The following is a 103,670-nucleotide window of genomic DNA, read 5'->3' on the forward strand; positions in this document are numbered from 1 at the left end:
TTGTTTGTTTACCATTACAATTTAATCATACCTCATTTTACCGTTTCCAGTAAGAAACGGTTTAGTTCAACAATTCTATAAAGTAACAAAGGTTACTTTATATGCATTGTACTTTTTTAGCAATCTACTGAATAAATAGTAACTAAAAAAGTCTGCTAAAGGCTCAAAATAAAGATTAAAAGTATTAACCGTATAATTATACGTATAATATGCGTTTAATTATACGCTAAGAAATCTAAGTTTAAATTCTAATGATTATTTACTTTCCAATTCCTTAATCGCCAACCAGGCCATTAAACCCATGCCGGTTTCCAGGGCCAATGGATCAATATCGAAGGTTGGGGTGTGGACTGATGAGTTGATGCCTTTTGATTCATTTCTCACTCCTAAACGGTAGAAACAAGCATCAGTAGCTTGGGAGAAATAAGCAAAGTCCTCTGCTGCTAACCATAAATCCAAATCCTCCACATTCTCTTCCCCCAAAAACTCTATGGCATTGGCTTTCGCTCTATCTGTCAATTCTGGTTCGTTAACTAAAAAAGGGTAACCGTTTCTGATTTCGAATTCACATTTCGCTCCCATACTTTCTGCCATACCTTCAGCCATCTTTCTCATTTTTTGATGAGCAGAGGCTCTCCATTCTTCATCCATGGTGCGGAAAGTACCTTCCAGATAGACTTCATTTGGAATTACATTGGTAGCGCCATCGGCTATAATTTTTCCAAAAGACAAAACAGAAGGAATTTTCGGGCTAGCGTGACGGCTTACAATTTGCTGTAGTGCCACTAAAATATGTGCGGTGATAATGACTGGATCAACATTTAATTCCGGCATAGCACCATGGCCGCCTTTCCCAATGACTTTCATATATAACTCATCGGTACTCGCCATGTACATTCCGCTACGGAAGCCTACTTTACCAGCATCGATCAAAGGCATTACATGTTGCCCAATTATATTATTTACATCAGGTTTTTTCAAAACACCTTCCTTAATCATTTTGGAAGCTCCACCTGGTACTTTTTCTTCTCCTGGCTGGAAAATCACTTTGATAGTTCCTTCAAAATGTTCTTTAAGTTGATTCAAGATTTTTACGGTTCCCAGCATGGAGGAAGTATGCACATCATGTCCGCAAGCGTGCATCACGCCTACATTCTGACTTTTGTAAGGAACCTCATTTTGCTCTGTAATAGGAAGGGCATCAATATCGGCTCTTAGAGCGGTAACCTTTTTTTCTGGATTTTTACCTTTGATTAAAACCACTGTTCCCGTATCCGCCACTCCTGTTTGGTGCTCAATTCCCCAATCATTTAGGGTTTTACTGATATATTTAGCCGTTTCAAATTCTTCAAAAGACAATTCAGGATTACGGTGCAAATGCTCTCGAATTCCTTTAATCTCTTCAAATTGCGACTTTGCCAGTGATTTTATCTCCGATTTTAAATCCATTTTATTTTTTAATTTTAAATCTTAGGCTAGGAATTTCTTAATGGATTTCCAGCTATTTCAATTCCGGTCGGTGTGTCACCGACCAGAGATAAGATTAACAAACAATATTTTTTACCACAATAGAAACAATAGAAAACAAAAGGATTTTCGCTAAGCGAAAATATTTGTCATAGAAATCTTCAGCTCCAGAGGCGCCAGTATTCATCACCATCCAGAGGATGGCGATAGAAAAAAATAATTTCCTTCCGCTAGCGTCTCGCTAGTGGCAACTACTACTGCCACTGGAGGATTTTATATTCTACGATAACAAAGCGAAAGCTGTGAGGCTTTGTCAATTATGACTGGTCCAAGCGTCCGATTGAACCAGTTATAATGTTGCGCCATAAACCTGACAGGTTTTTTAACCATACCTAATTTATATAAATCCTTTGCGGAACAGAAATGGCATCGGGAAATTTAGGTTTTAACTTCAGCAATGTCCTTTGCACTTCTAACCTTTCTGTAAACCTACCTACCCTTACTTTATAAATAGGCTGTTTGTACTCCACATCCGTTCTAATTTCGGGCAAAACAACTCTTGCCGTGTCCCTTGCTTCATAAGCCTCTGCACTGCTACTTCCACTATAAATTTGAATTGCGTAACCATTTACATATCGAATCTCTTTATTATTCTCTGCAAGTGTATCCAGCTTTTTATCCAACAATTCCGTTACATCCGCTTCTGCTTCAAAGTTTTCACTGGTCTTACGGAAACTGCTTTTTTCACTTTCCATCTCAAAAGCAGTATCCACTTTAGGACGATATTGGCTTAAATCTTCACTATAAGATTTACTTGCAGTTGAAGTGGGTTGCGAAGTAATACATCCCACTATAAAAAAACCTATTAATAAAAACGCTATGCTAAATCCAAATTTATTCATCTAGTAAAACACATTTATTGCTTTTAACATCTTCTTCCACTGTTTTGAACTTCACATCTTTTTTGACACTACCATCCTGATACTGAACAGTGACCCTATCATTTCTTCCCACAATTTTTTCAGATTTTGCCGGCATCTGTTTTTCAACCGGTGGTCTGTTTTTATTTTGACCTCCACTCAATACAGAAGCTGACTCCTCTTTGCTTTCTTTATAATTCTGCTGTTGTCTTCTCTGAGCCGCAGCTTGAACTTGAGAACTATCCTGAACTGGTAAATCCAGCTTCATCATAAAGGAGGTAATATCCTCATTTAACTTACCGATAAACCTTTTAAACAATTCAAAGCCTTCGAATTTATAAATCAATAATGGGTCTTTTTGCTCATAAACTGCATTCTGTACGGATTGCTTTAAGTCATCCATTTCCCTTAAATGCTCTTTCCAATTCTCATCAATGATGGCTAAAGTAGATATTTTCTCCATGGAAAGTATCAGCTCCTGACCTTCCGTATCCAAATTCTTCTGTAAATCAGTGACCACTCCAATTTGTTTTTTGCCATCTGTAAAAGGTACCATGATTTCTTTCACAGTAGCTCCTTTGGTTTTGGATATATCCTTTAAGATTGGAAATGCTTTCTCTCTAATTCTATCATTTTTGGCTTTATATGAAGCATAAACATGATTATACAACTTCTCAGTAAGCTCGATTGGTTTTAATGATTCGTAATCCTCTTTACTGATTTCAAAATCAATCCCGAAAGTACTCAAAATACTCAACCTAAAATCATCAAAAGCATCCATGGCTTTGGAGTTGTTGACAATATCTTCACATGTATCATATAACATATTCATGATATCCAACTGCAACCTTTCTCCGTAAAGCGCATTTTTCCTTCTCTTGTAAATTACTTCACGTTGAGAGTTCATCACATCATCATACTCCAATAATCTCTTACGAGTACCAAAGTTATTTTCCTCTACTTTCTTCTGTGCTCTCTCAATAGATTTTGAAATCATAGAGTGTTGGATAACCTCTCCTTCTTCCAATCCCATTCTATCCATGAGTTTAGCGATTCTGTCAGAACCAAACATCCTCATCAAGTTATCTTCCAAAGAAACGAAGAATTGGGAAGACCCAGGGTCACCTTGACGACCGGCACGACCTCTCAACTGTCTATCTACCCTTCTTGATTCATGTCTTTCCGTACCGATAATTGCCAAACCACCTGCTTGTTTTGATTCTTTTGCCAGTTTAATATCCGTACCACGACCTGCCATGTTGGTGGCAATGGTCACAGTTCCCGGTTTACCGGCTTCGGCTACCACATCCGCTTCTCTAGCGTGTTGCTTAGCATTCAATACTTGATGCTTGATTTTACGCATGTTCAACATACGACTTAAAATCTCGGAAATTTCCACGGAAGTAGTACCCACTAGAACAGGTCTTCCAGCTTTACTCATCTCTTCAATTTCTGCCGCAACTGCATTAAATTTCTCGCGAACTGTTTTATAAACCTTATCTTGACGGTCATCTCTTACGATATCCTTATTGGTAGGAATTACCACTACATCCAGTTCATAAATATCCCAGAATTCCCCAGCTTCTGTTTCGGCAGTACCCGTCATACCGGCTAATTTATGGTACATTCTGAAATAGTTCTGAAGTGTAATGGTGGCATAAGTTTGTGTTGCATCTTCCACCTTCACATTCTCTTTGGCTTCAATCGCTTGGTGGAGTCCATCCGAATATCTTCTTCCTTCCATCACACGACCAGTCTGTTCATCCACAATCTTTACTTTACCATCTACCAGAATGTATTCCGTATCCTTTTCAAAAAGTGTATAAGCTTTTAATAATTGATTAACAGAGTGAATACGCTCGGCTTTCACAGCATAATCCCTAATTAATTCATCTTTTTTCTTCAGCATTTCCTCATCAGATAAAGACTCGTCTTTTTCCAATTCGGCAATTTCCACTCCTATATCCGGTAAAATAAAGAAGCCTGAATCTTCATCATCTCTTGTGATTAGGTCAATTCCTTTTTCGGTAAGGTCAATATTATTGTTTTTCTCCTCTATGGTGAACAATAAGGGTTCATCCGCCTCTGGCATCAATTTAGAATTATCCGCCAAGTAAATATTTTCTGTTTTTTGCAAGATTTGACGTATTCCCTGCTCACTCAAGAATTTGATTAAAGGCTTGTGCTTTGGTAAGCCACGGTACGCTCTGAATAATGCCAAACCGCCTTCATCCTCTTTTCCTTCTTTGATGAGTTTTTTGGCTTCTAACAAGAAGTCAGCAGTCAATTTTCTTTGTTCTTGTACTAATTTTTCAATTCTTGGTTTTAAAGAATCAAATTCATGCACATCTCCTTTTGGAACAGGTCCGGAAATTATCAAAGGAGTTCTGGCTTCATCAATTAAAACAGAATCGACCTCATCAATCATGGCAAAATGATGCTTCCCTTGTACCAATTCCTTGGTTTCGCGCGTCATATTGTCACGCAAATAATCAAAGCCAAATTCATTATTGGTTCCGTAAACAATATCGGATTGATAAGCTTTTCTTCTTTCTTCCGAATTAGGTTTATATTTATCAATACAATCACAGGAGATTCCGTGGAATTGGAAGATTGGCGCCATCCATTCGGAGTCACGTTTTGCCAAGTAATCGTTTACCGTAACAATATGAACCCCTCTTTTAGCTAGTGCATTTAAGAATGCCGGAAGCGTGGCCACCAATGTTTTACCTTCTCCCGTTGCCATTTCGGCAATTTTACCTTTATGTAGCACGATACCCCCAATCAATTGCACATCATAGTGCATCATATCCCAGGTGGTATCATTTCCCGCAGCTTTCCAGGTGTTGTCCCAAATGGCTTTGTCACCTTTTAGGTTTACGTGCTCGGCTTTCCCGGACATTTCCTTGTCGAACATATTGGCCGTTACTTCCAACTGTTCATTTTCCATAAACCTACGGGCTGTATCCTTCACGATGGCAAAAGTTTCCGGAAGCACTTCCAATAAGACTTCCTCCAACTTCTCATTTCTCTTCTCCTCTAAAGCATCAATTTCATTGAAAACATCTTCCTTGGTGTGCAAATCCATATCAGGATTTTCGTCCACTTTCGTGTGAAGTGCTGCAATTTCATTATCAATATCTTTTAGGTATTGATTGATTCTTTCTAAGACATCGGTAGTTTTTGCCCTTAATTCATCATGCGATAAATCCTTTAATTTGGCAAATTCTTTATTGATTTGCTCCACAAGTGGAAGCACCTCTTTTATATCTCTGTCGGATTTCGTTCCGAATACTTTGGTTAGTCCTTTGGCTATAAAGTCAAGCATACTTTTTTGCTGTAATAATTTAAAATATGTGCTAATTTACACGCTTTTTTATGATTTATTTTAATTTTTAAAGTTCGATTTCACCTTTAAAAACATTCTTTGCCGGCCCTGTCAGCCAGATATTTTTAGCATTTCCATCAATCAATTCAAAATCAACACTCAATTGCCCCCCTAAGGTTTCAATTTTAACGGGAGAAATTCCTCCATGCAATACATGCGCTATGGCACAAGCCGTTACCCCGGTTCCGCATGACAAGGTTTCATTTTCAACGCCTCGTTCATAGGTCCTAACTGAAATTTGATCTTTTGATTGCTTCTCCACAAAATTGACATTGATGCCTTCCTTGGCGAATTCCTCACTGTAACGAATGGACGCCCCTTCTTCTTTTACATTTTTATCATTTATGTTACTGGCAAAAATAACATAATGAGGAGAACCTGTGTTTATGGTAAAATGCTCTGGAAAGCTATTGATTTTTGATTGCGCCACGTCCTGCATGCTTAATCGTACAATATCACCATCTATAGAGGCTTCATGCACGCCATCAGTAGATAGAAATGTGGTCTGATTACCAATGATGCCCAAAAATTGGGCAAATTTGACAGCACATCTACTTCCGTTCCCACACATGCTTTGCGAGCCATCCGGGTTGAAAAATATCATTTCAAAATCGTGCTCATCATGGTTTTCAATTAATATCAATCCGTCAGAACCAACACCAAATTTACGGTCACAAAGCTTTTGGGCTATTGTTTTATCATTTCTGTACAACCTTTGAGAGCGGTTGTCCACCACCACAAAATCATTACCTGTTCCTTGATATTTATAAAATTCAATACTTGCCATGTGCTCCATTAAGCGAAAATAACACCAAAGAATTTCTTATGCCAGAATGGCACTTTGGAAATGCTAAAGATTAGCCCACCATCAAATGCGCCTTAGGATATTTATAGCTCTTAGTCGATTTTCTACTGCTCAATGCCAAAGCAAATGTTAAAGTCCCTACTCTACCTATGAACATGGAAAGAATAATGACAACTCTCCCGGCAAATGATAAATCTGAGGTGATCCCCGTGCTCAATCCGACTGTTCCAAATGCGGATACTTGTTCAAAAATCAACTGCATTAATGTAAAATCACTATCGGTGATAGTGAGTATAAAAATGCCGATTAAATTAAGTGAGGCTGCAAAGAAAAAGATAGACAAGGCTTTAAATAATAGCTCCTTAGGAATGAATTTTCGATCAATTTCAATTTTGAGACGCCCTCTTAAAGTTGCGAAAACCGAAACAATCAATAAATAGAAGGTAGAAGTTTTAATTCCCCCTCCCACTGAGCCGGATGAGGCACCAATAAACATTAAAAATGCAATCACAATCAAAGTTGGCGTCCTTAATGCGCCTATATCCACTGTATTGAAACCAGCGGTACGAGCCGTAGCTGATTGGAAAAAACTGGTGATTAATGATTCTATAAAGTTTTTATCACCTAAAGTGTTACCTTGTTCCAATAAGTAAAAAACCAACGTTCCTGATGCCAGTAAAACCAAAGAAGTATAAACAGCGATTTTGGTACTTAAAGCCCAGTCCTTCCACGGATTTTGAAATCTATCTTTCAATTTATTTCTAGAAAATAAATCCTGAATTGAAGAAAAGCCCAAACCACCCAAAATAAGGGTTAAGGCTATGATTATATGTAGAATGTAGCCATTCGCTACCCCATCCTCAAAAAGTCCATTGGTAAATAAACTAAATCCAGCATTACAAAAAGCACTTACTGCATGAAAAGCAGAAAAGAATATTTTTTGCCCCATGGAATCAAATACTACCTCTTCGCCCCAACTAAAAAAAATCATGATGAAAGAAATGATTTCTATCACAAGTGTGATAGCTATAATCTTTCTTAGTAATCCTTTTGCAGAAAATAAGGATTCACTAACTAAAAAATCCTGAAGCATTAATTGTTGCTTTATACCCACTCCACTTTTCAAGAAAGTAGCAAAGAAAGAAGTAAAGGATATTATACCCAATCCACCCAATTGAAACAATATCATAATCACAAACTGACCTTTCATGGTAAAATAAGTCGCAGTATCAACCACAATCAGACCCGTTACACAACTTGCACTTACAGAAGTGAAAAGCGCATCCATAAAAGACATAGAACCTTCCTCTATACTCATCGCAGGGAGCATCAATACACCGGTTCCAAAAGCAATTAATAATAAAAAACTATAAATGAAGGTTCGGGCTGGTTTTGTCTTTAATTTAGAAAGTACGGTACTGGCCTTTATAAATTCATAAACAATTAATACTAAAAAATAAAAGGTAATAAAGGTCAGATAAGCATCTTGATAATTTTTGAAGCCTAGTGCCTCAGCTAAATATTTTATAATTTGATTATCAAAATAATAATTACTGATGGTATTGATGATAATGATAAAAACAAGAACTGCCTCAAGCTTATTATTCTTCAGAAACTCAGTCCTTCTAAATTCATAAAGTAGGCGAATAAGAAATGAGAAGAAATAAATTATCAAGACAACATCAAGCCCTAAAAAGACTTGCTCTAATTCATTGGACTCCGTTTCAAAACCAAAAACGAAAAACAATAATATAGCTGCGGTCAGCCAAATAAAAGCTTTTAAGGAAATTAAAGTATTCAATACTGCACTTCTACTGTTGTAGATAGCATTATTTAACCACTCTGTAATTTCATTTTTGAGTTTTGAAAATTTCATTCCGATAGAAACGCTTGGCTTTTAAGTTTAATGCCTCAATTTATAACTGTAAATTATGCTTTATTGCCTCTACTTCCAACTTTTTGGCATCAATTGGCACTACACCTAATTCTTCGCATACAATTCCTCCTCCTAAATTTGATAATGTGGCTACAAAATCAGCTTTTAGATTTAAGGCCATACAAAGTGCAGCTATACTAATTACAGTATCGCCCGCTCCCGATACATCTGAAATACTTCTTTTGTAAGCCGGAATCAAAAAATCCTCTCGTTCGGATTGTATATAAACTCCTTTTTCCGATAAAGTAGTCATCACCATTTTGCATGATAGGCGTTCTCGAAGTAATTGAGTTTGTGATTTTAACACTTCCTGATTTGAATGCTCAAAATTCACATTCATCCCCTCTTTCAGTTCTTTCAAATTAGGTTTGAATAAATCCACTCCTTTATAATCGAAGAAATTATTTTTCTTAGGATCGACTACTACTGGTTTACCTAATTCCTGAGCTCTTTCAACAGTATCTTGAATAATTTGAGCATTGATGGTGCCTTTATCGTAATCCTCAAAAACCACTACATCCACCTCTGGTATCAGCTCCAAAATTTTTTGCGATAATAAATTTTCTTCTGAAGAGTTCAGGGGCTCAAGGCTTTCCGAATCAACCCTTAAAAGATGTTGAGAACCGGACAAAACCCGCTCTTTAATGGTGGTAATTCTGTCTTTACTGCGAATAATCCCTTTAGCTGTAATATTTCTTTTCTCTAATAAACCTTCAAAAATATTGGCTTCCTCATCATCCCCTAAAACCGCACATAAAATAGGTTCTGCACCTAATGATTGAAGATTTAGGGCAACATTGGCTGCGCCACCCATCCTTTTTTCACGATTTTTCACATTTACGACTGGCACGGGTGCTTCAGGAGAAATCCTTGAAACGGTTCCCCAGATGTAAGCATCAATCATCACATCACCAATGACTAAAACTTTTAGTTTTTGAAATGCTTTAAAAAGGTCAGGAATGCTTTTGATAGCCATATGCAAATATTAATTGTGAAATTATTTCCCTTTCGCCTAATTTAATTTTAATAATAAAACCTGTCAGGTTTGTTCTATTCAATATTCTCATTACGTTTCAATATTGATACATGTCCAAATTTAAACCTGACAGGTTTTCGATAAAAAAGGATTAATTATTTTAGTTCTGCTAATACTTTTTTCAATCGAGCCATTGCTTCTTTCAATTCATCATCGGAAGCCGCATAAGAAATCCTTATACAATTAGGGGCGCCAAAGGCTGTTCCTGTCACCACAGAAACATTGGCTTTCTTCAGAATGTAAATTGCCAATTCATCAGCATTTTTCACTTTAATTTCTCCATCAGATTTTCCAAAGAAATTGCTGATATCAGGAAAAATATAAAAAGCTCCTTTAGGCACATTGGTTACAACACCCGGAATTTCTTTTAGCAAATCCAATACCATATCTCTTCTTTTGTGATAGGTTTTGGTCATGTCAAATGTCGGCTTCAAATCTTCAGTAATAGCGGCCAAGGCAGCTCTTTGCGCAATGGATGAATTACCCGAAGTAATTTGTCCTTGGATTTTAGTGGCCGCTTTTGCTATTGGCAATGGAGCAGAAATATAGCCTACTCGCCATCCCGTCATGGCAAATCCTTTGGAGAAACCATTGATGGTAATGGTTCTCTCTGCCATACCTGGTAAAGATGCCATACTCACATGACCTTCATTTCCGAAGTTGATGTGCTCATAAATTTCATCAGACATTACGACTATATCATCATATTGTCGTAATACCATCGCCAGTTTTTCCAATTCTTCTTTAGAAAAAACACTTCCTGTAGGATTACAAGGAGAGGAATATAAGACTGCTTTAGTATTGTCGGTTATCGCATCTTTTAATTGCTCAGCAGAAGGTTTGAAATCATTTTCTAAAGTTCCCGTTACATAAACGGGGGTTGCTCCTGCCAATTTCACCAACTCTGTATAACTTACCCAAAATGGGGCAAATACGATCACCTCATCACCTGGGTTCAACATGGATAACATAAGATTAGCAATGGACTGCTTTGCACCATTTGAAACTACTATTTGGTCAGGAGAACTAGGGATACCATTTTCCTTTTCCAATTTTTCAGCTATGGCTTCACGTAAATCTTGATATCCAGAAACTGGTGGATACGCAAAATATTTTTCACTATCAATTGCCTTTTTGGCTGCTTCTTGAATATGTTTAGGGGTTTTAAAGTCTGGCTCTCCCAAACTTAAACTAATGATGTCGATCCCTTGAGATTTCAATTCCCTTGCTTTGGCCGCCATAGCCAAAGTTGCAGATTCAGACATATTCATGATGCGTTCGCTTACCGGGTAATTCATAGCATTGATATTAAAATATTAATTGTTTTTAGAAAATAGAAAAGCACTTCTTCAGTACAGATTTCTGTGCTATTTTATTCATTTGTTTATTAAGCGCTAAAATTAAGTAATTAGCAATTGATGTGCTAATTTTTCAATTGACAAATGTTATTCAGTTGACAGGAAACAATTTACAGTTGACAAAATGGTTATAGTGCAATAACAATTTTTGTCTACTAAGTTATATCAATTGTCTATTTATGTGTTAAATAAAAAAATAGCCTGCAATTTCTCAATCACAGGCTATTTCATCAATGATTAATTTTTATTTCAAGAAGCATCTCCAGCTTCTAGAGTAACTGTTCTTTCAACTGGGTTAAATGGACTAGGAATCAATTCTCCTTTTGCATCCAATAGTTCTAACTTAATGGTCATTTCGCCCATTTCCGCTCCTTCGATGAAATATGGCTGCCATTTATCGAGCATAAATTCCTCACCATTGATAGTAGCTCTTACTTTATTTCCTTCTTCTGAAAGCTCAGTATTCAACAAGTAGAAATCTAACAATACTTTCTGAGCATCTTTCCCAGTATAAGTTCCTTTAGGACGACTATAAAACATGTGAGGGTCTGATAAGTCAGCAATTTCCTGACCACTTGGCTCTTTTCCAACTGTAAATTGACGAATATTGGCCGCGCCATAACTCTTTACACTTTCGTGATAAGAACGAGATAAGAAAGATAGCGCTACATAATGACCTTCTTCTAAATCTTTGGTGAATTCTGCTTCATAATGTGCCGAATACGGCTGATTATTCAAAATCAAATGAATATGCTGACCTTTAGGTGAATTGGCACAATTCTTCACATCGGCATCTATCGTTTGAGTCGCCAACTCATAATTTTTTACATTATATGAAAATTTAACCGCACCAGGCTCCAAATTTGTTTCGTTTTCCATCGGACTTAACATTTCCAGCATTGAATCATCAAATTGCGGTGATTCAACGGGAGTTAAGCTGATGGAAGAAACTGATTCTTGAGATTTTTCCTCAGTTGATTGATCTTCATTTTCGGCTGTTTCTTCTTTATTTCCGGTGCTACAAGCAAAAATTGTGGCCATCGCAAATAAAATACTAAATCTTATAGTGGCTTTTTTCATGGTTTTATGTTTTTTGATTTAATTTACTCTACTAAAGTGTACTAAGGTAGTGTGAATAAGTTACACTATCAACTGATTTAACCCTGATACTGTTATGAGCAAAAAATTATATAACGAAATTCCTTCATTAAATTTAGAGGATTTCACCAACGGAACTGAGGAAACCAAAAAGCAATTCGTAAAAGAACTAGGAGAAGCCTATAATACCATAGGTTTTGTAGCCATAAAAGGACATTACTTAAGCGATGACCTAAGCCAAAAGCTATATAAAGCGGTTGAAAAATTCTTTAATCTTAGCATTGAGCAGAAAAAAACCTACGAAAAAGAAGAGTTAGCCGGACAAAGGGGCTATACTAGCAAAGGCAAAGAACAAGCAAAAGGACATAAAGTACCAGACTTAAAAGAATTCTATCAAGTAGGGCAATTTGTACCCGAGGATCATGAATTGAAGAAAGAGTATCCTGACAACCTATGGCCTTCAGAAGTTCCTGAGTTAGCTGAATTAGCCAAAGATGCTTATCAAAAACTGGAAAAAACCGGTTTTGAGATGTTGAGAGCCATAGCACTATATTTAGGTTTAGATGAAAATTATTTCGATTCTGAGGTAACTTACGGAAACAGTATTTTACGTGCCATTCACTATCCACCAATCGAAAACCCAGAAGATTTACCTGAAGATGCCGTGCGGGCTGCCCAACATGGTGATATTAATTTGATCACCCTATTGATGGGAGCTAGTGCTGATGGTTTACAAGTACTTAGAAGAGATGGCGAATGGATTCCGATTACTGCTTTACCCAATCAATTGGTGGTGAATGTAGGTGATATGTTGGCAAGATTGACCAATGACAAATTAAAATCTACTATCCACCGAGTTGTCAATCCACCTAAGGACCAGATGAAAAAATCACGTTACAGTATCCCATTTTTTATGCATCCTAAATCAAGTATGGATTTAACCTGTTTGGACAGCTGTGTGGATACTGACAATCCCAAAAAGTATGATGATATGTCAGCAGGAGAATTTTTAGCAGAGAGATTAGCAGAAATTGGCTTGTTGAAAAAGTAATCAGTGGTTAGAAATATCCGATACCTGATCTATCTGAAGGATATTTTCATCCTTTCTGTCACCACTTTTGGGGGTGCTACTGCTCATTTTGCGTTCTTTTTAGACCACTTGGTTTACAAAAGAGGATATTTGACCGAAAAGGAATTGATAGAAATGAATGCCCTGTGCCAAATGTTGCCGGGGCCTTCATCCACTCAAATTCTGACAGGTTTGGCTACCAAAATAGGAGGAGCACCTTTTGCATTTTTAACCCTGTTCGTTTGGGCAATTCCGGGAGTCGCCCTCATGACCGGCTTTGGGGTTTTAATGTCCAATATTGATGAAAAAGAATTATCCACACATTTTCTTACCTACGTTCAGCCAATAGCTGTGGGTTTTGTGGCCGCTGCCGCTTATCGACTTGTGAAAAAAGTGATCCATACTAAAACTAGTGTTATCTTATTGATATTGGCAGCGGCCATAACCGTTTGGATTAATTCACCTTATTTATTTCCTGTCTTGATTTTAGTGGGTGGTTTTATTACGGCATTCAAATACAAGTCACAGGAAATAGAGGAAAAAGAAAAAATAAAAATTCGATGGACCGCCTTAATCATTTGGATTAGCGTATTGGTTTTGATAGCCGTAATTGGACTCTTTACCCAATCACTGCCCATCAGATTATTAGAAAATTTCTATCGTAACGGAAGTTTGATTTTTGGTGGTGGGCAAGTTTTAATTCCCTTCCTTTACACTGAGTTTGTTGATTTTAAAGATTATCTAAGCTCCTCAGAATTTCTGAGCGGATTTGCAATAGCACAGGCTATTCCTGGTCCTACTTTTTCATTCGCCAGCTACATAGGGGCACTCTCCATGCGGGAATATGGTGTTTGGGGAGAGATATTAGGTGGCTTTTTGGCAGCAGTTGGAATATTCGTTCCCGGCACTTTAATGATGATTTTTTTAATCAGGTTCTGGGACCAGCTGAAAAAATTCAGAATCATTAAAGCCTCATTGGAAGGGATTACGGCAGTCAGCTCTGGAATGGTGGTAGCCGCCATTTTCTTACTTTTTGAACCGGTTCAGACTAATCTACTCAACATTAGCTTAATTATTGGTACTGTAGCTATCTTGCTTTTTACGAAGATTCCTGCACCATATGTAGTGTTGATTGGGTTGTTAGCTGGGTTTTTGTTGGGGTGAGTGATGATTATATATTCTATTTTAATTAAATATAAAGCCATTTACAAACCCTCTATTGATTTATCTCATCATTAGTGAAACACTTGCAATTGTTAAATTATGTAGAGCATGCACTAAAAACGAGTATCTAAAACCTATTCTGTAATTAATATAGCCATGGAAATAACCTGATATAAAATACGGCAAAAGTATAATAGCATATCCTATAAGATTATCTTGTGTTCCTACCACTTAAATGTAATAATGAAAATAAAATACTTGAAATAATGATTAACAAATTTATTGGAGGTAATTCAATATTTTCAGCAAAAATCTTAATTAATAAGTATGCTAATGCCAATCCCAATAAAAAAAATGATAAATGAAATGATAATTCAGGAGAGACCGGTATAACCCGATTAAATTCTGTAAATATTAAAGTAAAAAATATTAGGCAAAAACCTAATCCTAGAAAAAATCGATTGCGATTTTTAGATAGCCATAATCTAAATGACAACTCTTCTACAAATGGGTGGATAATAACGGTTGACAGTAAAACAAAATAATAAAAATAAAGTTGAATCAGCATTTTTTAAACTCTCGCCTGCTGGATGATCATACTTTTTATATAATCCATATTTAGCAGCTATCATTTTAAAAATAGTGAAAATAGCTAATACCAATAATCCAAGTCCATATATTCTTAGAGATAATTTGATTTTATTATCTTCTTGATTAATTGGTTGTAGTTTAATTATTTGTTTAAGTAATTTCAAAGGTGCTTAATACTACATATAGAGAATTTTACTATTGAAAAAACTATACGAATAATACATAATTTACTGTCATCAATATTAGATTATTCAATGCATGAATTAGAAAACCAAACCAGAAACCTAAATAATATCTTGCATAGCACAAGACATAGCCAGTTATAAAATAAGGCAATAAAGTCACCCCATAACCTACCACATTTAATTGGCTACCTATAATATTCAAGTGTACTATTGCAAACAAAGTTGAGGAAATAAAAACTAGATTTTTAATATTTAAATTTCCTTTGAAAAAAGAAAAAATGTAACTTAAAATAGGGAAGGATAAAATGCCTATTAAAATAAACAGTAAATCAAAGGATATTTCATTAGCAATAGGGATTAACTTGTGAATTTTTGTTACTATTAAAACTAAAAAGCTTAAAAGAAAAGACAAGCCCAATATTATACTTTTTAACTTTTTACAAACCCACAACCTAAAGGCTAATTCTTCAATAAAAGGACCGACTATGGAGACTAAAAAAAATATTATAATCACTTCAAAATTTCCTTGAGCATCAAATAGGGAAGTTTTCGCTGGGTGATCGTAAGAATTTAAATATCCTATATTTTCCATTATCACAGAAATAATAGAAAACACTATTTTTGCAAGAAAAATTATTCCTAATAAACGAAATGTTAATAAAAACTTTTTTGTATTTTCTTTTGGAAAAGAAAATTGAATAATGTTGATCATCTTCATGGTTTAGTTACGGCCTAGGAGATTTTCCTAGGCCAAAATAAATCTTCACAAGAGTAGTTCCATTGCACGATCAACAGCGTTTAAGGCACTACCTACTACTCTTCCGAACGTAAATCCAACTCTTGCTCCCCAAGAGTAAGCTTCACTTTGTGTCTCGCCTCCGTTTATCAGAAGCATTTCATTTTTATTAAGATTTTCCATAATTAAAAAATATTTACTTTTTTTTTAGAATAATTAAATAATATAATCAACACAAGTTTGACACAAATCAACATAAAAGTCCAATTACAATTTAAAAGTAAATTTTATTTTATATCAAAGAACCTGTAAACAAACTTTATATCAAATGTCAAGAACAAATCATTGTTGCTCTAAGCACAAACAAAAAGTATTGTACTACAATGCAAGTTCATTTGAACTGACATATGGTAACATTCACAGATAAATGTTACTGCCAAGGACTTCCATCTCTTGCATAATCTACACCGCGTCCAACATGATCTATAAAACCTTCCGCAAAATCAGCCGCTGCTCTTGCTGCACTTCCAATATCACTCCCAAATTCATACCAACTGTAGCCACCTGAACATTCTTGAATTTGGTCAAAATTTAATTCCTGTAATTCTCTCATAATAAATCCTTTATAATTATTATATTAAAATTTAACTAATTAGTCTTCTTCTCCTTTCCATCCTGACATAAATCCATCTGCAAAGTCAGATGCTGCATCAGCTATTTCATCTCTATAATAATATGCTGCAACACCTGCCACTATTGTAAAGACTATTCCACCATTTAATTCCTTTTTCTCATCAGTTGACACCTCTGAAAAACCTAAATTTTCAAAATTTTCCATTTTACTATTAATTAATTGTTAACCTACCCTGTACCGTTTTCGGCATCCCGGGCTTGGTAACTATTAGTGCACTTTTTATTACCTCACGATGCTAAAGTAGGCTAGGTCAGTCTCATTTTTTGAGACTGGTATAAAAAATTTTAGAAAATTTATTACTCTGCCAATTAAGTGCTTTTCCACCGCTTATTTTCTGAGCTTCATATTGATTTAATGGTTCAACTTTAAAACTGAACTGGATATTAATATCATGTTCATAACAAAAACTTTTATTGCTTACATCATAATAGATGGGGGCTCCATAATCTTTCAAAAAGTCTATATACCTGTAAAGTGATGCTTTGGACATCTCTAAACTTTCTGCAAATTCTTCTGGTCCGCCTGTAGCCTTTAATCTGATTTTCTGGTCAATTGCTTCCAGCTTTTGTAAATAATATTCAAGCTTCATTATACTAAGGTTTAATGGTTAATTAATTTATTATTTCAGTAATACTTCTTTGGGCAATTGGTTCTGCCATAACTTATAATAATGACCTTTGCTTTTCATTAATTCAGGATAGCTTCCTTCTTCAATTAATTTTCCGTTTTCAAGCAACAGTATATGATCAGCATGAGAAGCCGAAGCCAAACGGTGTGTAATCATAATGATGGTTTTTCCTTCATTTTTTAAATCTCTTATGGTATTCAGCACATAATCCTCGGAAGTAGTATCTAAGGCGGAAGTGGCTTCATCCATAATAATCAAATCAGGATCTCGGTACAATGCCCTGGCAATTGCAATTCTTTGCTTTTGCCCGCCAGATAAGCTTGCTCCATTTTCCCCCAAATAGGTTTGGAAGTTATTAGGCAGGTTTTCAATAAATTTCATCATATCCAATTGCTGGCAGATTCTAATAATTTTTTGAAAATCAGGATTAAAATCACCCACCGCAATATTATCTATAACGTTTCCCGCAAATAAATCTACCTTTTGCGGGACAATCCCTACCAAATGATTCAGGCTGTCTTTTGTAATATAATTGATATCATAATTATTGAATAGTACTTTCCCTTCTTGAATCGGATACAATCTTTGCAAAATTGCCATAATGGTGGTCTTACCTGATCCACTTTCACCTAACACTGCGGTTATTTGACCTTTTTTAATTGTTAAATCCAAATTTTCAAATACTTGAGCCCGACTTCCATATCGAAATGATACATTTTTAAAATAGATATCTCCTGGTAATTTATTATCCTCAAGATTTATTCGACCCTCGTCTTTATCGGCTTCCAAATCCATTATCTCAAATAACCTATCTGAAGCAATCATCGCATTTTGAATGTTTTTATTGGCTCCAATTAAACTATTGGCAGGCCCTGTAAAGTATCCGATCAATGCATAAAAGGATAAAAGCTCGCCAGGTGTAATTTCAGTTTGCAATACATAGCCCGCACCCAACCATAATAAAATAATGGTAAATAATCTAGATACAAATTCCGTGGAGCTAGTGGAAACAATAGCATTGCGACCTGAGCTATAGATGCTATTGAGCATATTCACAAATCGTGTTTCAGTTTTCACATTGGCAATATCTTCCATACCAAAACTTTTTACCGTCCTCATGGAAGTAATGGATTCCACTAGCTGCGATTCCAATTCCGCTGCATTTTCCATGATTTTTCTCTCTGTCTTTTTATTAAATCTATTGGTAATGGTATAAATAATGGAATATAGTGGGATCACGATCAAAACGATCAAAGCAAGTTTCCAATAATAGGTAAACATCAAACCAAAAGAAAAAATGATGACCAAAACGTTTACCATCATATTTATTCCTACCTCATTAATGAAAGACCGGATTTTAACGGCATCACTGATTCGGGATATGATTTCCCCCACCCTCATTGTATCAAAATATCGCTGAGGCAACTGCATCAAATGTTTATAATATCCGAGAATAAGTCTCGCATCTATTTGTTGCCCGGTTCTCAACATAAAAATGGATTTAAGGACATTGATCAAAATTTGAATAACCAATAATCCAATCATAACAGTACTCAATAAATTTAACAGGTTATTGTTCCCATTAACAATCACTTGATCGACAATCTTCTGTACATAAATTGAGGTACTTAAGCCTAAAATAGTATAGATGACTGCACCCACTAAAATCTGTAGCAATAAGGCCTTATGGGGATTTAACAAAAACCACAAACGAGAAGTAATAGAAACCTTATCGTCTTTGGCTTTAAAGGATTCATTGGGCGAAAGTAAAATCAATACCCCCGACCAAATCTCTTTAAATTCCGCAGTGGTATATTTTTCCAATTTACCTCGTGCCGGATCCATCACCGTTATATGTTCGGATGTAGCCTTATAAATCACCACATAATGATGCAGGCGTTGCTTAATAATGACATGAGCTATTGCTGGAGTAGGGATTTTAGGCAAGCTGTCAATTGGACCCTTCACTCCCTTGGCCGAAAAGCCCATTTTATCGGCTGCCTCTATCATACCTAGTACATTGGTGCCTTTTTGATCTGTTGAGGCAATTTGGCGAATCTTGGAAACCGGTAATTTCAACTTGTAACTTGCCGCTATTGAAGCTAAACATGCCGCTCCACAATCGGTGATATCCCTTTGCTTAATCAGTACATTCTTGTTCATAAGGCTGTCTTTTTATTGGCATTTGGAGCTAGCCAGTCTTCCACTTTATCAAATATTAAGTCAAACAGACTTCTTTCTGCTATAAGGAAATTAGCTTGAAAACTCATCCCTTTTCTCAATTCACCCTTATAGCCATTTTCCAATTGTAAATACTGTTGGTTGGGTTTACATCTTACTGTAAAAACGGGTTCTTGATTATTAAGAAGGCTAACGTCATTAAAGATTTCCACAACTTCCGCTTCCAACATGCCCCATTGCTGATAATTAAAGGCATCTACTCTGATTTTTACTTTTTGATTTTTCTCGATCAATCCGATATCTGTTGGTTTAATATAACAATCCAACAATAGCTCCTCGTTTGGTGATATCACACAGAGTTGTTGGTTTGGGTAGATAAAACTATTTTCAGATACACCTTCCAAATTTTGAATATAACCTGCAGTCGGAGCTACTATAGTATATTGTTCTAAATCCGTATTGATTTGATTGAGCCTGTTTTCCAATTCCGATAAATCCAATAATGCTCTTTGCAAATCAGAATTCCATTGTGCCTTAAATTTTTCTATTTCTAAACTCCTTTTATTGAGCAGTACATCCATTGCCAATTTCACTTCCTCAAGTTTAGCTTTAAATGAGGCATTTCCTTCAAATAATGCCTTTTCTCTTTGGTAAGCATTTCGTTTAATTTTGATTTGTTCATCTAAATCGCTAATAGATTTCTTGAGGTAATTATAAGATTGGATATACTTTAAGGACTTTAATTCTAATTTCTCTTTAATATTTGTTGATACCAATGAATTTAAATCAGTAATCTCATCTTGTTTAATATCAATTCTATTTTGAATATCTGTTTTTTGATTGTTTATATAAGTCTGATCCAAAACAAATAAGGTGTCCCCAGATTCAACGAACTGATTGATTTTGATATTTTTTTCAACAATCCTTCCGGTAGTGCCTGAAACAATCTTGCTTTGTAATTTTTTGGATTGAACAACACCTGTTGCATTAAGATTAACATCTACCTCAATAAAGGGTAAAAGAGCGCATGCAGTAATGAGAATAAATAGTATGATTTGGTAAATGATAAGGCTTCGTGTGGAATGCTTATTGAGCAAAGCTTCCACACTAAAGCCAATTACTTCCTTTGGGAAGATAGACTTAGAACTATTGGGCATAATTTTAAGGTTGATAATTGGTTCAATGGCAAAATTAATGTCAGTATTAATTTTGGTCAACCCTATTTTAGGGGTTTTTTAAACTTAAAAAGGGGTGTTTTTAATACCCATTTGGGGGTATAAATTTACCAAAAAGGGGGTTGGAGATTTTTATTGAATTTGTAAAATACAATTAAACAAGTTAAAGCAAATATTTCAACTCAGCTTTATTATTCTCCACTACCAAATTAACCTCAGCCCCATGAACCAAAGCCATATTATCCTTTGCATGCCCAAAAGGAAAGTCAAACCCAATAGGAAAACCATATTCTTCACAATGAGCTAATATAATTTCTTCAACCGATTGCCCATAAATAGATTTATCTTCAGTAAGATTAGAAAACTGACCTACTACCAATCCCGCTAAGTCTTTTAATTTACCTGCCCTTTTTAATTGCAATAGCATTCGGTCAATGTGATACAGTGGCTCGGCTACTTCTTCAATGAAAAGAATTTTACCAGTATAGTCTAATTCCGTTTGTGTCCCAATTTGATGAACCAATAAGGATAAGTTCCCTCCTAATAGTTGACCTTTTGCAGTACCTAATTTATTGAAAGAACTTTTAGCTTTTAATCCACTAAAATTACCAGATAAAGATTCAATTATTTTACTCTGATAATCTCCTGAAAGTTTTGGTAGGCCTTGAAGAACACTGGTGTGTAAGGAACAAAACCCATTTAGGTAAGCAGCATGTAAAAATGCTGTGATATCACTAAAGCCAATGATCCATTTAGGATTTTGTTTAAATTGAGTCCAATCCAATTCATCAAGGATATGCGTGATTCCAAAGCCACCTCTGGTACAATAAATAGCATTGGCTTCTTTATGGTCTAAAGCAAATTGTAAATCAGAAAGCCTTTGCTCATGAGTGGCACCAAATTTAAAATGTGTATTAAATGTATTCGGAGCTACTTCCACCATAAAGCCTGCATTTTCCAATAATTCAATTCCTTTTTGTACCAAATCCTTATCAACCGCTCCTGATGGACTTATCACAAGAATTAAATCGCCTTTTTTAAGAAATGGTGGTAAATTGCTCATGTTCAATTTTTGGTTTGGGCAAAAAAAAAGCCCTGAATTTCTTCAGGGCTAATATCATTATATTTCAAATGAAATTGAAATAGTATTTTTGATTAATTATCAGTTGCAGAAGCATCTGGAGCTTCAACACCCAATTTATTTAACACCAATTTAGAGATATCACCTGCTTCATCATCGGCAATATATAATAATGCCTCAGCTCTCAATATGTGGGTGTATCCATTTTCCTCAGCTACTTTATCAATAGCATTTTGAATTTTTTCATATAAAGGCTGATATAATTCTTGTTGTTTTCTAGCAATAGATTGCTCAGCATCTTGTTGAAATTTTTGTAAGGATTGTTGTAATCCTTGTAATTCTTGTTCCTTTTCAGCTCTAACTTGCTCAGTCATCGTAGGAGCATTTTGTTGATACTCTGCAACTTGTTGCTGAAAATCTTGATACTTTTGCTGAATAGAATTTGAAAATTGCTTTTCATATGCTTCTACTTGAGATTGTACCTCTTTAGATTCTGGCATTAAGCTCAAAACATAATCAGCATTCGTAAATCCTATTTTGGTCTCTTGGGCGCTTGCTGTATAAAATAAGCCCAAAGCTAAAATTAATATTAATCCCTTTTTCATCTGTCTATTTTTACTTTATTAATTCTTATTTAAATCGTTTTCGTCTATTAATCCTAATTCTTCTAGAACCAAATCCGTATAATCATGGACAGGATCTGTGTAAATCATGATAAGCTCACCTCCTTTATCAAATACTATTTGCAATCTTTCTTTTTTGGCCACAATTTCTACTGCCTCAAATACTTTATCCTGAACTGGTTTAATTAATTCCTTTTTCTTTAAAAAAAGTAAGCCATTAAAACCGAATACTTTATTTTGATACTCTTCAACTTCCTTCTCTTTCTCCTCAATATCAGCCAATCGTTCTTCTTTTAATTCTTTGGTTAGTAAAACCTCCTCAGCCTTTAATTCCGCATAACGAGATTCTATCTCTTTACGCATCTGTTTAATTTCATTTTGCCATGCGGAAGTAAGTGCGTCAATTTCTTGCTTTGCTTCATTGTACTCTGGCATCTTGCTCAAAATAAATTTAGAGTCCACGTAGCCAAATTTCTGAGCGCTCGCCATTTGCGAAGCTAGGCTTAAAATTACAATTGTTATTAGGACTTTAACAAATCTCATACCAATTTATCTTTGTTGATTACCAATTGTAAAGTGTATTTGTCCTCCGCTTGGTCTATTTGTGCCTGGCGCATTGTCAAATCCATAGCCCCAATCGATACCAATGGTACCAAAAGCTGGCATGAAAATTCTCGCCCCTACACCGGCAGAACGTTTTAGATCATAAGGATTGTATTGACTGAAATCGGTCCAAGTATTTCCTGCTTCACCAAAACCTAACACAAAGATTGTAGCAGAGGGATTAAGGGAAATAGGATATCTTAACTCCATCACAAATTTGTTGTAGATAGTTCCACCACTAATTTGTCGGTTATTGACCGTTCCATTTTCAAAACTTCTGACAAACTCAGTAGGCCTTAGTGAATTATCCTCATAACCTCTAAGGGCTATGATATCACTTCCTAAAATAAATCCTTGACCGGCTAAGCCAGAACCACCCAGAATAAACCTTTCAAATGGCCCTACGCCTACTTTATCTCCATAACTGGATATAATACCAAAGTTTGCTCTAGTATTAACAACCAAGTCTCCCACAATTTGATTAAAGAAGGAAGCATCAAACATCCATTTATTAAACTCCAAGAAATTAATGCTCTCTTCAAATGTAAGCTCGTCATAATTTTTGTTGTTCAACAAACTATAAGGAGGAGTAAGTGATACTGCCAAACTCACATTAGAACCTTTTCTAGGGTAAATTGGATTATCTACACTATTTCTAGCAATAGTCGTTTTTAAGCTTATATTATTGGCCTCGCAAGTGGTACAACCTAGCTGAAATCCTAATCTTCTTGAATTATTCAACGTATATCTTGAGTATTCCAATGAATTCGCTAAGGTGAAATAGTTATCAGGCCACTTCAATCTTCTTGATAAACTTGCAAAGCCTCTAAAAATCCGAAATGAACCAGAGATTCCAGACCTAGGGTCACGGAAATTAACAAAATCTCCTTGATATGAATAACTACCTCCAATTGTTAATGCATTTGGTTTTTTACCCCCTAACCAAGGCTCAGTGAAGGAGAAATTATAACTTTGATATTGTCTGCCGTTTGCTTGAAATTGAAGTGATAAAACCTGTCCATCTCCAACTGGAAGCGGATCCCAATTTCCAAAATCCAAGAAATTACTAAGAGAGAAATTATTAAAAGTAACCCCTAAACTGCCTACAAAGCCTATAAAACCACCCCAGCCACCAGATAGCTGGATTTGGTCATTTGATACTTCTTCCAAATCCCAATTGATATCAACAGTACCGTCATTTGGATTAGGCACCGGAGTAGGATTTACAGTTTCCGGATTGAAGTATCCCAATTGTGACAATTCTCTTTGGGTTCTAATTAACTTTTCTCTACTGAATTTCTCACCAGGAATTGTTCTAAGCTCTCTTAAAACAACATGATCATTAGTCCTTGTATTTCCATTGATGGTTACTTTATTGATGGTAGCCTGGGCTCCTTCATAAACTCTTAATTCCAAATCAATGGAGTCTTGTTCGACATTTACCTCTACTGGGGTTACATTAAAGAACAAATATCCATTATCCATATAAATAGAACTGATATCATTTCCGGTCGGGTCATAATTCAATTTTCTATTGATTTTCTCAAGGTTATAAATATCCCCTTTATTGATATTTAGAACAGCGCTCAGAACCTTATCGCTGTATTTAAAATTACCTGTCCAATTAATATCCCTGAAATAGTATTTTTGACCTTCATCAACACCTATCTCTATGGCAATATTTTTTCCATCTTTGAAAATGCTATCATAGGTAATTTCTGCATCTCTGTATCCCTTGCTGTTATAAAAATCAATTAATGTATTTTTATCCTCTTCATAATCCGCCTTTACAAGTTTAGATGATTTGAAGAAATTCACATTTACATGTTCTCCAAAATAATCCAATGCTCTGCTTAAGCCAACGGAATCTTGCTGAGTTAAAAATCTAAACCAATGTTTTGGTTTAGAATGCAATGCCCTACTTACGATATCTTCAAATAAAGTAAAACGCAATTTCTCATTAGTATTTTTGAGGCGTCCTTTCAATCTTCTATCTCCAAAAGCCTCGTTTCCAACAAAATATATGTCTTTAACTTTTACCTTATTCTTCTTATCAATATTAAAGATCAATTCAACACCATTTCCAACCAAATTATCTGGTTTTTGCGTAGAACTCACTTCAACATTCAAATAACCCTTCCCTTTGAAATACTTAACAATATTGAGTTCGGCATTTTTAACAGAAGCATCTGTTAAAATCCTTCCTTTGACCAAGCTCAATTCATCAGAGACTTCAGTAACCTTTGATTTCTTTATGCCTTCGAATGAGAATCTAGTCAAACGAGGAAGTTCCTTCAAATCGAGGATTAATTTTATTTTTCCTTCATCAACCACTTCATATCGCACAGTGATATCAGCAAAAAGTCCTTGCCTCCACATTTTTTTGATGGCAAAAGAGATATCGTCACCCGGAATATCAATTCGATCCCCCTTTGAAATTCCGGTTATGGCAATAACAGCACCCTCATCCAAATATTCCAGGCCGGTGGCTACTACCTCCACCACCTCATATTTACGTGGTTTGCTGTAATCCATTGCTGGGTTAACTTGCGCTAATAATGTGCTTGCGCTTATAAGAATACCAATTATTAATAGTAATTGTCGTTTCATTCACTTAATACTTTTCCAAATCTTCTCTCTCGAGATTGGTAATTTAATAATGCTTCGTGCAAATGTTCTTTCCTAAAATCAGGCCAAAGAACTTCCGTAATGTATATTTCTGAGTAGGCCAATTGCCAAAGCATAAAATTACTTATTCTAAACTCTCCACTCGTTCTAATTAATAATTCGGGATCAGGGATACCCGCTGTGGACAAATAATTCTCAAATTTTGAATCTGTCAAATCCTCATTTTTTAAATCTCCCTGTTCACAATCTGCAATTGCCTTTTTACAGGCTTGCGTAATATCCCATTTTCCGCTGTAATTCAATGCTAAAATTAAGTTTAGCCCTTTATTGTGAGCTGTTTCTTGTTTTGCAGTTTGCAATTCTTTGTAGCACTTACCCGGCAGTTTTTCTATATCACCTATGGAAGTTAATCTAACATCATTTTCCATCAGCGTTTTCATCTCCGACTTGATGGTAGATACCAACAATTGCATTAAAGCATCAACTTCCATTTTGGGCCTACCCCAATTTTCGGTTGAAAAGGCATATAGACTTAAATGAGAAATCCCTAATTCAGCACAACCCTCAACTGTATCACGCACAGACTTTATGGCATTTTTATGTCCAAAAACCCTGGCCGCTCCTTGCTTTTTAGCCCATCTCCCATTGCCGTCCATTATAACGGCTACATGTTTTGGTAAATTGTTTTTATCCAAATTTTTTTCCATCTGCAATTAACTGCTCGAAATAATGGCGCAAGGTACAAAAATCATTGTTATTAATAAACTTGTGAGGTATTTCTACTTTTTATTTTTGTAAAGGCACCGGGCAATCAACAGCCCAGAAAGTATAACTAATAGAAAGGCCTGTAAAATAGTACCAATCATTATCATTCCAATCCCCAAATTGAAAATCAGAATTTCTTTTATCAGTTACTACCTGCTCAGATATATTGTCCAAATAATCGTAGAATAATTTTCTGGCTGAAAATTCGAAATTCAAAGTCCATAATGGGCCTAAACTGTATTTGACACCACCACCAAAAGGAATCATTAATTGAATATCGCTATAATCCGAGTTTTTTTCTACTCTATTTATGAGAAAAAAACCGGCTCCAGCCGTTAGGTATGGTGTAAATTTTACTAATGCCCTGTTATTTCTGAAATCAAGAAATTCATAAGTAGCTTGACCTGAAATTTCAGTGATAAAATCTTGGAATGAGGCATTACGAATTTCCGCTTGTGGATCTATAGGGTTTTGATCACTACCTTTGATCCTTCCTGCTGCAAAATTTAACTTGCCAGCCCAGCCATCTTGAAAATTCCTTACATAATACAAATTCACGCCTATGCTTTGATTTTGGACAGAATAAGTTCTAATCAGATCTCCGGTATAATTAAAGCTAGCAAGTCCACCTCCAAATTCTTTGGACTGTGTCATTGCTTCATTTGCCATTAAACAAATAATGACTAAAATGCTACAGCAGGATTTTGCTTTTTTAAAAGAAGGCTTTAACATAAATTATCTAAACTTTGCTCCTCTAACGAGCCCACCGCCTAAAATGTATGTGATAGATATATTTGTGGAAATATAAATGTCATTATCATTTTGATTTCCTCTGTTATTTCTTCGGAGATCATCATTCCCAATACCACCGGCTTTTCCGTAACCTGCCGCTCTTCTCCAAGTAAAATCGGGGTTTAATGCAGTGTTATAAGTGTTTATTCTTTGAGTATAAAGAACTGGTAAAATATTTTCATTAAAAGTGGTGGCATCAAACTGATTAGACATGTCCGACATAGCCATTGCTAAAGCAACATTTGGATCATTAGGATCTCCAAACGCAGATAAATCAATGTACTCTCCACTTACATCGTCTAAATAGTCCGTAAAAGTATGGCGATAACCAATTTCTAAGGATAGATCTAAATTATTCGTCAATTTGTATCTTGCTCCTATTCCTACTGGAATTACGATTTGCAACCTACTATAGGGAGTCGGAAGCTCTTTTCCGTATAAATCTTGATATTGGCTTCTTGTTTCAGCATCTAAAAACTGTCCTTCAGTTCCTAAATCACGTAAACTTACCCATTGTCCGGCTTGCTCTAGAGGAAAATACCGAGGTGTTTGACCTCCTGTGAAATCCTCTGGGTTTGGTGCAAGAAAAGCATCAGTTGTCATATAATCAGGAACAAGTCCTTTAGGATTATGATAAATAATACCTGCACCAAAAAATGCATAAATATTTAACGGGGGTCTTGAAGAGAACCTACCACCATGTTTGAATAAATCAATTTGAGCAGAGGCCGATAATTCAAAAATATCATTTCTGAAACCTAAATTTCTTAAATATCTATTCGCATTTTCCGTAGTAAAATTATCAACACCAATGGTTTCAGTATCTGATGCCTGTAATCTACCCCACATGAAATTTGCTCTCCAACTATATCTATCCCCGAATTTTTGTTTTACAAATAAATTGATGCCCGGTCTAGTGAATGATATATCCGTGCTTAATGTGGTAGGCCTTGGGGCAATATCACCAAAATAATTTAAGGCATTAATACCACCACCAATAGAGTAATATGAAATTTCCGGATTGAAAAGCCTTTTAGAACCTGAAAACGAACCTATTTTCCTACTACTTTTTCTTCTTTTATTTTTTCCCCCAAAAATTTGGGCATCAACACTTTCCGGCAAAATAATGGCCGCAGACATGATGATAGAAAATACCAATAATAATCTTTTCATATTTATTCGGTTCTGTACTTAAAGAGCAAAAATAAGACAAATAATTTAAAATAGTGGTAATCAATTTCTTAAATCTAATCCCCAATTTAACTTTTGCCTCAGAGTATCAAAATAATTCATTTGGTCAAACGTAATCAATTTAGCTTTAAAATCTCCTTTTCTGACTGACATTTTGATTGAAGAATCGACAGAATGGGATTTTGAATCGAGGGATACAAGAAATTTGTTGCTACGTCCTTCAATTTTAAATGAAATCACACTTTGATCTGACACAATTAAAGGCCTGACATTCAAGTTGTGAGCACTAACGGGGGTAATCACAAAATTATTGGAATGAGGTAAAATAATTGGCCCTCCACAACTCAGGGAATAGCCAGTAGATCCGGTTGGTGTAGCCACAATTAATCCATCTGCCCAATAGGAATTCAGGTATTCACCGTCAACATAGGTATGGACAGTGATCATGGAGGAGGAGTCTGTTTTTAAAATAGCAAATTCATTTAATGCAAAAGGTATATTGCCGAAAACCTTAGAATCAGTTTCCAATTGTATCAATGCCCTGCTATCAATCTTATAATTTTTATTTAATAAATCAGAAAGGGCTTTTTCAATTTTATTTTTAGGTGTTGTTGCCAAAAAACCCAATCTTCCCGTATTTATTCCCAAAATGGGAGTTTCAATTGGGCCAACATAACTTACCGCTTCCAATAATGTGCCATCCCCTCCCAAACTAATGAGGTAATCCACATTATCAGATTCAAATAATTTCTTAAAGATCCTAAAATTAGAATACTCAGGAAATGCTTTCTTAAATTTATCAGCAAACAATTGAGAAACTATTAGCTCTACATTGGAGGAGCTTAAGAAATCCACCACTTTTTTGATGTATGGTTTTACCTCCTCATTAAATACCTTTCCATGAATTGCAATCTTAACTGAATCAGGCATCTAAATATCGCATTAACAAATCTAACCTCTCTTTTTCATTAGATATTGATTTTACTTCTTGATATTTGGCGACCACTTTATAGCCAAATCGCTCCAAAGTAGCTATAATATGCGTTAAATCAATTTTATTAATTTTTAATGTCAGCCTATATTTTGTGGGTTCATTTTTGTCAATATTTAAGCTTGACCCCATTATTTGTGCTTCATTTGATTCGATAATCCTGCTGATTTCACCCATTGAATAATCAGATTGATTCATGGAAAGCACTATCACTCCCCCTTCACTTTGAATAGATGCTGACTGAGAAAAAATCGACAAAGCATCCGATAAAACCACTACACCTAGGTATTCATTATTTTCATTCAGTATTGCCACACATTCAAAATCAAAATCAGTAGCCTTTTTTACTGCCTCAAATGTATGGTTGTAATCATAAACAAAGCAATTCTCTCCCCCTAAAGTGAAATCACCTGCAACTGCTCCTGCTTCATTATGATCTATAATCATTTCCTCAGTTAAAAATCCAAGAAAAGTTTTATCCTTTATCACAGGTAACGCATGAAGCCTTAGTTCTTCCATCCAAATTAAGGCTTTGGTAGCATCATCAGTCACCTTGAGAGGTGGGATCATATCGTTTATCAAATCTATCGTCATACTGTTGCTTCAATTTCAGTATTTTTTAACCATTCATCCAAATAATTGTTAAAAATTTCTGGGTGTTCCATCATTGGGGCATGACAACACTTATCTATAAATTTTAAAGTCGTATTGGGTATTAATTTATCAAATTCATGTGCTACCATTGGCGGAGTAATGGTATCGTTCAATCCCCAGACCAATAAAGTCGGTGCTGTTATTTTCTTGATATCCTCTCGCATATTATGCCTTTGTGCTGATTTGGCAATCGCTACAATTCTCATACATTTTGGGATGCTTTTAGTGGTTTCAAAAACCTCATCCACCAATTCTTTTGTGGCAGTTTTTGGATCATAAAATGTATAAGCCACTCTTTCTTGAATATAATCGTAACTTCCTCTTTTTGGAAAAGAGCCCCCCATTGTGTTTTCAAAAAGACCGGAACTTCCGGTTAAAACCAATCTTTTAATTTGATCGGGATGTCGGAGTGTATAAATTAGTGCAACATGACCTCCCAGAGAATTACCAATTAGGGTCATTTGATCCAAGCTCTGTTGCTCAACAAAACCTTCTACGAAATCGGTTAATGCTCCCAATCCAGCTTGTTTAATGGGCATTTCATAAATGGGCAATAAAGGGATTAATACTCTATAATCTTGTGAAAATTTATTAACAACACCTTCCCAATTACTCAATGCACCAAATAATCCATGTAAAAGAACCAATGGTTCCCCAGACCCTTCATCTATATAACTATATTCTCCTTTTTTATGTATTTTCATATTTTATCTTAATTCACTTTAAATTCTAAAAAGCCGGAATCCGACATTAAAAATTTAAAGATTAAACTTATTTTCAATGTAACGAATAAAAAAATATTATGGTTAAATATATCAATTTCCTTTAAACTACGGTAATTTATTCAAAATAGCTTCCTTATTTTTCCTTAATAACCCAGTCCAGTTCTTTAAAATTTTCAAACCAAACTGCGTAAGTGCTGCCTCAGGATGATATTGAATTCCATAAATCGGTAAATATTTATGCCTGAAAATCATATTCTCATTTTCTGAAGTATTCGCCAGGGGGATAAGCATATTCTGTTCAATATTCTTGACTACTAATGAATGGTATCTCACCACATCAAAAAGATTAGGCATTCCTACAAATATCTCATCATTTTCCACTAAATGAATTTTGGAAATTTTACCGTGTATGGGCATTATCCCTTTTATTACTTCAGCTCCGAAGTAACTAGCTATTGCCTGATGCCCTAGACAAATCCCTAAAATTGGCATTTCACTTTCAAAAAGGCGGATATACTCCATTAAATAACCGGCTTCTTTTGGTTTCCCAGGTCCAGGGGATAAAACCAATGCCTCATATTTATATAAATCAATATTTTGAGGCGGGATATCATTTCTAATAATCTCGCATTCCTTTCCCAATTGATTGAAATAATCCACCAAGTTAAAGGTAAAGGAATCAAAATTATCTAGAATCAATATCATATTGTGTCATTTAGAAATTGTGATTTTAATTGATCGAAAACATCCTGAATAAAAGGCATGTATGTTGCAATTAAATCCACCATAAAGGGCGCAATAGAAGCAACTATAGGATATATATAAGTCCCTTCCGCCATTTCAGCTGAAATACTAATATTGATGGATTCGCCTAACCATAGGACCAAACTAACGCCAAAAGCCCACTTTAAAAGACCTATTACCGCACCTGCAAAATTATCTAGCCCGCCCAACAGGGTCATATCCAAAATTTTTTTGACAATCTTCCCTACCAAATTCACAATTAATAAAATGGCTATAAACAATAACACAAAAGATATAATGGGCAGGGCTTGTTCCCAATTTTCAAAATAGGGTTGCAACAAGTCCATTCCGAAATCCATTAGTTTAAAGGCACCTACAATAGCTAAAACTAAAGCTACTAAAGAAACTATTTCCAAAAGCAAGCCTTTTTTAAACCCCAAATAGGCACCAAAAAACAATGGTATCAATAAAATGATATCAAGGGTCTTCAAGAAGTCAAAATTTGTTTTACTAATTGAGAAATCATTTTTCCATCCGCCTTTCCAGCCAATTCCTTGGTAGCAACCCCCATTACTTTACCCATATCTTGTGGGCCGGAAGCACCTACCTTTTGAATTATCTCCTTCAGTTTTTCAGACAATTCTTCTTCAGACATTTGTTTGGGTAAATATCTTTCTATTATCTCCAATTCCAGTAATTCTGCATTGGCCAATTCATCCCTACCATTTGATTTATAAGTTTCTGCCGATTCCTTCCTCTGCTTGGCAGCTTTCATTAATAATTTCATTTCGGCATCTTGTGAAAGGTTCTCTTCAGCGCCCTTTTCAGATTCTGCCAATAAAATCATAGACTTAATGGAACGCAATGCTTGAAGCTCTTCTTTATTCTTAGCTTTCATTGCATTTTTAATATCCGTATCAATTTGTTGTTTTAAGCTCATAGTAAATTTTTAAAATCATTATCTTGCCGACAAAGTTATCATATAAAAACAAAATTATGACAAGCTTAAGCGTCAATATCAATAAGATTGCCACTTTGCGTAATGCAAGAGGCGGTGAAAACCCTAATGTAGTCAATGTTGCCAAAGATTGCGAACGTTTTGGCGCACAAGGAATTACTATTCACCCCCGACCGGATGAACGACATATCACTAAAAAAGATGTCTATGATTTAGCTCCAATTGTGACTACTGAATTCAACATTGAAGGCTATCCTGATGAGCGATTTTTAGAATTGATTGAAGAAAATAAACCTGCTCAGGCTACTTTAGTACCTGATCCTCCTGGTGTTTTAACTTCAAATGCGGGTTGGGACACCATCAAACATCATGACTTTTTAAAAGATGTAATTGCTCAATTGAAAAGTATGGGCGTTAGAACTTCTATTTTTATTGGAACAGAGCCAAAACTGATTGAATATGCGGCTAGAATTGGAACCGATAGGATTGAACTTTATACAGAACCTTATGCAGCAAATTACGCTAAGGATAGAGAAAAAGCTGTAGATCCTTTTGTTAAGGCTGCTGATATCGCCCAAAAAGTGGGGTTAGGAATAAATGCAGGTCATGATTTAAGTTTAGAAAACCTGAAATTCCTGAAAGAAAGCATCCCTTTTATGGATGAGGTGAGTATTGGCCATGCCTTAATTTGTGATGCCCTTTATTATGGATTGGAAAATACTATTCAGCTATACCTTCGAGAACTCAGAGAAGAAGGAAGTAAGAAGTAGGGAGCTTGAAGTAGGAAGTTGGGTGAAGGATGATGGGTGAAGAAAATTCTTTGCCTGAGTCAGTGACGAAGTTCAGACCGGAAAGCCCCCTAACCCGTAAGCTAGCGGGGAAATCGGAATTGGTCAATTGAGTAAAAATTAAATTTGTCTAGGTTCTAGTATCTAGATTCTAAAAATCTTAAAATATGAAATTAAATTATAAAGAATTAGGTGATGGCGGACAGCCGCTTGTTATTTTACATGGATTATTTGGTTCATCTGACAATTGGATGACTATTGGCAGAAAATTATCAGAGAAATTCCATGTTTATTTGGTAGATCAAAGAAACCATGGTGATTCACCTCATGATGAAGTCCACAATTATGAAGCAATGGCTTCTGATTTAAAGGAATTTATTGATTCAAATAATATTGAAAACCCACATATAATAGGGCACTCAATGGGCGGCAAAACTGCCATGTATTTTGCTGTTCAGCATCCAGATCTATTTAATAAATTAGTAGTGGTTGATATTGCTCCTAAAGCCTACCCCGTTCATCATGATTCAATTTTAGAAGGACTTTGCAGTTTAAAGCTTGAAGAGTTAAAATCAAGAGGTGATGCTGATAAACAATTAGCAGAATATGTTCCAGAAAAAGGTGTCAGACAGTTTTTATTGAAAAATCTGACCAGAAATGAAAACAAAGAATTCGAATGGAAGATCAATCTGCCTATTTTAGAAAAGAATATTGAGGTAGTTGGCAAAGGCTTAGAAAAAAGATTGACTACCGAAAAAGATACATTATTTATTGGCGGAAAAAATTCAAATTATATAAAATCTGAAGATCATATTGCCATCAATAATTTCTTCCCCAATGCCAAAATAGAAATGGTGGAAGGAGCCGGTCACTGGATTCATGCTGAAAAACCAGAAGAATTTTTAACTTTGATTGAAGATTTTTTAAGATAAAGAGCTCATAAATATAAGGTCATGAAGAATATTATCATTTTTTTACTAATGGCGGTAATTCCATTTCTAGGATTCGCTCAAAATCCTAGCTATAATAAGTCATTAGCCGACTCTTTGGGAGCAGATGATTATGGAATGAAATCATATACTTTAGTTATGCTTAAAACAGGTGGTGGAAATGTAGAAGACAAAGCTAAAGTTGACAGTTTGTTTAGAGGACATTTGGATAACATTGGCAGATTAGCGGAAGCGGGAAAAATAATTGTAGCAGGCCCTTTAGGTAAAAATGATAATCAATATAGAGGCATTTTTATTTTTGATGAGCAAGACAAAGCTAAGGTAGCAGAACTTTTGCAAACTGATCCTGCTATAAAAGCAGACTTACTAGCCTATGACATATACAATTGGTATGGATCGGCCGCACTTCCAGTATATTTGGATACCCACTCTAAAATAGAAAAACTCAGACCATAGTCCATTAAAAGATAATTTATGCAGATACAATATGCACTTGAGCTTTTAGGAACATTGGTTTTTGCTATATCAGGTGCACTGGCCGTAAAAGACAAATCTGAGGATTGGTTTGGAGCTGGATTTACAGGCTTTGTAACGGCAATAGGAGGCGGAACTTTAAGAGATATAATGTTAGGCAGCTATCCATTATCATGGGTTGGTGATATGACCATCATTTATACCATTTTATTTGGCGTATTGCTCACCAGTTTTTTCAATAAATTTCTTCAAAAACTCCGTAAAACCTTAAGCCTTTTTGACTCAATGGGAATTGCTCTTTTTACAGTAGCTGGGGTTGAAAAAGCTTTATCGATGGGTGTAAGATGGGAAATTGCCGCTATAATGGGAATGTTTTCCGCTGTATTTGGAGGTGTAATTCGCGATACCTTAGTAAATGAAACACCTGTCATTTTTAGAAAAGAAATCTATGCCAGTGTTTGCCTATTGGGCGGAATGCTTTATACCTTATTGAACTATTTTCAGCTTGAAAGGGATATTAATTTTATAGTGACGGCTTCTTTTATAATGTCAGCACGCCTGCTAGCGGTAAAATACCATATCAATTTCCCTAAAATTTAAAGTTCTATATCTTCCAAACCTAATTGCTTAGTCAAATATTCAATCACTTCATTTTCTTCTGCAGAAACACCATCAGATGCACTTGCAAACAAATACATCGTTTCCACTACAAATTCTTTGGAAGTATCATTCTCGTTAAAATAATCCTTAAGCGCTGCTAAAAATTTAGATTGCCATTTATCCAAATTTTTAAGTAGGTGCCTAAATTCTGCCCTGTATATCAGCATTAAATTTTCTTCTTTTTCTTCACCTAAATCCTCAGAGGCAAATTCATCACCTAAAATTTTAGCTAGTCTTTTAACGGTAATCCATTCTTCTTGGTCCATTATGCCATCACTCATCACCACACGAAGAGCTGGAAATAAGTTAACGATGTAAACAAATTGTTCTCTGTTCAATTTTATATAACGCTCTTGCGTATATTCTTTAAAAAGTTGGTCGATTTTTGACATAATAAGTTTAAAATAAAGTTTGTAGCTTTAAATAATCGGTGCACTTGATTTTTCAGTTTCTTCCGGTGAATTTAATAATAAAACATACTGCTGATACCTTTCTAATATTTCTTTTACATAATTTACTGGCTCTTCACCTCTGCAATAGCCGTATTTGACGACCGCATCAGTATAATATTTCTTTTGGGATTTTAGCAGTAAATATTTCTCAACATTTCCTTCCCATTTGGTGGGATCACCTCCATATTTTTTTGTTAGCCTAATGGCATCTTGCATATGGCCTATCCCTACATTATAGGCCGCTATCACATATTTTTGTCTTTCGACACTGTCCTCTACATGTTTTTTGAAATTTCTTTGAAGCCAATTAATATATTTACTGCCAGCTTTTAAGCTTTGACTAGGGTCAAATAAATTGGTAGCACCAAATTCACGTGCTGTTGGTTCCATCATCTGCATTAAGCCTTTTGCACCTGCCCAAGATTCAACTTTTGGATTAAACTTGCTTTCTTGGTAAATCAATGCAGCCAACAACTTCCAATCCCAGCCTATCCTTTGAGCGGTTTCTTTTATTTCATTATCAAATGGAGAAAGTTTTTCACCCTTTACAGAGGAGAATTCAGAAAATGACCTATCAGCAGAACGCTTAAGGTTTTTGAAATATTTATTATAAATGACATAATAATCAGTTTCTTTTTGTCTCTCTTCTAGCCAATTATTTATTTTATTTTCCAAAGTATCCGCATTAGATCTTAAAGCCCAAGCAATTTGTTGGGAGAAGCTAATGGGTGTCTTAACATCTAGGATAGGATGATAAGTAGCATTTAACATGGCCACATCTTCATCGGCAACGGTATATTCTATTTCGCCATCTGCAACCATTTTAATTAAAGTCTCTACTTCCAAACTACTGCTATCTTCAATGATGACAATATCTCCACCTATTTCATCCGAAAGATTAGCTAAACGAGCTGAAAATGCTGAGCTTTTTCTAACGTGAACTTCTTTACCTGTTAATTGAATAGGGTCTCTTATCAATTCATTTTCAATTTCATGAATCTTCATCTGTCTCCAATTTTCTGGTTTTCTTTGAACCAACACCTGTCGCGCGAAGTAAAGTGGGTTAGTAAAGTCAATATATTGTTTTCTATCCTTGGTCACAGTTAAATTGAAAGCTACAATATCTGCTTCTCCCCTATTTACTTTTTCAAGTGCAGAAGAAATGCTATTATCTTTAATAATTTTCAGCTCAACCCCTAAATCTTCCGCTAGCCAGTTGAGCATTTCATATTCGTAGCCCATTGGTTGGCCCTTATAAATAAAATAACTAGTAGCACTATTATCGACTACTGCTATTATATACCCTCTTTCTTGAATTTTGTCAAAGTCAAAATTAACTGGTTCTATTGCGTAAGATATATTTTGAGATTGTGTATCAGTTTTTATGGAACAGGAACCAATAAGGCTACACAATAAAATAATAAATACATAAAAAGACTTGTTGAATAATTTCATCATATCTTTAGTTTAAGATGGTTAATATAGCCAATAATTAACTCGGCAAGTAAATTACCTGAAGATTTTCGACTGACTGCATGTTTTGTTGGATAATCATATATCTATGTAAAATACTAAAAATACGTAAAAGAATTTAATTATCTTGATATTAAGAAAATAAAAAAGCCATTCAATGATGCATTGAATGGCTTTATAGTATGCTTTTGTGGGAATTAAAATTCTTCTTCGTGTTTCTTTCTGGTAATTAAGGCAATAATCGCTGCTCCAATTGCAGAGCCTATTAGTCCTAGGAAATACAATACTATTATTCCAATAGGTTTGAACATATTAGTAAATATAAAATTTAATGTATCCAACATTTCTGCATTCATACCATCACTGGCCATAACTCCTTCCATTTGCTCTTCTGTCATAATCTCTCTTAAATCAGGAGCAATCACGTTATATAATAAAATAGAATAAGTTGAAGTAATTAAGCCAGAAATTGCCATTACAATGAAAGCATGTTTAAAAGCAACACCATATGACATGTAACCTCCTCCAATTTCATTTCTATGATTGAAGCCAGCATAAATTATAATGGCAACATTAATTGCCCATAATAAAAAACCAACAAATCCATTTTGCAATAAATCTACGCTAATTAAAAATAATATTAAATTAAAGATCACTGCAATTAAACCTTTGAGTCCTCCCCATCTTATTGCGTGATTAAGGTTTAAATTAGAGCCTGTACTTTCCATGTTAATAAATTTTGGTTATAAGTTCAATTTAGTTACAATTATTTTTCTTTCTTGAATCAATTATATAAATAATTTTCCACTTTTCATCCACCTTAATTAACTGAAAAGAATTCACCCCACAATGACTTAATTTATTTCCCAAATAAAATTTATAATCCATCCAAGCTGTGGCAACTGCCCCGTCTGATTGGATTTTCAAATTCTCAATTTGCTCATTCCAAATATCTCCTTGATTCTTAGCCACCGCATTTAACCATCCAATCGCACCATTTAACTGACTAACCTTATTACCATTATCATCAACGCTCAAGCTTTGCATTTTTACGTTTTGGTGCATGTATGGGGCCATTTTAGAAGTGTCAGATTCCCTCATACCATCAAAAACATCATGAAGGATATCAGCTATTTGAACAGACTCTAACTGTAGATTCTGCGCAACAGAGGAGAAAGAAACTGAAAAAATAAGTACAAATAAATATAAAAATCTCATCATAATATTCAAATTAAACGAAAAATCAGAAAATTATAACATGAATACAATCGTAATTACATCAATGGTTATTTCATATGGTTAGGCTTCTAAATAACATCTTCGAAAAAGGACCAAACAAAAGCCTTTGGAATTGGGCTTACTACATTGAATGGTTCTTTTTTGACTGGATGTTCAAAGCTAATAGCTCTTGCATGTAATGCTATAGAACCATCTTTGGTAGGTTTAGGAAAACCATATTTTACATCTCCAATTATCGGACATCCAATCCTCGCCAACTGCACTCTGATTTGATGTGGACGGCCAGTATGGGGTTTTACTTCAATTAAATTTCTATCTCCTAGAGCACGCACTAATCTATAGGATAAAGTCGATTTTAACCCTCCTTTTTTATCGCTCATGTGAGCGTGAGTCAGGTTTTTATTGGGGTCTTTTTTTAGCCAATGGGTGATGGTGTCTTCTGTTTTAGGCGGTCTCTTTTCGGTAATGGCCCAATAGGTTTTATCTACTTTTCCATCATGAAACAGTTTGGAAACCCTTTCCAATGCTTTGGAAGTTCTGGCTAAAGCCAATGTACCGCTTACTGGCCTGTCAATTCTGTGAGGAGTCCCACAAAATACTTTGCCTTGTTTATTATATTTCTTGGCTATATATTCTTTAGCATGTTCAGAAATTGGCGTATCACCCGTTTGATCACCTTGCACCAACATCCCTGAAGGCTTGTTCACCACCAAAAGGTGATTATCCTCATACATAACGATTTGTAAAAACTCTTGATAGTTCATAGGAACAAAAGTCGGAAAATTTGGGTATAATACATTAAAAAGTGTTGAAGTTTTTAGATGGAGAAGTATTGGAAGAGGGATGATGGATGATTTTGCGGCAAGCCATGTCAGTACCAAAGGTCGGACATTGAGTGTGGGAATTCAGATAACCTAGACTGTCCCTAAGTTGAAACTTTTGTAAAAATTTAATAAAAATGTATCTTTAAAAAGATGAAATAAAAAAGACATGAGTACATTGACAAAAGAAACAGGTAAAACTATATCTCTTGAAGATTTTCTTCAAATAGATGATGAATCATGTCAACTCGTTAATAGTGAACTGTATATGACCCCTGCACCCAACCCAAAGCATCAACTAATAATTGGAGAACTTTATTCATTACTCAAAAAACAAACGAAAAGCAAGATATTTTTTTCACCTATTGATGTCTTCCTAGACGAAAAAAATGTTTTTCAACCTGACTTACTGTTAATAAATGAAGAAAATAAAGGTAAAATTTCAGAAAGAGGTATAGAAGGTGTTCCCGACTTAATAGTGGAAGTATTATCTCCTTCAAATGCCTATTTAGACCGAAATATCAAAAAGGATATCTACTTTGAAAATGGTGTAAAAGAATATTGGATAGTGGATTTGGCCAATCAGACTTTGGAGATTTATACTCTCAAACAAAAAGACAAACGCAAACCGCATCTTTATCTGGTAAAAGAAGGAACCGTCACTTCAACTGTGATTTCAGAATTAAAATTTGACATCGCACAGGTTTTTAAAGCAATTGAGAATTAAATCTAAAGCTTACTAGCTTTTTCTTAGATACTTTCAACTTTTCAAAAGTTCTAAACTTTGGAAAAGCTCCCCGTCTTGATTTTAGACGCTAGTATCTTGATCCTATCCTAAAATTCCGACTGGAAATGGAACTCTATTTCAGGGAAATTATCCTGTACCATTTGCAACCAAGCCTTTGTTTCGGCCATAAAAACCATTTTACCATCCTTATCTTTCGCAATATGACGGTGCTTGGATTTTATAAATTCATCCAATTTCTTTTTATCCGTACTACTAAACCAGCAAGCTTTATATAAATTCATAGGGGCAAATTCACAAGACGCGCCATACTCATTTTTCAATCGGTGTTGAATTACTTCAAATTGAAGGTTGCCGACAACCCCTACAACTTTTCTAGCTCCCATTTCGAAAGTAAATAATTGCGCAACCCCTTCATCCATCAACTGGGTCAATCCTTTTTCCAATTGCTTGGTTTTCATGGCATCTTTATTGATCACCTCTTTGAAAATTTCAGGGGAGAAAGATGGAATTCCTTTGTAAATGCCTTTTTCGCCTTCCGAAAGTGTATCTCCAATTTTGAGATTGCCTGTATCGAATAAACCGACAATATCGCCCGGAAAAGCCTCATCAACGGTTTCTTTATCTTGCGCCATAAAGGCTGTGGCATTGGAGAAACGGAATTTTTTATCGTGCCTCACATTCAAATAACTGCTACCTCTTTGAAATTTGCCCGAACAAATGCGGACGAAAGCAATTCTGTTTCTATGCTTAGGATCCATATTGGCATGAATCTTAAAGACAAAGCCTGAGAATTTATCTTCATTAGGCTTTATTAATCTTTCATCTGTTTCTCTTTCTTTTGGTTGAGGAGAAATGTTAATAAAAGTATCCAACATTTCTTTTACCCCAAAACTATTGATAGCAGAGCCAAAAAATACAGGAGCTACTTTTCCGGATAAATATTCTTCTTTATCTAATTCCGGATAAACCCCTTCAATTAATTCAACATCTTCCCTTAGCTGATCTGCCAAAGTATCGCCCACATTTTTATTCAAGTTTTCATCACTTAAATCCTTTATTTCTATGCCTTCAGCGGTTAATTGTTGTTTGCTTGGTTTGAAAAGCAATAAGTTTTTGCTGAACAAATTATAAACCCCTTTGAAGGTTTTGCCCATCCCAATCGGCCAAGTGAGCGGACGAACCTGGATGTCCAATTTTTCTTCTATTTCATCGAGCAAATCATAAGGATCTCTTCCTTCCCGATCTAATTTATTGATAAAGCAGATCACAGGAGTATTTCGCATGCGACAAACCTCCATCAACTTTTCCGTTTGTTGCTCTACCCCTTTCACGCAGTCAATTACCATCACCACACTATCCACAGCAGTTAAAGTTCGATAGGTATCTTCAGCAAAATCTTGGTGACCTGGAGTATCCAATAAATTGATTTTGATGTCTTTATATTCAAATCCCATTACGGATGTGGCCACGGAAATTCCTCTCTGCTTTTCAATTTCCATCCAATCGGATTTGGTAGCTGTATCTATTTTATTGGATTTTACAGCCCCAGCTTTATTGATAGCACCCCCAAAAAGTAAAAGTTTCTCAGTTAAAGTGGTTTTACCAGCATCAGGGTGGGCAATAATCCCAAAAGTTCTTCGCTTGCTTATCTCTTGTTCTAACTTGTTCATATCAAATTCTCAATGAAGGCGCAAAATTACGAATAATGATTGGCAATAGGAATTGAAAAGAAAAGATTGCCTATATCAAATAAAAAAAGCACTGTTAAATTCAATAAAACAGTGCTTTTGATATATAAAATAGTAAAACTTATAGATAATATTTCGTTTTTAATGCCTTTACTGCATTATAAATAATATCAGATTTTTTAAAATCTAAACTATACTGCATTTCAATCATTTCACCTGGCTGATAAGCAAAAATTTCTTCTTTCCTTGCATTACCAAAATCAAGATAAGCAGCTTTTACAAATTTGTAGAGATCTCCCTTAAAAGTTAGGGGTGAATCGAGTTTACTATATATTGTTATATTTTCTTCAACACTTACACTACTTTCCTTCTTAAAATAAACAATAGCACCCACTAAAATAGGATCAAAATCTCCTTCTTTTTCACTTTTTCTAAAAATAACCTGAGTGGTATTTGGAGGCAAAGATTCCTTCAGTTCGTATGGCGGTGAGGCCAAAGAAAACTGATTGTAATGATCCGGAAATTCGACACGATTATTAGCTAAAACGTCTTGATAAAATTCAATATACTCATTAGCCCTAGTAGTGTCATTATGTATATCTTCAGCAGAATTTTTAGACACTATTGTTTTTACCTCTTCATCTTTTAAGCCATCCTTATAAAAATTTAGCCCATTATCATTTAATAAATATTTGATAAGCTTCTTCTCATTATTGTATCCATATCTATTTTTCAAATAGATTTCCTCACTATGCTTTGGGAAATTTAATTTGTAATAGCTCTGGCGCTTAAAGTCTGGATAAGGACTTTCCCATGACTGTTCTTTAACACGTAAAATCTCTTCACCTTCATTAAAAAATGAAAGTTCATCCGTAACCATAAGGCCTACTTCACCTTCAACTTTTCCTACTGGCGTTTTATCTTTTTCTAAAACCCCATCATCCGAAATGGAATAAGGCGTTGATACACACGCAAAAAAAGAAAGTACTACAATTACTACTAAATATTTTTTCATCATATTATATTAAAGAAATTAAAATCTATTTCTACTGATTGGATGACTGATTATAATCATTAACTATTTTAATCAATGCATCAAGATTATTCAAAGGATCATAAGCTTCTCCCTTTAACATGGATCCGTAAGCTGCTTTTACTTCTGGATATTCTCCATTCTGATATGCCTGGTAGATTTGCTCATTGTCGCTAATAAAATTATCAATTTTAGTTGCTTCCAAATTTTTCCCAGTTTCATCCCCTTTTGCAATAATAATGTCAGCATTCTCCACTATTTTGGCTAATTGCTCTTGACGATCCACTTCTACTCCTGGCACTACATAATCATCAAAATATAACATGTATATTTGCAATTTACCGCCTGCGAGTTCGTGTAGTAAATAATTTTTGGGTATTGACCCAAGCCCTAATTCAGACAAGTCTGCATACTTTGATGTCCTAAAAGTTGGGCCATTTTCAATTTTAACATACTCAACTTTCTTTGGTTTGTAACTTTCTAATTTTCTAAATTGGATTCTTTTACCTTCTTTCACCCTACTTTCGTAATACTCTTTATCAGCCACCTGCAATTCTCTTTGTATTGCGGCCGGGTCTTTTACACGAAAATAAACTATATTCTCTTCCTCATCTCCATTTGAATATTTTATTAAAGCATTATGAAAAATCTCAGTTGAATCCATTTCCATTTGGGCTGAAATATTTAAACTAAATACTAATAGGGGGATAAATAATAAATGTTTTTTCATTTGTCTTATATTTTTTTAAAAGTTATTTAAAGACTAATAATAACTAAATTCTACTTAGTTACAAAGAAATGATAATGATTTATTTCAATTTCAATAAGTACCCCTAATTAAAAATAACAATCCGCAACAAAAATTGTGTTTTAAGAACAATTATGATTGTCTAGAGGTATATATAAGACCCCAATCAATTTAATATCCGATAAGCCACAGAAAAAATATAATTCCTTCCGGGACCCGACATTCCCGAACTATAAGGCCTATATCTTTGGTCAGTAATATTCTCTATACCAGTGTTTAAGCTAAAATCATCCCAAAGTTGGTAGCTCATTTTAAAATTAAGTGTGTACCAAGCAGGTGCAAAAGTATTACCCTCTTCATCCAAAGCATAAATTTCCGTTTTCCTCTTTTCTTCAATTGCCAATTCTGAATGTAATCTTTCTGCTTGATAATTAGCATAAAGTTGAATATTCAAATCTCCTGATTTAAAATTCAAGCGAGTGGTTCCAAATAAAGGGGGCGCATGTCGGGATGGACTTACTGAGCCATCATCCAATTCTTCTTTACCTATTTGGTAATTTAAATCTGAAGATAAATCTATGCCTCCTGGGAATTTCATTTCCATCCCAGCCTGGAAGCCATAAACATTAGCGATGGCTGCATTTTGAATAGATTGGACCTGACTTCTTTCCCCATCAAATACGATACTGTCTTGCCCGTTCAACTGAGAATTCCTTCGAACCATGGCGTTGTTAAGAATGGTGTAATAAGCCGTAAAATCCAGTTTCAGAAAATCATTGAATACTTTAGCAATTCCTAGATCCCAATTATAAGCGTACTCTGCAGTTAAATTCGGATTGGGAATTACTACCGCTCCAGGTTCTGAATCAAATATTTTACCCACATCATCTACATTGGGTGCTCGAAAGGCGGTTCCAAAATTAGCATTGACCGACCATGAATCTCCTGGATGATAAACCATGCCCAAACTTCCCGTTAAAGCTCCATTATTGATATTTGCCTGTGTAAAAGGAAATGCATAAAAGGTGGTATCAAAATTGGCATTCAATAAATAATGATTATATCTAAGGCCACTTTGAAGTGTGAAATCATCAGAAGGTTTATATTCATAGTTTGTATAGATGGCCATTGAAATCCATTCAGATTGAGGATACCTGGAAGGTGAATTAGCAAAATTTCCAGATATAATGTCTTCCTGTTTACCGTTCGATTCGACCTGATTCAAAATATATTCTGCACCATAAAAAACCGTATTTTTCTGTCCTATCTTTTTAATAAAATCAATATTGGCTGAATACGCATCTACTTTTTCCTCTCTAATTCGTCTAATTTCACTTTGAAAATTTCGGTCAATTCTGCTTTCCTCAAATTGCTGATGGGCTAAGCGAATTGATAATTGATCAAAGGCTTTGGTCTCTTTTGAATGTGTTATATTCAGATTATTCATCATCCATTTTTGAGGGCCGTATTTCCATTCTGCGTAACCAGGCTCACCATCCATTTCTCTATTAAGTCGGTCATATCGACCATAATCAGAAGTTTCCGAATAATGAAATCCATATTGAAAATCCCAATATTCATTAGGTTGAAATCTCACTTTTTGCATGAAATTCTTCTGAGTATATGCAGTAGGATTTTGCATTAAAGGATCTCCTTGTTCCACTACCCTATCCTCGCCTTCAATTCTTTCTACATGATAGGTTTTAAGATAATCATCAGGGCCATTGCTACCTTGCCTTAAATGATCATAATCCCAACGGCTAGCACTGGTTACAAAGGCCCATTTTTTCCAGCCATATTTTATATCTGCATGAATGGTTTTCTCATTATTAGCAGAAAAAAATCTGGAATTTACTTTTCCAGAAATCTTAGCAGAACCTGTGTCTGAAAATTCGGGTGATAAAGTCTGAAAACTCATCACACCACCGATGGCATCACTACCGTAAATAACAGAACCTGGACCAAATACAATTTCCGTATTCTCAGTAGCAAATGGATCCAAACTGATGACATTTTGAATATTCCCCCCACGGAAAATGGCATTATTCATCCTGATTCCATCAACTGTATAAAGCAAACGGTTGGTGGCAAAACCTCTAATCATGGGACTCCCGCCACCTTGCTGGCTTTTTTGAATATAGACTTTGCCAGAAACACCTAATAAATCCGCTGCCGTTTGTGGGTTTTGCAATTCGACCTCTTCAGGTGAAATTGAAATTACTTTAGCTGGTATGTCTCCAGTATTCTGCCTCCACCTTGTAGCTGAAATGACCACTTCATTCAAATTGAAATTATTAGGTTGAAGCAATATTACAAAATTAGATGACTTTAGGTCTTCATAGCTTAAGGTTTTTAATTGATAACCCAATCTTTGAATTTGTATAGCCTGAGCTCCTGCTAATGCTGAAATATCAGCTTTACCGTAATGGTCAGTGTTAATAAATTCCTGCAACTCCTCACTCACAATAGTGACCATTTCAATAGGCTCAGAAGTATTGGCGTCTTTGACGGTAATTGTTTGAGAAAAGGCAATAGTGGAACTGCCCAAAAACAAGTAGAGCAATAAAATATTCCTCATTATAAATTTTTAGTTTATAACCCTACTTTGTCCCAACATCCAATTTTAGCATAGAGCTGCGTCTTCACAGCTCAAAATAGATTTGTGAAGTTCTGTCTTCCCAAGTAGGTAGGCACAAATCAAAAGCGAAAAAATTCATTATACAAACTAGGGCTAGGTAGTTTAAAAAATAGAAGACTTTACTGATTAGAAATGGAAGTAAATACCCAAATTAATCAGTATAGCAAAAAGAATAATTTAAACTATCTTTTGAGGAGGTGGGGATGGAATAGGATTGATATAATCTTTGAAAATCAGCTCGTACTCTGTAAATGAATTGGGTAGTCTAGCAAATTGTAAAGCTTGCCATTGAAATACTTTCTCTAAAAACAGGGATTGATAAAATGAAATCAGCTTTTGTTCCTTTTCTTTTTTATCAGGATGATTTCCTAATAAATTATTGACTACTGCAGCTAAATTCTTATTTAAGGTAGTTTCTTCATAATCCCACCAACACCAGTATTTTACGCTATCTTTTGTTTCTTCAAATTCCACCACATCATACATTTCACCCTCATATTCAAACTCTCTGGAATGTTCCCAATCCAATTTTTCTTTAGCTTCCGCTTTAGTTAGCTGAATCAATACCAAATCTGTTTTATCAACTCCTTCAATAATTTTCCATTTGACTTCCCGCTTTATCCGATACTTTTGGTGGGTTAGATAAAGATAGGTCACCATAGCAGGCGCTACGAGGCAAAATAGAAACGATATGAGGATTAGCTGTTTTTTCAAAACCCATTAAATCTATAATGTAAATCTAAAGATTTTTGCTTGAATTTATGGATGACAGGATATCTCTTCCATAAATGGTAAATCATAAGGATAGTTTTATACAGTATGCTGAGTTTCTTTATGATAGACCACACAAAAGGTGACTTTTTTCATTTTTTTGAAAAAATCATTAGCTTATAAAAGAAAAACAAAAATGACATGAAAATAAAACCCACCATAAAAACATACAAAACAGAAGAATTAGTTGTGGAATGGCAACCTTCATTATGCATCCATAGTGAAAAATGCTGGCGTGGACTTCCACAGGTATTCCGGCCTAATGACAAGCCATGGGTCTATTTGGAGGGAGCTAAAGATGCGGAAATAAAAAAACAGATTGATAATTGTCCGTCTGGAGCTTTGTCCAGTTATTGGAAAAATCAAAAAAATGAAACCACTACAAATACAGATTCGACCCAAGTGGAGGTCGCTAAGAATGGTCCTCTAATGGTAAAAGGGAAAATTGATATAAAACATGCGGACGGAAAAAGTGAAATGAAGGAAAAAATCACGGCTTTTTGTAGATGCGGAGCTTCGGGAAATAAGCCTTTTTGTGATGGAAGTCACAGTAAAATTAGATTTGAAGGATAGAAAGAAAGCTTTTACATTAAGCCTTCTTTCTAAATTAGATTATCTCAATTGAAAATAAATAGGAATGGTCATTTTCACTCTTACAGCCTGACCTCTTTGTCTTCCAGCCTGCCATTTAGGAGCATTTTCAATCACTCTAATGGCTTCTTTATCAATGCCTTCAGAAACTCCTTTTAAGACCTCCACTTGGGATAATGAACCATCCTTTTCAATTACAAATGATAGAACTACTCTACCTTCAATACTTCGTTTTTGCTCATAATATGGGTATTTTATGGAATTAGCTACATATTCATAAAAAGCACCCATTCCCCCATCAAATTTCGGATTGACTTCCAATGCAAAAGGATCATAAACATGGTTATCTTCAACTTTCTCTTCGGGTATTTCAAATTTATCCCAAGATTCTATTTGCGCTTCAATATCAACCTTTTCTTTCTGCTTTTCTTGCTTTGGCAGTTCTTTCACCTCCACAATATTTACATCGCCTTTAGGTTCAGGTAAATTTTTGGGCTTAGGTTTAGGTGGTTGGGAAGTACGAATTACATCATCGTTGAGAAATACATAGGGTTCTTCATCAGGAAAATCAACTTTCTCTTCCTCATTGATAAATACCTTGAATTCAAAAGCAATAAAACATAGACTAATCGCTATTACCAATCCAATATTGAAAAATAAAGGGCGCTTAGCATACAATTTCCGAGTGGCATTTTTGAAATGTTCCATAGTGAATAATCATTAAAGGTTTAACATGATTATTCATTCACCTACTTTACTAACGCAAGAAAATTGCATTAAGTGTAACTTAGATTAAAAAACTTTAAATCTTTTTAGCTTTTTCCCAATAAACATCCATCTCTTCCAGGCTCATTTCTGAAATTTGCTTTCCTTCTTTTTTGCTTTCAGATTCTAAGTAATTAAATCTTTTGATGAATTTTTTATTGGTCTTTTCTAAAGCTTCTTCCGGATTGATGCCTGCAAAACGTGCATAATTAATCAAGCTGAACATCAAATCACCAAATTCTTCAGTGGCTTTTTCTTGATTGCCCGATTCCTCTTCGGTTTTAAACTCTTGCATTTCCTCCTCCACTTTTCCCCAAACTTGTGATTTTTCATCCCAGTCAAATCCTACCCCTCTTGCTTTTTCCTGAATTCGAATGGATTTAATTAGTGCAGGCAGAGATTTTGGAACACCTCCCAATACAGATTTATTTCCTTTTTCTTTCAGTTTAATTTTTTCCCAGTTTTCCTTTACGGCTTTTTCATCATTTGCTTCCACATCTGCATAAATATGAGGATGTCGGTTGATCAATTTATCGCAAATCCCGTTCAGTACATCCGCCATGTCGAAAGCTTTTTGCTCATCTGCCATACGGGCATAAAACACCATATGAAGCATTAAATCACCTAATTCTTTTCTGATTTCTTCCAAATCATTATCCAATATTGCATCCGATAATTCGAAAGTTTCTTCTATGGTTAAATGACGGATACTATCAATAGTTTGCTTTTTATCCCATGGACATAGATTCCTGAGCTGATCCATTATTGTCAATAATCTATCAAAAGCTTGTAGTTTCTCTTCTCTTCTATCGTCAGGGTATTTTTGGACTTCTTTCATATTAAAATTCATGGGTTTGGGAAAAATGCAATTTAAGAAACTTTGCTTTCTTAGTAGGCGTTATAAAAATAGAATGTTAAATTTGTAAATCGAAAACAACAGGCATTAAGAATGTCTGAAACATAAATATTATGACTACTTTTTTATTAGCAATCGGATTGATAGGCGCGTTTTTTATATTAATGTCAGTAAGGCTTTTATTTATAAAAAACGGAGAATTTAAAGGAACATGTGCATCTCAAAGTCCTTTTTTAAATAAGGATGGTGAAGCTTGCAGTTTTTGCGGTAAGCAACCAGGAGAACAATGTGCTAATCCAGATTCAGAAGTAAATAAGGTATTGAATAAATTCTAATAGAATTAAGATTTAAATTAATGAATTAGCTCAGTAAACTAGGTTTGCTGAGCTTTTTTTATGACTTTATTATCTGAGAGTGGGATTTCAGGAAAATTTCTGGATATCTCACAGATGCTGAAGGTGAAAACACCTTCATTGGGGTAGTTGCTGCAAGTGTTAAGTAATATTGATTTAGTGTGATAAAAATCATAATATTTCTTAGCTAAAAATACCCCCCCCTTTGGGTAAAAACACCCAAACTTTTCTCAGCCTGAGAATATTTTTTTTCTGTGTAATGCAACCTCTTTTATTTTCTCGCATCTTTACTGAGAAACTAACTCATAAAGACATGAAAAATTTAATACTAGTATTTGTTCTTGCCCTTTTTGCATGCCAGGCGCAATCTCAAGAATCTGAGACACGCTCATTATCTGATTTTACATCGGTATCATCTTCTCAAAGCATTAGAGTTACTTTGAAGAAAGGAAGTGAACCAAAAGTTGATGTGAGCACCACAGGTGAATTGGAAAATGTGGTTACCGAGGTGAAAAATGGTAATCTTAAGATTGAAATGGAATCCAACATGACCTTTAGAAATGTTGAAGTTGAAGTAACCGTTTATTTTCAAGAACTGGAAAGCTTGAAAGCAAGTAGTTCATCTAGAATGACTTCCGAAGATCTTATTGAAGCAGATAATATGGAGATCAAAGGCTCAAGTTCCGCAAGAATGGATTTGAATGTCAAAGCTTCTAATATTGAAGTTTCGGGTTCTAGTTCTGCACGAATAGCATTATCTGCTGAGGCGGTAAATGTGGAGGCGCAAGTAAGCAGCTCATGTAGATTTACTTTGGATGGCAACGCAGAAAACTTTGAAGCTCAAGTGAGCAGCTCAGGAAGAATTGATGCGTCCGAATTTACTTGCGATAATGCTGATTTGGCAGCAAGCTCTTCTGGAAGAATAGAATTGAATGTACAAGAGAAATTAATCGCTAAAGCCTCTTCCTCAGGAAAAATCACATACGGTGGAAAGCCGGCAATAGTTGATGCTAATACAGGTTCTGGAGGAAAAGTTTCTAGGATGTAATAGTTTAAACGAAAAATAAAAAGGCTGTCTAAATCAATTTAGACAGCCTTTTTTGTTTGAAGAATTGTTCTTCTCTACTAACTTGGTACACCCCTGTGGTCCCCTCAAATGGACAGTCTCATAGCTGTATTTGAGCAGAAAATTAATATTTTATTACTGTCTTTTTAACCTCTATTTTAGAAAGTAAAATGCTAATTTACTTTCTGAACGTTTTATCATAAAGCTCAATACTTTCATTAATAACATTCATAGCTTCCTTTTTATCAAAGAAATCTTCCACTACCACCTTTTTGTTTTCTAATTGCTTATAATCTTCAAAGAATCTTTGCATTTCTTTAGAAGTATGTGGAGGTAAGTCATTAATATCATTCATATGATTTACTGACATATCATTCGCTGCAACTGCAATGATTTTATCATCAGCTTCTCCTTGATCTATCATTTTCATTACGCCCAATACCTTTGCTTTTACCATACAAAGTGGTGGTAATTCGATAGAAGTAATCACCATAATATCTAATGGATCTTTATCATCGCAATAGGTTTGCGGAATAAATCCATAATTTGCTGGGTAATGCACAGAGCTGAAAAGTACTCTATCCAACATTAAATAACCAGTCTCTTTGTCTAGCTCAAATTTACCCTTGCTGCCTTTAGAAATTTCAATCACGGCATTCACGTACTCAGGCACCTCATCCCCGTAATGGATATCATGCCAAGGGTTTCTTTTCTTATCTATCATCTTTAATTTGTAAAATATTTTTACAAAAATAAGGGATGAAGCTGAGAGCACCTACTTATAGTGTTATTAGATTGTTATAACTTTGTCATATGAATAGAAAATCCATTACCCCTACCATTAATCTAGAGCGAAAGAAAAGAATTTGGTTTTTGGTTAAAGCTGTAATTTTCATAGCAGCTCTTTTTGCAATTGATAATTTCAGAAGTCAGATTTTGGAATTTGGTATTCCGGAACACTATCTCAAAGCATTGAGACTTTACCTTTATGCTGACTTATGGATTTCTTTTATTAGGCTAGCAGTTGTTTTTTACTATCAACAAAAGCACAAATTATCCAAAGGGGTTAAAAGCAATTTTATTTTAGGGATCAATCACATCGCTAATATTTTGCACACTTTTGTACTAATTGGAGCCATTCTGTTACTTTTCAAAATCGACCCAATTAATTTAATCACTTCGCTCAGTATAGTCGCAGCCGCCATTGCCATTTTATCAAAAGACTATATTGCCAATATGATTAATGGTATGTTGATTATTTTTTCAGAAGAGGTAATGATAGGGGATGAAATAAAAATTGGTGAAGTGAAGGGGAAAGTTGTTGATATGACCTTAGTTAATATGCATATCGTGAATGACGATGAAGATCTGATCTACATCCCCAATTCAATGGTATTCACCTCTCAAATCTTTAACTATACTAAAAGAGCCATTCGGAAAGTAAGTTTTGATTTTGATTTGAAAAATGAGCTGGCAACTGATGTGGCCACAGTGGAAAGACATATAATTGATGTCCTGAGTGAATACCATAAATATATTAAAGATGATAGTTATGTATTAAGAATTATCAAAATCAATGAAAATTTCACTTCTTTGAAATTTCAGTTTGTGTTGCACAGACATTCAGAAGTTCGGGAAAAAGATATTCGAAAAGCTGCTTTGAGACATGTATTAAAATATATAGGGGACACTAAGCAAAAATAATAATCCAAACCCCATACCCATTATCCATCCTCTTTTAGGTGTTTTCACCTAAAACCTATGGAATGCTGCAGATATTTGAACTCAATATTTTGGTGAAAACACCAAAATGTGGGTTGGGATTTTAAATCTACACTTAAGTCCAGTATGGACGACCATATGGTAATTTAACCATAAACATGTAACCAAAGCCCCAGTAGGGGCGACCTTATTCAGAAAACATATCATCAAAAAAACTGAAACACTTGCGATTCCTTTCAGTTTTGTATCTTTATAACAAACCAACACAAAAAACTATGAAAAGTACAGTATTCGTATTGGGTTTTGCATTGCTAATATTTGCATGCCAACCCGCTAAAAAAGAAAATCAAGAAGAAGAAACACAAGAAAAGGAAGTAGTGGAAAAATCAGCTGACCCGAAATTGGTGAAATTATGGGAAACTGATACCGTAATGACTACTTGCGAGTCCGTATTATTCGATGGAGAAGGAAGTAGATTATTTGTTTCCAATATCAACGGACAGCCATTGGATAAAAATGGAGAAGGATTTATTTCTATCTTAAACCTTGATGGAAGCGTTCAAGAGTTGAATTGGGCTACAGGATTAAATGCGCCAAAAGGAATGGGCATTTTTGATGGTCATCTTTATGTGACTGATATCGATAGAGTAGTAGCCATTAACTTGGAAACTGGAGAAGTAGCTAAAGAATTTACTCCTGAAAAAGCCGAATTTTTAAATGATATCACCACTTCTGCAAGTGCAGTTTACATCTCGGATATGGGCTTAGGCTTGATTCACAAAATTGAAAATGGAGAATTATCAACCGTAGCTGAAGGAGTTGAAAGCATTAATGGCTTATTAAGTAAAGATGATCATTTGATGACTTTGGACAAAAAAGGCTTGAGAGCTTATGATTTAGCTGAAAATAAATTCGAGATGGTAAACGATTCTGTTACTGGTGGCGATGGTTTAACCATGCTAAATGATGAAACTTATATTGCTAGCAGATGGCAAGGTGAAATTTATCATGTGGCAGGTAATAAAGCAACTTTATTATTAGACACAAAAGCAGAAGAATCTCAAACTGCTGATATTGGATTAGATCCTGATAAAATGATAGTCTATGTACCTACTTTTTTCAAGAATAAGGTACTGGCTTATCAATTGGAGAAGTAAATTCAGCTATTACTAATGTCAAAACCAGCAAGTTTATCGAAAGCTTGCTGGGTTTTTTGTTGCCAAAGTATATTTAAAAAAGACTTCTCCCATAAAGTCTAAAGAAAGAACTTCGTTGTGATTAATCCTGATTCCATTCAAAATATTTGATTCTGAAACCCTCCTTGAACTCATCTCCATGTGCCGATAAGTAGGGTTGAATAGCATAGCAACTACAAATAATTCCTTCTCTATTGGTTGTAAAACTATGCCTTAGTTCAGAGCCACTTTCATTCAGCTTTCTGTTTAGTAATTCTTTACATTCTTTATAGAGGTCCCCCATTGATATTGCCTCGACTGCATACAGTTTGTGTCTTCCGACAAACTCATCATATTCTTCCCAACAATTAAAAAAATTGGATTTAAAGTGAGTTGTCGTATGCTCTTTCATATGCTGCACCATTAAGTTTTTTAATCCTCTGTCTTCCTTTTTTCTTAGGCTATCAATTTGTTTAGTGTAAAGACATCGCTCAAAGTTTGGCTCACATATCCATTCCACACTATCTAGTTCAGTTTGGTATGAATAATGCTTCCTACTTTTAATTTTACCATCTTTTACTGCTATTTGTGTCAAGGAATTTTCAAACCCAATCAAGTATTGATAAGAGTTATTGTAAAGTTTCTTTTGATGCAACCAGATTTCGTAACTCTGTTCAAAAGTAAGACTATCCAACTGTGGCTGCTGAGTCGTAGACATTAATTCATTCTCTACCCAATTGCAATTTTTTTCTTGAGATAAGCAAAAATTAATTGAAAAAAGAAGAGAATAGCAATGGAAAAATATAAGCAAGTTGACCACTTTAAAAGCAGAAACTTGTACATTTAGTATCTGAAGAATACAATTAAGAACCATAAAATTAAACTTAAAAAAAGCTTCTGAGTTTCCCCAGAAGCTTCTTCAATAGTAATTAAGTCAACCTAAACTTAAAATTTGTAGCTAACACCCAAGCTAAAGGCTCTTCCTGGATTAAGGCTTGTAAATATTTGTTTTTCAGCCTCATAAGATCTGTAAAAACTTTCTCTTTTATCATTTAGGATATTTGATATCTTGAAATCAATCGCAGTTTTTTGATCTTCCCCAAAAGTTTTACTGAAGCTAAAATTCAAACTATGAAAAGGTTCATCATAAACATCGCTATATAAACCGGTCCCCACTAAAGAGAGTGTAGGCCCTTTTACGTTATAGAAAAGACCTGTGTTAATTCCTGTTTCATAATTTCCGTAAGATAATCCAGTATTGATTACGTAAGGTGATTGGCCTGCCATTTGTCTAGTATCAGTTAAGTTCTGTCCAGCTTTTTTATAAACTAATCTCGCAAAAAATTCTCGATCGGTCATATCAATTCTCGAATGAACTAAAGTTACATTACCACTGATATTAAAATTGCGTAAAGATGGAGATATAAAGTATAATTTTTGTCTTGCCTCAAACTCAAGCCCCAACACACGACCATCTCCTACATTTCTTGGCTGAAACTCAGTACTTGTTTGTTGTTCAGGAATCCTAACTAATTCTATAGGGTCATCAAATGATTTGTAAAAAGCACTTACCGAAAACATTTGACCTTCTTTTTGGAACAGTTCCCATCTTAAATCTATATTATCGATTCTAGTCTCCGTTAATTGTCCATTCCAATCTGAGTAAGGAAATAAACTACCATTGAAAATTCTGTTGGTAATAGGATCTAAAATCTGAGCAAAACTTAATTCTTTAAAAGAAGGTCTAGCAATGGTTCTATTATAGGATGCCCTTAAGTTTTGATCATCAGTTAATGAATAAATTAAATTAGCCGAAGGGAAAAAATCAAATGAGTCTAATACCTTTTCATTTTCTAGATTTCTACCATTTTCATTTCCACTGGCAAAAGCTTGATCTCTTCCAGTATGCCTTTGGACATAATTTTCAACCCTTACTCCTAATACAGTTTTAAAATTTGCCAATGGATAAAACTCATTTGAAACATAGGCTCCTGTATTATTTACATTGGAACTGTATTCATTAGGGTTTGGGTCATTATTACCTGATTGATAATAGATACCATTTGGTGAATTTGGATATAAATTCTCTTCATTCAAAACCTCTGATTGATCCGCATCATCCCATGATTGAGCATTGAAAAATTGTAAGTCAAAAAATAGAATTTCGTAGTCTCTGATTTTATAATTATGACTTGCACCAAATTTAAATTTAGCGTCTTCATCATTAAATTTATATTTTCTCGTAATATCAAATTTTGCAGTAGCATTAATTTCATTTAATGATCTCCATATCCTCGTAGGATTTCCTCCTTCACCAGCGTTAAATCTAGGCATGTTATTTTCTATATCGGAGAAGGCTGTTTTTCTAATGTCTGGATCTTCATTTGAGGAGATTGTAGGTGATAATTTCCAGTCTATTTCCCAATCATTACCCTTTATCATATGTGTACCCCCTAACAAGATATTTGTTAATCCTCTTTGATTGTATTCAAGGTTGTCCGATTGAGCTAAGTATCCTGATTGCCCTACAGCAGCCCCATCATTATCAATCATAAATTGACCTGCTCTGCTTTCACCGTTTTGAAGGTGCATTGCAGTCAGTCTCAATTTGGTGTTTTTTGATTTGTAAGCTAATCCACCCAAGGCACCAATGAGAACATTATTTTCACCTAATTCGCCATTTTGAATGGTGGCATATCGCAACTCATTTCTTTCAGGATCACTATACCTTTGGTATTCACCATAGGTAACATCATCATAAAACTTTGTTTCATTTTTATATGAAAGGGAAAAAACATAACCGATTTTTGGATTATTATTACTCTCTTCATTTATACTAAACTGATTACCTAAAGATATGCCTAAGCTGTAATCCATTAAACTAGTCGAAGTACTTGCACCTAATGTTGGCTCAAAGCTTCTGACAAAGTTTGCAACTTTAGTCTCTGAACTAGTTCCATCAAAAGGTGTTGGTACACTACCTCTTTGCGCATCAATAGGCAATGCCCGCGTTCCATCATCAAACCCTAAAATATCAGTATCGCCCCCTTCATATGATATATAGTCTGAATTAAAATGCATGGAAGGATTAAATCCAATTCCTAATGAAACATTAGCAATTTTTTCTTCTGGAAAGTCTTTAGTTTCAATATTTACAAGCCCTCCTGTAAAATCTGCTGGTAAATCTGCAGTGAAAGTTTTATTCACCATCATGTTGTCAATCAAATTGGTGGGGAATATATCCATTTGCAGACTGTTTCTATCTGGATCCAAGCCAGGAATATCTACACCATTTAATGTAGTTTTAGTGTATCTATCTCCTAATCCACGAACATAAACATATTTTCCACCTTCAATAGAAACCCCTGTAACACGTTTAACTGCTTCTACAGCAGTTGCATCTCCTATTAATTTAAATTTAGCAGAAGAAATACCATCCATCATGCCTGGAGCTTTCTTTTTTACTGTCATTAATGCAGCCTCGGTAGTCCTAATAGCTTTTGCAGTAACTACGACTTCCTGAAGTTCAGATGTCTCTTCTTTTAACCTTATACTTCCTAATACATTGACCTCTCCATCTTTTACGACCACACCTTCTATAGTTACTGATTGAAAGGTAATGAAAGAAACCCTAAGATCATAAGTGCCTGCAGCAGCGTTAATTGTAAATTGTCCGTCAAGGTCGGTTACAGCGCCATTTGAGGTGCCATTAATCACCACGTTTGCGCCAATTAAAGGCTCTCCGTTGGTATCTTCAATAACAGTTCCTCTAATTTTACCATTCTGAGCGAATGCCACAGAAACTGACATTAAAAGTGTAGCGACTAAGAAGTATTTGATTTTCAACATTGTTTTAAACATTAATTAAATTTGATTTTGCCTATAAAAAATAAAGGCACACAAAATTACTTTGTGTGCCTTTATTAAACGATTTACGTTGATTAAGAAAATGTTATAATTCTAATCAAATATTAAGCTAATGTTACTTGTTAATATTAAAGTCCAGCTGTCCCGCCTGCAACTGCAGCCCAAGACCAACCGTCAAATACTGCAGCATCAGCACCATTACCTGTTGATCCAGCAGTAATTCCAGCGGGAGCAGTATCTGCATCACCAATATAATCACCTAGAACAGTGCTGTCCAAAATATCAATAACAACTCCATCGAAAGTAACATTTGGATTATCTACAGTTCTGTTTATAACTTGACCTTCAGAAATACTTGTAATAAATATATCTTTCAAGATTACACCAGAATTGTCATCAGTATTAATTAAATTATCTGATGTTCTGATAATTTCCCCATCCTCATCGAATGTTGCTGCTACAACAGTACCATTTACAAATGTGTGTTGAACATTTAATAAAACATCACCTTCCGGACCATCTAATTCAAAACAATGACCTGTTGGTGCAACAACTATAAAGTTGTCCATCGTTCCAGCCCAAGATTGGTCAGTATCCATTCCATCATCACCTGCATTCCAAACTAATGCATTGGTTACATTAACAGTTCCGCCAAACCATTCTATTCCATCATCTTGATTTCCTACAATTTCTACATTTGAAATAGTTGTTCCAGAACCTACTCCCCCTAGGGATAATCCATTAATTTCATTACCTGCACCAATGTTTGAACCACCGTGACGTATTGAAACATAACTAAATACACCTGAATTATCAGAGGCATCATCTCCACCATATAAACCATTAGGATCAGATGTAGGAATACCCTCAATTTGTACTTCACTTGAAGATGCAGATATTGGAGCATTTCCTAAAATGATTACACCACCCCAAAGACCGTTTTGATCAGGATCAAGGTTAGGAGATGCAATCATTCCTGACTCAATTTCGTCAGCAACAGAAGTAAATATAATTGGCTCTTCTGCAGTACCTTCTGCCATAATCATGGCATCACGAGCTACTAATAATGCAGTTGCATTCGGCCCAGTTCCTGCTTCACCTTTAATAACAGTTCCTGGCTCAATAGTTAATGTTGCTCCAGCTTCAACTGAAATTCTGCCACCTAAAATATAAGTTTTATCTTTAGTCCATGTTACATCCTGAGTAATATTTGACGTTAGTACAACTTCAGTTTCTGGCTCAGGAGCTTCACCTACAGATAAAACGTGAGTAACTGTTTCTTCATCTCCGTCCACATCGGTAGCTGTAAATTCAAATACAATGTTCTGATCTGCATCCGCTTCTTCTGCGGTGTAAGAAAATTCTAATGATAATGAAGTTGCATTAGCTTCAAATTCTGGTTCTAAAAATGACTCTCCATCTTTAGTAACCGTTACACTTGCTAATCCATCTTCAGCTGTAATAGTCGCATTTACTGGACCTAAAGTTCCTAAATTCTCAATCTCAGCTGTTGCTGGGATACCTTCAATTGTTACTAGATTGTTTGGCTCTGGATCTTCATCACATGCTGTGAATATAAATCCTGACACCAATGCTAGCATCGCTAATAAATTAATTTTCTTCATCGTGAATAATTTTTAATAGTGTTTAAATTTCTTTGCGACAAAGGTGGCTTTTAATTGTTAACTGAAGTTGTCAGACTTTTTAGCAAATTGTTACCAATTTCATACAGTATTAATTTTGTGTTAAAATAAAAAAGCGTCCCAACCGGAACGCTTTTAGCGGTGTCTTTAAATCTTTGGCTTTTTAGCCAATTGGGATTTGTCTCAATATTTTCTCAATAATGTCTTTAGTTGTAACCCCGTCAGCTTCGGCTTCATAGTTGAGCAAAATCCTGTGGTTCATGACATCGTAGGCCACTTCTTTTATATCTTCAGGTAATACATAATCCCTTCCCTCCATGTAGGCAACTGCCTTGGCACTTAAATTTAAGTTAATGCTGGCACGTGGTGAAACACCATATTGAATGTATTCTGCTTCTTGTTTCAATCCATAATCTAATGGAGACCTTGTGGCATATACCAATTCGATAATATAGCGTTCCAAAGATTCAGAAATCTCCACCTGATTGACTTGATCTCTGATGCTGAAAATTTCCTCTTTGGTCAAAATGGTATTGACATCCTTATTAAAAGTCATGTTGGACATCCTTCGCATCACTTCCAGTTCTTGAGATTTGGTAGGATAACTTACGGTTACTTTCAGCATGAATCTGTCAACCTGTGCTTCCGGTAAAGGATAAGTCCCTTCCTGATCTACCGGGTTTTGAGTTGCCAAAACCAAAAATGGCCTATCCAGCGGGAAAGTTGTTTCACCAATGGTTACTTGTTTTTCCTGCATGGCTTCCAATAATGCGGATTGCACTTTGGCAGGAGAACGGTTTACCTCATCTGCTAAAACCAAGTTAGAAAAGATTGGCCCTTTCTTTACTTCAAAGTTTCCTTGCTTCTGATTGTAAATCATGGTTCCGATCAAATCAGAGGGCATTAAATCAGGAGTAAACTGAATGCGCTGAAAATCTAAATGCAATACATTCGCTAAAGTGTTAACTGTTAAAGTCTTGGCCAATCCAGGAACACCTTCCAATAAAACGTGTCCGTTAGTAAATAGACCAATCAGCAATCGATTGACCATATATTCTTGACCTACTACTACTTTGGCTACTTCAGACATTACGTCTTTCACCTTCTGTTGCAATTCGCTTTTATTTGCTACCTGTGCTTCTTCCATGATTGCTTAAAACTTCTTTTATTATTTAAATATTTATAATTAACTACACAAAATTTTTCATTTGGTAATGAATATCAAATGGATAATAATATATCATATTTATTGCCTAATAGGCTCTATTTGAATTTCAAATATATCAATAAGTAACGATACTATAAACCGCTTCATTTTCTTTGGTCAGTCTTTTTTTGCCTTCCAAGAATCCTAACTCGATCAAAAAAGTAAAGTTGCCTACTGTTCCGCCTAATTCTTTCACCAATTCCGCTGCAGCCAAAGCCGTTCCTCCCGTTGCCAATAAATCATCATGTATCATGACTTTCTGTCCTTCTTTAATGGCATCACTATGAATTTCCATAGTAGCACTCCCATATTCCAATTCATATGAATACTGTATAGTTTCATAGGGAAGTTTTCCTTGCTTTCTCACAGGTACAAAAGGAACTCCTATTTTCTCGGCTATCATCATTCCAAAAAGAAACCCTCTGGATTCTACCCCAACAATCACATCAATGCCATCATCTTTGGCTTTTTCAACAAACCAATCTACAATTTCTGTTACTAGTTTTGGGTGAGAAAGAACAGGCGTAATATCTTTAAATATGATGCCCGGTTTTGGGAAATCTGCAATATCTCGAATTTGGTCATTAATTTTTTCTTCTAGTGTCATGGTGTAGGATAAAGAGTATTTTAAATAGCTTTTAATTTTTTGATTAAATCTTCAAGCATATCATCATCAAAATCTAGATGTGTTACAAATCTAACGTCATGCTTTCCAAAAGGAACAGCTAAAATTCCCTTTTGCTTTAATTTATTCACAAAATCAACTGATAAAGCATTATTTGAGAGTTTGAAGATCACGATATTAGTTTCCACAGGAAGAACAGAATCTACAAAACTCAATCCCTCTAATGCATTGGCAATTTTTCTAGCTCTATCATGATCCTCTTGAAGTCGATTTATATGATGATCTAATGCATATATTCCAGCAGCTGCCAAAAAACCGGCTTGACGCATTCCACCCCCCAATACTTTGCGTACTCTCCTTGCTTTTTTAATATCTTCTTGAGTTCCCAATAATAATGATCCCACCGGGCAACCCAATCCTTTTGAAAGACAGATGGAAATGGTATCGAAGTTTTGGCCATACTTTTTGGGGTCATCTCCTGTGGTTACTAAGGCATTAAATAGCCTGGCACCATCCAAATGAAGTTTAAGGTTTTTGTCCTTACAAAGGGAGCTGATTTTTTCAATTTCCTTAAAATCATAAACACATCCTCCACCCTTATTCATGGTGTTTTCTAAAGAAACCAAAGTAGAAATGGGTGCATGTACATCATCAGGATTATTGATATTATCCTGCACCATTTCTGCAGTAATTCTACCCCTATCTCCATGCAATAATCGAACTGAGGCGAAAGAATTATAGGCTATTCCACCGCCTTCATATAAATAGATATGAGATTTTTCATCACAGATTACCTCGGTATGAGGGGCTGTATGAACTCTGATAGCAATTTGATTGGTCATGGTGCCGCTTGGGCAAAAAATGGCGGATTCCATTCCGAAAAAATCGGCTACTTTCCTTTCTAAAGTATTAATGGTAGGATCTTCTCCAAAAACATCATCGCCAACTGGTGCTTCCATCATGGCTTCTTTCATAGCTGATGTTGGCTTCGTTAAGGTATCGCTTCTTAAATCAATCATTTTACTTATTCAATTTACACTATGATAAACCTGTCAGGTTTGAAATTAATATCAGGATAAAAACTTAAATTTACTTACTCATTATTTGCATTTGAAACCTGACATGTTTTCAATTAGAAGATTCAGGATACTTTTGTATTGCTTCTTAAATCTATCATTTTTTTTAATTCATTATTCAAATTCAGTATTTATCGGTCAGACGCTAGCAGTGTTTGGATAATTCATCTTATAAGTCGATTTAATTGCCTTTTGACTAATGAAGAAAGCGTCAGACCGATGGAGTTACTAAAATCTCCCGTTTCGGTGAAAACACCGAAACATTAATGGCACTTATTTCAAAAATCATGAAAACCTGCAGGTGAATATTCCTTCCATTCATATTTTATAAGCCCAAATTCTGGTCGGTGCGCCACCGACCAGGGCAGGCACCATGGTTGGTGTGCCATCAACCATTTTAACCATAATTCACTCTAAGATACTTTCTCAAACCAATGAGGCAACTTCACTTGGTCTGTATAAAATTTCTTTCTTGTATGATTACTGTCAAAAGGAACAATTTTTTCGATACGGTCAGTTTTGGGATGATAAAAAGCTTCTACATAGAAATCATTCAATAAAAATAAGTTGACTTTATAGCGATAATAGCGGATGGAAGTCACGAATTCCCCATCAACATACAAAGTCTTTATTTTTTTAAATAAACTTAAATTAACAAACTCTTCTACCTTCACTGAATTATTTCTTTTTAATAGTATATAAATCCTTTCTTCTATCCTTCAAATTACGCACGCTTCCGTAAGTATGCAATTCTTTTAGCAAATTTACATCTACATCTGCAATTACCGTCATCTCCGTATTGGGAGTTGCCTCCGTTTTTACGCCATTTGTTGGAAATGAAAAATCAGAAGGCGTAAAAACCCCAGATTGTGCAAACTGAATATCCATATTATTTACTTTAGGCAAATTGCCTACACTTCCTGCTATGGCTACATAACATTCGTTTTCTATTGCCCTGGCTTGAGAACATAAACGAACACGCATATAGCCATTTTGAGTATCCGTCAAAAATGGTACAAAAAGAATTTTTACTCCCTCATCAGCCAGTAACCTTCCCATTTCAGGAAATTCTACATCATAGCAGATATTGATACCTATTTTTCCACAGTCAGTATCAAATGCCTCAATTTTCTTTCCACCTGTCATACCCCAAGCACTTACTTCGGCTGGTGTCATGTGTATTTTTTCATAAGTCTCACTTGTACCATCCCTTCGGCACAAAAAGCCTTTGTTATAAAGTTTTCCCCTGCTCATTACCGGCATACTTCCGGTAATAATGTTCACATTATAATTAATGGCATATTCCTGAAAAATCTCCTTTAAGGGCTCTGTATATTTGGCCAGTTCCCTAATGGCGGTAGCTTCATCCAAATGATTGAATTCGGCCATCAGTGGCGCATTGAAAAGTTCAGGAAATAAAATAAAATCGCATTGATACCCACTTACCACATCAATAAAGAATTCAATTTGTTCTTGCATGGCTTTTAGGGATGGAGTAGGGCGCATCTGCCATTGCACTAATCCTAATCGAATTACCGTTTTTGGGATATGGACATATTCTTCCGATGGTTCATAATAGATATTATTCCACTCGATGAGCGCTGCAAATTCAGCTGATTGCTTATCTCCTGGCAAATAGCCCTTTAAAACTTTTTTAACATGGAAATCATTGGATAATTGAAAAGATAAGGTCTTATCATAAACCTCTTTCGCTATTACCTTTTGAATATATTGCTTGGGTGTAAATTTTTCAGAATATTGTAAATAACCTGGCAATCTGCCACCTGCTATGATAGAACGTAGGTTCAATTGCTCCACCAAATCTTTTCTGGCGTCATACATTCTTCGCCCCACTCTCATTCCCCTAAAATCAGGATGCACAAAAACATCTATTCCATAAAGCACATCACCTTCTGGATTGTGGGTATTGAAAGTTTCATTACCTGTAATTTCCGGATAGGTATGATTATCCCCAAAATCGGAATAGTTGACTATTATGGACAATGCGCAACCTGCCACCTGTCCATTCACCAAAACACATAATTGTCCTTCTGGAAATTTATCAATTAAGGTTTTGATATGCTCTACTTCCCATAAATCATCCCAGCCTGCGTAAGCCTTTTTCATGGACTTAATCAAACTGCGATAGTCCTTCAACTTTAGGTTTTCTAAGGTTACTATAAAATTATCTTGCATAATAATTATTAATTGGCTTTCAAATTAAAGCCTATAAATAAGTTTAAAAAGAAAAAAACCACAGCAATTTAGGTGGATTTCACCATATGCTGTGGTTTAATAATGTATTTTTTATTCTTAAATAGGAACGTTTACGTGTCTTTCTGCATGGTAAGAAGAACGCACTAATGGCCCGGATTCCACATATTTCAATCCTCTTTTCAAGCCTTCTTCCCTGTACATATCAAAAACTTCAGGATGCACATATTCAATCACATCATGATGTCTTTTGGTTGGCTGTAAATACTGTCCAACAGTTAAAATATCACAACCATGGGCAACTAAATCATCCATAGTGGCAAACATTTCATCTTGAGTTTCACCTAAACCGACCATTATTCCGGTCTTTGTTCTTTTACCGTATTCCTTGGTAAGCTTAATTTGGTCTAAACTTCTTTGGTATTTAGCCTGAGGTCTCACCCTTCTATAAAGACTAGGAACCGTTTCAATATTGTGAGAAACTACTTCCTGTCCAGCTTCAATCATCCGATATAGAGCTTCCCACTTTCCTTTTACATCAGGAATTAGCGTCTCTATAGTTGTTTCAGGAGAAAGTTCTTTGATTTTGACTACAGTCTGATACCAGATTTCAGCTCCTCTGTCCTTCAGTTCATCTCTGTTTACTGAAGTTAAAACAGCATGCTTTACTCCCATTTTCTTGATAGCTTCTGCCACTCTTTGAGGTTCCTGCTCATCATATTCAGGAGGACGACCAGTGGCTACCGCGCAAAATGAACAACTTCTTGTACAGACATTTCCTAAAATCATAAATGTAGCTGTTCCAGCTCCCCAGCATTCTCCCATATTTGGGCAATTACCGCTTTCACAAATAGTATGAAGCTTATTTTCATCCACAATTTTGCGGACATTAGCATACTCTTTACCAACAGGTAATTTTACCCTTAACCAATCCGGCTTTTTATTCTTTTTTTTCTCTTCTTGGCTTACTACCGGTAAATCTATCATATCAATTCTTTAATCAATTCTCAATTTATTTTCTTGACCCAAACAATATACTGACAAAAGCAGCGGGGTAAAAGTTATAATTTTTAGTACCCAATGGCACTAATTGAATCTCTCGGCTAAAAATTTCTCCCAAAAAACCTACTTCAAATCCAGTAACTTTACTCTTAAATGTACCGAATTCAAATAATAGAGATGCTCTTATGTGAGCCCCCATCACAACCTCCATTTGGTCAATTCCTGAAAAATATCCTGCGGGGCCAATAATGGAAGAACCGTTTAAATATTGTGAATAAGTTACCAAACTTCCGCCTTCAGCTCTTAACAGATAGGGTGAAACAAACCCTAGAGTGGGACCACCTGTAAAAACCCCGTTAATTTGTACTCCTTTTTGCTCTGCCTTCTTGAATAGCAAAAGGTCATAACCGTACATTAAACGGGTACTTATTAAATATTTTTCTTTGCCTTCATAAAAAGATGATGAACTAAAAAATGTTGGGCTTGGAACTCTTCTTTCTTGTGGGTGCCTAACATTGGCTATTTCAATTCCATAAGTTTGAAATATTCTATCTGATTTTTTAGCACTATAACGGAAGAATCCACCAGAAAAAAGTCCTCCATTTGTAGCTTTAGTTACTCCAAACAAAAACTCTTGCCCATATTCAAAAGGATCATCCTTTTGGCTTTTGACCTCAAAGGTGAAAGGAAATATCAATAAAAAAAGTATAAATATTCTTTTCATTTCAATGATGTAATAACACAAATTTAAAGTTTTAGATTCAGAAACTAAATATTTTTCATCCCTTTCACCAAAAACTATTTTTATAAAAATTTGGGAGAAGTTAAAATTGTTGAATAATATTAACTTACGTTTGAAAATAACGATAAAAGCTCAATATAGTTTATGGCAACTTCTTCAATTAAATACATTCATCCCTTAAAAACAAATGCAACCCATAATCGTTCGGGAAATTCGATTACAACAGATGCTCCTGTAGATAATAATGGACAAGGAGCATATTTTTCACCTACTGATTTGGCCGCTACATCCCTAGGCAGTTGTATGATGACCATAATGGGTATTTATGCAGACCAAAACAATTTGGATTTAGGCGAAATACACTGTGATTTGCAAAAGGAAATGGCGGCAAACCCAAGAAGGATCAAAGCCATTACAATCGATATTGAATGGAAAACGAATTTACCTAAAAAGGAAATTGAAAAACTTAAGAAAATTGCATTGAATTGTCCAGTAGCTAAAAGTTTACATCCTGATATTGAACAAAATATAAGTTTTAAAATGCTTTAAGTTAAATAGGGCCTATTAGGAAATTACACGAAAAAAATCTTATACCTATCTGATATTCAGTAACAAATAATATATTTCTGTAAAATTAATTATTAGATTCCATATCAGTGGCCATTTCGGATTTCAATTCTTGATAACTTATTCCCATGTGGGAATCATCATAAACACAAGCTCCATTTTTTATCAATAAAACCTGAGGGGATTGATGCATTACTCCAAATTTATCTGCTATTGCGTTGGAAATATCACGGTGAGAAATCAAATCTAGGTAATAAGCTTTTACTTCACTCATTTCTTCAATCTTCCAGCTTCTTTCCAATCTGTTTAGTGCCATAGCACTGATGGAACAGCTGGTGCTGTGTTTAAAAATCACTACAGGATTCTGTTTAGACTCTTCTATTATTTTATCTATTGTATCCAGACTTTCTAATCTTTCCCAATTCATAGTTTTAAGTATTAATTTTGTTGTTCTCCCGATTCAGCTTCTTGTTTTTTCCAAGTATCCGGATGTACTGAGTTATCCCAAATTTGACCTTCATTTTTATCACGTCTTTCTTTTGGTTTTTTACGCGTCACATATTTTGGCTGCATATCATCCTTCCAAATACTGCTGAAAAACGAAGAAACAGATTGAAAGGTTCTAGCTAAAAAGGGCAATTTGGTATTTTCCGCAGCCAGGATTTTCGTCCCCGGATGGGATTCAGTTGTTACATAAAAATGTCTTTTATAATCACCATCCAATTTGGAGATATCCTTACTCGTTTGTTTCATTTCATCCGTAGGCTTTCTCTTTTCTACTACTGTTAAAAGCCTATCATCATGTAACTCTTGCTTTTTTGGCTTGTTGACGGTAGCGGTCATCAACTTATCTTCATCATACTGCTTACGTTCTGGGTTTGCAGGTCGTGCAGTCATTAATTTATCATCGTCAAATGGTTTTCTTTCCCTATCACCGTGCAATGCTGTCATTAATTTGCTGTCATCATAAGGTTTGCGTTCCTTATTAGCAGGTTCTGAGACCATAAGCTTTGAATCATCAAACTTATTTCTTTTACCATCCCTAACCGTTTCAGTCATCAACTTATCATTATCGAATGGCTTTGGTTTTTTATCGGAAGCCTCTATTGTCAATAATTTATCACCGTCAGGCTTATTTGATTTGTAATCTGGCTTTTTGGCCACCATTAATTTATCATTATCCATTTTAGGATAATCATCTTTTTGCTTTTTGAACATGATTTTGTCATCATCCATTTTTGGATCGATGTCAGGGGTCGCAGCAGTTTCTAATTTATCATTATCAAATGGTTTTCTGTCTTTATCTTTTCTTCTGCTATACAATTTTTTACCTTCCACTTTGCTTTCCCTATCCTTTTTGGGTGCTTTTGACAAAGTTGCAGAAGGATCATTTAAGTTAATTGATTTAGGTGTATCCTGTGGCCCTCCATTTTTCAAGTTTACATTTTTCGGTTTTCGCTTCTTTTGTAGAACCGGCCCTTCCTCAGCCACTCTGCTGTCATAAGGAATTAATGGTTTTTTTAACTTGGAAGGATTCGTAATGGCATCCCTGTCGGCTGATTGATAATTTGGTTTATTGTCGTATGTTTTGCGCTTTGGCCTTTTGTCAGGATTATAATCTTTAGTCTCATAATCACTTTTTCTTGCCTTAAACCACATTACTTTATCCCAATCCCATTTGAAAGGATTAATCACAATTACCTTGTTATTCCCTCTGTTAGGATTACCTTTTGCCTTTCTTCTTTTGGAAGTCTTTACTTTTTTGTTGTCCATTTTTTCAGGACTTTTTTTCTCAGATACTTCCAGCTTTTTACCTCCAGTTTCTTGAGCGGAAATTTTGTAGGGCATGAGAAAAAAGCCAACCAAGAATATGGCCAGTAATAATCTAATTGATTGATATGGTATTTTCTGAAACAAAATGTTATTACTAAACCTTCAATTTAATGCCATTTTTTTGAATTATAAATTTTTATTGGGTCATGTACTTAAATCTAATAATCTGCCAATTTTTTTAATTTGCTTTTGATCCTTTCCTTCGGTAAAAAATTCTGCTCCAAATCAGCATTAAACGGAACAGGAGTATCCAAACTCCCTTCTCTCATAACCGGTGCATCCAAGGCTTCAAAACAGTTCTCACTTATCCAAGCGGCTATTTCACCACTGATGCTTCCAGTCAAACAATCTTCGTTGCAAATCAATACTTTACCTGTTTTCAGTACACTTTTTTTAACTGATTCAGTGTCCCAGGGCAATAAAGTTCTCAAATCAACCAACTCAACAGATAAATCTGGTAAATCATTCATAGCTTCTTTTGCCCAATGTACTCCCATTCCGTAAGTGATGATCGAAATATCTGATCCTTCTTGAATGACATTAGCCTTGCCGATTTCTACTGTATAATAATCATCCGGAATATCATCAGTTAAAGACCGATAAAGCGCCTTATGCTCAAAATACATCACCGGATTAGGATCTTCAATTGCAGCAGTTAGCAAACCTTTTGCTTCATACGGATTAGAAGGGAATACAATTTTTAAACCGGGTGTATGAAAAAACCATGCCTCATTGGACTGAGAATGAAATGGGCCGGCCGCTACGCCTGCTCCAGTTGGCATTCTCACTACCACATCAGCATTTTGCGCCCAACGATAGTGAGATTTTGCCAAATTGTTAACGATCTGGTTGAATCCACAAGTAACAAAATCAGCAAACTGCATTTCTATTACTGATTTCTGTTTTTTAATGCTCATTCCCAAGCCAATTCCAATAATAGCAGATTCGCAAAGCGGAGTATTTCGGATTCTATCCTTTCCGAATTGGTCAATAAATCCTTCAGTGATTTTAAAAACACCTCCATAATCGGCAACATCTTGTCCCATAATCACCAATTCCGGATATTTTTCAAATGATTGCTTTAAGCCATCTGAAATAGCATCCACATATCTTTTAGGGCTTTTCTTTTCTGATTTTGGAGCTATAGATTTTGAGTCATGAGGCAAAAATAAATCTGCCACTTGCTGTTCCGTATTCACTTCAGGATAAATATCCTCTGCTGCTAGTTTTAATCCATTATTAATGTTTGCTTTTATTTCAGCTCTTAATTCATCTACCTCGGGCTGAGAGATGATTTTTTCTTTAAGCAAATACTGCTCATAATTATCAACAGGATCTTTTTTTGCCCATTTGTCAAACAGCTCTTGTGGAACATATTTTGTCCCAGAGGCTTCCTCATGACCTCTCATTCTGAAAGTCATGGCTTCAATCAGGATAGGTTTTGGGTTTTTCCTAATTTTCTTGGCCGCCTTATCCACTGCATGAAATACGTCCAAAATATTGTTACCGTCCACTTTAATGGCTTCCATCCCATATCCTGGTCCTTTATCTACAAAATTTTTGAATTTGAACTGTTCGTTGCTTGGAGTGGAAAGTCCATAGCCATTATTTTCGATCATGAAAATTACGGGCAAATCCCATACTGCCGCCACATTTAAAGCTTCATGAAAATCACCTTCCGAACCTCCACCATCACCACTGAATACCAAAGTGGCTTTGTTTTCATTTCTCAATTTACTGGCCAAAGCAATTCCATCCGCAACGCCCAATTGTGGCCCTAAATGAGAAATCATTCCTACAATATGAAATTCGTTGGTTCCAAAATGAAAGGAGCGATCCCTACCTTTGGTAAATCCTTGCATTTTTCCCTGAAATTGCGAAAACAACCTATTTAAAGGTATATCCCGGCTGGTGAATACGCCTAAGTTCCTGTGCATTGGCAGGATGTATTCATCTTTTTGAAGAGCGGCTGTGGAGCCAACGGATATGGCTTCTTGCCCAATTCCAGAGAACCATTTGCTGATTTTATTTTGCCGAAGCAAAATCAACATTTTTTCTTCTATGAGCCTGGGCAACAAAATTTCTTTATAAAGGTTGATGAGTTGTTTATCGGATAATTTCTTTCTATCAAATTGCATGAAAAAATACCTTCAGTAAAGGCTTTAAAGGTTTAAGTTTAGTTTTTAAAATACTGTTTCTATCTTTGGGTTTCCTAAAAAATTTGGAAACAATTATCCGACAAATTTAAAGTAATGGTCTTATCTGCAAAAGCCATTATATTTTTTATTTTTGATTCACTCATTAACTTATGATAAAATATAATTCTTTTACGCTTGATAATGGTCTAAATGTGTATGTCCACGAGGACAAAAATACACCTTTGGCGGTTTTTAACTTACTTTATGATGTAGGTTCTAGAGATGAAAAACCTGATAAGACTGGTTTTGCACATCTTTTTGAGCATTTAATGTTTGGGGGTTCTAAAAACATTCCAAACTATGATGAACCACTTCAAAGAGTAGGTGGTGAAAATAATGCATTTACAAGTCCGGATGTTACTAACTATTACGTCACACTACCTGCACAGAATATTGAGACAGCTTTTTGGTTGGAGTCGGACAGAATGCTCTCCCTTTCATTTGATCCTAAAGTTTTGGAAGTGCAAAGAAGTGTTGTGATAGAGGAATTTAAGCAAAGATATTTAAACCAACCTTATGGTGATTTATGGCTAAAAATGAGGCCTTTGGCTTACGAAAAGCATCCTTATCAATGGGCTACCATTGGAAAAGAGATTTCTCACATTGAGAATGCCACTATGGAGGATGTAAAAGAATTTTTCTTTACTCATTACAGACCTAATAATGCCTATTTGGTGGTAGCTGGAAATGTGAAAACGGAGGATATAAAACACTTAGCTGAAAAATGGTTTGGCGATATTCCTGCTGGAGAGAAAAGGAACCGAAAATTACCCAAAGAACCCAAACAGCAAGAAGCTAGGTTTTTGGAAATTGAGTCGGATGTTCCAGTTGATGCATTATATAAAGCTTACCACATGCCTGCAAAAACAGAAGAGCAATATTATTCTACCGATTTGATGAGCGATATTTTGGGAAGGGGAAAATCAAGCAGACTATACAAGAAATTAGTTAAAGAAGAGGGTATTTTCTCAAGTTTGGCCGCTTATGTAACTGGTCCTGTTGACCCTGGATTATTAATGATCAGTGGTCAAGTTTCATCAGGAATTAGTTTGGAAAATGCTGATAAAGCGGTCCAGCAAATCATTAAAGAATTACAAACTAAAGAAGTGGCCAACAAAGAATTGGAAAAGGTAAAAAATCAAGCTATTTCTACCATTGTTTATGGCGAAGTAGATATTTTAAACCGTGCCATGTCTATTGCATTTGGTGCCGCCATGGGAAATCCTAATTTGGTAAATGAAGAAACTGACTTGATCAAAGCAGTAAGCACAAAAGATATTTATGAAGCCTCTCATAAAATATTGAGGGATGAAAATTGTTCCACTATTTACTATAAAGCAAAAAAATGAATTTTAGGATAGGATATGGTTATGATGTTCACCGCTTGGCAGAAGGTGAAGAATTCTGGTTGGGTGGCATAAAACTAGATTATCATAAAGGAGGAGTTGGGCACTCAGATGCAGATGTACTTATCCATGTGATTTGCGATGCCCTCTTAGGAGCGGCAAATTTGAGAGATATTGGATTTCATTTTTCCGATCAAGACCCACAATATAAAGGAATAGACAGTAAAATATTATTGGAAAGAACAGTTGCTCTTCTTCGTGAAAAAGGATATGAAATTGGTAATTTGGATGTAACAGTAGGTCTGCAAAAACCGAAAATCAATCCCTTAATTCCTGAAATGAAAGCCGTTTTAGCAAAAGTGATGAAAATTAGTGAGGAGAATTTGTCTCTAAAAGCCACCACAACAGAAAAATTAGGATTTGTTGGAAGAGAAGAAGGCGTGGATGCACATGCTGTGGCACTGATTTATGTAAAATAAAAAAGATAATCCTTATATTCAATTTTAAATTTACTCCCAAATCTAAATATACTGACATGAAAAAGACTACTTTAATTTTACCTTTTTTGGTAACCTTTTTTTTGTACAAATCTTTTAGCCAATCTACTTCAAGTGAAATCACTGGAAAGTTTTTTGATTTATATAAAAAATCTCCTGAACAAGCTATTGATTATGCATTTTCAACAAATAAATGGATAATTGATAAAAATCAAGATGGAATTGCCAATGTTAAAAATCAGCTTACAAACACCCTAGAACTAATAGGTGATTATTATGGTTTTGAAGTAATTACTGAAAAGCAAATAGGTGAAAACTACATTTTGAATAGCTTTTTAATTCGATATGATAGACAACCATTACGGTTCACATTTATACTATACAAGCCTAAGGATACATGGCAAGTTCAAAGTTTCCTATTCGATGATAATATTGATGATGAATTAAAAGAATCTGCTACTGCTTATCGACTAAAAGAAAATTGGGAATAATTAATTTTAATTATTAAATGTCCGACATAAAAATTATTATAACCGAAGACGGTTCCCATTCCCTTTATCATGAAGATTTAAAGGAGACCTACCATTCTTTTCATGGAGCCCTACAGGAATCTGTTCATGTTTTTATTGAAAAAGGATTACGCTTTTGGCGAACAAAATCCGGTTTACCAAAAGAAGTAAATATATTCGAAGTGGGTTTTGGAACCGGATTGAATGCATTATTGGCCGCACAATTTGCTAAAGAAAATGGAGTAAAAATCAATTTCACCAGCATTGAACCGTTCCCCTTGGATATGGAAATCATCAATCAATTAAATTACCCAACATCAATTGGTCAGGATGATTTAAAATTAACGTATGAACAGTTGCATACAAGCGAATGGGGCAAAAAGGCAGAAATCAATCCTTTTTTCTCTGTTCATAAAATCAAAACCAAATTAGAGAATTTTCAAACTGATGAAAAATTTGATGTGCTCTTCTTTGATGCTTTTGCCCCGAGCAAACAAGCAGAACTCTGGACTGCAGATTTGTTGCAAAAATGTTATAATTTATTGAGATCAGGAGGTGTGTTCACTACTTACAGCGCTAAAGGTCAATTGAAGAGAGATTTGAAATCCGTTGGTTTCGAAGTGGAGACTTTGCCTGGTCCTCCCGGAAAAAAGGAAATGGTGAGGGGAATAGTGAATTAGAGGGTTCTTCTTAAATTTTTTATATTTAGAGTATGAAAATGATTAGAAAGCCAACATTTGCAGGGAAAATACAGGAAAAGGATGAGAGAGACATTCGTTTTTGGGCTTATGAAAAAACAGCTGAAGAACGAGTTCAAGAAGCTTGGAGATTGCATTGTGCCAATCATAATGTTGACCCTATAAATGTGAAATTGGACAGAACCAAAATGAGAGCTTGGAAAAGAGATGCTTAATATTTTTAACGCTGATTTTAAAGAGTATGTTGAAACTTTAAATAAGTATCAAGTAAAATATATGTTGGTAGGTGGTATGGCTGTAAATATTTATGGATACAGGAGATCCACAGGTGACATGGATATATTTGTCAAAGCCGATTCAGAAAATCATACCAAATTAAGAAGAGTTCATGCAGAATTTGGAATGCATATGGGCGAAATGGAAGTGGAGGAGTTTTTCATTGATAGTAAAAGGTATGATGTGTTTACTTTCGGTGTCAGTCCAATTCAAATAGATATCATGACCAAATGTAAAGGATTGAGTTTTGATGAAGCTTACGAAGCATCAAAAATTATAGAGATTGAAGGTGTTGATGTTAGAATTGTAAGTAAACATGATTTGATTTTAGCAAAGCAAGCTTCAGATAGAACAAGAGATAGAGCTGATATTGAAGAATTGAATAAGCTTAAGAATGAACTTTGAAAACAAGATTGACAAATCATTTTCCCCAAAATTAATGCTCATCAAATTATTGTTATTAAATTCATGCCATGGATTTAAGACTTTTCTTTAGCCCCGTTCACGAGGAGATTTTTTCTGGTATCAAAAAACAGGGAAGCTTTTACAAAAACATTCAAGTCTATCAGGAAAAATTCCCTGATTATAAAAGTGCAGATATTGCCCTGATTGGTATTGCTGACAAAGGAAAAAATGAAGAAAATGCAGGGATTGTTGGAAGTGCCGATGCCTTAAGAAGAAAGCTCTATCGTTTATCTAAAGGCTCTGGAGCTTATAATATTGTGGATTTAGGCAATATTTCGGAAGCTATTGATACCGAGCAAACTTTTGGAAGAGTTCAAGAGGTTTGCCATGCCTGCTTAGAAAATAATGTGTTGCCCATTTTGATTGGCGGTTCACATGATATGGGATTTGCCCAATATTTGGCTTACGAGGAAATGGAAAAGCTTATCAGCGTATTAAATGTGGATGCTTTTTTAGACATGGAAGACAAAGATTCACCCGCTAATCAACAGCATGTTCAAAAAATGCTGATGCACCAACCCAATTATTTATTTAATTATAGCCATTTAGCCTATCAAACCTATTTGGTGAATCCTCAGGCAATCAACACATTAGAAAAACTATATTTTGAAGCCCATCGAATAGGGGCATTACGACACGATTTAAAAGAAATGGAGCCGGTTATCCGTCAAGCGGATATGTTGAGTTTTGATTTGTCAGCAATTAAGTCTTCGGATTTCCCTGCCTCTTCCCAAGCACAACCATTTGGCTTGACTGGTGAGGAAGCCTGCCAATTATGCTGGTATGCCGGGATAAATGAAAAATTAAGTGCTGCAGGGTTTTATGAATTTGATGTTACTAAAGATGATGATTCCGATAAGTCTGCCGCGGTTTTAGCCACTATGATTTGGTACTTTATTGAGGGATTTTATCACAGGAAAGAATCCAGAGATTTCCGTTCCAATGATTATATGAAGTATGTAGTTTCCATGCCAATGGAACCAGAAATATTGACTTTTTATAAAAGTAATTTTATTGACAAATGGTGGATGGAAGTGCCTAATCCATCAGGAAACAACCGGTTTAATAGAAACTCAATAGTTCCATGTAGCTATTCAGATTATCAACAAGCATTAAAAGGTGAATTGCCTGAAAGATGGATTGTCATGCATTCCAAACTATTTTAAGAATAAGGCGTACTTTTGTTCTATGAGAAATATTTTAGGGTTTATTGTTTTTATTTTATGGGTCTCTTCCTGCAATCCTTCAGACCAATCTGTAGATACACACATAAATACAGCTATTGAAAACCATGGAGGAGAAGCTTATGAAGCTTTAGATATTCAATTTCAATTCAGGGATAAATTTTATGCACTTCATCATCGTGAAGGTAACTTTAAGTATGAAAGAATTTTTAAGGATTCACTTGATAGAAAAGTCAATGATATTCTAGATAATGATGGGTTCAAAAGACTCATAAATGGGGAAAAAGTTGAATTATCAGCTGAAGATTCTGCCGCCTATGTCAATTCCGTTAATTCTGTTCATTATTTTGCCCTTTTACCTTACAATTTGAAAGATGATGCAGTATTAGCAACTAATAAAGAAGATATACTCATTAATGGAAAAGCTTATAAATCAATTGAGGTCAAGTTCCAACAAGAAGGGGGCGGCACTGATTATGAGGATGTGTTCATGTTTTGGTTTGACGCCAAAACCTATGCCATGGATTATTTTGCCTATTCTTATCACACGGAAGGAGGGGGTATCCGATTCAGAGAATCCATTAATAAAGAAAAGGTTGATGGTGTGATCTTTCAAGATTACAATAATTACAAAGCTGAAAAGGGAACTGATTTAATGGAATTACCTAAAATGTTTGAGCAGGGAGAATTGGAATTACTTTCCAAAATTGATTTAGAATTTGATGTTGAAGCATTATGATAGTATCTAAACCAAGATTTAATACCGTTTTTGCATTAAGTATTTTCCTAGTCCTTGTTTTTGGATCCTTTTTTCTTTTGTTGGATAGCCTGCTAAAAAGTGAATCCTTTTTTATTATAAAATTGATATTAACGCCCATTACTTTGGTTATTGCACTTTTGGTTTTAGGGAAATTATTAGCGGCCATAAAAATCGTAAAAGCAGGAAATAATAAGTTGCACATCTTTTTCCCCATCAGCCGTAGTAGAGTAGAATTACCATTAGATGAAATCAGAGGTTGGAGAGAGGACGTGGTGAAAACCAAACAAGGTGAATTTAGGGAAACGAAAATTCTATACGGAAAGAAAAAAGTGATTAAGCTCTCCAATAAGGAGAATACTGAATATGACAAATTAGTAAAATACCTCAATCAAAAGGCCAAAAAACAGAAAGCTGGCTAAACAAGCTTCATATACCTTACCAGTATTAGAATCGGCTAATTTTATCATCAAAGATTTTAAAAACCACCGCTATTTCCTTCATGAGCCCCAAATGAATCTACCTATAAGTTTGACAAAGTGATATGTTTAACTAAATTCGGCTTGTTTTAAAACCAAATTGGACATTTATGGCGCAAAAAACAGAAGAATTTAGTAATAGGTGGGGTATTATTCTTGCCGCATTGGGAATGGCAATTGGTGCTGGTAACTTATGGAGATTCCCTAGAATTGCGGGTGAGCACGGAGGTACTTTTATCATTCTTTGGATGCTTTTCCTAGTAGTTTGGTCTATTCCTTTGTTAATGGCTGAATTAGCAATAGGAAAACACTATAAAAAAGGAACTCTAGGTTCATTAGGTAGTTTGGGAGGCAAGAAATTCAACTGGATGGGTACTTTCGTGACCATTGTTACCATGGGAATAGCCTTCTATTATTCTGTTGTAACAGGATGGTCACTGAGATATTTCATCCTCAACACACAAAATTTAATTAATTATCTATTTGGCTCTGGAGCGATGAATGAGCAATTCGCTGATCCCAATGTGAATTTTATGGAAACATTTTGGGCAGGATTATCCAATTCTAGCTGGCAAGCTGTGCTTTGCTATATGTTTACCATCAGCATTGCTATTTGGGTACTAAGCAAAGGGATTAAACAGGGCTTAGAGAAAACGAATAAAATATTAATTCCAACGCTTTTTATTCTATTAATGGTAGTAGCTGCATTTGCCATCCAAATGCCGGGTGGAACCCAAGGGCTGGAATATTTATTTACCATTGACGTAGAAAAATTTAAGGATCCCATTATTTGGATAGAAGCTATTACAGATTCGGCATGGAGTACAGGTGCTGGTTGGGGTTTGATGATTACCATTGGCTCTTTCTCTAGACAAAAAGAAGATGTTACTTTGAATACATTTTTAGGCGCATTTGGTAATAATACGGCTGCTTTATTAGCTGCAATGGCAATTCTACCTGCAGTATTTGCTATGGCTGCAACTCCAGATGAGGCGGTAGCCTTTTTACATGATGGCAATACTGCATTAGTCTTTACTATTTTGCCACAGCTATTCGCTCAGATGCCAGGCGGACCATTCCTTTCTTGGATTTTCTTTGGAGCATTTGCCATGGCTGCTTTTAGCTCAATACTTCCAATGATGCAGTTGATCATAAAGAATTTGACTGATTATAGTTTATCTAAAAAGCAAGCAGCCATTATCGCTGGGGCAGCCTGTTTTGTTATTGGTTTTCCATCAGCTTGGTTTTTATCCGTTTTTGAAAATCAGGATTGGGTTTGGGGAGTTGGCTTATTAGTGAGTGGTATTTTTATATCCTTCCTAATTATAAAATATGGACCAGCAAAATTCAAAAGAGATTTCATTGACCAGAACTCAGATTTTAAAGTCTCTCCAATTTATTTTACTGGAATGATTTATTTTAATTTTCTAGCTGGCTTATTCTTGGTTTATTGGTGGATGAGTCAAGGATATAGTGAATATCCGTGGTTTGATGCCAATGGAAATTGGAATGTGATGGATATCTATAGTAATGCAACGATTGTAACCCAGTGGGGGATTGCATTATTAATCGCAATAGTATTTAATGGATGGTTTTACAAAAAATTTGTTAAGAAATGAGTACGGAAGCAATAATAGGTATGGTAGTTTGTCTTACCATAACAGTGGGAGGTTTTTTAATATTTTTGTTTAAAGCCTTAAGTATGGACAAAGATAAAGAGGAGTAATTATTACAGAATAAAAAGGGAATCAATTGGTTCCCTTTTATTTTTCACCTGTGTGTTTGGTGTCCATCAAATATACTTATTTATTCTGGGCCAAAAACTCCTTCACAACTGATTTCGGCAGTACATGATAACCATTTTTTGGTTTAAGATTTTCTATCCTCTCTGTTGGGTTTAAATGCACATGGTAGCCATCCAATTCTTCAATAGCTATCATATCATCCACTTCATATAAATCATCTTTATGGACTTCATCAAAACCCTTTAAAAATTTCTCTTTAGCTCGTTTTTTGATTTCTGTTGCCAATCTGCCAACCAAAAATGTATTGGCATGATGCTCCATAAAATCCCCTTCTTTATAGGCCCCCAAATTGATAAAGAATAGTTTTTTATCCTTATCTGTACTTTTTTCCAGTTGCAAACTTATTTTGTAACCGTCCACCACATCCAATTCCATATAAGAATCAATATGCATTTTTTCAGGTAGCCCAAACCACTTCTCCAATAATTGGAAATAGCAATCTTCTATAGTTGAGCCAACTGCAAATACAACATCATGTAGTTCAGTATTTGATTTTGCTGCGGCACCTCCCAAAACGACTGCATATAATTTTAAATCCTTCATTTTTATAATCTTTATCAAAAATCAATAACTATTCAACCCGATTGAAGTTTAGCAAAGGTAAACTAAATTCAAAAATATAAAATGGCAAAAATAACATTGGGGGGTAACCCATCTAATACCGTGGCTGATTTACCTAAAATAGGTCAAAAAGCGCCCGAATTCAAATTGGTGAAAACTGATATGTCTGAAGTTTCTCTTTCAGATTATAAAGGTAAAAATGTGATTCTAAATATTTTTCCTAGTGTGGACACAAAAGTTTGTGCCATGTCAGTAAGGGAATTCAATGAGAAAGCAGCGTCTTTGGACAATACTGTGGTTTTATGCATTTCAAAAGATTTGCCTTTTGCACAAGCAAGGTTTTGCGGTGCAGAAGGAATCGAAAATGCAATTCCGGTTTCCAATTTCAGAAATGATAGTTTTGGAAAAGATTATGGTGTAGAATTAGCCGATGGCGGATTCAAAGGATTGAATGCCAGAGCAGTAGTGGTAGTAAATCCTGATGGTGAAGTGGTTTATAATCAATTGGTTTCTGAGATTGGGAATGAACCTGATTATGAGAAGGCTTTGACTGTGGTGAAATAAGATAAATTATAAATATCTATTTTTAATTTTAAAAGGGAGCTTGTAGGTAAATACAGCTCCCTTTTTGAATTATTAATTATCTTCAGCTTGTATTTTTACATTTATAGTTATTGAACGAGTTGATGGGCTATCACCTGAAATATCTTCCACTTCAATTAAACCTATTCTACTTCCACGTTCAGCGTCTAATGTAATCCCGAAAACATCTCCAATATTTAAATCAGAAACTCGAGTTTCGTCCGAATTACCGTCACCATTAAAGGCATTTAAGAGTTGTTCCTCGTTTTCTATAGAAGCAAAGTCGATGTCTCCAACAAGTAATTTAAATCTAGATTCACTTGAAGGGTTTAAATTTTCAAGGTTTACACCTGCTTGAGAGTCAAATGCTATAATTGCATTTTCATCATCAATTGCTCCAATTGCATAACCTGAAGTACTTCCATACCAGAACACCAAATCATTTTTATCTGTATTTTCAGCTTGGAAAGCTTCAGAAACGGTATAAACTTCTCCTTCTACAGCATCAAAAAAGCTTCCATAGTCTGGGTTTTGTGGCCCTCCTAACAATTGAGCTGTAAATTCATTTATTGCAACAGCATTTTCACCAACTTCAACATCCAAAGAACCCTCACCTAATCTTCCTTCTCCATCTTCCATTTCGACTGTAAAAGTAAGCGTCAAATTAGCTGCCTCTTCAGGGATTTCAAATCCAGGTATAGTAAAACTACCTTCAGTTTCACTTGCAACATTAAAAGCATTTAAGTCTATTACATTATCGGAAATGCCATTAGCAGTTAATGTAATAGTAAACTCTTCAGTTTCGGTATTAATTGTTGCTCCAACAACCGGTGCATCTGCAGTAAAATCTACAACCAAGTTTATAACATCTCCTGGGACATAAGCATCTTGTTCATTTTCAACTGACACTGTTACATTAGGGGCGCTTCCCACAGGTGTTTCATCCTCTGCCGGATCACATGCAGTAAAAACAAATGCTCCTGCCAACGCAAATAATAATCCGTTTTTCAAAAATTTCATCATAGTTTAACTCATTTAAATAATTATAAAATATAAATATATAATCACATCCGAATTTATTTACTCGGATAATTTAAAGACCCAATTAAATGACATAAGGTTGTCTTCATTCAGAATTTTTTTTCGAATTCTAAATTTATTCTTGATTTAATTAATTTTTTATTAATTTTATTGTGTGACAATATTCAACGTAATTTGTTATATATTAGTATATTAGATATCTTCAGTTTGAGTATAAGCTTAACTAACGAGAATAAAAAAAATATTTTTTAGGTATTTCAATTAATTTATATAACTTTATTGATAGAATTTTAAGGAATTAATTTTAACTTGCTTAAAGTTTCATATTATTTTTTCTTAAGATATATTGAAATTTCGCATTAGAAAACTAAATTTACCATCACTAAAAAACTGAATTATGGCAGAGAATAACCAAAGCATCTTTGACATGATAAACCAATACGGACCGTATGTTGGTATGGTCATCATTGGGGTAGCCGTCTTACTTGTTTTACTTTATTATTTAAGGTTAGGAACTTTAAGTGAATTTAAACAAAAGTATGATTACATTAACAAAAACGAAATTGATGTATTATGGCGTTCAGCTGTAATTATATTAATTGGTGCTGTTATTTGGGTGAATTCCCTATTTGGTGAGACAGAATTTTTATGGTTATCCGTAAAAGTTTTTGTGTCTGCTATGTTGGCGCTTATCATTGGAGTGATCATTCAAAATGTATTGAGGTTTTACTACCCTTTTTACATTGAAAAAAGATTGAAAAAATTACGTTATACTCCTAGAGTTTCACCTAAAACCGGTAAGCCTATGAAACTTCTTAGTGAAGAAGAAGAGGATGTTTACTTAGATGAAGGTATGCAGGCAGAAGAAGATATCTTCTCAGTAGATTATGACGTTTGGGTGGACGAGGAAACTGGATATACTAAAATTGAAAAATATTCTGGTCACTTACATGCATTACAGTGTTCTGAATGTAATTACCAGACTTTAAAAGTTGTTAAAGAGGAAATCATTAAATCTCCAACCGTAACGGAAGATGGAGAATTGATGAAATACTTTAAATGTTCTTACTGTGGACACAAAGCTAGAAAAACATTCCACATCGCTAAACTGAAAGAACCTAGTCCTGAGGCAGCGCCTTCAGACAGTTCCTCTGCTTCAGCTTAAAACAAAACACATTAAAAAAAGCCAATCAAAATTTTGATTGGCTTTTTCTTTTTTTAATATTCTATACAAATATTTTTCGGCTCTGTAAAAAACTTCAATGCTTCCAAGCCTCCTTCCCTACCTAATCCGCTATTTTTCATTCCTCCAAATGGAGTTCTTAAATCTCTATTCATCCAGCAATTAATCCAGACGATTCCAGTTTTAATCTCCTCTCCAATTCGGTGAGCCTTTGATAAATCATTTGTCCAGATAGTGGAAGCTAAACCATATTCGCTTTCATTTGCCAAGGAAAGAGCTTCTTCTTCACTTTGAAAAACATTTAAACTCACTACAGGTCCGAATATTTCTTCCTGATTGGTTCTGCAGGTATTTGGTAGGTTTTCTAAAACATGGGGCCTCAAAAAGTACCCTTTTTTATTTTCTTCTATTAATTCAAAAGCTTCTTCTCCGCATAATAACTTACCCCCTTCTTCCTTTGCCAGAGAAATATAGCTTTTCACTTTATTGAGATGTTGAGCCGAAACCAATGCACCCATATTCACGGATGGATCAGCCGGGTTTCCAACTTTAAGTGCTCTAACTTTCTGGACAAATTTTTCTTTGAACTCCTCATAAATGGGCTTTTCTACATAAATCCTTGAAGCACATAGGCAGATTTCTCCTTGATTGGTAAAGGATGCACGAACTAAACCGTCCACTGTTTTATCTAAATCACAATCTGTAAACACTAAGGCTGGGTTTTTACCGCCTAGTTCCAATGAAAGCTTTCGAAACAAAGGCGCAGAAATTTCCGCAATTCTCTTCCCAGTGGCTGTTCCTCCAGTAAAGGAAACTGCTTTTATGTTTTTATGACTAACTATGGCATTTCCAATTTCTGGCCCTTTGCCATGAAGAATGTTTAAAACGCCTTTTGGCAATCCTGCCTCCATGCAAATTTTGCTAAAAAGGTATGCGGTATAAGGCGTGATTTCTGAAGGCTTGGCAATAACACAATTTCCAGAAGCCAAAGCAGGCGCTATTTTCCAAGTGAATAGATAAAGTGGCAAATTCCAAGGTGAAATGCATGCCACCACACCCAATGGTTTTCTTAATGTATAATTTATTGAATTTATCCCAGCATGAGATTCACTGCTAAATTGCGTAATGGCATGTGCAAAAAACTCCATATTGGCACTGGCCCTTGGTATGTCCACCGTTTGAGCCAATTGCACAGGTTTACCCGTATCCTGACTTTCTGCTTTTGCTAGTTCATCTAAATTTTCATTAATAAGCTTTGAGATTTTATTTAGATAGTTGGCCCTTTCCTTTACAGATAAATTACTCCATACAGGAAAAGCTTTTTCAGCGGCATCAATTGCATATTGTAAATCCTTATCATTTGAAAGCGGAATTTGGGCAAATACCTCAGCAGTAGCGGGATTTACATCATCCATATATTGAGACGATTTGGGAGCGATTAATTCCCCATTGATGTAATTGGCTATTTTTTCCATATTAAATACAATCTAATCTTCCGCCATCAACTGCTAAATTTACCCCATTGATATAAGATGCTTTTTCAGAAGCCAGAAACAAAACTGCATTGGCCACTTCAACGGGTTCTGCAAATCTTCTTGTTGGAATACTAGCCTGCATTTCCTTGCTGACTTCATCCAAGCTTTTACCACTTGTTTTGCTTTTATTCTGAATGATCCCCTCTAATCTTCCGGTCATGGTGGCTCCTGGCAATACATTATTAACTGTAATTCCGTAAGGGCCTAATTCATTGGAAATGGTTTTTGACCAACTGGCCACTGCACCTCTTACCGTATTGGAGACTCCTAAATTAGGTATAGGCTGACGGACTGAAGTGGATATTATGTTGATTATTCTGCCGAATTCTGCAGTTTTCATTTGGGGAATAACGGCCTGGGCTAAATACTGATTACAAATCAAATGCTGTTGAAAAGCATTTAAATAATCTTTTCCCAATGCTTCATGAGCTTGTCCTGGGCTTGGACCTCCTGTATTATTGATTAATATATCGATTGGGTTTTTATGACAGTACTCCAGCGCAATTTCCCTCAATGATTCAGGGTGGCTGTAATCAGCTACTAAAAAATGATGCTCTTGATTGTTATTAGAGAGTTCGTTTAAAGTAGCTTCCAATTTGCCTTTATCTCTCGCAATTAAGGTCACGTTCGCTCCTTCTTTTGCAAATTCATGAGCGATGGCTTTTCCTATTCCTGCCGTACTTCCTCCAACTAAAACTCTTTTCCCTGATAAATCTAAATCCATTTTAATTATTTTTATTGATGAATATCCATATTTGATCAATTTTGCGAAATATAGCCTGTCATGTTTTTACATTTTATAGATGATGAAAAACGCACTCATGGGGCAACTATGTTTTTTTTGAAACCTGTCAGGTTTAAGTTAAAATGAAAATATGACCAACCAGGGATATCCTTATTAGTTATTATAATACTGATTTTAAACTCCGTCTTAATTTCACTAAATTTAGAAGATTAACAAAATCAATTTATCAATATAACTGTTTTTAGCTATAATAAACTAAAGAATCATGGCCATTAAAAGACCTTTTAATTTGACAAAATGGGTGGAGGAAAACAGAGATTTGCTGAAACCACCAGTAGGAAACAAAAATTTATATAAAGAAGCTGGAGACTATATTGTGATGATTGTGGCTGGGCCTAATGCCCGTAAAGATTATCATTATAATGAAACGGAGGAGCTTTTTTATCAATTGGAAGGGAATATTTCTGTAAAAGTTCAGGAAGATGGAAAGGCAGTTACCATGGATTTAGGCCCTGGAGATATGTTTTTATGCCCGGCTAAAACTCCTCACAGTCCAATCCGGAAAGAAGGATCTATTGGTTTAGTGGTGGAAAGAATTAGAAAAGGCACTGATATGAAGGACGGTTTGTTATGGTATTGCGATAATTGCAATCATAAATTGCATGAGACCTATTTCCCTTTAGTTGATATTGAGAAAGATTTTTTACCTCGTTTTAAGGAGTTTTATGCTTCAGAGGAAAAGCGTACTTGTGATAATTGTGGCCATGTAATGGAAACAGACCCCAGATTTGTATAAATTAATCCCATTAGGCATTTAATTGAAAGGAATTTGTCTAGGATTTATATTGAGTAGCCAACTACTAAAATTTATATTATTAATTATTAGATTCTGCATAGATGGAAAAAGTAGCTGACATAGCAACAAAGAGGCCCTTAAAAGTTGATATTCATACGCATATTTTGCCTAAAAACTGGCCTGATTTGCGTGAACGATATGGTTACGGTGGCTTCATCCGTTTGGAGCATCACAAACCTTGCTGTGCCCGCATGATGATGGATGATAAGTTTTTCAGGGAAGTAGAAGACAATTGCTGGGACCCCAAAACCCGAATGCATGAATTTGACCACCATAATGTGGATGTTCAGGTATTATCCACCGTTCCTGTGATGTTTAGCTATTGGGCTAAAGCTGAAGATGCTCTTGATTTATCTATGATGCTAAATGATCACATTGCCGGCATAGTCGATAAATATCCAGATAGATTTATTGGATTAGGAACACTTCCAATGCAAGCTCCTGATTTGGCCGTCAAAGAATTAGAAAGATGTGTGAAAGAACTGGGATTAGCGGGTGTTCAAATTGGCACCCATATTAATGATTGGAATTTGGAAGCTCCGGAAGTATATGCAGTTTTTGAAGCAGCCCAAGATTTAGGTGCATCCATTTTTGTGCACCCATGGGATATGATGGGAAAAGACCAAATGCCAAAATATTGGTTACCTTGGCTAGTCGGAATGCCTGCCGAAACTTCCAGGGCAATTTGCTCTATGATTTTTGGAGGTGTTTTTGAAAGATTACCAGATTTAAAAGTGGCCTTTGCGCATGGAGGTGGTTCCTTTCCGGCAACTATTGGGAGAATTGGCCATGGTTTTGATGTCCGTCCTGATTTATGTGCCATTGATAACCCGCATCACCCTTCAAAATATCTAAAAAAGTTTTATGTTGATTCATTAGTGCATGATAAATCCACTTTAGAATATTTAATAAAAACCATGGGCGAAGATTTTATTGCTTTAGGGACGGATTATCCATTTCCTTTAGGAGAATTAGCACCTGGAAAAATAATTGAGGAAAGTGGTTTTTCCAGTGAATTAAAGTCCAAGCTTTTAGGGCAAAATGCTTTAAAATGGTTGGGCTTACATCAAGAAAAATATGCAGGGCATTGAACAAGAATTTTTTATTGATACTAAAATAGGGAAACTCTTAATTGGCGTTTCTCAAAATAAAATTGCCAAGATTTCATTTAATCAGCCTGGATTTAGCTTAAAAGGGATAAAACCAAAAGTGGTCAATAATTTAGAAAATCAACTTTTAGAGTATTTCAACGGGCACAGAAAAACATTTCAAATAGAATATAATTTAATTGGAACGGACTTTCAAAAGGAGGTTTGGCAAAAATTGCTGGATATCCCCTACGGAAAAACGATAAGCTATGGTAAATTAGCAGCTCAAATGGGAGATGTTAAAAAAATTAGGGCGGTGGCTAATGCGGTTGGTAGAAATCCTGTTCCGATTGTAATACCTTGCCATCGGGTTGTGGGAATGCACGGTAATTTAACAGGCTACATAGGCGGATTAGCAAACAAAAAATATTTAATAGAATTAGAATCAAATAGGCAATTAGGCTTGTTTTAAAGATTTACTAGAAGATCCCTCTCCTGGTTTGGTCTTTTCACTAAAACTTTCAGAGAGATAATAAAAATTTTGAATAAATTATTAAATAGAAACAACAATACATTAAACTACAGAATGGCGGAAAATTACCAGAATACTCTTGAATATGCACAGCAAATGGATCAAGCGGATCCTTTGAAAAAATATAGAAATGAATTTCATATCCCGGTTATTGATGGCCAGCAAGTAATTTATTACACTGGAAATTCATTGGGGCTACAACCTAAAAGAACCCGATCATTTATAGAAAAAGAAATGAAAGATTGGGAGCTATTTGGAGTGGAAGGTCATTTCAATAAGCAAAAAGAAAATATCTGGTATAAATACCATGAGTACGGTAAAGAAGCAATAGGAGAAATCGTGGGTGCTAAACCCATAGAAGTGGTGCCGATGAATAATTTGACGGTCAATCTCCACCTCCTTTTAGTCTCTTTTTACAGACCTACAGCTAAAAAATTTAAAATTATAGTAGAAAAAGGGGCATTCCCTTCCGATCAATATGTATTTGAATCACAACTTAATTTTCATGCCAATCATGGCGGACAAAAATTATTTGATCCGGAAGAAGCTTTGGTGGAAATAGCCCCAAGAGCAGGTGAAGATACTTTAAGGACAGAAGATATAATCAGCACAATTGAAGAGCATCAAGAGGAACTTTGTTTAGTGATGATGGGTGGTTTGCAGTATTATACGGGTCAATTTTTTGATTTAGAAACCATTACTAAAGCCGCACATAAAGTGGGTGCTTATGCTGGTTTTGATTTAGCACATGCTGCAGGAAATATTGAATTGAAATTACATGATTGGGATGTGGATTTTGCTACATGGTGTACTTATAAATATCTGAACTCAGGACCTGGGAATGTCTCTGGAATATATGTTCACGAAAGATTTGCCAAAGATAAAAACCTACCTCGTTTTGCGGGTTGGTGGGGACATGATGAGGCGGAACGCTTTAAAATGAAAAAAGGATTTGTCCCTATGGAAGGGGCTGATGGTTGGCAATTGAGCAATACCAATGTACTAGGACATGCAGCACATTATGCCTCTTTGGAAATATTTAAAGAAGTAGGCATGAAAGCCCTAAGGGAAAAAAGTATTTTATTAACTGGTTATCTTGAGTTTTTAATCAATGAATTCAACAAGGAAAATAAAATATTTGAAATTTTAACTCCAAAAGAACCAGAAAACAGAGGATGTCAACTTTCACTCTACTTATTAAAATATGGCAAGCCGCTTTTTGATGAATTGATGAAAAGAGGTGTATTGGGTGATTGGAGAGAGCCTGATGTAATCAGATTGGCTCCTGTTCCTTTATATAACACTTTTGAGGAACAATATCGATTTATTGAAAAATTAAAAGAAGCAGTTGAAGCAGTAAAATAATTGATTTTGAAAAAAGAGATTAAACATATCGGAGTCTTGGGTGCCGGCTTAGTCGGTGCTCTTTTAAGTATCTATTTGCGAAAAAGAGGCTATAAAGTTAGCCTTTACGAAAAGCGTGACGATATGCGAAAATCCTCTTCTGATTCAGGGCGCTCTATTAATTTGGCTTTAAGCCGAAGAGGGATTAAGGCTTTGGAAGACATCGGAGTAATAGAGGAAGTGAATAAAATCATGCTCCCCATGGAAGGTAGAATGATGCACAGCCAAGATGGAGAACTTACTTTTCAGCCTTACGGAAAGGAAGGACAGCATATCAATTCAATTTCCAGAGGAAATCTCAATAAAATACTTTTAGAAAAAGCAGAAGCTGAAGGGGTAGAGATATTTTTTGAACACACTTGCAAATCAGTAGATTTAGCAGGAACCAGTGTTACTTTCGAAGTGGGCGCTTCTGAAAAAACCATGCAATTTGACCTTCTTTTTGGTTCGGATGGTGCTTTTTCCAGAGTAAGGCAGGCGATGGAAAAAACCGACCGCTTTAATTATGAGCAATATTATATTCCACATGGTTATAAGGAATTAACCATCCCGGCAACTGAGGATGGTGATTTTGCTATTGCACCCAATGCACTGCATATTTGGCCCAGAGGACAATACATGTTGATTGCATTGCCTAATTTGGATAAAAGTTTTACTTGTACTTTATTTTTCCCATTTGAGGGTCAACCTTCATTTGAAAGTTTGCAAACTCCTCAGCAAGTATTGAATTTCTTCAAAAATACATTCCCGGATAGCTTAGCTCACTTGAAAAATATTCAAGAAGAGTATTTCCAAAACCCCACTTCCTCATTGGTTACAGTAAAATGTGAGCCTTGGGTTAAAAATAATTGTGTGCTTATTGGAGATGCAGCCCATGCCATCGTACCCTTTTATGGCCAAGGAATGAATGCGGGTTTCGAAGATTGTTATGAGCTCAATTTATTATTAAACAAATATTCAGACGATTGGGAAAGTACATTAACTGAATACCAAGAATTACGAAAAAAAGATGGAGATGCCATTGCGGATTTAGCTTTACACAACTTTGTTGAAATGCGTGATTTGGTGGCAGATGAAAAATTTCTTGTACAAAAGAAAATTGAAGCTAAACTTCATGAAAAATTCCCTAAAAAATGGATTCCACTCTATTCTATGGTAACCTTTAGTGATTTAAGGTATTCTGAAGCTTATGAAATTGGCCAAAGACAACAAGCCATTATGGATGAAGTGATGCAAAAACCTGATATTTTAGAAAATTGGGAAAGTATTGATTTAGAGGGGATTGTAAATAAATTAAACAGCTAGGTCCCCATTCGCCTAAACATATTTTATTAATTACGTTTCTATAATTGAACTAAAATTTTATAGAAATGGCATATACCGTAAAGATCACCGATGTGTTATCCTTAACACATAATGTGAAACAGATTACAACCGAGAAACCTAAAGATTATAAGTTCACACCAGGGCAGGCCACCGAAGTAGCCATTAACAAAAAAGATTGGAAAGAAGAAAAAAGACCTTTTACATTTACATCACTACCAGATGATCAGCATTTAGAATTTGTAATTAAAACCTATCACGACCATGAGGGAGTTACTCATGAAATTGACAGCTTAGAAGAAGGAGACGAACTGATTATTGATGATGCTTGGGGCGCAATTGAATTTAAAGGAACCGGAACATTTATTGCAGGTGGAGCGGGGATAACGCCTTTTATAGCAATTTTTAAAGATTTGGAAAAGAAAAATAAGATTGGTGATAATAAATTGATTTTTTCCAATAAAACAGGTGATGATGTAATTCTGGAATCTTATTTTAATGATGTTTTAGGAGAGAATTTCATTTCCACTCTGACTCACCAAAATATTGAAGGCCATGAAAACAAAATGGTTGATATGGACTTCTTAAAGAAACATTTAGAAAATTTTACCCAACATTTTTATGTGTGTGGCCCTGACGCTATGGTAAAAGACGTGAGCAAGCATCTAGAAATGTTAGGTGCAAACCCTGATGCAATAACTTTTGAAAAATAAATTAATACTAATTTTAGAAGCATCAATTAAGGCTGTGCGGATTTTGTATTTAAATGGTCGGTGTGCCACCAACCATGGTATCCATCCCCGGTCGATGGCACACCGACTGGAATCTTGGATTTAAGAAAAATAAAACTTTGCAGGGTATTTGATTAAAATTGAAAAGAAACAAAGAAAATATAAATATAAAATTATGAACATATTAGTAAGTGGTGCAGACGGTAATTTGGGAAGTGCAGTTGTAGATAAATTAAAATCAGAAGGAAATAAAATTTTCGGCCTTTTTGGTTTTGAAGAAAACATCAAAAATCCAACAGATAATTTTCAGAAAGTTTCCATAGACTTAATGGATGCAAAAGTATCAGCAGAAGCTGTTCAACAAGCAAATCAAACTTTTGGAGAAATTAATGGAGCAGTCTTAACTGTAGGCGGATATGCAGGAGGAAGCATTCAAGATGTTTCAATTGAGGATATTCACAAACAAATTAAACTGAATTTTGATACAGCCTATAATTTGGTAAAACCCCTAATGGAAAAAATGCCTAAGGGAAGTCAAATATTCTTAATTGGTGCAAAACCCGTGCTTTCTGCAAATGATTTAAAAAACGTGGTTTCTTATGGTTTAGCCAAACAATTGATTTTTAGCCTGGCAGACATTATCAACGCAGATTTTTCTAAACACCACATCAATGCCCATGTGATTGTACCAAGCATCATTGATACTCCACCAAACAGGGAAGCTATGCCGGATATGAATTTTGAAGATTGGGTAAAACCAGAGCAAATAGCATCAACAATTTCATATTATTTGAAACATCCGGAATTGAAAGCAGGAATAATAAAAGCTTATGGCAATATGGTTTAACCTTTAATTAATTTTTTCCTTTTAAAAACCTGTCTGAATTAAATTTTCTCACGACAGGTTTTTTTTGGTAAGCTCTTCATATAAACACGACTATTTTACCGTAACAAAATTTTTTGTCCTTTAAAAATCTTAACCAATCCATTATTTCATTCAGTTCGTAGATTTCTCATGTAGGTTCAAATGCGACTAGTCAAAACAATTCGAACCATATTATGTTGAACATATAATTTTAAAAAGTTAAACAAAAAAGAATTTACTATGAGAAACCTATTAAAAATTCCTAAACTTTTATCACTGATGTTGCTGTTCTTATCAGCTACATTTATTGCATGTGATAATGAAGAAGATGATATGCAACCTGATGAAATGGATGATACCGTTGAGTTGTCAGGAGAGTCTAAAGTATATAATTTAAATGCGCTTAATGAATCAGGAGTAAGTGGTACTGCAACACTTGAAGAGACTGAGGAAGGATCTACACTGTTGACACTTGAATTATCTGGTACACCTGCTGGTGGTGAACATCCAGCCCATATTCATTTTAATTCTGCAGCTATTGGTGGTGGTATTGCGATTTCTTTAGAGCCTGTAGATGGTGACACAGGATTAAGTGAAACATTAATAGAGGTTGATGATGATGGAGCTCCAATAACTTTTACGGAACTGTTGGATTTTGATGGTTATATTAATATTCATTTAAGCGCTGATGAATTAGAAACTGTTGTAGCCCAAGGTGATATTGGATCCAATGAACTGACAGGTGAATCCAAAACCTATAATTTAGGCGAAAGAGCAGTAGAAGGCATCTTAGGAACTATTACTTTTGAAGAAAGAATTAATGGATTCGCTTTGGCCACTATTTCATTGGACGGAACTCCTGAAGAAGGCGAACATCCTGCACATATCCACGAAAATTCAGCCGCTATCGGAGGTGGAATTATTTACAGTTTTAATCTTATAAACGGATCAACAGGGATTAGCATGACAGACACCAGAGATGATGGGGACGGAAATACTTTCACCTATAGTGAAATACTAGAGGTAGATGGTTATGTAAATGTTCACTTAAGTGCTGATGATTTAGGAACTATTGTTGCGCAAGGTGACATAGGTGTAAATGAGTTAACTGGTGAATCCAAAACCTATGATTTAGGTGAAAGAGCTGTAGAAGGCATCTCAGGAACCATTACTTTTGAAGAAAGAATTAACGGATTCGCTTTGGCCACTATTTCATTAGACGGAACTCCTGAAGGAGGCGAACATCCTGCACATATCCACGAAAATTCAGCCGCTATCGGAGGTGGAATTATTTACAGTTTTAATCCCATAAACGGATCAACAGGGATTAGCATGACAGATACCAGAGATGATGGGGACGGAAATACTTTCACCTACAGTGAAGTACTAGAGGTAGATGGTTATGTAAATGTTCACTTAAGTGCTGATGATTTAGGAACTATTGTTGCGCAAGGTGACATAGGTGTAAATGAATTAACTGGTGAATCTATCACTTATCCATTAGCAGAAAGAGCGGTAGAAGGCATCTCAGGATCCATTACTTTTGAAGAAAGAGTTAACGGATTCGCTTTGGCCACTATTTCATTGGATGGAACTCCAGATGGAGGTGAACATCCTGCACATATCCACGAAAATTCAGCTTCAGAGGGTGGAGGAATTATCTATACCTTTAATTCAGTTAATGGAACAACAGGCATAAGCATGACAGACACTAGAGATGATGGTGATGGAAATACTTTCACCTACAGCGAAGTACTAGAGGTAAATGGTTATGTAAATGTTCACTTAAGTGCTGATGATTTAGGAACTATTGTTGCGCAAGGTGACATAGGTGCAAATTTCACTGAATAAAATAACATTAATAAAAGTGGCTATATTTCTTTAGCCACTTTTATTAATATAAAGCTGTTTGAATATTGATTGAATTACTTAGTAAGTAAATTTCTCAATCCTAAAAGAGCGATGATACTGCCCGCTACCAGTGAAGTATAATACCAAGCTTCACTCATTCTGTAGGAATCTTCTTCCAACAAATCCCCTACTTTCTCACCTAAAGATGCATTTGGACTATGGTCTATGGCCCAATAAATAATAAATGCTCCAATCGCAATTAAAATAATTCCTTGTAAAAGTCCTTTTTTCATAGCTTAAAAAATTTTGATTTACGCAATTTAATGAATTTTAAGAGAATTAAAATTTACTAATTTTATGCTTCATTTTAAATGATTTAAAATTATTGTATATTTATGTAATCAGACCGCAACCAATTTTTTGAGCTTACGATAAGCCTATTATATATGTCAAAGAAAGTAAAAAACATTCCTTGCGAATTATGCCTAAGTAGGCGTAAATCCATGTTTAATGGGATTCCCAATGATGCTTTATGTGTATTAAGTGAACATAAAAGTACTTTAGCCCATAATAAAGGACAAGTTTTATTCCTTGAGGGTACTCAACCAATGGGCTTGTTTTGCATTAGTGAAGGGAAAGTAAAGATCTTTAAAACAGACGATTCCGGAAGAGAGCAAATTGTTCGTTTAGCCCAAGAAGGTGATTTTTTAGGTTATAGAGCCTTATTATCTGGTGAAAATTACAATTCGTCAGCAACAATTTTAGAAAACGCCAAAGTTTGTTTCATTCCCAAAAGTAGTTTTACCGATCTTATTTCTAAAGATCAAAACTTTCAAAACAAACTAATGCAAGCCGTTTGTCACGATTTAGGAGTTATGGAACAGAAAATGGCGGATATGGCCAATAAAACCGTAAGACAGCGACTGGCTACCACATTGCTAATGCTAAAAAGCTCATACGGGATTGATGGTGACCAGAAAACCGAATTAGACATAGCACTTACTCGTGAAGATTTAGCTAAAATTGTAGGTACTGCTACAGAAACGCTTATTCGTCTCCTATCTGATTTCAAAAAAGATGGATTAATTGATTTGAACGGAAAAAAAATCAGCATATTGGATGAAAGAGGTATTGCCAAAGAAATAGACTTATTTGCCTAAATCCACAATTTCCCTATAATATCTGAACTAATATCACATCATTAGGCTTATGTCTGCTGATTATTGTAATTTTGTGCTATGCAAGAAAAAGCAGTTCATATAGAGAAGGAAGTCATTGAGGTAAACCTGGCCAAAAAAGACATACGAAAAATGTCTATTGAGGCTATAGCGGACGATTTAACCGCTTCGGGTGAAAAAGCTTTTAGGGCCAAACAAATTTATGAATGGCTTTGGATGAAATCCGCTGCCTCTTTTGAAGAGATGACCAATCTCTCCAAAAATTTAAGAGAATGGCTGAATGAAAATTATTGCATCAATAGAATTACTATTGCCTCCAAACAATTAAGCTCAGATAGGACCATCAAGGTGGCTTTCCGATTGCATGATGGAAATGAAGTAGAAGGCGTTTTAATTCCTACTGAAAACAGAATGACAGCTTGTGTCTCCTCTCAAGTAGGTTGCTCACTAAGTTGTAAATTTTGTGCCACAGGTTACCTCAAGAGAATGAGAAATTTGGAAGCTGCTGAAATTTATGACCAAGTGGTGATGATTAAAGAATTAGCAGAGACTCATTACGACATGCCGCTTTCCAATATAGTATATATGGGCATGGGCGAACCACTATTGAATTATAAAAACATGATGGAGTCCATTGAACATATCACTTCTGAAAAAGGATTGCATATGTCCCCCAAAAGAATCACGGTTTCGACTGCTGGTATTTCCAAAATGATTAAAAAATTGGCTGATGATGACGCTAAATTCAATCTTGCGCTTTCCCTACATGCAGCCAATGATGAAAAGCGAAGTACCATCATGTCCATTAATGACAGTAATAATCTTCCCGTTTTAAGAGAAGCTCTGGAATATTATTACAATAAAACCAAAAATAGAGTAACCTTTGAATATTGCGTATTCAATAATTTTAATGATAGCCTTGAAGATGCCAAAGAATTATGGCAATTCACCAAATATGTTCCTGCAAAGGTCAATCTAATTGAATATAATCCGATCGACCAAGCTGATTTCGTCAACACTGATGAAGATAAGCTTGATAAATTTGCAGCTTTCCTTGAAGATAGAGGGGTAATCGTAAATGTAAGAAGAAGCAGAGGTAAAGATATTGATGCGGCATGCGGACAATTGGCGAACAAGCATTAGAATTTAACAGTAAAAAATTTTCATTACACCTTTTCCTTAATTTTTAGCTTACTTTACAACCCATAAATAGCAATATTCCAAAAATTATTGAAAAATAGGGTAAAATTTGATCTACTTTTATTTTCATATCTGTATATTTTCATAAATTTGGTTTTAAACTAAACCGAATTTTATGGATTTATCAGTTTTATCATCATTTAAGGCTAATATTTTGCCCTTATTAGCCACTAACATTGAAAATTCAGCATTATCAACATCTGAAATAAACCTAGAGATATTAACTGTCAATAATCTATGGATGATGCTCTGTATTGCATTGGTTTTCATCATGCATTTAGGATTTGCTTGTGTGGAGGCAGGTTTCACCCAATCAAAGAATACGGTAAATATTCTTTTTAAAAACACATTAACTCCAGCAATAGGTTTAGTCTCCTATACCATTATTGGATTTAACCTTATGTATCCTGAATTTGCAGATGGCCCAGGGTGGTTTGATTTCAATGGTTTTTTCTTAGATGATTTTGCTGGATTGGATTACAATCAGAATTACACCTATTGGACTGATTTCCTATTCCAGGCTATGTTTGCGGCTACTGCCGCCACCATAGTTTCAGGAGCAGTAGCCGAAAGGATTAAAATTTCGGCATATTTCATTTTTACCATCATATTTGTTGGCTTAGTATATCCTGCTATAGGAAGTTGGAAATGGGGAGGCGGTGCATTGGATGCAATGGGCTTTTATGATTTTGCCGGTTCTACATTAGTCCACTCTGTAGGAGGATGGGGCGCTTTGGCTGGCATAATAGTTTTAGGGCCTAGAATTGGTAAATATGTAAATGGAAAAGTAATAGATAAAGAAGGATCAAGTGTTCCCTTAGCCACAATCGGAGTATTCCTCTTATGGTTCGGCTGGTTTGGTTTTAATGGTGGCTCCGTGCTTTCTGCAGAGCCAAAAGCTACTTCATTAGTTATCATGAATACATCTCTGGCCGCGGCCGCAGGTGCTTTAGGGGGCTTTGTAATGGGATACTTTACCTTCAAAAGATTAGATTTAGGAATGGTTCTGAACGGTACACTTGCTGGTTTGGTAGGAATTACTGCTGGTGCTGATTTAATGACCCCGGGATTATCCCTTTTGATAGGTTTTATAGCCGGGATGCTGGTAGTCCTTTCTGCAATAGGTCTTGATAAATTAAAATTGGATGATGCTGTAGGTGCAGTTTCCGTTCATTTAACTTGCGGTATATTCGGCACCTTGGCTGTTGGTATTTTTGGGGCTAAAGCAGGTTGGGACCAATTTTTAAACCAGCTAATAGGAGTTGGCGTCTGCGGTGCAGCCTCTTTTGGTTGCGCTATTATTTTGTTCTATATTCTCAAGAAAACTATAGGATTACGTGTTTCTAGAGAGCACGAGGAACAAGGCTTAGATAGCCATGAACATGGGATCAGAGGTTATACTATTACTTATGAATAGAATTCATACTAACTTTTCCAAAGTCCTAAACTTTGGAAAAGTTTTATTTTGCACCCAACAATTGTACACATAATTGATTAGGCCCAAGATAGAACTCAATAAAAACTGAGTCAACAGCTATATTTTGCTCTTTTGCAAATAACTTCAAATCTTGCAACATGTCGTCTGGTGTTGGCATGGCCAAAACATTAGCTTCAATATATCCCTTTACAGAGGTAGATCTTTTAAAGGTTTTAATTTCCCAACCCTCAGGCATTTCGAAATTAGGCTCACCCCCTACTTCCACTCCAATAAAATTATGGACTGCTCCCGTTTTAGTATCTGCTTCTCCAAAATAAGCAATTGTAATTGATGTGGCATTGGCTTCAGATTCTACCAAATCTTTAGACTGCATGAAAAGTGCTTGTAAACTATCGCTACCTACTTTACCTTTATATTCTGTTCCAGCAATATGAATAAGAAAATCATTTTCTATGGATTTTTCCACTTCTTTAAATCCACCCAGAACTGCATAAATAACTACAGATATGATTAATAATGGAATGATAATATAGAGCGCTTTTTTCATTATTTTAAAATTCTAATTCAACAACTAATCTAATATAATAATTAATGAAGTTGGCAATCAATAACTCAATCAGTTAAAATTGATCACAAAAAAAGCATACACAGGATAGTATATGCTTATTGAAAAATAAATTGAAGGATTTAATTTTATAGACCAAAAGCTTCTTTTACTTTATCTACATAATCCAATTTTTCCCAAGTGAAAAGTTCAACATCCTTTGAGTATGTTTCCCCATTACTGGCAACAAAATTCTTCTTAATGATTTGAGGGTCCCTTCCCATGTGACCATAAGCAGCAGATTCGCTATACATTGGATTCCTTAATTTCAATCTAGTTTCGATTGCATAAGGTCGCATATCAAAAATTTCAGAAACTTTTTTTGCAATTTCTCCATCGGTCATTTCTACATTGGCACTTCCGTAAGTACTAACATAAATTCCCATAGGTTCTACCACACCAATTGCATATGATACTTGAACAAGAATTTCATCCGCCACCCCAGCAGCAACTAGATTCTTAGCTATATGACGAGTGGCATAAGCTGCAGATCTATCCACTTTTGATGGATCTTTTCCCGAGAAAGCTCCTCCTCCGTGTGCCCCTTTTCCACCGTAAGTATCTACAATGATTTTTCTGCCGGTTAAGCCAGCATCCCCATGAGGTCCGCCAATTACAAACTTTCCTGTAGGATTAATATGATATTTAATATTATCACTGAATAATTTCTGCAATTCAGGCTTCAATTGAGCCTTAACCCTTGGAATCAAAATATTGATGATGTCGCTTTTGATTTTTGACAACATTACATCATCACTATTATCAAAATTATCATGTTGAGTAGAAACTACTATTGCATCTATACGCTGCGGAACATTATCATCAGAATATTCTATTGTTACTTGAGATTTAGAATCAGGCCTTAAGTATTGAATATCATCGTTTTCCCGTCTTAATTTAGCCAACTCCATTAAAATCTTATGAGAAAGGTCTAAAGCTAGTGGCATATAATTCTCGGTTTCCTTAGTGGCATATCCAAACATCATACCTTGGTCACCGGCTCCTTGTTCTTCAGGATTACCTCTATCAACGCCTTGGTTAATATCTTGAGACTGCTCATGAATGGTAGAAATCACACCACATGAATTGCCATCGAACATATATTCACCTTTGGTGTAACCGATCCTATTAATAACATCACGGGCCACTTGTTGAACATCTACATAGGAATTACTGCGAACTTCACCACTTAAAACCGTTAACCCGGTAGTAACCAAAGTTTCACAAGCTACTTTTGACTGCGGATCAAATGCCATAAAATTGTCTAAAAGCGCGTCTGATATTTGATCGGCCACTTTATCGGGATGTCCTTCCGAAACCGATTCTGAGGTAAATAAATAAGGCATAATGTTTTAATTTTTGAAGTGGCAAATTTAATAGACTATTTATAATTATTTTAATTAATTACTGATTTATGTCAGACAAATGTCAATTGTTTCCAAATAAAAAAATGCAAGGCACTTTATGTAATTCTGGTTTACTCTTTTTCCAGTTCTGAATTGTATCCGTTTTAATCATCTCTCCCTCTCCATTAATGTCTTTTGCAATACACATTTTCAAATGAGGGTCACAAATTCTTAAAATATCTTCCACTAACTGATTGTTGCGATAGGGCGTTTCCATAAAAATTTGAGTCTGGGATGTTTTAAAAACCGCTTGCTCTAAATTTCTTATGGCTATATTCTTTTCCTTTTTATCGATAGGTAAATAACCAGAAAATGCAAAAGACTGTCCACTAAAACCAGACGCCATTAATGCCAAAAATATGGATGACGGCCCTACCCAAGGCTCTACTCTTATATTATTTCCATGTGCATAAGCAACCGCCCTCGCACCAGGGTCTGCAATCCCTGGACAACCTGCCTCAGACATGACCCCTATTGATTTCCCTTTGAAAATTGGGCTCATTAAACTCTCAATTTGATCATCTCCTGTTTTTTTGCTCAATTCATGAAAAGTGATTTCAGGAATTGGCTTTGAAATATTCATTGTACTAAGGCATCTTCTGGCGGTGCGAATATTTTCCACCAAATAATAATCTAAACTATTACACAAATTTATTAGGTCAGGAGGCAAAGATTTTGACTCGGAATTCGGTGCAATAACGGTTGGAATTAAATATAAGACTCCTTTTTCCATAAGATTCTAAATCATTAAAGCACTAAAAATGTATTTTACATCCATTTTTTATACTTGAAAATAGCTAAGGTTACAACAGCCATTCCAATTATTAAAGACCAAAAATAGACATAACCATATTCCCAACCGAACTCAGGTACATTTTCAAAATTGATTCCATAAACGCCCGCAATAAAGGTTAAAGGAATAAAAATCACGGAGAAGATCGTCAAGGTCTTCATTACCTGATTCAGTTTATTACTAATTACAGATTGATATAAATCCCCCAAACTGGAAATAAAATCTCTATAGGTTTCTACTGAATCAATGGCTTGAATGGTGTGGTCATAAACATCTCGAATATAAATACGAGTATGTTTGCGAATTAATTTAATTTCATCACGTTCCAATTTGCTAATCACTTCTCTTAGAGGCCAAACTGATCTACGAATATGTATTAATTCACGCTTTAAAGTATAAAGCAAATCAAAATCTCTTTTTTGACCCTGAAACATAATTCGTTCTTCAATCTCTTCTAATATGTCACCGAATTTCTCTAATACTATGAAATAATGATCAACTATTGTATCAATTAAAGCATAAAGTAAATAATCTGACCCTTCCCTACGTATTCTACCTTTTCCTGCCCTTAACCTATTTCTTACTGCTTCAAATGTATCTCCTTTTCTTTCCTGAAAAGTAATGAGTAAGTTTTTGGTCAATACAAAGCTGATCTGTTCGTCTGTAGTTTTCTTTTTCTTCTCATCGAATTGCAACATTTTCAAGGCTACGAAGAGATATTTTTCAGTATCATCAATCTGGGGTCGTTGCCCCACGGATAAAATATCTTCCATTGTTAATGGATGTATTTCATAGGCATCGCATATTGCTTTTACCTTATCCGTATGATGGATTCCTTCAATATTAACCCAATGAAAATTTCCATCATCGGGTAAATCAATCACCTCTTCCAAAGAAATATTTAATTTTTCTTCAAGGTGATTTTCACTGTAAACAAAAAGGTCAACATTAAAAGGAGTGTCTTTCCTGAAACCCGTATAAATAGCGCTCCCGGGTGGGAGACCTGCAGTTTTGGAACTTTCCCCAAACATGCCACGAATTCCGGAATATAAATTAAGCGGCTCCTCAACAAGAAGCCGCTTAGGTAAATTGATTATTTTCTTTGCTAACTTATCCATTCATGGAAATCAAAAACTCATTATTGTCAACGGTACCTTTCATTTTAGTCAATAAAAGTTCCATTGCTTCTCCTGAGTTCATGTCTGCCATGAATTTACGTAATATCCAAACTCTTTGCAATTCTTCTTTACTCATTAGTAGGTCTTCTCTTCGAGTTCCAGATGCAGGGACATCGATTGCAGGGAAAATTCGCTTATTGGCTAATTTTCTATCCAACACTAATTCCATATTACCTGTACCTTTAAATTCCTCGAAAATAACTTCGTCCATTTTAGAACCAGTTTCAATTAAAGCGGTAGCTAAAATGGTTAATGAACCCCCATTTTCTAAATTACGTGCCGCTCCAAAGAACCTCTTAGGTTTGTGTAATGCATTTGCATCCACACCACCTGATAAGATTTTTCCTGATGACGGAATAACCGTATTGTAGGCACGAGCTAGTCTTGTGATAGAATCCAAAAGGATTACAACATCATGGCCACATTCTACCATTCTCTTGGCTTTTTCTAAAACCATGCTAGCCACTTTTACATGACGATCGGCTTGTTCATCAAATGTAGAACTAATTACTTCTGCCTTTACAGAACGGGCCATGTCCGTAACCTCTTCAGGACGTTCATCTATTAACAATATTAATAAATAAGCTTCGGGATGATTTTCAGCCATGGCATTTGCCACTTCTTTCAATAGCTCCGTTTTACCTGTTTTAGGCTGAGCTACAATCATACCCCTTTGACCTTTACCAATAGGTGCGAAAAGATCCAGAATACGGGTAGAATATTTGTTTGGCTTGGTACTTAAGTTAAATTTCTCTTCTGGGAATAGTGGTGTTAGGTATTCAAATGGAACCCTATCCCTGATTTCCTCAGTAGTTTTGCCGTTCACGGAAGAAACTCTTAATAAAGCAAAATATTTTTCGCCTTCTTTTGGCGGTCTGATTTGACCTTTTACTGTATCTCCTGTTTTTAAACCAAATAATTTGATTTGAGATGGAGAAACGTAAATATCATCAGGACTTGCTAAATAATTGTAATCGGAAGAACGCAAGAAGCCGTATCCATCTTGCATCATTTCCAATACTCCTTCATTTTCTATAATACCATCAAAATCTTTGATGTCGGCTTTTTTAGAGCGGTTATCATTTCTTTCCTTTCTCTCGCCTCTTTCAGGCCTGTTTCCTCTGTCATCTTTGTCATTGGATCGCTCTGCTCTTTCAGGTCTTGGACGTTTGTCTTTAGGGGCAGGACGAGGTTTTTGCTCTCTTTTATCCTCACCACCTGCTTCTTGTTTTGCGGGTGCCTCCTCGGTTTTTTGTTGAGGCTTATCCTCCACTTTAGCCTCCTTCTTAGCGGGCTTCGCCTTAGGAGCAGCTTCTTTTTTAGGTGCCGTTGATGATTTAGGAGTTGTTTTTTCTTCTTCCTTTTTAGGTAAATCACTTTCAGGTAAAAGTGCTTGTTGATCCAAAATTTTGTAAATCAATTCTTTCTTCGGCAATTTCTTGTACTGGGCTACTCCCAGTTTCTCTGCTATCTCTTTAAGTTCAGAAAGTAGCTTTAAGTTTAATTCTTCAATGTTATACATAAAGGGATTTTTACTTTTTCAGGATTTGAGACCCTGATATTTCGGTATGATAAATTAGATATTATGTTTTTGGATTTTTTGGGCGAAAAACATGAAATATGTATCGCCTTCTCTTTAAGATAGTACAATGATATACTAAGCATTTTTAATTGTCAAGCATTTTAAGAAATATAAAACAGAAATTGGCATTAAAGGCAGTTTTCTGTTTATAAAACCATTAAAAATAGCTTATTTTGCTAAAAATTTTGGAGAATGTTACAAGTTGCAAATTTACGTGAAGGTAAAGCTCAAGCTGTTAAAGGCTTACTGAAAAGAAACATAGAAAATGCTGAAGCACTGATTGATGGTGTAATTGCATTGGACGATAAAAGAAAAGCGCTTCAGACTGAATTGGATGCTGTGCTTGCAGAATCCAATAAAATCTCCAAAAGCATTGGTGTTTTGATGAAAGAAGGAAAGAAAGACGAGGCAGAAGAAGTGAAAATCAAAACTGCAGAACTGAAGCAAAAAAGTAAAATTTTGCAAGAAGAATCTCAAGAAATTGATAAAGAGTTAACGGAAAGCCTATATCAAATACCTAATATTCCCCATGAAGATGTAAAAAAAGGAAAAGTTGAAGATGATAACGAAATTTTATCCGAACATGGCAAGAAACCCGAATTATATGCAGGAAAAAAAGCCCACTGGGATTTAATTAAAGATTATGACATCATAGATTTCGATTTAGGAATTAAGATTACAGGTGCGGGATTCCCAGTTTACAAAGGGAAAGGGGCAAGAATGCAACGGGCATTATTGAATTTCTTTTTAGATGAAGCCGAAAAACAAGGGTTTAAGGAAATACAGCCACCTATTGTAGTAAATGAAGCCTCTGGGATTGGTACTGGGCAATTACCCGATAAAGAAGGTCAGATGTATCATATAGAGGATACGGATTTATATTTAATCCCTACAGCAGAAGTACCGATTACCAATCTTTTAAGAGATGAAATCATCAATGAAGAAGATTTGCCTATCAAATTAACTGCCTATACACCTTGTTTTAGAAAGGAAGCAGGATCTTGGGGGGCGCATGTGAGAGGATTGAACCGATTACATCAATTTGATAAAGTAGAAATCGTGCAAGTCCAGCATCCTGACAAATCGTATCAAGCTTTGGAAGAAATGAGCAATTATATCCAAAGCTTATTGGCTAAATTGGAATTGCCTTACCGCGTTTTAAGATTGTGCGGTGGTGATTTGGGATTTACGGCAGCTTTGACTTATGATATGGAAGTTTGGTCTGCAGCACAGGAAAAATGGTTGGAAGTGAGCTCTGTTTCAAATTTTGAAACTTATCAATCCAACAGGTTGAAATTGCGCTATAAAGATTCCGATAAGAAAAAGCATTTATTGCATACTTTAAATGGCAGTGCATTAGCATTTCCACGAATCTTAGCTGCAATTTTGGAAAATAACCAAACCGAAAAAGGTATTAGAGTACCTAAGGTATTGCAATCTTATACTGGTTTTGAGTGGATTGACTAGGAGTAATATACTTCTAATAATTACACATGTTTGGATAGGAGAAATGGTTGGTGTGCCACCAACCATGGGGACAGCCACAATGCTATGTTAAGCTATGAAGTCTCATGTTTCACTGCAATTCTAAAAAAATAACCTTGGTTATTTTTCTTTTGTGTTCTCTTGCTTCTTTTGTGGTAGCAATTTACAACTGTTAATAAAATAAGGAAAGGTTACTTTTAACCACAAAAGATACTATGTTAAATTCCTAATTAGTTTTATACTTTTAATCCATTTATTAACTTTGAACTGACCAAAAGAAGGCTTCAGTCGATTCTTTGCACCGGAGTCTATCTAGAGCGGG

At 35.3% G+C, this 103,670-nt stretch carries 103 protein-coding genes; 38 read left to right on the top strand and 65 right to left on the bottom strand.

What is annotated here, in order from left to right:
• Window positions 1-255 precede the first annotated feature (255 nt).
• The 8 genes from ACFE0M_RS15700 to ACFE0M_RS15735 form a co-directional block, all read right to left on the bottom strand.
• The gene (locus ACFE0M_RS15700; RefSeq protein ID WP_434546732.1) at window positions 256-1,449 is read right to left on the bottom strand and encodes a M20 metallopeptidase family protein; all 1,194 of its coding nucleotides are present in this window, start codon (window positions 1,447-1,449) and stop codon (window positions 256-258) included.
• Window positions 1,450-1,859: 410 nt separating this feature from the next.
• Window positions 1,860-2,369 carry an SPOR domain-containing protein gene (locus ACFE0M_RS15705; protein WP_434546733.1) on the bottom strand — a complete coding sequence of 170 codons (510 nt, stop codon included), beginning with the start codon at window positions 2,367-2,369 and terminating at the stop codon, window positions 1,860-1,862.
• The gene (secA, locus tag ACFE0M_RS15710) at window positions 2,362-5,715 is read right to left on the bottom strand and encodes a preprotein translocase subunit SecA (RefSeq protein ID WP_434546734.1); all 3,354 of its coding nucleotides are present in this window, start codon (window positions 5,713-5,715) and stop codon (window positions 2,362-2,364) included. The genes ACFE0M_RS15705 and secA overlap by 8 nt, the downstream gene beginning before the upstream one ends.
• 67 nt (window positions 5,716-5,782) lie before the next feature.
• The gene (gene dapF, locus ACFE0M_RS15715; protein ID WP_434546735.1) at window positions 5,783-6,562 is read right to left on the bottom strand and encodes a diaminopimelate epimerase; all 780 of its coding nucleotides are present in this window, start codon (window positions 6,560-6,562) and stop codon (window positions 5,783-5,785) included.
• 70 nt (window positions 6,563-6,632) lie between these two features.
• Window positions 6,633-8,456, bottom strand: coding sequence for a TrkH family potassium uptake protein (locus ACFE0M_RS15720; protein ID WP_434546736.1), 1,824 nt, complete (start codon window positions 8,454-8,456; stop codon window positions 6,633-6,635).
• A gap of 40 nt (window positions 8,457-8,496) precedes the next feature.
• A complete protein-coding gene (locus tag ACFE0M_RS15725; protein WP_434546737.1) occupies window positions 8,497-9,492 on the bottom strand; it encodes a bifunctional heptose 7-phosphate kinase/heptose 1-phosphate adenyltransferase in 996 nt (331 codons plus the stop codon).
• 155 nt (window positions 9,493-9,647) lie between these two features.
• Window positions 9,648-10,850, bottom strand: a complete 1,203-nt coding sequence (locus tag ACFE0M_RS15730) for a pyridoxal phosphate-dependent aminotransferase (RefSeq protein ID WP_434546738.1) — start codon at window positions 10,848-10,850, stop codon at window positions 9,648-9,650.
• Window positions 10,851-11,159: 309 nt separating this feature from the next.
• Window positions 11,160-11,990, bottom strand: coding sequence for a phosphopeptide-binding protein (locus tag ACFE0M_RS15735; protein WP_434546739.1), 831 nt, complete (start codon window positions 11,988-11,990; stop codon window positions 11,160-11,162).
• A gap of 94 nt (window positions 11,991-12,084) precedes the next feature.
• Here ACFE0M_RS15735 and ACFE0M_RS15740 point away from each other — a divergent pair, with 94 nt between their 5' ends.
• Together ACFE0M_RS15740 and chrA are read left to right on the top strand one after the other, a co-directional pair.
• Window positions 12,085-13,059 carry an isopenicillin N synthase family dioxygenase gene (locus ACFE0M_RS15740; RefSeq protein ID WP_434546740.1) on the top strand — a complete coding sequence of 325 codons (975 nt, stop codon included), beginning with the start codon at window positions 12,085-12,087 and terminating at the stop codon, window positions 13,057-13,059.
• A 3-nt stretch (window positions 13,060-13,062) separates the two neighbouring features.
• A complete protein-coding gene (chrA, locus tag ACFE0M_RS15745) occupies window positions 13,063-14,241 on the top strand; it encodes a chromate efflux transporter (protein WP_434546741.1) in 1,179 nt (392 codons plus the stop codon).
• A 485-nt stretch (window positions 14,242-14,726) separates the two neighbouring features.
• Here the strand turns inward: chrA and ACFE0M_RS15750 are convergent, their stop codons facing one another.
• The 21 genes from ACFE0M_RS15750 to ACFE0M_RS15850 all read right to left on the bottom strand — a co-directional run bounded on the left by ACFE0M_RS15750 (window position 14,727) and on the right by ACFE0M_RS15850 (window position 32,168).
• On the bottom strand, window positions 14,727-14,996 hold the full coding sequence (locus ACFE0M_RS15750) for a hypothetical protein (protein ID WP_434546742.1): 270 nt from the start codon (window positions 14,994-14,996) through the stop codon (window positions 14,727-14,729).
• Between the two features lie 43 nt (window positions 14,997-15,039).
• A complete protein-coding gene (locus tag ACFE0M_RS15755; protein ID WP_434546743.1) occupies window positions 15,040-15,729 on the bottom strand; it encodes a CPBP family glutamic-type intramembrane protease in 690 nt (229 codons plus the stop codon).
• Between the two features lie 51 nt (window positions 15,730-15,780).
• On the bottom strand, window positions 15,781-15,936 hold the full coding sequence (locus tag ACFE0M_RS15760; protein ID WP_434546744.1) for a hypothetical protein: 156 nt from the start codon (window positions 15,934-15,936) through the stop codon (window positions 15,781-15,783).
• Between the two features lie 247 nt (window positions 15,937-16,183).
• The gene (locus ACFE0M_RS15765; protein WP_434546745.1) at window positions 16,184-16,366 is read right to left on the bottom strand and encodes a hypothetical protein; all 183 of its coding nucleotides are present in this window, start codon (window positions 16,364-16,366) and stop codon (window positions 16,184-16,186) included.
• 39 nt (window positions 16,367-16,405) lie between these two features.
• On the bottom strand, window positions 16,406-16,591 hold the full coding sequence (locus tag ACFE0M_RS15770; protein WP_434546746.1) for a hypothetical protein: 186 nt from the start codon (window positions 16,589-16,591) through the stop codon (window positions 16,406-16,408).
• Between the two features lie 112 nt (window positions 16,592-16,703).
• Window positions 16,704-17,036 carry a hypothetical protein gene (locus ACFE0M_RS15775; RefSeq protein WP_434546747.1) on the bottom strand — a complete coding sequence of 111 codons (333 nt, stop codon included), beginning with the start codon at window positions 17,034-17,036 and terminating at the stop codon, window positions 16,704-16,706.
• A gap of 30 nt (window positions 17,037-17,066) precedes the next feature.
• Window positions 17,067-19,238 carry a peptidase domain-containing ABC transporter gene (locus ACFE0M_RS15780; protein WP_434546748.1) on the bottom strand — a complete coding sequence of 724 codons (2,172 nt, stop codon included), beginning with the start codon at window positions 19,236-19,238 and terminating at the stop codon, window positions 17,067-17,069.
• Complete coding sequence (locus tag ACFE0M_RS15785; RefSeq protein ID WP_434546749.1) at window positions 19,235-20,473, bottom strand: HlyD family secretion protein; 1,239 nt, start codon at window positions 20,471-20,473, stop codon at window positions 19,235-19,237. The genes ACFE0M_RS15780 and ACFE0M_RS15785 overlap by 4 nt, the downstream gene beginning before the upstream one ends.
• A gap of 121 nt (window positions 20,474-20,594) precedes the next feature.
• Complete coding sequence (locus ACFE0M_RS15790) at window positions 20,595-21,494, bottom strand: S66 peptidase family protein (RefSeq protein WP_434546750.1); 900 nt, start codon at window positions 21,492-21,494, stop codon at window positions 20,595-20,597.
• Between the two features lie 92 nt (window positions 21,495-21,586).
• Window positions 21,587-22,117, bottom strand: coding sequence for an OmpH family outer membrane protein (locus tag ACFE0M_RS15795; protein WP_434546751.1), 531 nt, complete (start codon window positions 22,115-22,117; stop codon window positions 21,587-21,589).
• Between the two features lie 18 nt (window positions 22,118-22,135).
• The gene (locus ACFE0M_RS15800) at window positions 22,136-22,570 is read right to left on the bottom strand and encodes an OmpH family outer membrane protein (protein ID WP_434546752.1); all 435 of its coding nucleotides are present in this window, start codon (window positions 22,568-22,570) and stop codon (window positions 22,136-22,138) included.
• A 114-nt stretch (window positions 22,571-22,684) separates the two neighbouring features.
• Window positions 22,685-25,348 (bottom strand): BamA/OMP85 family outer membrane protein, encoded by a 2,664-nt coding sequence (locus tag ACFE0M_RS15805; RefSeq protein ID WP_434546753.1) that lies wholly within the window; start codon window positions 25,346-25,348, stop codon window positions 22,685-22,687.
• Complete coding sequence (locus ACFE0M_RS15810; protein ID WP_434546754.1) at window positions 25,345-26,073, bottom strand: isoprenyl transferase; 729 nt, start codon at window positions 26,071-26,073, stop codon at window positions 25,345-25,347. The genes ACFE0M_RS15805 and ACFE0M_RS15810 overlap by 4 nt, the downstream gene beginning before the upstream one ends.
• Before the next feature lie 79 nt (window positions 26,074-26,152).
• Window positions 26,153-26,863, bottom strand: coding sequence for a DUF6089 family protein (locus ACFE0M_RS15815; RefSeq protein ID WP_434546755.1), 711 nt, complete (start codon window positions 26,861-26,863; stop codon window positions 26,153-26,155).
• A gap of 3 nt (window positions 26,864-26,866) precedes the next feature.
• Window positions 26,867-28,096 carry a DUF6089 family protein gene (locus ACFE0M_RS15820; RefSeq protein ID WP_434546756.1) on the bottom strand — a complete coding sequence of 410 codons (1,230 nt, stop codon included), beginning with the start codon at window positions 28,094-28,096 and terminating at the stop codon, window positions 26,867-26,869.
• 60 nt (window positions 28,097-28,156) lie between these two features.
• Entirely contained in the window at window positions 28,157-29,044 is an 888-nt protein-coding gene (locus tag ACFE0M_RS15825; RefSeq protein WP_434546757.1) for an NAD kinase, read from the bottom strand.
• The gene (locus ACFE0M_RS15830) at window positions 29,037-29,675 is read right to left on the bottom strand and encodes a cbs domain containing protein (RefSeq protein WP_434546758.1); all 639 of its coding nucleotides are present in this window, start codon (window positions 29,673-29,675) and stop codon (window positions 29,037-29,039) included. Before ACFE0M_RS15830 ends, ACFE0M_RS15825 begins: the two co-directional genes overlap by 8 nt.
• Before the next feature lie 20 nt (window positions 29,676-29,695).
• Entirely contained in the window at window positions 29,696-30,463 is a 768-nt protein-coding gene (locus ACFE0M_RS15835; RefSeq protein ID WP_434546759.1) for an alpha/beta fold hydrolase, read from the bottom strand.
• Window positions 30,464-30,589: 126 nt separating this feature from the next.
• The gene (locus ACFE0M_RS15840) at window positions 30,590-31,189 is read right to left on the bottom strand and encodes an anthranilate synthase component II (protein WP_434546760.1); all 600 of its coding nucleotides are present in this window, start codon (window positions 31,187-31,189) and stop codon (window positions 30,590-30,592) included.
• Window positions 31,186-31,719: a CvpA family protein gene (locus ACFE0M_RS15845; protein ID WP_434546761.1), complete on the bottom strand. Its 534-nt coding sequence runs from the start codon at window positions 31,717-31,719 to the stop codon at window positions 31,186-31,188. Before ACFE0M_RS15845 ends, ACFE0M_RS15840 begins: the two co-directional genes overlap by 4 nt.
• The gene (locus ACFE0M_RS15850; protein WP_434546762.1) at window positions 31,716-32,168 is read right to left on the bottom strand and encodes a GatB/YqeY domain-containing protein; all 453 of its coding nucleotides are present in this window, start codon (window positions 32,166-32,168) and stop codon (window positions 31,716-31,718) included. The genes ACFE0M_RS15845 and ACFE0M_RS15850 overlap by 4 nt, the downstream gene beginning before the upstream one ends.
• A 56-nt stretch (window positions 32,169-32,224) precedes the next feature.
• Between ACFE0M_RS15850 and ACFE0M_RS15855 the strand changes: the two genes are divergently transcribed.
• The 4 genes from ACFE0M_RS15855 (at window position 32,225) to ACFE0M_RS15870 (ending at window position 34,998) form a co-directional block, all read left to right on the top strand.
• Window positions 32,225-32,956 (top strand): pyridoxine 5'-phosphate synthase, encoded by a 732-nt coding sequence (locus ACFE0M_RS15855; RefSeq protein ID WP_434546763.1) that lies wholly within the window; start codon window positions 32,225-32,227, stop codon window positions 32,954-32,956.
• Between the two features lie 185 nt (window positions 32,957-33,141).
• Window positions 33,142-33,906 (top strand): alpha/beta fold hydrolase, encoded by a 765-nt coding sequence (locus tag ACFE0M_RS15860; RefSeq protein WP_434546764.1) that lies wholly within the window; start codon window positions 33,142-33,144, stop codon window positions 33,904-33,906.
• A 21-nt stretch (window positions 33,907-33,927) separates the two neighbouring features.
• On the top strand, window positions 33,928-34,380 hold the full coding sequence (locus ACFE0M_RS15865) for a YciI family protein (RefSeq protein WP_434546765.1): 453 nt from the start codon (window positions 33,928-33,930) through the stop codon (window positions 34,378-34,380).
• Between the two features lie 18 nt (window positions 34,381-34,398).
• Window positions 34,399-34,998, top strand: coding sequence for a trimeric intracellular cation channel family protein (locus tag ACFE0M_RS15870; RefSeq protein ID WP_434546766.1), 600 nt, complete (start codon window positions 34,399-34,401; stop codon window positions 34,996-34,998).
• Here the strand turns inward: ACFE0M_RS15870 and ACFE0M_RS15875 are convergent.
• The 5 genes from ACFE0M_RS15875 to ACFE0M_RS15895 all read right to left on the bottom strand — a co-directional run bounded on the left by ACFE0M_RS15875 (window position 34,995) and on the right by ACFE0M_RS15895 (window position 38,986).
• On the bottom strand, window positions 34,995-35,450 hold the full coding sequence (locus tag ACFE0M_RS15875) for a hypothetical protein (RefSeq protein WP_434546767.1): 456 nt from the start codon (window positions 35,448-35,450) through the stop codon (window positions 34,995-34,997). The two genes, ACFE0M_RS15870 and ACFE0M_RS15875, sit on opposite strands and share 4 nt — an antisense overlap.
• A gap of 27 nt (window positions 35,451-35,477) precedes the next feature.
• A complete protein-coding gene (locus ACFE0M_RS15880) occupies window positions 35,478-36,968 on the bottom strand; it encodes a transglycosylase SLT domain-containing protein (protein WP_434546768.1) in 1,491 nt (496 codons plus the stop codon).
• Window positions 36,969-37,180: 212 nt separating this feature from the next.
• Window positions 37,181-37,711, bottom strand: coding sequence for a DUF4199 domain-containing protein (locus tag ACFE0M_RS15885; RefSeq protein ID WP_434546769.1), 531 nt, complete (start codon window positions 37,709-37,711; stop codon window positions 37,181-37,183).
• Between the two features lie 28 nt (window positions 37,712-37,739).
• Entirely contained in the window at window positions 37,740-38,204 is a 465-nt protein-coding gene (locus ACFE0M_RS15890) for a nuclear transport factor 2 family protein (protein ID WP_434546770.1), read from the bottom strand.
• Between the two features lie 86 nt (window positions 38,205-38,290).
• Window positions 38,291-38,986 (bottom strand): RluA family pseudouridine synthase, encoded by a 696-nt coding sequence (locus tag ACFE0M_RS15895; RefSeq protein WP_434546771.1) that lies wholly within the window; start codon window positions 38,984-38,986, stop codon window positions 38,291-38,293.
• A 226-nt stretch (window positions 38,987-39,212) separates the two neighbouring features.
• On the opposite strand from ACFE0M_RS15895, the gene ACFE0M_RS15900 reads away from it, so the two are divergent.
• Window positions 39,213-39,770, top strand: coding sequence for a Uma2 family endonuclease (locus ACFE0M_RS15900; protein WP_434546772.1), 558 nt, complete (start codon window positions 39,213-39,215; stop codon window positions 39,768-39,770).
• A 107-nt stretch (window positions 39,771-39,877) separates the two neighbouring features.
• On the opposite strand, the gene ACFE0M_RS15905 is transcribed toward ACFE0M_RS15900, so the two are convergent.
• The 5 genes from ACFE0M_RS15905 to ACFE0M_RS15925 all read right to left on the bottom strand — a co-directional run bounded on the left by ACFE0M_RS15905 (window position 39,878) and on the right by ACFE0M_RS15925 (window position 46,612).
• Window positions 39,878-41,461, bottom strand: a complete 1,584-nt coding sequence (locus ACFE0M_RS15905) for a peptide chain release factor 3 (RefSeq protein WP_434546773.1) — start codon at window positions 41,459-41,461, stop codon at window positions 39,878-39,880.
• A gap of 139 nt (window positions 41,462-41,600) precedes the next feature.
• Window positions 41,601-42,494 carry a hypothetical protein gene (locus ACFE0M_RS15910; RefSeq protein ID WP_434546774.1) on the bottom strand — a complete coding sequence of 298 codons (894 nt, stop codon included), beginning with the start codon at window positions 42,492-42,494 and terminating at the stop codon, window positions 41,601-41,603.
• A 31-nt stretch (window positions 42,495-42,525) separates the two neighbouring features.
• Window positions 42,526-43,242 carry a hypothetical protein gene (locus tag ACFE0M_RS15915; protein WP_434546775.1) on the bottom strand — a complete coding sequence of 239 codons (717 nt, stop codon included), beginning with the start codon at window positions 43,240-43,242 and terminating at the stop codon, window positions 42,526-42,528.
• Between the two features lie 184 nt (window positions 43,243-43,426).
• Window positions 43,427-45,838, bottom strand: coding sequence for a TonB-dependent receptor (locus ACFE0M_RS15920; protein WP_434546776.1), 2,412 nt, complete (start codon window positions 45,836-45,838; stop codon window positions 43,427-43,429).
• Between the two features lie 237 nt (window positions 45,839-46,075).
• Window positions 46,076-46,612 carry a hypothetical protein gene (locus ACFE0M_RS15925; RefSeq protein WP_434546777.1) on the bottom strand — a complete coding sequence of 179 codons (537 nt, stop codon included), beginning with the start codon at window positions 46,610-46,612 and terminating at the stop codon, window positions 46,076-46,078.
• A gap of 198 nt (window positions 46,613-46,810) precedes the next feature.
• On the opposite strand from ACFE0M_RS15925, the gene ACFE0M_RS15930 reads away from it, so the two are divergent.
• Complete coding sequence (locus ACFE0M_RS15930) at window positions 46,811-47,242, top strand: (4Fe-4S)-binding protein (RefSeq protein WP_434546778.1); 432 nt, start codon at window positions 46,811-46,813, stop codon at window positions 47,240-47,242.
• 39 nt (window positions 47,243-47,281) lie between these two features.
• Here ACFE0M_RS15930 and ACFE0M_RS15935 read toward each other — a convergent pair whose 3' ends face one another.
• Together ACFE0M_RS15935 and mazG are read right to left on the bottom strand one after the other, a co-directional pair.
• A complete protein-coding gene (locus ACFE0M_RS15935) occupies window positions 47,282-47,968 on the bottom strand; it encodes an energy transducer TonB (protein WP_434546779.1) in 687 nt (228 codons plus the stop codon).
• A 94-nt stretch (window positions 47,969-48,062) separates the two neighbouring features.
• Window positions 48,063-48,863 carry a nucleoside triphosphate pyrophosphohydrolase gene (mazG, locus tag ACFE0M_RS15940; RefSeq protein WP_434546780.1) on the bottom strand — a complete coding sequence of 267 codons (801 nt, stop codon included), beginning with the start codon at window positions 48,861-48,863 and terminating at the stop codon, window positions 48,063-48,065.
• Window positions 48,864-48,994: 131 nt separating this feature from the next.
• Here mazG and ACFE0M_RS15945 point away from each other — a divergent pair, with 131 nt between their 5' ends.
• Complete coding sequence (locus ACFE0M_RS15945) at window positions 48,995-49,216, top strand: hypothetical protein (RefSeq protein ID WP_013454918.1); 222 nt, start codon at window positions 48,995-48,997, stop codon at window positions 49,214-49,216.
• A 331-nt stretch (window positions 49,217-49,547) separates the two neighbouring features.
• The gene (locus ACFE0M_RS15950; RefSeq protein WP_434546781.1) at window positions 49,548-50,282 is read left to right on the top strand and encodes a head GIN domain-containing protein; all 735 of its coding nucleotides are present in this window, start codon (window positions 49,548-49,550) and stop codon (window positions 50,280-50,282) included.
• Window positions 50,283-50,478: 196 nt separating this feature from the next.
• Here ACFE0M_RS15950 and ACFE0M_RS15955 read toward each other — a convergent pair whose 3' ends face one another.
• Window positions 50,479-51,024: an inorganic diphosphatase gene (locus ACFE0M_RS15955; RefSeq protein ID WP_434546782.1), complete on the bottom strand. Its 546-nt coding sequence runs from the start codon at window positions 51,022-51,024 to the stop codon at window positions 50,479-50,481.
• Between the two features lie 89 nt (window positions 51,025-51,113).
• On the opposite strand from ACFE0M_RS15955, the gene ACFE0M_RS15960 reads away from it, so the two are divergent.
• Window positions 51,114-52,004, top strand: coding sequence for a mechanosensitive ion channel family protein (locus tag ACFE0M_RS15960; protein ID WP_434546783.1), 891 nt, complete (start codon window positions 51,114-51,116; stop codon window positions 52,002-52,004).
• A 293-nt stretch (window positions 52,005-52,297) separates the two neighbouring features.
• Window positions 52,298-53,179, top strand: a complete 882-nt coding sequence (locus tag ACFE0M_RS15965; RefSeq protein ID WP_434546784.1) for an SMP-30/gluconolactonase/LRE family protein — start codon at window positions 52,298-52,300, stop codon at window positions 53,177-53,179.
• Between the two features lie 121 nt (window positions 53,180-53,300).
• Here ACFE0M_RS15965 and ACFE0M_RS15970 read toward each other — a convergent pair whose 3' ends face one another.
• The 10 genes from ACFE0M_RS15970 to ACFE0M_RS16015 form a co-directional block, all read right to left on the bottom strand.
• Window positions 53,301-53,915, bottom strand: a complete 615-nt coding sequence (locus ACFE0M_RS15970; RefSeq protein ID WP_434546785.1) for a hypothetical protein — start codon at window positions 53,913-53,915, stop codon at window positions 53,301-53,303.
• 227 nt (window positions 53,916-54,142) lie between these two features.
• A complete protein-coding gene (locus ACFE0M_RS15975; RefSeq protein ID WP_434546786.1) occupies window positions 54,143-57,046 on the bottom strand; it encodes a TonB-dependent receptor domain-containing protein in 2,904 nt (967 codons plus the stop codon).
• A gap of 146 nt (window positions 57,047-57,192) precedes the next feature.
• The gene (locus ACFE0M_RS15980) at window positions 57,193-58,689 is read right to left on the bottom strand and encodes a hypothetical protein (protein ID WP_434546787.1); all 1,497 of its coding nucleotides are present in this window, start codon (window positions 58,687-58,689) and stop codon (window positions 57,193-57,195) included.
• Window positions 58,690-58,870: 181 nt separating this feature from the next.
• On the bottom strand, window positions 58,871-59,854 hold the full coding sequence (locus ACFE0M_RS15985) for an AAA family ATPase (RefSeq protein WP_434546788.1): 984 nt from the start codon (window positions 59,852-59,854) through the stop codon (window positions 58,871-58,873).
• A gap of 136 nt (window positions 59,855-59,990) precedes the next feature.
• Window positions 59,991-60,521: an adenine phosphoribosyltransferase gene (locus ACFE0M_RS15990; protein ID WP_434546789.1), complete on the bottom strand. Its 531-nt coding sequence runs from the start codon at window positions 60,519-60,521 to the stop codon at window positions 59,991-59,993.
• A gap of 20 nt (window positions 60,522-60,541) precedes the next feature.
• Complete coding sequence (locus tag ACFE0M_RS15995) at window positions 60,542-61,558, bottom strand: threonine aldolase family protein (RefSeq protein WP_434546790.1); 1,017 nt, start codon at window positions 61,556-61,558, stop codon at window positions 60,542-60,544.
• Between the two features lie 470 nt (window positions 61,559-62,028).
• Window positions 62,029-62,289: a hypothetical protein gene (locus tag ACFE0M_RS16000; protein WP_434546791.1), complete on the bottom strand. Its 261-nt coding sequence runs from the start codon at window positions 62,287-62,289 to the stop codon at window positions 62,029-62,031.
• Window positions 62,290-62,293: 4 nt separating this feature from the next.
• Entirely contained in the window at window positions 62,294-63,811 is a 1,518-nt protein-coding gene (locus ACFE0M_RS16005; RefSeq protein ID WP_434546792.1) for a GNAT family N-acetyltransferase, read from the bottom strand.
• Window positions 63,812-63,928: 117 nt separating this feature from the next.
• Window positions 63,929-64,816 carry a lipoyl synthase gene (gene lipA, locus ACFE0M_RS16010; protein WP_434546793.1) on the bottom strand — a complete coding sequence of 296 codons (888 nt, stop codon included), beginning with the start codon at window positions 64,814-64,816 and terminating at the stop codon, window positions 63,929-63,931.
• Window positions 64,817-64,841: 25 nt separating this feature from the next.
• Window positions 64,842-65,555 carry a hypothetical protein gene (locus ACFE0M_RS16015; protein WP_434546794.1) on the bottom strand — a complete coding sequence of 238 codons (714 nt, stop codon included), beginning with the start codon at window positions 65,553-65,555 and terminating at the stop codon, window positions 64,842-64,844.
• Window positions 65,556-65,717: 162 nt separating this feature from the next.
• Here ACFE0M_RS16015 and ACFE0M_RS16020 point away from each other — a divergent pair, with 162 nt between their 5' ends.
• Window positions 65,718-66,122 carry an OsmC family protein gene (locus tag ACFE0M_RS16020; protein ID WP_434546795.1) on the top strand — a complete coding sequence of 135 codons (405 nt, stop codon included), beginning with the start codon at window positions 65,718-65,720 and terminating at the stop codon, window positions 66,120-66,122.
• A gap of 85 nt (window positions 66,123-66,207) precedes the next feature.
• On the opposite strand, the gene ytxJ is transcribed toward ACFE0M_RS16020, so the two are convergent.
• The 3 genes from ytxJ to ACFE0M_RS16035 all read right to left on the bottom strand — a co-directional run bounded on the left by ytxJ (window position 66,208) and on the right by ACFE0M_RS16035 (window position 70,111).
• Window positions 66,208-66,567 carry a bacillithiol system redox-active protein YtxJ gene (gene ytxJ, locus ACFE0M_RS16025; protein ID WP_434546796.1) on the bottom strand — a complete coding sequence of 120 codons (360 nt, stop codon included), beginning with the start codon at window positions 66,565-66,567 and terminating at the stop codon, window positions 66,208-66,210.
• 11 nt (window positions 66,568-66,578) lie between these two features.
• Window positions 66,579-67,988 (bottom strand): hypothetical protein, encoded by a 1,410-nt coding sequence (locus tag ACFE0M_RS16030; protein ID WP_434546797.1) that lies wholly within the window; start codon window positions 67,986-67,988, stop codon window positions 66,579-66,581.
• A gap of 143 nt (window positions 67,989-68,131) precedes the next feature.
• The gene (locus ACFE0M_RS16035) at window positions 68,132-70,111 is read right to left on the bottom strand and encodes an alpha-ketoacid dehydrogenase subunit alpha/beta (protein ID WP_434546798.1); all 1,980 of its coding nucleotides are present in this window, start codon (window positions 70,109-70,111) and stop codon (window positions 68,132-68,134) included.
• A 170-nt stretch (window positions 70,112-70,281) separates the two neighbouring features.
• Here ACFE0M_RS16035 and ACFE0M_RS16040 point away from each other — a divergent pair, with 170 nt between their 5' ends.
• The 11 genes from ACFE0M_RS16040 to ACFE0M_RS16090 all read left to right on the top strand — a co-directional run bounded on the left by ACFE0M_RS16040 (window position 70,282) and on the right by ACFE0M_RS16090 (window position 78,108).
• A complete protein-coding gene (locus ACFE0M_RS16040) occupies window positions 70,282-71,520 on the top strand; it encodes a M16 family metallopeptidase (protein ID WP_434546799.1) in 1,239 nt (412 codons plus the stop codon).
• Window positions 71,517-71,996 (top strand): 2-C-methyl-D-erythritol 2,4-cyclodiphosphate synthase, encoded by a 480-nt coding sequence (gene ispF / locus ACFE0M_RS16045; RefSeq protein ID WP_434546800.1) that lies wholly within the window; start codon window positions 71,517-71,519, stop codon window positions 71,994-71,996. The genes ACFE0M_RS16040 and ispF overlap by 4 nt, the downstream gene beginning before the upstream one ends.
• Before the next feature lie 56 nt (window positions 71,997-72,052).
• Window positions 72,053-72,505 carry a hypothetical protein gene (locus tag ACFE0M_RS16050; RefSeq protein WP_434546801.1) on the top strand — a complete coding sequence of 151 codons (453 nt, stop codon included), beginning with the start codon at window positions 72,053-72,055 and terminating at the stop codon, window positions 72,503-72,505.
• Window positions 72,506-72,522: 17 nt separating this feature from the next.
• Complete coding sequence (gene mnmD / locus ACFE0M_RS16055; protein ID WP_434546802.1) at window positions 72,523-73,203, top strand: tRNA (5-methylaminomethyl-2-thiouridine)(34)-methyltransferase MnmD; 681 nt, start codon at window positions 72,523-72,525, stop codon at window positions 73,201-73,203.
• A 32-nt stretch (window positions 73,204-73,235) separates the two neighbouring features.
• A complete protein-coding gene (locus ACFE0M_RS16060) occupies window positions 73,236-73,436 on the top strand; it encodes a hypothetical protein (protein WP_434546803.1) in 201 nt (66 codons plus the stop codon).
• On the top strand, window positions 73,429-73,902 hold the full coding sequence (locus ACFE0M_RS16065) for a nucleotidyltransferase (protein WP_434546804.1): 474 nt from the start codon (window positions 73,429-73,431) through the stop codon (window positions 73,900-73,902). The genes ACFE0M_RS16060 and ACFE0M_RS16065 overlap by 8 nt, the downstream gene beginning before the upstream one ends.
• Before the next feature lie 68 nt (window positions 73,903-73,970).
• On the top strand, window positions 73,971-75,128 hold the full coding sequence (locus ACFE0M_RS16070; protein ID WP_434546805.1) for a formimidoylglutamase: 1,158 nt from the start codon (window positions 73,971-73,973) through the stop codon (window positions 75,126-75,128).
• Window positions 75,129-75,150: 22 nt separating this feature from the next.
• Window positions 75,151-75,885 (top strand): DUF6503 family protein, encoded by a 735-nt coding sequence (locus tag ACFE0M_RS16075; RefSeq protein WP_434546806.1) that lies wholly within the window; start codon window positions 75,151-75,153, stop codon window positions 75,883-75,885.
• Entirely contained in the window at window positions 75,882-76,325 is a 444-nt protein-coding gene (locus ACFE0M_RS16080; RefSeq protein ID WP_434546807.1) for a hypothetical protein, read from the top strand. Before ACFE0M_RS16075 ends, ACFE0M_RS16080 begins: the two co-directional genes overlap by 4 nt.
• Before the next feature lie 167 nt (window positions 76,326-76,492).
• On the top strand, window positions 76,493-78,001 hold the full coding sequence (locus ACFE0M_RS16085) for a sodium-dependent transporter (RefSeq protein WP_434546808.1): 1,509 nt from the start codon (window positions 76,493-76,495) through the stop codon (window positions 77,999-78,001).
• A complete protein-coding gene (locus ACFE0M_RS16090) occupies window positions 77,998-78,108 on the top strand; it encodes a MetS family NSS transporter small subunit (RefSeq protein ID WP_434546809.1) in 111 nt (36 codons plus the stop codon). Before ACFE0M_RS16085 ends, ACFE0M_RS16090 begins: the two co-directional genes overlap by 4 nt.
• A 76-nt stretch (window positions 78,109-78,184) precedes the next feature.
• Here the strand turns inward: ACFE0M_RS16090 and ACFE0M_RS16095 are convergent, their stop codons facing one another.
• A complete protein-coding gene (locus ACFE0M_RS16095; protein ID WP_434546810.1) occupies window positions 78,185-78,730 on the bottom strand; it encodes a DUF1543 domain-containing protein in 546 nt (181 codons plus the stop codon).
• Between the two features lie 81 nt (window positions 78,731-78,811).
• Between ACFE0M_RS16095 and tpx the strand changes: the two genes are divergently transcribed.
• Window positions 78,812-79,312, top strand: coding sequence for a thiol peroxidase (gene tpx, locus ACFE0M_RS16100; RefSeq protein WP_434546811.1), 501 nt, complete (start codon window positions 78,812-78,814; stop codon window positions 79,310-79,312).
• Between the two features lie 72 nt (window positions 79,313-79,384).
• Here the strand turns inward: tpx and ACFE0M_RS16105 are convergent, their stop codons facing one another.
• A complete protein-coding gene (locus ACFE0M_RS16105; RefSeq protein ID WP_434546812.1) occupies window positions 79,385-80,353 on the bottom strand; it encodes a hypothetical protein in 969 nt (322 codons plus the stop codon).
• 415 nt (window positions 80,354-80,768) lie between these two features.
• On the opposite strand from ACFE0M_RS16105, the gene ACFE0M_RS16110 reads away from it, so the two are divergent.
• A complete protein-coding gene (locus ACFE0M_RS16110; protein WP_434546813.1) occupies window positions 80,769-81,536 on the top strand; it encodes a hypothetical protein in 768 nt (255 codons plus the stop codon).
• 53 nt (window positions 81,537-81,589) lie between these two features.
• On the opposite strand, the gene ACFE0M_RS16115 is transcribed toward ACFE0M_RS16110, so the two are convergent.
• Window positions 81,590-83,029 carry an aldehyde dehydrogenase gene (locus tag ACFE0M_RS16115; protein WP_434546814.1) on the bottom strand — a complete coding sequence of 480 codons (1,440 nt, stop codon included), beginning with the start codon at window positions 83,027-83,029 and terminating at the stop codon, window positions 81,590-81,592.
• 1 nt (window position 83,030) lies between these two features.
• Window positions 83,031-83,813 carry an SDR family oxidoreductase gene (locus ACFE0M_RS16120; RefSeq protein WP_434546816.1) on the bottom strand — a complete coding sequence of 261 codons (783 nt, stop codon included), beginning with the start codon at window positions 83,811-83,813 and terminating at the stop codon, window positions 83,031-83,033.
• A 286-nt stretch (window positions 83,814-84,099) separates the two neighbouring features.
• On the opposite strand from ACFE0M_RS16120, the gene ACFE0M_RS16125 reads away from it, so the two are divergent.
• The 8 genes from ACFE0M_RS16125 to ACFE0M_RS16160 all read left to right on the top strand — a co-directional run bounded on the left by ACFE0M_RS16125 (window position 84,100) and on the right by ACFE0M_RS16160 (window position 92,484).
• Entirely contained in the window at window positions 84,100-84,630 is a 531-nt protein-coding gene (locus ACFE0M_RS16125; protein WP_434546818.1) for a 3-hydroxyanthranilate 3,4-dioxygenase, read from the top strand.
• A gap of 101 nt (window positions 84,631-84,731) precedes the next feature.
• Window positions 84,732-85,781, top strand: coding sequence for an amidohydrolase family protein (locus ACFE0M_RS16130; RefSeq protein ID WP_434546819.1), 1,050 nt, complete (start codon window positions 84,732-84,734; stop codon window positions 85,779-85,781).
• Window positions 85,768-86,250, top strand: a complete 483-nt coding sequence (locus tag ACFE0M_RS16135) for a methylated-DNA--[protein]-cysteine S-methyltransferase (protein WP_434546820.1) — start codon at window positions 85,768-85,770, stop codon at window positions 86,248-86,250. The genes ACFE0M_RS16130 and ACFE0M_RS16135 overlap by 14 nt, the downstream gene beginning before the upstream one ends.
• Window positions 86,251-86,364: 114 nt before the next feature.
• On the top strand, window positions 86,365-87,675 hold the full coding sequence (gene kynU, locus ACFE0M_RS16140; protein WP_434546835.1) for a kynureninase: 1,311 nt from the start codon (window positions 86,365-86,367) through the stop codon (window positions 87,673-87,675).
• Between the two features lie 6 nt (window positions 87,676-87,681).
• Window positions 87,682-89,019 carry an FAD-dependent oxidoreductase gene (locus ACFE0M_RS16145; RefSeq protein ID WP_434546821.1) on the top strand — a complete coding sequence of 446 codons (1,338 nt, stop codon included), beginning with the start codon at window positions 87,682-87,684 and terminating at the stop codon, window positions 89,017-89,019.
• A gap of 65 nt (window positions 89,020-89,084) precedes the next feature.
• The gene (locus ACFE0M_RS16150) at window positions 89,085-89,750 is read left to right on the top strand and encodes an FAD-binding oxidoreductase (RefSeq protein WP_434546822.1); all 666 of its coding nucleotides are present in this window, start codon (window positions 89,085-89,087) and stop codon (window positions 89,748-89,750) included.
• Between the two features lie 193 nt (window positions 89,751-89,943).
• Window positions 89,944-90,615 (top strand): SDR family NAD(P)-dependent oxidoreductase, encoded by a 672-nt coding sequence (locus tag ACFE0M_RS16155; RefSeq protein ID WP_434546823.1) that lies wholly within the window; start codon window positions 89,944-89,946, stop codon window positions 90,613-90,615.
• A 258-nt stretch (window positions 90,616-90,873) separates the two neighbouring features.
• The gene (locus tag ACFE0M_RS16160; RefSeq protein WP_434546824.1) at window positions 90,874-92,484 is read left to right on the top strand and encodes a CHRD domain-containing protein; all 1,611 of its coding nucleotides are present in this window, start codon (window positions 90,874-90,876) and stop codon (window positions 92,482-92,484) included.
• Window positions 92,485-92,558: 74 nt separating this feature from the next.
• Here the strand turns inward: ACFE0M_RS16160 and ACFE0M_RS16165 are convergent, their stop codons facing one another.
• On the bottom strand, window positions 92,559-92,777 hold the full coding sequence (locus ACFE0M_RS16165) for a hypothetical protein (protein ID WP_434546825.1): 219 nt from the start codon (window positions 92,775-92,777) through the stop codon (window positions 92,559-92,561).
• Between the two features lie 153 nt (window positions 92,778-92,930).
• On the opposite strand from ACFE0M_RS16165, the gene ACFE0M_RS16170 reads away from it, so the two are divergent.
• The 3 genes from ACFE0M_RS16170 (at window position 92,931) to ACFE0M_RS16180 (ending at window position 96,279) form a co-directional block, all read left to right on the top strand.
• Entirely contained in the window at window positions 92,931-93,644 is a 714-nt protein-coding gene (locus tag ACFE0M_RS16170) for a Crp/Fnr family transcriptional regulator (RefSeq protein ID WP_434546826.1), read from the top strand.
• Window positions 93,645-93,722: 78 nt separating this feature from the next.
• Window positions 93,723-94,805, top strand: a complete 1,083-nt coding sequence (gene rlmN / locus ACFE0M_RS16175; protein WP_434546827.1) for a 23S rRNA (adenine(2503)-C(2))-methyltransferase RlmN — start codon at window positions 93,723-93,725, stop codon at window positions 94,803-94,805.
• A 172-nt stretch (window positions 94,806-94,977) separates the two neighbouring features.
• The gene (locus ACFE0M_RS16180; RefSeq protein ID WP_434546828.1) at window positions 94,978-96,279 is read left to right on the top strand and encodes an ammonium transporter; all 1,302 of its coding nucleotides are present in this window, start codon (window positions 94,978-94,980) and stop codon (window positions 96,277-96,279) included.
• 43 nt (window positions 96,280-96,322) lie between these two features.
• Here ACFE0M_RS16180 and ACFE0M_RS16185 read toward each other — a convergent pair whose 3' ends face one another.
• The 5 genes from ACFE0M_RS16185 to rho form a co-directional block, all read right to left on the bottom strand.
• The gene (locus ACFE0M_RS16185) at window positions 96,323-96,847 is read right to left on the bottom strand and encodes a hypothetical protein (protein ID WP_434546829.1); all 525 of its coding nucleotides are present in this window, start codon (window positions 96,845-96,847) and stop codon (window positions 96,323-96,325) included.
• A gap of 146 nt (window positions 96,848-96,993) precedes the next feature.
• Window positions 96,994-98,250 carry a methionine adenosyltransferase gene (gene metK / locus ACFE0M_RS16190; protein ID WP_434546830.1) on the bottom strand — a complete coding sequence of 419 codons (1,257 nt, stop codon included), beginning with the start codon at window positions 98,248-98,250 and terminating at the stop codon, window positions 96,994-96,996.
• Between the two features lie 82 nt (window positions 98,251-98,332).
• On the bottom strand, window positions 98,333-99,043 hold the full coding sequence (locus tag ACFE0M_RS16195) for an SAM-dependent methyltransferase (RefSeq protein ID WP_434546831.1): 711 nt from the start codon (window positions 99,041-99,043) through the stop codon (window positions 98,333-98,335).
• 35 nt (window positions 99,044-99,078) lie between these two features.
• Window positions 99,079-100,221 carry a magnesium/cobalt transporter CorA gene (corA, locus tag ACFE0M_RS16200; protein WP_434546832.1) on the bottom strand — a complete coding sequence of 381 codons (1,143 nt, stop codon included), beginning with the start codon at window positions 100,219-100,221 and terminating at the stop codon, window positions 99,079-99,081.
• Window positions 100,214-101,803, bottom strand: coding sequence for a transcription termination factor Rho (rho, locus tag ACFE0M_RS16205; protein ID WP_434546833.1), 1,590 nt, complete (start codon window positions 101,801-101,803; stop codon window positions 100,214-100,216). Before rho ends, corA begins: the two co-directional genes overlap by 8 nt.
• 252 nt (window positions 101,804-102,055) lie before the next feature.
• Between rho and serS the strand changes: the two genes are divergently transcribed.
• Entirely contained in the window at window positions 102,056-103,330 is a 1,275-nt protein-coding gene (gene serS / locus ACFE0M_RS16210; protein WP_434546834.1) for a serine--tRNA ligase, read from the top strand.
• Window positions 103,331-103,670: the final 340 nt, after the last annotated feature.

This window comes from Marivirga sp., from assembly GCF_051117495.1.
Taxonomy (GTDB): domain Bacteria; phylum Bacteroidota; class Bacteroidia; order Cytophagales; family Cyclobacteriaceae; genus Marivirga.

Bases quoted from the DNA above. Each gene is read 5' to 3' on its own strand.
- ACFE0M_RS15880 (WP_434546768.1), bottom strand. From the start codon at position 36,968: ATGATGAAATTATTCAACAAGTCTTTTTATGTATTTATTATTTTATTG.
- ACFE0M_RS15820 (WP_434546756.1), bottom strand. From the start codon at position 28,096: ATGAAAAGATTATTATTGGTATTTTCTATCATCATGTCTGCGGCCATT.
- ACFE0M_RS16065 (WP_434546804.1), top strand. From the start codon at position 73,429: ATGCTTAATATTTTTAACGCTGATTTTAAAGAGTATGTTGAAACTTTA.
- ACFE0M_RS15720 (WP_434546736.1), bottom strand. From the start codon at position 8,456: ATGAAATTTTCAAAACTCAAAAATGAAATTACAGAGTGGTTAAATAAT.
- ACFE0M_RS15815 (WP_434546755.1), bottom strand. From the start codon at position 26,863: ATGTTAAAGCCTTCTTTTAAAAAAGCAAAATCCTGCTGTAGCATTTTA.
- ACFE0M_RS15920 (WP_434546776.1), bottom strand. From the start codon at position 45,838: ATGAGGAATATTTTATTGCTCTACTTGTTTTTGGGCAGTTCCACTATT.
- ACFE0M_RS15980 (WP_434546787.1), bottom strand. From the start codon at position 58,689: ATGAAGAAAATTAATTTATTAGCGATGCTAGCATTGGTGTCAGGATTT.
- ACFE0M_RS15970 (WP_434546785.1), bottom strand. From the start codon at position 53,915: ATGTCTACGACTCAGCAGCCACAGTTGGATAGTCTTACTTTTGAACAG.
- ACFE0M_RS16085 (WP_434546808.1), top strand. From the start codon at position 76,493: ATGGCGCAAAAAACAGAAGAATTTAGTAATAGGTGGGGTATTATTCTT.
- ACFE0M_RS15805 (WP_434546753.1), bottom strand. From the start codon at position 25,348: ATGAAACGACAATTACTATTAATAATTGGTATTCTTATAAGCGCAAGC.
- dapF (WP_434546735.1), bottom strand. From the start codon at position 6,562: ATGGCAAGTATTGAATTTTATAAATATCAAGGAACAGGTAATGATTTT.
- ACFE0M_RS16090 (WP_434546809.1), top strand. From the start codon at position 77,998: ATGAGTACGGAAGCAATAATAGGTATGGTAGTTTGTCTTACCATAACA.
- ACFE0M_RS15960 (WP_434546783.1), top strand. From the start codon at position 51,114: ATGAATAGAAAATCCATTACCCCTACCATTAATCTAGAGCGAAAGAAA.
- ACFE0M_RS15705 (WP_434546733.1), bottom strand. From the start codon at position 2,369: ATGAATAAATTTGGATTTAGCATAGCGTTTTTATTAATAGGTTTTTTT.
- ACFE0M_RS16135 (WP_434546820.1), top strand. From the start codon at position 85,768: ATGCAGGGCATTGAACAAGAATTTTTTATTGATACTAAAATAGGGAAA.
- ACFE0M_RS15935 (WP_434546779.1), bottom strand. From the start codon at position 47,968: ATGGAACATTTCAAAAATGCCACTCGGAAATTGTATGCTAAGCGCCCT.
- ACFE0M_RS16005 (WP_434546792.1), bottom strand. From the start codon at position 63,811: ATGCAAGATAATTTTATAGTAACCTTAGAAAACCTAAAGTTGAAGGAC.
- ACFE0M_RS15890 (WP_434546770.1), bottom strand. From the start codon at position 38,204: ATGATGAGATTTTTATATTTATTTGTACTTATTTTTTCAGTTTCTTTC.
- ACFE0M_RS15905 (WP_434546773.1), bottom strand. From the start codon at position 41,461: ATGAACAAGTTAGAACAAGAGATAAGCAAGCGAAGAACTTTTGGGATT.
- ACFE0M_RS15730 (WP_434546738.1), bottom strand. From the start codon at position 10,850: ATGAATTACCCGGTAAGCGAACGCATCATGAATATGTCTGAATCTGCA.
- ACFE0M_RS15755 (WP_434546743.1), bottom strand. From the start codon at position 15,729: ATGATCAACATTATTCAATTTTCTTTTCCAAAAGAAAATACAAAAAAG.
- ACFE0M_RS16120 (WP_434546816.1), bottom strand. From the start codon at position 83,813: ATGGATTTAGATTTATCAGGGAAAAGAGTTTTAGTTGGAGGAAGTACG.
- ACFE0M_RS15945 (WP_013454918.1), top strand. From the start codon at position 48,995: ATGACTACTTTTTTATTAGCAATCGGATTGATAGGCGCGTTTTTTATA.
- ACFE0M_RS15885 (WP_434546769.1), bottom strand. From the start codon at position 37,711: ATGGAAAGTACAGGCTCTAATTTAAACCTTAATCACGCAATAAGATGG.
- ACFE0M_RS15735 (WP_434546739.1), bottom strand. From the start codon at position 11,990: ATGAAAAAAGCCACTATAAGATTTAGTATTTTATTTGCGATGGCCACA.
- ACFE0M_RS16060 (WP_434546803.1), top strand. From the start codon at position 73,236: ATGAAAATGATTAGAAAGCCAACATTTGCAGGGAAAATACAGGAAAAG.
- mazG (WP_434546780.1), bottom strand. From the start codon at position 48,863: ATGAAAGAAGTCCAAAAATACCCTGACGATAGAAGAGAAGAGAAACTA.
- ACFE0M_RS15770 (WP_434546746.1), bottom strand. From the start codon at position 16,591: ATGGAAAATTTTGAAAATTTAGGTTTTTCAGAGGTGTCAACTGATGAG.
- ACFE0M_RS15875 (WP_434546767.1), bottom strand. From the start codon at position 35,450: ATGTCAAAAATCGACCAACTTTTTAAAGAATATACGCAAGAGCGTTAT.
- ACFE0M_RS16115 (WP_434546814.1), bottom strand. From the start codon at position 83,029: ATGGAAAAAATAGCCAATTACATCAATGGGGAATTAATCGCTCCCAAA.
- ACFE0M_RS15775 (WP_434546747.1), bottom strand. From the start codon at position 17,036: ATGAAGCTTGAATATTATTTACAAAAGCTGGAAGCAATTGACCAGAAA.
- ACFE0M_RS15780 (WP_434546748.1), bottom strand. From the start codon at position 19,238: ATGAACAAGAATGTACTGATTAAGCAAAGGGATATCACCGATTGTGGA.
- ACFE0M_RS15830 (WP_434546758.1), bottom strand. From the start codon at position 29,675: ATGATCCCACCTCTCAAGGTGACTGATGATGCTACCAAAGCCTTAATT.
- ACFE0M_RS15850 (WP_434546762.1), bottom strand. From the start codon at position 32,168: ATGAGCTTAAAACAACAAATTGATACGGATATTAAAAATGCAATGAAA.
- ytxJ (WP_434546796.1), bottom strand. From the start codon at position 66,567: ATGAATTGGGAAAGATTAGAAAGTCTGGATACAATAGATAAAATAATA.
- ACFE0M_RS15900 (WP_434546772.1), top strand. From the start codon at position 39,213: ATGAGTACATTGACAAAAGAAACAGGTAAAACTATATCTCTTGAAGAT.
- ACFE0M_RS16050 (WP_434546801.1), top strand. From the start codon at position 72,053: ATGAAAAAGACTACTTTAATTTTACCTTTTTTGGTAACCTTTTTTTTG.
- ACFE0M_RS16150 (WP_434546822.1), top strand. From the start codon at position 89,085: ATGGCATATACCGTAAAGATCACCGATGTGTTATCCTTAACACATAAT.
- ACFE0M_RS15810 (WP_434546754.1), bottom strand. From the start codon at position 26,073: ATGGAAAAAAATTTGGATAAAAACAATTTACCAAAACATGTAGCCGTT.
- ACFE0M_RS16095 (WP_434546810.1), bottom strand. From the start codon at position 78,730: ATGAAGGATTTAAAATTATATGCAGTCGTTTTGGGAGGTGCCGCAGCA.
- ACFE0M_RS16080 (WP_434546807.1), top strand. From the start codon at position 75,882: ATGATAGTATCTAAACCAAGATTTAATACCGTTTTTGCATTAAGTATT.
- ACFE0M_RS16165 (WP_434546825.1), bottom strand. From the start codon at position 92,777: ATGAAAAAAGGACTTTTACAAGGAATTATTTTAATTGCGATTGGAGCA.
- ACFE0M_RS16040 (WP_434546799.1), top strand. From the start codon at position 70,282: ATGATAAAATATAATTCTTTTACGCTTGATAATGGTCTAAATGTGTAT.
- ACFE0M_RS15740 (WP_434546740.1), top strand. From the start codon at position 12,085: ATGAGCAAAAAATTATATAACGAAATTCCTTCATTAAATTTAGAGGAT.
- ACFE0M_RS16180 (WP_434546828.1), top strand. From the start codon at position 94,978: ATGGATTTATCAGTTTTATCATCATTTAAGGCTAATATTTTGCCCTTA.
- ACFE0M_RS15865 (WP_434546765.1), top strand. From the start codon at position 33,928: ATGAAGAATATTATCATTTTTTTACTAATGGCGGTAATTCCATTTCTA.
- lipA (WP_434546793.1), bottom strand. From the start codon at position 64,816: ATGATAGATTTACCGGTAGTAAGCCAAGAAGAGAAAAAAAAGAATAAA.
- ACFE0M_RS16155 (WP_434546823.1), top strand. From the start codon at position 89,944: ATGAACATATTAGTAAGTGGTGCAGACGGTAATTTGGGAAGTGCAGTT.
- mnmD (WP_434546802.1), top strand. From the start codon at position 72,523: ATGTCCGACATAAAAATTATTATAACCGAAGACGGTTCCCATTCCCTT.
- ACFE0M_RS16105 (WP_434546812.1), bottom strand. From the start codon at position 80,353: ATGATGAAATTTTTGAAAAACGGATTATTATTTGCGTTGGCAGGAGCA.
- ACFE0M_RS16170 (WP_434546826.1), top strand. From the start codon at position 92,931: ATGTCAAAGAAAGTAAAAAACATTCCTTGCGAATTATGCCTAAGTAGG.
- ACFE0M_RS15760 (WP_434546744.1), bottom strand. From the start codon at position 15,936: ATGGAAAATCTTAATAAAAATGAAATGCTTCTGATAAACGGAGGCGAG.
- ispF (WP_434546800.1), top strand. From the start codon at position 71,517: ATGAATTTTAGGATAGGATATGGTTATGATGTTCACCGCTTGGCAGAA.
- ACFE0M_RS16110 (WP_434546813.1), top strand. From the start codon at position 80,769: ATGGCAGAGAATAACCAAAGCATCTTTGACATGATAAACCAATACGGA.
- serS (WP_434546834.1), top strand. From the start codon at position 102,056: ATGTTACAAGTTGCAAATTTACGTGAAGGTAAAGCTCAAGCTGTTAAA.
- ACFE0M_RS15860 (WP_434546764.1), top strand. From the start codon at position 33,142: ATGAAATTAAATTATAAAGAATTAGGTGATGGCGGACAGCCGCTTGTT.
- ACFE0M_RS15975 (WP_434546786.1), bottom strand. From the start codon at position 57,046: ATGTTGAAAATCAAATACTTCTTAGTCGCTACACTTTTAATGTCAGTT.
- ACFE0M_RS15930 (WP_434546778.1), top strand. From the start codon at position 46,811: ATGAAAATAAAACCCACCATAAAAACATACAAAACAGAAGAATTAGTT.
- ACFE0M_RS15840 (WP_434546760.1), bottom strand. From the start codon at position 31,189: ATGATATTGATTCTAGATAATTTTGATTCCTTTACCTTTAACTTGGTG.
- ACFE0M_RS16160 (WP_434546824.1), top strand. From the start codon at position 90,874: ATGAGAAACCTATTAAAAATTCCTAAACTTTTATCACTGATGTTGCTG.
- secA (WP_434546734.1), bottom strand. From the start codon at position 5,715: ATGCTTGACTTTATAGCCAAAGGACTAACCAAAGTATTCGGAACGAAA.
- ACFE0M_RS15990 (WP_434546789.1), bottom strand. From the start codon at position 60,521: ATGACACTAGAAGAAAAAATTAATGACCAAATTCGAGATATTGCAGAT.
- ACFE0M_RS15995 (WP_434546790.1), bottom strand. From the start codon at position 61,558: ATGATTGATTTAAGAAGCGATACCTTAACGAAGCCAACATCAGCTATG.
- ACFE0M_RS15955 (WP_434546782.1), bottom strand. From the start codon at position 51,024: ATGATAGATAAGAAAAGAAACCCTTGGCATGATATCCATTACGGGGAT.
- ACFE0M_RS15915 (WP_434546775.1), bottom strand. From the start codon at position 43,242: ATGAAAAAACATTTATTATTTATCCCCCTATTAGTATTTAGTTTAAAT.
- ACFE0M_RS15725 (WP_434546737.1), bottom strand. From the start codon at position 9,492: ATGGCTATCAAAAGCATTCCTGACCTTTTTAAAGCATTTCAAAAACTA.
- ACFE0M_RS15950 (WP_434546781.1), top strand. From the start codon at position 49,548: ATGAAAAATTTAATACTAGTATTTGTTCTTGCCCTTTTTGCATGCCAG.
- kynU (WP_434546835.1), top strand. From the start codon at position 86,365: ATGGCGGAAAATTACCAGAATACTCTTGAATATGCACAGCAAATGGAT.
- ACFE0M_RS16020 (WP_434546795.1), top strand. From the start codon at position 65,718: ATGGCAACTTCTTCAATTAAATACATTCATCCCTTAAAAACAAATGCA.
- ACFE0M_RS15855 (WP_434546763.1), top strand. From the start codon at position 32,225: ATGACAAGCTTAAGCGTCAATATCAATAAGATTGCCACTTTGCGTAAT.
- ACFE0M_RS15800 (WP_434546752.1), bottom strand. From the start codon at position 22,570: ATGCCAGAGTACAATGAAGCAAAGCAAGAAATTGACGCACTTACTTCC.
- ACFE0M_RS16195 (WP_434546831.1), bottom strand. From the start codon at position 99,043: ATGGAAAAAGGAGTCTTATATTTAATTCCAACCGTTATTGCACCGAAT.
- ACFE0M_RS16185 (WP_434546829.1), bottom strand. From the start codon at position 96,847: ATGAAAAAAGCGCTCTATATTATCATTCCATTATTAATCATATCTGTA.
- ACFE0M_RS16130 (WP_434546819.1), top strand. From the start codon at position 84,732: ATGGAAAAAGTAGCTGACATAGCAACAAAGAGGCCCTTAAAAGTTGAT.
- ACFE0M_RS15790 (WP_434546750.1), bottom strand. From the start codon at position 21,494: ATGAGCAATTTACCACCATTTCTTAAAAAAGGCGATTTAATTCTTGTG.
- ACFE0M_RS15910 (WP_434546774.1), bottom strand. From the start codon at position 42,494: ATGAAAAAATATTTAGTAGTAATTGTAGTACTTTCTTTTTTTGCGTGT.
- ACFE0M_RS15700 (WP_434546732.1), bottom strand. From the start codon at position 1,449: ATGGATTTAAAATCGGAGATAAAATCACTGGCAAAGTCGCAATTTGAA.
- ACFE0M_RS15895 (WP_434546771.1), bottom strand. From the start codon at position 38,986: ATGAACTATCAAGAGTTTTTACAAATCGTTATGTATGAGGATAATCAC.
- tpx (WP_434546811.1), top strand. From the start codon at position 78,812: ATGGCAAAAATAACATTGGGGGGTAACCCATCTAATACCGTGGCTGAT.
- rho (WP_434546833.1), bottom strand. From the start codon at position 101,803: ATGTATAACATTGAAGAATTAAACTTAAAGCTACTTTCTGAACTTAAA.
- ACFE0M_RS15825 (WP_434546757.1), bottom strand. From the start codon at position 29,044: ATGCCTGATTCAGTTAAGATTGCAATTCATGGAAAGGTATTTAATGAG.
- ACFE0M_RS16015 (WP_434546794.1), bottom strand. From the start codon at position 65,555: ATGAAAAGAATATTTATACTTTTTTTATTGATATTTCCTTTCACCTTT.
- ACFE0M_RS16035 (WP_434546798.1), bottom strand. From the start codon at position 70,111: ATGCAATTTGATAGAAAGAAATTATCCGATAAACAACTCATCAACCTT.
- metK (WP_434546830.1), bottom strand. From the start codon at position 98,250: ATGCCTTATTTATTTACCTCAGAATCGGTTTCGGAAGGACATCCCGAT.
- ACFE0M_RS16070 (WP_434546805.1), top strand. From the start codon at position 73,971: ATGGATTTAAGACTTTTCTTTAGCCCCGTTCACGAGGAGATTTTTTCT.
- corA (WP_434546832.1), bottom strand. From the start codon at position 100,221: ATGGATAAGTTAGCAAAGAAAATAATCAATTTACCTAAGCGGCTTCTT.
- ACFE0M_RS16030 (WP_434546797.1), bottom strand. From the start codon at position 67,988: ATGCCCTACAAAATTTCCGCTCAAGAAACTGGAGGTAAAAAGCTGGAA.
- rlmN (WP_434546827.1), top strand. From the start codon at position 93,723: ATGCAAGAAAAAGCAGTTCATATAGAGAAGGAAGTCATTGAGGTAAAC.
- ACFE0M_RS15765 (WP_434546745.1), bottom strand. From the start codon at position 16,366: ATGAGAGAATTACAGGAATTAAATTTTGACCAAATTCAAGAATGTTCA.
- ACFE0M_RS16075 (WP_434546806.1), top strand. From the start codon at position 75,151: ATGAGAAATATTTTAGGGTTTATTGTTTTTATTTTATGGGTCTCTTCC.
- ACFE0M_RS15965 (WP_434546784.1), top strand. From the start codon at position 52,298: ATGAAAAGTACAGTATTCGTATTGGGTTTTGCATTGCTAATATTTGCA.
- ACFE0M_RS16125 (WP_434546818.1), top strand. From the start codon at position 84,100: ATGGCCATTAAAAGACCTTTTAATTTGACAAAATGGGTGGAGGAAAAC.
- ACFE0M_RS15985 (WP_434546788.1), bottom strand. From the start codon at position 59,854: ATGGAAGAAGCACAGGTAGCAAATAAAAGCGAATTGCAACAGAAGGTG.
- ACFE0M_RS15870 (WP_434546766.1), top strand. From the start codon at position 34,399: ATGCAGATACAATATGCACTTGAGCTTTTAGGAACATTGGTTTTTGCT.
- ACFE0M_RS15835 (WP_434546759.1), bottom strand. From the start codon at position 30,463: ATGAAAATACATAAAAAAGGAGAATATAGTTATATAGATGAAGGGTCT.
- ACFE0M_RS15795 (WP_434546751.1), bottom strand. From the start codon at position 22,117: ATGAAAAAGGGATTAATATTAATTTTAGCTTTGGGCTTATTTTATACA.